General features: G+C 39.4%; 112 protein-coding genes and 3 pseudogenes (1 of these 115 cut by a window edge). 15 read left to right on the top strand and 100 right to left on the bottom strand.

Annotation, left to right across the window (positions count from 1 at the left end; translation table 11 throughout):
- Positions 1 to 944, bottom strand: the start of a protein-coding gene (tkt, locus tag BN1875_RS12785) for a transketolase (RefSeq protein WP_048605199.1). Its footprint begins 1,051 nt before the window's first position; 944 of the gene's 1,995 nt are visible here — the first part of the coding sequence; the start codon lies at positions 942 to 944; the stop codon falls past the left edge of the window.
- An 81-nt stretch (positions 945 to 1,025) separates the two neighbouring features.
- Complete coding sequence (locus BN1875_RS12780) at positions 1,026 to 1,268, bottom strand: DUF896 family protein (RefSeq protein WP_048605198.1); 243 nt, start codon at positions 1,266 to 1,268, stop codon at positions 1,026 to 1,028.
- Positions 1,269 to 1,396: 128 nt separating this feature from the next.
- Here BN1875_RS12780 and lexA point away from each other — a divergent pair, with 128 nt between their 5' ends.
- Together lexA and BN1875_RS12770 are read left to right on the top strand one after the other, a co-directional pair.
- Positions 1,397 to 2,026: a transcriptional repressor LexA gene (gene lexA, locus BN1875_RS12775; RefSeq protein ID WP_137605171.1), complete on the top strand. Its 630-nt coding sequence runs from the start codon at positions 1,397 to 1,399 to the stop codon at positions 2,024 to 2,026.
- Positions 2,027 to 2,147: 121 nt separating this feature from the next.
- Positions 2,148 to 2,363 carry a hypothetical protein gene (locus BN1875_RS12770; protein WP_048605196.1) on the top strand — a complete coding sequence of 72 codons (216 nt, stop codon included), beginning with the start codon at positions 2,148 to 2,150 and terminating at the stop codon, positions 2,361 to 2,363.
- A gap of 74 nt (positions 2,364 to 2,437) precedes the next feature.
- Here the strand turns inward: BN1875_RS12770 and BN1875_RS12765 are convergent, their stop codons facing one another.
- The 9 genes from BN1875_RS12765 to BN1875_RS12725 all read right to left on the bottom strand — a co-directional run bounded on the left by BN1875_RS12765 (position 2,438) and on the right by BN1875_RS12725 (position 11,758).
- Positions 2,438 to 2,950, bottom strand: a complete 513-nt coding sequence (locus BN1875_RS12765; RefSeq protein ID WP_048605195.1) for an adenine phosphoribosyltransferase — start codon at positions 2,948 to 2,950, stop codon at positions 2,438 to 2,440.
- Between the two features lie 12 nt (positions 2,951 to 2,962).
- Positions 2,963 to 5,263, bottom strand: coding sequence for a single-stranded-DNA-specific exonuclease RecJ (recJ, locus tag BN1875_RS12760; RefSeq protein ID WP_048605194.1), 2,301 nt, complete (start codon positions 5,261 to 5,263; stop codon positions 2,963 to 2,965).
- A gap of 224 nt (positions 5,264 to 5,487) precedes the next feature.
- Positions 5,488 to 5,853, bottom strand: a complete 366-nt coding sequence (locus tag BN1875_RS12755; protein WP_048605193.1) for a LapA family protein — start codon at positions 5,851 to 5,853, stop codon at positions 5,488 to 5,490.
- A gap of 9 nt (positions 5,854 to 5,862) precedes the next feature.
- Positions 5,863 to 6,648 carry an SDR family NAD(P)-dependent oxidoreductase gene (locus BN1875_RS12750; RefSeq protein ID WP_048605192.1) on the bottom strand — a complete coding sequence of 262 codons (786 nt, stop codon included), beginning with the start codon at positions 6,646 to 6,648 and terminating at the stop codon, positions 5,863 to 5,865.
- 15 nt (positions 6,649 to 6,663) lie between these two features.
- Positions 6,664 to 7,596, bottom strand: coding sequence for a ribonuclease Z (rnz, locus tag BN1875_RS12745; protein ID WP_048605191.1), 933 nt, complete (start codon positions 7,594 to 7,596; stop codon positions 6,664 to 6,666).
- A gap of 74 nt (positions 7,597 to 7,670) precedes the next feature.
- A complete protein-coding gene (locus tag BN1875_RS12740) occupies positions 7,671 to 8,270 on the bottom strand; it encodes a DUF1269 domain-containing protein (RefSeq protein WP_048605190.1) in 600 nt (199 codons plus the stop codon).
- A 145-nt stretch (positions 8,271 to 8,415) separates the two neighbouring features.
- A complete protein-coding gene (obgE, locus tag BN1875_RS12735) occupies positions 8,416 to 9,729 on the bottom strand; it encodes a GTPase ObgE (RefSeq protein ID WP_048605189.1) in 1,314 nt (437 codons plus the stop codon).
- Positions 9,730 to 9,894: 165 nt separating this feature from the next.
- Positions 9,895 to 11,235 (bottom strand): DUF4179 domain-containing protein, encoded by a 1,341-nt coding sequence (locus BN1875_RS12730; protein WP_048605188.1) that lies wholly within the window; start codon positions 11,233 to 11,235, stop codon positions 9,895 to 9,897.
- Complete coding sequence (locus BN1875_RS12725; RefSeq protein WP_048605352.1) at positions 11,228 to 11,758, bottom strand: sigma-70 family RNA polymerase sigma factor; 531 nt, start codon at positions 11,756 to 11,758, stop codon at positions 11,228 to 11,230. The genes BN1875_RS12730 and BN1875_RS12725 overlap by 8 nt, the downstream gene beginning before the upstream one ends.
- A 207-nt stretch (positions 11,759 to 11,965) precedes the next feature.
- Here BN1875_RS12725 and gap point away from each other — a divergent pair, with 207 nt between their 5' ends.
- Positions 11,966 to 12,976 carry a type I glyceraldehyde-3-phosphate dehydrogenase gene (gap, locus tag BN1875_RS12720; protein ID WP_048605187.1) on the top strand — a complete coding sequence of 337 codons (1,011 nt, stop codon included), beginning with the start codon at positions 11,966 to 11,968 and terminating at the stop codon, positions 12,974 to 12,976.
- Positions 12,977 to 13,041: 65 nt separating this feature from the next.
- Here the strand turns inward: gap and BN1875_RS12715 are convergent, their stop codons facing one another.
- Entirely contained in the window at positions 13,042 to 14,133 is a 1,092-nt protein-coding gene (locus BN1875_RS12715) for a DUF871 domain-containing protein (RefSeq protein WP_048605186.1), read from the bottom strand.
- Positions 14,134 to 14,301: 168 nt separating this feature from the next.
- Between BN1875_RS12715 and BN1875_RS12710 the strand changes: the two genes are divergently transcribed.
- Positions 14,302 to 15,042 (top strand): peptidylprolyl isomerase, encoded by a 741-nt coding sequence (locus BN1875_RS12710; RefSeq protein ID WP_048605185.1) that lies wholly within the window; start codon positions 14,302 to 14,304, stop codon positions 15,040 to 15,042.
- 57 nt (positions 15,043 to 15,099) lie between these two features.
- Here the strand turns inward: BN1875_RS12710 and fabZ are convergent, their stop codons facing one another.
- Positions 15,100 to 15,540, bottom strand: a complete 441-nt coding sequence (gene fabZ, locus BN1875_RS12705) for a 3-hydroxyacyl-ACP dehydratase FabZ (protein WP_048605184.1) — start codon at positions 15,538 to 15,540, stop codon at positions 15,100 to 15,102.
- 520 nt (positions 15,541 to 16,060) lie between these two features.
- Between fabZ and fabI the strand changes: the two genes are divergently transcribed.
- The gene (gene fabI, locus BN1875_RS12695) at positions 16,061 to 16,816 is read left to right on the top strand and encodes an enoyl-ACP reductase FabI (RefSeq protein WP_048605182.1); all 756 of its coding nucleotides are present in this window, start codon (positions 16,061 to 16,063) and stop codon (positions 16,814 to 16,816) included.
- Positions 16,817 to 16,921: 105 nt separating this feature from the next.
- Positions 16,922 to 17,836 (top strand): mechanosensitive ion channel family protein, encoded by a 915-nt coding sequence (locus BN1875_RS12690; RefSeq protein ID WP_048605181.1) that lies wholly within the window; start codon positions 16,922 to 16,924, stop codon positions 17,834 to 17,836.
- A 76-nt stretch (positions 17,837 to 17,912) separates the two neighbouring features.
- On the opposite strand, the gene BN1875_RS12685 is transcribed toward BN1875_RS12690, so the two are convergent.
- The 9 genes from BN1875_RS12685 to BN1875_RS12645 form a co-directional block, all read right to left on the bottom strand.
- A complete protein-coding gene (locus BN1875_RS12685) occupies positions 17,913 to 18,410 on the bottom strand; it encodes an NUDIX hydrolase (RefSeq protein WP_048605180.1) in 498 nt (165 codons plus the stop codon).
- A gap of 71 nt (positions 18,411 to 18,481) precedes the next feature.
- On the bottom strand, positions 18,482 to 18,979 hold the full coding sequence (gene cbpB / locus BN1875_RS12680) for a cyclic-di-AMP-binding protein CbpB (RefSeq protein ID WP_048605179.1): 498 nt from the start codon (positions 18,977 to 18,979) through the stop codon (positions 18,482 to 18,484).
- Positions 18,980 to 19,091: 112 nt separating this feature from the next.
- Complete coding sequence (locus BN1875_RS12675) at positions 19,092 to 19,604, bottom strand: metallophosphoesterase (RefSeq protein ID WP_048605178.1); 513 nt, start codon at positions 19,602 to 19,604, stop codon at positions 19,092 to 19,094.
- 1 nt (position 19,605) lies between these two features.
- The gene (gene rph, locus BN1875_RS12670) at positions 19,606 to 20,946 is read right to left on the bottom strand and encodes a ribonuclease PH (RefSeq protein WP_048605177.1); all 1,341 of its coding nucleotides are present in this window, start codon (positions 20,944 to 20,946) and stop codon (positions 19,606 to 19,608) included.
- Positions 20,946 to 21,752, bottom strand: a complete 807-nt coding sequence (gene racE, locus BN1875_RS12665) for a glutamate racemase (protein ID WP_048605176.1) — start codon at positions 21,750 to 21,752, stop codon at positions 20,946 to 20,948. Before racE ends, rph begins: the two co-directional genes overlap by 1 nt.
- A gap of 174 nt (positions 21,753 to 21,926) precedes the next feature.
- Positions 21,927 to 22,583, bottom strand: a complete 657-nt coding sequence (locus BN1875_RS12660) for an amino acid ABC transporter permease (protein WP_048605175.1) — start codon at positions 22,581 to 22,583, stop codon at positions 21,927 to 21,929.
- A gap of 15 nt (positions 22,584 to 22,598) precedes the next feature.
- A complete protein-coding gene (locus tag BN1875_RS12655; RefSeq protein WP_048605174.1) occupies positions 22,599 to 23,246 on the bottom strand; it encodes an amino acid ABC transporter permease in 648 nt (215 codons plus the stop codon).
- A gap of 2 nt (positions 23,247 to 23,248) precedes the next feature.
- Positions 23,249 to 24,061: a transporter substrate-binding domain-containing protein gene (locus BN1875_RS12650; RefSeq protein ID WP_048605173.1), complete on the bottom strand. Its 813-nt coding sequence runs from the start codon at positions 24,059 to 24,061 to the stop codon at positions 23,249 to 23,251.
- A gap of 11 nt (positions 24,062 to 24,072) precedes the next feature.
- A complete protein-coding gene (locus tag BN1875_RS12645; RefSeq protein WP_048605172.1) occupies positions 24,073 to 24,810 on the bottom strand; it encodes an amino acid ABC transporter ATP-binding protein in 738 nt (245 codons plus the stop codon).
- Between the two features lie 273 nt (positions 24,811 to 25,083).
- On the opposite strand from BN1875_RS12645, the gene trpS reads away from it, so the two are divergent.
- A complete protein-coding gene (gene trpS, locus BN1875_RS12640) occupies positions 25,084 to 26,094 on the top strand; it encodes a tryptophan--tRNA ligase (protein ID WP_048605171.1) in 1,011 nt (336 codons plus the stop codon).
- A 62-nt stretch (positions 26,095 to 26,156) separates the two neighbouring features.
- On the opposite strand, the gene pheT is transcribed toward trpS, so the two are convergent.
- From pheT to lepB, 6 genes are all read right to left on the bottom strand, one after another.
- The gene (gene pheT / locus BN1875_RS12635; RefSeq protein ID WP_048605170.1) at positions 26,157 to 28,577 is read right to left on the bottom strand and encodes a phenylalanine--tRNA ligase subunit beta; all 2,421 of its coding nucleotides are present in this window, start codon (positions 28,575 to 28,577) and stop codon (positions 26,157 to 26,159) included.
- Positions 28,578 to 28,583: 6 nt separating this feature from the next.
- Positions 28,584 to 29,627, bottom strand: coding sequence for a phenylalanine--tRNA ligase subunit alpha (gene pheS, locus BN1875_RS12630; RefSeq protein ID WP_048605169.1), 1,044 nt, complete (start codon positions 29,625 to 29,627; stop codon positions 28,584 to 28,586).
- Between the two features lie 334 nt (positions 29,628 to 29,961).
- The gene (locus tag BN1875_RS12625) at positions 29,962 to 30,285 is read right to left on the bottom strand and encodes a winged helix-turn-helix transcriptional regulator (protein WP_048605168.1); all 324 of its coding nucleotides are present in this window, start codon (positions 30,283 to 30,285) and stop codon (positions 29,962 to 29,964) included.
- Positions 30,286 to 30,349: 64 nt separating this feature from the next.
- On the bottom strand, positions 30,350 to 34,027 hold the full coding sequence (gene addA / locus BN1875_RS12620; protein ID WP_048605167.1) for a helicase-exonuclease AddAB subunit AddA: 3,678 nt from the start codon (positions 34,025 to 34,027) through the stop codon (positions 30,350 to 30,352).
- Positions 34,020 to 37,559 carry a PD-(D/E)XK nuclease family protein gene (locus BN1875_RS12615; RefSeq protein ID WP_048605166.1) on the bottom strand — a complete coding sequence of 1,180 codons (3,540 nt, stop codon included), beginning with the start codon at positions 37,557 to 37,559 and terminating at the stop codon, positions 34,020 to 34,022. The genes addA and BN1875_RS12615 overlap by 8 nt, the downstream gene beginning before the upstream one ends.
- 128 nt (positions 37,560 to 37,687) lie before the next feature.
- Positions 37,688 to 38,233, bottom strand: coding sequence for a signal peptidase I (gene lepB / locus BN1875_RS12610; protein ID WP_048605165.1), 546 nt, complete (start codon positions 38,231 to 38,233; stop codon positions 37,688 to 37,690).
- A gap of 175 nt (positions 38,234 to 38,408) precedes the next feature.
- On the opposite strand from lepB, the gene BN1875_RS12605 reads away from it, so the two are divergent.
- Together BN1875_RS12605 and BN1875_RS12600 are read left to right on the top strand one after the other, a co-directional pair.
- The gene (locus BN1875_RS12605; protein WP_048605164.1) at positions 38,409 to 39,869 is read left to right on the top strand and encodes an NAD-dependent succinate-semialdehyde dehydrogenase; all 1,461 of its coding nucleotides are present in this window, start codon (positions 38,409 to 38,411) and stop codon (positions 39,867 to 39,869) included.
- Between the two features lie 100 nt (positions 39,870 to 39,969).
- The gene (locus BN1875_RS12600) at positions 39,970 to 40,566 is read left to right on the top strand and encodes a nitroreductase family protein (protein ID WP_048605163.1); all 597 of its coding nucleotides are present in this window, start codon (positions 39,970 to 39,972) and stop codon (positions 40,564 to 40,566) included.
- 52 nt (positions 40,567 to 40,618) lie between these two features.
- Here the strand turns inward: BN1875_RS12600 and BN1875_RS12595 are convergent, their stop codons facing one another.
- The gene (locus BN1875_RS12595; RefSeq protein WP_048605162.1) at positions 40,619 to 41,101 is read right to left on the bottom strand and encodes a hypothetical protein; all 483 of its coding nucleotides are present in this window, start codon (positions 41,099 to 41,101) and stop codon (positions 40,619 to 40,621) included.
- 152 nt (positions 41,102 to 41,253) lie between these two features.
- On the opposite strand from BN1875_RS12595, the gene BN1875_RS12590 reads away from it, so the two are divergent.
- Together BN1875_RS12590 and BN1875_RS12585 are read left to right on the top strand one after the other, a co-directional pair.
- The gene (locus tag BN1875_RS12590) at positions 41,254 to 41,784 is read left to right on the top strand and encodes an HdeD family acid-resistance protein (RefSeq protein WP_048605161.1); all 531 of its coding nucleotides are present in this window, start codon (positions 41,254 to 41,256) and stop codon (positions 41,782 to 41,784) included.
- Between the two features lie 108 nt (positions 41,785 to 41,892).
- Positions 41,893 to 42,339, top strand: a complete 447-nt coding sequence (locus BN1875_RS12585) for a hypothetical protein (RefSeq protein WP_048605160.1) — start codon at positions 41,893 to 41,895, stop codon at positions 42,337 to 42,339.
- 42 nt (positions 42,340 to 42,381) lie between these two features.
- Here BN1875_RS12585 and BN1875_RS12580 read toward each other — a convergent pair whose 3' ends face one another.
- From BN1875_RS12580 to BN1875_RS12565, 4 genes are all read right to left on the bottom strand, one after another.
- The gene (locus BN1875_RS12580) at positions 42,382 to 42,816 is read right to left on the bottom strand and encodes a DUF2188 domain-containing protein (protein WP_048605159.1); all 435 of its coding nucleotides are present in this window, start codon (positions 42,814 to 42,816) and stop codon (positions 42,382 to 42,384) included.
- Positions 42,817 to 42,935: 119 nt separating this feature from the next.
- On the bottom strand, positions 42,936 to 45,605 hold the full coding sequence (locus tag BN1875_RS12575) for a cation-translocating P-type ATPase (protein WP_048605351.1): 2,670 nt from the start codon (positions 45,603 to 45,605) through the stop codon (positions 42,936 to 42,938).
- A 311-nt stretch (positions 45,606 to 45,916) separates the two neighbouring features.
- On the bottom strand, positions 45,917 to 46,600 hold the full coding sequence (locus BN1875_RS12570) for a hypothetical protein (protein ID WP_048605158.1): 684 nt from the start codon (positions 46,598 to 46,600) through the stop codon (positions 45,917 to 45,919).
- Positions 46,601 to 46,610: 10 nt separating this feature from the next.
- Entirely contained in the window at positions 46,611 to 47,105 is a 495-nt protein-coding gene (locus BN1875_RS12565; protein WP_048605157.1) for a helix-turn-helix transcriptional regulator, read from the bottom strand.
- A gap of 249 nt (positions 47,106 to 47,354) precedes the next feature.
- Between BN1875_RS12565 and BN1875_RS12560 the strand changes: the two genes are divergently transcribed.
- Both BN1875_RS12560 and BN1875_RS12555 read left to right on the top strand, forming a co-directional pair.
- Positions 47,355 to 48,056 (top strand): hypothetical protein, encoded by a 702-nt coding sequence (locus BN1875_RS12560; protein WP_048605156.1) that lies wholly within the window; start codon positions 47,355 to 47,357, stop codon positions 48,054 to 48,056.
- Between the two features lie 108 nt (positions 48,057 to 48,164).
- Positions 48,165 to 49,145 (top strand): DNA/RNA non-specific endonuclease, encoded by a 981-nt coding sequence (locus BN1875_RS12555; RefSeq protein WP_082147283.1) that lies wholly within the window; start codon positions 48,165 to 48,167, stop codon positions 49,143 to 49,145.
- Positions 49,146 to 49,219: 74 nt separating this feature from the next.
- On the opposite strand, the gene BN1875_RS12550 is transcribed toward BN1875_RS12555, so the two are convergent.
- The 46 genes and pseudogenes from BN1875_RS12550 to BN1875_RS12345 all read right to left on the bottom strand — a co-directional run bounded on the left by BN1875_RS12550 (position 49,220) and on the right by BN1875_RS12345 (position 91,768).
- On the bottom strand, positions 49,220 to 49,942 hold the full coding sequence (locus tag BN1875_RS12550; RefSeq protein WP_231586087.1) for an ABC transporter permease: 723 nt from the start codon (positions 49,940 to 49,942) through the stop codon (positions 49,220 to 49,222).
- Between the two features lie 15 nt (positions 49,943 to 49,957).
- Positions 49,958 to 50,854, bottom strand: a complete 897-nt coding sequence (locus BN1875_RS12545) for an ABC transporter ATP-binding protein (protein ID WP_048605154.1) — start codon at positions 50,852 to 50,854, stop codon at positions 49,958 to 49,960.
- Between the two features lie 112 nt (positions 50,855 to 50,966).
- The gene (locus tag BN1875_RS12540) at positions 50,967 to 51,563 is read right to left on the bottom strand and encodes a hypothetical protein (protein WP_048605153.1); all 597 of its coding nucleotides are present in this window, start codon (positions 51,561 to 51,563) and stop codon (positions 50,967 to 50,969) included.
- On the bottom strand, positions 51,560 to 52,537 hold the full coding sequence (locus BN1875_RS12535) for a DUF4947 domain-containing protein (protein ID WP_053082162.1): 978 nt from the start codon (positions 52,535 to 52,537) through the stop codon (positions 51,560 to 51,562). The genes BN1875_RS12540 and BN1875_RS12535 overlap by 4 nt, the downstream gene beginning before the upstream one ends.
- Before the next feature lie 274 nt (positions 52,538 to 52,811).
- The gene (locus BN1875_RS12530; RefSeq protein WP_048605152.1) at positions 52,812 to 53,189 is read right to left on the bottom strand and encodes a hypothetical protein; all 378 of its coding nucleotides are present in this window, start codon (positions 53,187 to 53,189) and stop codon (positions 52,812 to 52,814) included.
- A 530-nt stretch (positions 53,190 to 53,719) separates the two neighbouring features.
- On the bottom strand, positions 53,720 to 54,868 hold the full coding sequence (locus BN1875_RS12525) for a site-specific integrase (protein WP_048605151.1): 1,149 nt from the start codon (positions 54,866 to 54,868) through the stop codon (positions 53,720 to 53,722).
- 4 nt (positions 54,869 to 54,872) lie between these two features.
- A complete protein-coding gene (locus tag BN1875_RS12520) occupies positions 54,873 to 55,058 on the bottom strand; it encodes a DUF3173 domain-containing protein (RefSeq protein ID WP_010759302.1) in 186 nt (61 codons plus the stop codon).
- Between the two features lie 371 nt (positions 55,059 to 55,429).
- Positions 55,430 to 55,672: a helix-turn-helix domain-containing protein gene (locus BN1875_RS12515; RefSeq protein WP_010759303.1), complete on the bottom strand. Its 243-nt coding sequence runs from the start codon at positions 55,670 to 55,672 to the stop codon at positions 55,430 to 55,432.
- Complete coding sequence (locus BN1875_RS12510) at positions 55,659 to 56,087, bottom strand: RNA polymerase sigma factor (protein ID WP_010759304.1); 429 nt, start codon at positions 56,085 to 56,087, stop codon at positions 55,659 to 55,661. Before BN1875_RS12510 ends, BN1875_RS12515 begins: the two co-directional genes overlap by 14 nt.
- 287 nt (positions 56,088 to 56,374) lie before the next feature.
- A complete protein-coding gene (locus BN1875_RS12505) occupies positions 56,375 to 57,364 on the bottom strand; it encodes an aromatic acid exporter family protein (RefSeq protein WP_048605150.1) in 990 nt (329 codons plus the stop codon).
- A 211-nt stretch (positions 57,365 to 57,575) separates the two neighbouring features.
- Positions 57,576 to 59,225 (bottom strand): annotated as a pseudogene (locus BN1875_RS12500) (phosphoenolpyruvate carboxykinase (ATP)).
- A 244-nt stretch (positions 59,226 to 59,469) separates the two neighbouring features.
- Complete coding sequence (locus tag BN1875_RS12495; RefSeq protein ID WP_016250063.1) at positions 59,470 to 60,864, bottom strand: oxaloacetate decarboxylase subunit alpha; 1,395 nt, start codon at positions 60,862 to 60,864, stop codon at positions 59,470 to 59,472.
- A gap of 12 nt (positions 60,865 to 60,876) precedes the next feature.
- Positions 60,877 to 61,002, bottom strand: coding sequence for an OadG-related small transporter subunit (locus BN1875_RS13895; protein ID WP_033787933.1), 126 nt, complete (start codon positions 61,000 to 61,002; stop codon positions 60,877 to 60,879).
- A gap of 12 nt (positions 61,003 to 61,014) precedes the next feature.
- Entirely contained in the window at positions 61,015 to 62,130 is a 1,116-nt protein-coding gene (locus BN1875_RS12490) for a sodium ion-translocating decarboxylase subunit beta (RefSeq protein WP_048605149.1), read from the bottom strand.
- 16 nt (positions 62,131 to 62,146) lie between these two features.
- A complete protein-coding gene (locus tag BN1875_RS12485) occupies positions 62,147 to 62,557 on the bottom strand; it encodes an acetyl-CoA carboxylase biotin carboxyl carrier protein subunit (protein WP_010759309.1) in 411 nt (136 codons plus the stop codon).
- Positions 62,541 to 62,867: a hypothetical protein gene (locus BN1875_RS12480; protein WP_010759310.1), complete on the bottom strand. Its 327-nt coding sequence runs from the start codon at positions 62,865 to 62,867 to the stop codon at positions 62,541 to 62,543. The genes BN1875_RS12485 and BN1875_RS12480 overlap by 17 nt, the downstream gene beginning before the upstream one ends.
- A gap of 80 nt (positions 62,868 to 62,947) precedes the next feature.
- Entirely contained in the window at positions 62,948 to 64,321 is a 1,374-nt protein-coding gene (locus BN1875_RS12475) for a citrate:proton symporter (protein ID WP_231586086.1), read from the bottom strand.
- A 19-nt stretch (positions 64,322 to 64,340) separates the two neighbouring features.
- A complete protein-coding gene (gene ttdB / locus BN1875_RS12470; protein WP_010759312.1) occupies positions 64,341 to 64,952 on the bottom strand; it encodes a L(+)-tartrate dehydratase subunit beta in 612 nt (203 codons plus the stop codon).
- Positions 64,953 to 64,981: 29 nt separating this feature from the next.
- The gene (gene ttdA, locus BN1875_RS12465; protein WP_010759313.1) at positions 64,982 to 65,908 is read right to left on the bottom strand and encodes a L(+)-tartrate dehydratase subunit alpha; all 927 of its coding nucleotides are present in this window, start codon (positions 65,906 to 65,908) and stop codon (positions 64,982 to 64,984) included.
- Positions 65,909 to 66,157: 249 nt separating this feature from the next.
- Positions 66,158 to 67,168, bottom strand: a complete 1,011-nt coding sequence (locus BN1875_RS12460; RefSeq protein ID WP_048605148.1) for an AraC family transcriptional regulator — start codon at positions 67,166 to 67,168, stop codon at positions 66,158 to 66,160.
- A 171-nt stretch (positions 67,169 to 67,339) separates the two neighbouring features.
- Positions 67,340 to 67,762 carry a PH domain-containing protein gene (locus BN1875_RS12455; protein WP_048605147.1) on the bottom strand — a complete coding sequence of 141 codons (423 nt, stop codon included), beginning with the start codon at positions 67,760 to 67,762 and terminating at the stop codon, positions 67,340 to 67,342.
- Between the two features lie 412 nt (positions 67,763 to 68,174).
- Complete coding sequence (locus tag BN1875_RS12450) at positions 68,175 to 68,357, bottom strand: hypothetical protein (RefSeq protein ID WP_002336883.1); 183 nt, start codon at positions 68,355 to 68,357, stop codon at positions 68,175 to 68,177.
- The gene (locus BN1875_RS12445) at positions 68,338 to 69,375 is read right to left on the bottom strand and encodes a hypothetical protein (RefSeq protein ID WP_048605146.1); all 1,038 of its coding nucleotides are present in this window, start codon (positions 69,373 to 69,375) and stop codon (positions 68,338 to 68,340) included. The genes BN1875_RS12450 and BN1875_RS12445 overlap by 20 nt, the downstream gene beginning before the upstream one ends.
- 70 nt (positions 69,376 to 69,445) lie before the next feature.
- Positions 69,446 to 70,729, bottom strand: a complete 1,284-nt coding sequence (locus BN1875_RS12440) for an McrC family protein (RefSeq protein WP_048605145.1) — start codon at positions 70,727 to 70,729, stop codon at positions 69,446 to 69,448.
- Between the two features lies 1 nt (position 70,730).
- Positions 70,731 to 74,171: an MrcB family domain-containing protein gene (locus tag BN1875_RS13345; RefSeq protein ID WP_053082161.1), complete on the bottom strand. Its 3,441-nt coding sequence runs from the start codon at positions 74,169 to 74,171 to the stop codon at positions 70,731 to 70,733.
- Positions 74,172 to 74,271: 100 nt separating this feature from the next.
- A complete protein-coding gene (locus tag BN1875_RS12430; RefSeq protein WP_048605144.1) occupies positions 74,272 to 74,544 on the bottom strand; it encodes a hypothetical protein in 273 nt (90 codons plus the stop codon).
- Positions 74,516 to 75,124 (bottom strand): GmrSD restriction endonuclease domain-containing protein, encoded by a 609-nt coding sequence (locus tag BN1875_RS12425; protein ID WP_048605143.1) that lies wholly within the window; start codon positions 75,122 to 75,124, stop codon positions 74,516 to 74,518. The genes BN1875_RS12430 and BN1875_RS12425 overlap by 29 nt, the downstream gene beginning before the upstream one ends.
- A gap of 5 nt (positions 75,125 to 75,129) precedes the next feature.
- Positions 75,130 to 76,233 (bottom strand): annotated as a pseudogene (locus BN1875_RS12420) (ATP-binding protein); the annotation flags it as partial.
- A complete protein-coding gene (locus tag BN1875_RS12415) occupies positions 76,220 to 76,609 on the bottom strand; it encodes a conjugal transfer protein (protein WP_048605142.1) in 390 nt (129 codons plus the stop codon). The pseudogene BN1875_RS12420 and the gene BN1875_RS12415, both read right to left, overlap by 14 nt.
- 34 nt (positions 76,610 to 76,643) lie before the next feature.
- Positions 76,644 to 77,147, bottom strand: a complete 504-nt coding sequence (locus BN1875_RS12410; RefSeq protein WP_048605141.1) for an antirestriction protein ArdA — start codon at positions 77,145 to 77,147, stop codon at positions 76,644 to 76,646.
- Positions 77,148 to 77,159: 12 nt separating this feature from the next.
- The gene (locus BN1875_RS12405; protein WP_002298822.1) at positions 77,160 to 77,381 is read right to left on the bottom strand and encodes a hypothetical protein; all 222 of its coding nucleotides are present in this window, start codon (positions 77,379 to 77,381) and stop codon (positions 77,160 to 77,162) included.
- Positions 77,382 to 77,385: 4 nt separating this feature from the next.
- A complete protein-coding gene (locus BN1875_RS13405; protein ID WP_147570601.1) occupies positions 77,386 to 77,523 on the bottom strand; it encodes a DUF3789 domain-containing protein in 138 nt (45 codons plus the stop codon).
- Positions 77,520 to 78,701 carry a MobT family relaxase gene (gene mobT, locus BN1875_RS12400; RefSeq protein WP_048605140.1) on the bottom strand — a complete coding sequence of 394 codons (1,182 nt, stop codon included), beginning with the start codon at positions 78,699 to 78,701 and terminating at the stop codon, positions 77,520 to 77,522. The genes BN1875_RS13405 and mobT overlap by 4 nt, the downstream gene beginning before the upstream one ends.
- A 260-nt stretch (positions 78,702 to 78,961) precedes the next feature.
- Positions 78,962 to 79,252: a hypothetical protein gene (locus BN1875_RS12395; RefSeq protein ID WP_002390861.1), complete on the bottom strand. Its 291-nt coding sequence runs from the start codon at positions 79,250 to 79,252 to the stop codon at positions 78,962 to 78,964.
- Positions 79,242 to 80,384 (bottom strand): annotated as a pseudogene (locus tag BN1875_RS12390) (DNA cytosine methyltransferase). Before BN1875_RS12390 ends, BN1875_RS12395 begins: the two are co-directional and overlap by 11 nt.
- A 76-nt stretch (positions 80,385 to 80,460) precedes the next feature.
- A complete protein-coding gene (locus tag BN1875_RS13755; RefSeq protein ID WP_178982643.1) occupies positions 80,461 to 80,625 on the bottom strand; it encodes a hypothetical protein in 165 nt (54 codons plus the stop codon).
- Positions 80,618 to 81,292 (bottom strand): zeta toxin family protein, encoded by a 675-nt coding sequence (locus BN1875_RS12385; RefSeq protein ID WP_048605139.1) that lies wholly within the window; start codon positions 81,290 to 81,292, stop codon positions 80,618 to 80,620. The genes BN1875_RS13755 and BN1875_RS12385 overlap by 8 nt, the downstream gene beginning before the upstream one ends.
- 78 nt (positions 81,293 to 81,370) lie before the next feature.
- On the bottom strand, positions 81,371 to 82,711 hold the full coding sequence (locus BN1875_RS12380; protein ID WP_048605138.1) for an FtsK/SpoIIIE domain-containing protein: 1,341 nt from the start codon (positions 82,709 to 82,711) through the stop codon (positions 81,371 to 81,373).
- A gap of 35 nt (positions 82,712 to 82,746) precedes the next feature.
- Complete coding sequence (locus BN1875_RS12375) at positions 82,747 to 83,100, bottom strand: type II toxin-antitoxin system RelB/DinJ family antitoxin (RefSeq protein WP_147570600.1); 354 nt, start codon at positions 83,098 to 83,100, stop codon at positions 82,747 to 82,749.
- The gene (locus BN1875_RS12370; protein ID WP_002335604.1) at positions 83,101 to 83,475 is read right to left on the bottom strand and encodes a YdcP family protein; all 375 of its coding nucleotides are present in this window, start codon (positions 83,473 to 83,475) and stop codon (positions 83,101 to 83,103) included.
- A gap of 12 nt (positions 83,476 to 83,487) precedes the next feature.
- On the bottom strand, positions 83,488 to 83,802 hold the full coding sequence (locus tag BN1875_RS12365) for a YdcP family protein (RefSeq protein ID WP_010759326.1): 315 nt from the start codon (positions 83,800 to 83,802) through the stop codon (positions 83,488 to 83,490).
- 113 nt (positions 83,803 to 83,915) lie between these two features.
- Positions 83,916 to 87,143, bottom strand: coding sequence for a fibrinogen-binding MSCRAMM adhesin Fss3 (gene fss3, locus BN1875_RS12360; RefSeq protein ID WP_048605137.1), 3,228 nt, complete (start codon positions 87,141 to 87,143; stop codon positions 83,916 to 83,918).
- Positions 87,144 to 87,235: 92 nt separating this feature from the next.
- On the bottom strand, positions 87,236 to 88,147 hold the full coding sequence (locus tag BN1875_RS12355; RefSeq protein WP_048605136.1) for a helix-turn-helix domain-containing protein: 912 nt from the start codon (positions 88,145 to 88,147) through the stop codon (positions 87,236 to 87,238).
- Between the two features lie 195 nt (positions 88,148 to 88,342).
- Positions 88,343 to 90,178, bottom strand: a complete 1,836-nt coding sequence (lepA, locus tag BN1875_RS12350) for a translation elongation factor 4 (protein WP_048605135.1) — start codon at positions 90,176 to 90,178, stop codon at positions 88,343 to 88,345.
- A gap of 134 nt (positions 90,179 to 90,312) precedes the next feature.
- The gene (locus BN1875_RS13665) at positions 90,313 to 90,459 is read right to left on the bottom strand and encodes a hypothetical protein (RefSeq protein WP_156171215.1); all 147 of its coding nucleotides are present in this window, start codon (positions 90,457 to 90,459) and stop codon (positions 90,313 to 90,315) included.
- 112 nt (positions 90,460 to 90,571) lie between these two features.
- Positions 90,572 to 91,768 (bottom strand): MFS transporter, encoded by a 1,197-nt coding sequence (locus BN1875_RS12345; RefSeq protein WP_231586085.1) that lies wholly within the window; start codon positions 91,766 to 91,768, stop codon positions 90,572 to 90,574.
- A gap of 380 nt (positions 91,769 to 92,148) precedes the next feature.
- Here BN1875_RS12345 and BN1875_RS12340 point away from each other — a divergent pair, with 380 nt between their 5' ends.
- Together BN1875_RS12340 and BN1875_RS12335 are read left to right on the top strand one after the other, a co-directional pair.
- Positions 92,149 to 92,637 (top strand): nucleoside 2-deoxyribosyltransferase, encoded by a 489-nt coding sequence (locus BN1875_RS12340; protein ID WP_048605133.1) that lies wholly within the window; start codon positions 92,149 to 92,151, stop codon positions 92,635 to 92,637.
- Positions 92,634 to 93,326, top strand: a complete 693-nt coding sequence (locus BN1875_RS12335) for a DUF2238 domain-containing protein (protein ID WP_048605132.1) — start codon at positions 92,634 to 92,636, stop codon at positions 93,324 to 93,326. The genes BN1875_RS12340 and BN1875_RS12335 overlap by 4 nt, the downstream gene beginning before the upstream one ends.
- 25 nt (positions 93,327 to 93,351) lie before the next feature.
- On the opposite strand, the gene BN1875_RS12330 is transcribed toward BN1875_RS12335, so the two are convergent.
- The 21 genes from BN1875_RS12330 to BN1875_RS12230 form a co-directional block, all read right to left on the bottom strand.
- Complete coding sequence (locus tag BN1875_RS12330) at positions 93,352 to 94,008, bottom strand: aspartate/glutamate racemase family protein (protein WP_048605345.1); 657 nt, start codon at positions 94,006 to 94,008, stop codon at positions 93,352 to 93,354.
- 113 nt (positions 94,009 to 94,121) lie between these two features.
- A complete protein-coding gene (locus BN1875_RS12325) occupies positions 94,122 to 94,589 on the bottom strand; it encodes a GyrI-like domain-containing protein (protein WP_048605131.1) in 468 nt (155 codons plus the stop codon).
- Between the two features lie 12 nt (positions 94,590 to 94,601).
- Positions 94,602 to 95,927 carry a dihydrolipoyl dehydrogenase family protein gene (locus tag BN1875_RS12320; RefSeq protein WP_048605130.1) on the bottom strand — a complete coding sequence of 442 codons (1,326 nt, stop codon included), beginning with the start codon at positions 95,925 to 95,927 and terminating at the stop codon, positions 94,602 to 94,604.
- Positions 95,914 to 96,885 (bottom strand): ABC transporter ATP-binding protein, encoded by a 972-nt coding sequence (locus BN1875_RS12315; protein ID WP_048605129.1) that lies wholly within the window; start codon positions 96,883 to 96,885, stop codon positions 95,914 to 95,916. The genes BN1875_RS12320 and BN1875_RS12315 overlap by 14 nt, the downstream gene beginning before the upstream one ends.
- Positions 96,882 to 98,423: an ABC transporter permease/substrate-binding protein gene (locus BN1875_RS12310; RefSeq protein WP_048605128.1), complete on the bottom strand. Its 1,542-nt coding sequence runs from the start codon at positions 98,421 to 98,423 to the stop codon at positions 96,882 to 96,884. Before BN1875_RS12310 ends, BN1875_RS12315 begins: the two co-directional genes overlap by 4 nt.
- Positions 98,424 to 98,567: 144 nt before the next feature.
- Positions 98,568 to 101,168: an ATP-dependent chaperone ClpB gene (gene clpB, locus BN1875_RS12305; protein ID WP_048605127.1), complete on the bottom strand. Its 2,601-nt coding sequence runs from the start codon at positions 101,166 to 101,168 to the stop codon at positions 98,568 to 98,570.
- Between the two features lie 129 nt (positions 101,169 to 101,297).
- Complete coding sequence (locus tag BN1875_RS12300) at positions 101,298 to 102,344, bottom strand: lysylphosphatidylglycerol synthase transmembrane domain-containing protein (RefSeq protein ID WP_390622611.1); 1,047 nt, start codon at positions 102,342 to 102,344, stop codon at positions 101,298 to 101,300.
- A gap of 6 nt (positions 102,345 to 102,350) precedes the next feature.
- Positions 102,351 to 102,623 (bottom strand): DUF1294 domain-containing protein, encoded by a 273-nt coding sequence (locus BN1875_RS12295; RefSeq protein WP_048605125.1) that lies wholly within the window; start codon positions 102,621 to 102,623, stop codon positions 102,351 to 102,353.
- A gap of 157 nt (positions 102,624 to 102,780) precedes the next feature.
- On the bottom strand, positions 102,781 to 104,010 hold the full coding sequence (gene pepT / locus BN1875_RS12290) for a peptidase T (protein WP_048605124.1): 1,230 nt from the start codon (positions 104,008 to 104,010) through the stop codon (positions 102,781 to 102,783).
- Positions 104,011 to 104,021: 11 nt separating this feature from the next.
- The gene (locus tag BN1875_RS12285; RefSeq protein ID WP_048605123.1) at positions 104,022 to 105,140 is read right to left on the bottom strand and encodes a Nif3-like dinuclear metal center hexameric protein; all 1,119 of its coding nucleotides are present in this window, start codon (positions 105,138 to 105,140) and stop codon (positions 104,022 to 104,024) included.
- Complete coding sequence (locus tag BN1875_RS12280; RefSeq protein ID WP_048605122.1) at positions 105,137 to 105,841, bottom strand: tRNA (adenine(22)-N(1))-methyltransferase; 705 nt, start codon at positions 105,839 to 105,841, stop codon at positions 105,137 to 105,139. The genes BN1875_RS12285 and BN1875_RS12280 overlap by 4 nt, the downstream gene beginning before the upstream one ends.
- A gap of 134 nt (positions 105,842 to 105,975) precedes the next feature.
- Entirely contained in the window at positions 105,976 to 106,398 is a 423-nt protein-coding gene (locus BN1875_RS12275) for a hypothetical protein (protein WP_048605121.1), read from the bottom strand.
- Between the two features lie 15 nt (positions 106,399 to 106,413).
- Positions 106,414 to 107,337: a primosomal protein DnaI gene (gene dnaI, locus BN1875_RS12270; RefSeq protein WP_048605120.1), complete on the bottom strand. Its 924-nt coding sequence runs from the start codon at positions 107,335 to 107,337 to the stop codon at positions 106,414 to 106,416.
- On the bottom strand, positions 107,337 to 108,704 hold the full coding sequence (locus BN1875_RS12265) for a replication initiation and membrane attachment family protein (protein WP_048605119.1): 1,368 nt from the start codon (positions 108,702 to 108,704) through the stop codon (positions 107,337 to 107,339). The genes dnaI and BN1875_RS12265 overlap by 1 nt, the downstream gene beginning before the upstream one ends.
- A 17-nt stretch (positions 108,705 to 108,721) precedes the next feature.
- Positions 108,722 to 109,201 carry a transcriptional regulator NrdR gene (gene nrdR, locus BN1875_RS12260; RefSeq protein WP_048605118.1) on the bottom strand — a complete coding sequence of 160 codons (480 nt, stop codon included), beginning with the start codon at positions 109,199 to 109,201 and terminating at the stop codon, positions 108,722 to 108,724.
- A gap of 218 nt (positions 109,202 to 109,419) precedes the next feature.
- Positions 109,420 to 109,746, bottom strand: a complete 327-nt coding sequence (locus tag BN1875_RS12255) for a hypothetical protein (protein ID WP_048605117.1) — start codon at positions 109,744 to 109,746, stop codon at positions 109,420 to 109,422.
- A gap of 86 nt (positions 109,747 to 109,832) precedes the next feature.
- Positions 109,833 to 110,423, bottom strand: a complete 591-nt coding sequence (coaE, locus tag BN1875_RS12250) for a dephospho-CoA kinase (RefSeq protein WP_048605116.1) — start codon at positions 110,421 to 110,423, stop codon at positions 109,833 to 109,835.
- 2 nt (positions 110,424 to 110,425) lie between these two features.
- Positions 110,426 to 111,256 carry a DNA-formamidopyrimidine glycosylase gene (gene mutM / locus BN1875_RS12245; protein ID WP_048605115.1) on the bottom strand — a complete coding sequence of 277 codons (831 nt, stop codon included), beginning with the start codon at positions 111,254 to 111,256 and terminating at the stop codon, positions 110,426 to 110,428.
- 13 nt (positions 111,257 to 111,269) lie between these two features.
- Positions 111,270 to 113,909 carry a DNA polymerase I gene (gene polA, locus BN1875_RS12240; protein WP_048605114.1) on the bottom strand — a complete coding sequence of 880 codons (2,640 nt, stop codon included), beginning with the start codon at positions 113,907 to 113,909 and terminating at the stop codon, positions 111,270 to 111,272.
- A gap of 155 nt (positions 113,910 to 114,064) precedes the next feature.
- Positions 114,065 to 114,754 carry a Bax inhibitor-1/YccA family protein gene (locus BN1875_RS12235; protein ID WP_048605113.1) on the bottom strand — a complete coding sequence of 230 codons (690 nt, stop codon included), beginning with the start codon at positions 114,752 to 114,754 and terminating at the stop codon, positions 114,065 to 114,067.
- Complete coding sequence (locus tag BN1875_RS12230) at positions 114,747 to 115,211, bottom strand: MaoC family dehydratase (RefSeq protein WP_048605112.1); 465 nt, start codon at positions 115,209 to 115,211, stop codon at positions 114,747 to 114,749. The genes BN1875_RS12235 and BN1875_RS12230 overlap by 8 nt, the downstream gene beginning before the upstream one ends.
- Positions 115,212 to 115,343 lie beyond the last annotated feature (132 nt).

Here is a 115,343-nt window from a genome sequence, read left to right as displayed (position 1 = left end):
AATTGTTGGTTCCACTCTGCTTCTGCTTTTGCACCACGCACTTCAATCGTTTCTTTGAAGCGATCAGCTGCTTCTTCAGGAACAGTGAAATCTGGGTATTCCCAACCATAAACCGCCTTAGCAGCCTTGATGCCATCTTCGCCGATTGGTGCGCCATGTACAGAAGAAGTTCCTTCTTTTGGTGCACCATAACCAATCACCGTTTTAACTTCAATCAATGTTGGTTTATCTGTTTCTGCTTTCGCTTCTTCGATAGCTTTAGAAATTGCTTCTAAATCATTGCCGTCTTTCACTAAAAGATGTTGCCAACCATAGGCTTCAAATCGTTGGCCAACATTTTCAGTGAATGCTTTTGACGTAGGACCATCAAGAGAAATATCATTCGAATCGTATAAAACGATTAATTTCCCTAATTTCATGTGTCCAGCCATGGAACTTGCTTCTTGAGAAACGCCTTCCATCAAGTCTCCATCTCCACAAAGAGCAAAAGTGTAATGGTCCATGATAGCAAATTTATCACGATTATAGGTCGCAGCTAAATGAGCTTCCGCCATTGCCATACCAACTGACATAGCAATTCCTTGACCTAGAGGCCCTGTTGTTGCTTCCACACCGTCTGTATGGTTGACTTCTGGATGTCCGGGTGTTTTACTGTCCCATTGACGGAATCCCTTCAAATCATCAATCGTTACATTGTAGCCTGCACAATGGAGTAAGCTATAGAGCAATGCAGAACCATGCCCTGCTGACAATACAAAACGATCCCGGTCTACCCAATTTCTAGATGTTTTTGGATTAATTTTTAAATGTTTGGTCCAAAGAGCGTACGCCATTGGTGCTGCTCCCATCGGTAACCCCGGATGTCCAGAATTCGCTTTTTGGACGGCTTCAATACTCAACGTCCGCAGGGTATTGACTCCTAACTCATCAACTTTATCAAACAATTTTATTTCCTCCTATTTAGGTTTTTTTTACCTTTATTGATACTCTCATTGTAAAGGATTACACATCAAATTGCAATTCCTTTATGAACGATCATGCAGACCATTCTTTTTTTGAATTTCTTTTAATTTTTCCGGTGTAACATCATTACCTTCGGGATCGATTACTTTCATCCCCTCAATATGATGCCGCATACCCGAACGAAATGACTCTAAATATTCTTCTCTTAAAAGAATTTGTTCCTTCTCTTCTTCAGCTGTCAGCACACCTGTTTTCTTTTTTCGTGCCAACACATTGATACGCGCTAATTTTTCTTTAGACAGCACTGGATTACCTCCTTTTTTACTCTCTTATCTTATAAAAAATCAGTCAAAAACACAACCACAATAAAAGCGAACGTTTGTTTGATTTATTGGTATGGCTATGGTACACTAAATTTAGAAAATGAAAGAGGGTGCATGATGTGGCGAAACGCACAGAAAGTCGACAAATCGAAGTGTTAAAATTCATTCATGCCCGTGTAACTGAAAAAGGCTATCCCCCAACCGTTCGCGAAATTGGCGAAGCTGTCAACCTGTCCTCGACCTCAACAGTGCACGGACATTTATCTAGATTAGAAAAAAAAGGGTTGATTCTGCGAGATCCAACAAAACCTCGCGCAATTGAGCTTACTCCCTTAGGTTTAGAAAAAATCGGCGTTCAGCCTGATACTATTCCTCTTTTAGGCGTTGTTACCGCCGGTGAACCGATTTTAGCGGTAGAAGAAGCTTCAGACTTTTTTCCACTGCCACCTAATCTTGCCAATGATTCCGGCAGCTTGTTCATGCTGACGATTCGCGGTGAAAGTATGATGAATATCGGCATACTTGATGGTGACCAGGTAATTGTACGCAAACAAGCCATTGCAAACAATGGAGACGTCGTAATCGCTATGACAGATGAAAATGAAGCGACCTGTAAACGATTTTTCAAAGAAAAAGACCACATTCGTCTTCAACCGGAAAATGATTTTATGGAACCAATCATTTTACCAAATGTAACAATTTTAGGCTTAGTCGTCGGCTTGTACCGTTCTCTAATATAATCACTGAAGAAATCTTCAAGGTAATTATGAAGATTTCTATTTTTTTCTTTACAAACCGAACAAACATTCGTATAATAAAGACACAAACATTTGTTCGTATTATTAAACGAGGTGAGAGAAAATGAAAGGTATTCGAAATATTGCTTTGATTATCTTAGGTTTACTGATGGGATTTGTTGCTAACAATTTTGGGATTGAAATGACACTGTTAGTTTTTGCCCCTTTGTTCTTATTATGGTTCACCTTCTGGGATGATAAAAAATTCCGTCAATCTGAACGTCAACGCCACTACCACTATTCTACACACAATAATTCTGAATTTTATCATTATGAATAAATCTGTTTCAGCACACTCGATTGGGTGTGCTGATTTCAAAAAAAGGCGAGAATCCGCAAAGATTCTCGTCTTTTTTAATATTCCATTAAGGTCAACATATCGTACCCAGTGATTTTATCTCGTCCGTGAAGCTCCATCAATTCGATCAAAAAGGCACAGCCAACAACAACGCCGCCCAATTTTTCTACTAAATCAATTGTTGCTTTGATTGTTCCGCCGGTCGCCAACAAATCATCACAAATCAATACCCGTTGCCCTGGCAGAATGGCATCTTCATGAAGAGTCAGTGTATCCGTACCATATTCAAGATCATAAGACACTTCAATCGTTTTACGAGGCAGCTTGCCTTTTTTGCGGACTGGAGCAAATCCAACACCTAATTCGTATGCTACCGGACAGCCAACGATAAATCCTCGTGCTTCTGGACCTACCACCATGTCGATCCTTTTTTCTTTTGCATAGTCCACGATTTGTTTTGTCGCTTCCCGATATGCATCCCCATTTGCCATTAAGGGAGAAATATCCCGAAAGATAATTCCTTTTGATGGGTAATCAGGGATACTTGCAATATAATCTTTTAAATCCATTCGCGTTTCCTCCTACGCTGTCAGCCAAGCCTTCAATGTTGTTAAATCACTCAGCAGCAGAAATTCTTCTGTTTTTATTTTTTTCAATCGTTTCTGATACACCTTGCTTATCGCAAGATCTTTTTTCTCTGGGGTCATCGTTTTTTTCAAAACGCCGTCGTTTATTGTAACAAATTCTAAATCAAAAAACACCTGAATCATGAAAATTAATAATTTTTCGGGGATTTTTAAATAATCTGCTACTGCCGGCAACTTATAACGTACATCTACTTGTTCCTGTGTATTGATAAATTTAAAGAGTCGAGCATATTGTTCTCGTGTTCCAATGCCGTCAAGATAGGCTTCATCTTGAGCGGAACAGATAAAGAGAACGCGTTTGATTTCACTAAGCTGTACGATTTCTTTGATAGTGTCCGCATCGGTCGGACAATCAATGATGACTAACTGTTGATATTCGATACCACGAATTTTGAGCTGAAAATCTGTTAGCTCTGTGAAATGATATTTTTCTCCACTGAGATAAGAATTTAATGGTTCGGGAATTTTTTTACCAAAATGGATACATAATGATTTTGTGGTATCACTTAGTTGATGCTGTGTTTTTTTCGCCCGGTAATCAAATAATTGCAGCCCGTTACTGGCAAAATCTTCTAGCATCAACTGAGGCTTGCGGTTGCCGTTCCATTGATTGATCGACAACTGCCCTACAGCATCGAATGTTTCTTGAAACTCTTGAATTTGTTTTCCAAAACCGAAACCGATAACATCTAAACCCGGCTGTTCATCAAAGGTCAACGTCATTTTCAGATGATCACCGGCTGTCCCAATTGCTTTTTTATTTTGAGCGTGTACATCTTGAAATAAAAATCGCGGAATGGGGTTATCTGTTCCAAAAGGTGCCAAGCGATTCAAGGTATCGATAAATTTGAGGGAGACATCAGCTAATGTCAGTCGATCATCAATTGTCAGAGAACTTCCCTTCGAAAGATCAATTTCTTTTTGCCGAATGTATTGATTGATTTTTTCTTGCAAAGGAGCAAGGTTCTCCGATGCCAAAGTCAAACCGACAGCGGCGTGGTGACCGCCAAAATTAACAAACATTTCCCGCATGCCATCCAGCATCTGAAATAAATTCAAGGCATCACTGCTGCGACCGGATCCTTTGGCTTGTCCATTCTCTTTGATGGTTAGAATAATTGTTGGTCGTCCGGTTTTTTTAAGTATTTTCCCTGCGACAATTCCTAATACCCCTTCATGCCAACCAGAATGGGCAATTACATGGACCTCGTTTTGAGAATCAACCAACTGTAACGCTTCTTGCGTAATAGTTTCTACAAGTCCTTTTCGTTGTTCGTTAATGTCGTCAAGATTTTTTGCAAGCTGCTTAGCTTCATCCTCATCAAAAGTCGAAAGCAGTTGTACTGCCGGATTGGCATCTCCTAAACGACCAATCGCATTTAATCGGGGACCAATTGAAAAACCAACCGTGGTTTCAGTTATTTCTGAAGATTTTACTCCACTGACTGTCAACAATTCTCGTAAACCAAGCCGCTCGGACTCTTTCATTGCTTGTAAACCTAAAGAAACCAACGCACGATTTTCATCTGTCAAGGATACCATGTCAGCAATCGTTCCAATTGCTGCTAAATCCAAAAATTCCAGTGGTACTTCATCCAGTAATGCCGTTGCAACTTTAAAGGCCACTCCAACACCGGCTAAATCTTTGAAAGGATACGCACCATTAGGATGACGTGGATGAATGATTGCAAAAGCGTTTGGCAGTTCTTGAGGCAATTCGTGATGGTCTGTGACAATTACATCTACCTTTTGCGAATTGGCATAAGCAATCGCCTCATGTCCAGAAACCCCGTTATCAACTGTAACAATCAGCTGCACACCGGCGTCAATCTGTTGCTGATACACTGCTAAATTTGGACCATAGCCATCTGTAAAGCGATTCGGCAAATAGTAGGCTACATCAGCGCCCAAGAGCTCCAATGTTTCCTTCATAATCGTTGTACTAGTGATGCCATCCGCATCATAGTCCCCATAAACTAAAATTCGTTCCCCGTTGACGATTGCATCTTGAATCCGTTCTACAGCCTTTTCCATTTCATAAAGTAAAAAAGGATCATAAAGGTCCTGAATAGATGGCTGTAAAAATCCTGCTAATTTTTCGGGGGTCTGAATTCCTCGATTCCACAATATATCACCAATCAAGGGACTTAAATCATACTTATCTAATTCTTCTTTAAACGCTGTCGAAACCTCTTGTTCAACAGGCAAATTCCATTGATAGTTTGAGTTTCTCACGTAATCACTCCCAACCAAATAATTATAGCAAAGCTTTTCTTAAATGAAAAGAAGACAGATATCTTTTCCTTCTTTATAATAAATTGAATACTCAAAAAAGAGCCTGAAAACAAAAAAACGAACAATAGCGAATTCTTCGCTCCAATCCGTACTCGTCCTAAAAGTCCGACGTTTTGGAACTTCTTCTATCTATTGTTCGAATTATTTTCTTATAATCTATTTGTTTATTCCTCAGGCTCATCAATCGCTTTTTCAGGAACTGCTTCTGTAGCATCCATTTGCTGATTTTGCCAGATTCGCTTTTCTTTTGCTACTTCTGCCTGTACTTTTTCTTGAAAATTTTCTTGGTAATCCGTTAATTGTTTGCTTAATTCTTTGATGGTTTTTCGTTGTTGCCATAGCGTACTGGTGGAAGTAAGAAAAAGAATTATCGCACCTAAAATCGTCGAACCAAGAATCACCAAAATTAACGGTGCCTCGATTTTTCCAAAGCCAAAATTAATTGCCACCGGCATTGTATTAAATACGGCAAACAAAACAACGATCAAAACCAAAATAAAGCCTAAAATTGCCCGCCATTGATTTTTCATCTATTTCCCTCACTTTTGGTTAAAAATCCCGCCTGCTAAATAATCACCAATGGTCGGGAACAACGTATAAAATCGAGCTGCCACTTCCATGATGCGAGGCCGATTGATTTCTCGTACTGGTCTTTCCATGCTACGGACAATTGTTGCCGCTAATTTTTGAGGATCTAAAACAAAGGCATCGACCGTCGCAAGATAATCCCCTGAAGGATCTGCTTTGTCAAAAAATTCAGTTCGAATTGGTCCAGGATTAACAGTTGTTACATGAATATTAGAAGGTTTCAACTCCAGACGCAAAGCGTTAGAGAATCCCAACACTGCATATTTCGTTGCTGAATAAACCGCGGATTTGGGCGTTGCCATTTTTCCAGCCATCGAGGCGATATTGATAATATGCCCCTTCTTTTCTTCCAACATTTCTAAAAGGATCTTTTGTGTCAAAAACATCATACCTAACACATTGACTTCGAACATATTTCTTGCCTGTTCTAGATCAAAATCGGCAAAGTTATCAAAAAAACCAAAGCCAGCGTTATTAACCAAGACATCTACTGTTCCGATTTCAGCAACTTTTTCTAAAAAGCTCTCGATACTTTCAGGATTGCTGACATCAAGCTGAAAAGCATAGGCGGGTTTCCCGCTTAATTCGCTACAGTTGTCTTTGACTTTACCAATCAAATTGATTCGACGGGCGCAGGTGATTACAATAGCGCCTTTTTTTGCTGCTTCATAACAAATTTGTTCTCCTAGTCCGGCAGAGCTGCCGGTAACTAAAACGATTTTATCTTCTAAATCCATTGTATCGCTCCTTCCTTATTTCTCACAAAAAGGAATTTCAATCACATCAAAATCCTTCACAATTTTTGTATTCGGAAAAATTTCCTGTGCTTCAGCTTCTAAGCCCAACACATCTTTGCCTAAATAACGCGCACTGATATGGGTCAACAACAACTGCTTGACTTGTGCATTCTTTGCTACTTCCGCTGCTTGATGCGTTGTAGAATGAAAATAGGCCTTTGCCATCTGTGCTTCATTTTTATTAAAGGTGCTTTCGTGAACCAGCACATCTGCATTTTGTGCAAGTGCCACTGCATTTTGCGTTTTTCGGGTATCTCCTAAAATCGTTACGACTCGCCCTTTTTTCACAGTTCCAACGAAATCCTTGCCACTGATTTTTCGTCCATCAGGTAAAGTCACTGTCATGCCTTTTTTTAATTGTCCATAAATTGGTCCTGGTGCAATTCCTAGCTCTTGCAACGCAGCAACCTGCAATTCACCATCATGGTCAGCTTCAACGATTCGAAAACCATAGCTGGTAATTCCATGCTCTAATTTGTGGCAATAGACCTGAAATTGCTGGTCTTTGAAAAGTAGACCTTCAATTTCAATCTCAATATATTTTATTGGGTAGCTCAAACGAGTTTGGGAAGTTTTCAACGCAGTTTGGATAAAATTTTTAATGCCTTTGGGTCCATAAATTTCAAGGGCTTCATTGCCCCCTTGAAATGAACGGCTACTGATCAGTCCTGGCAATCCAAAGATATGATCCCCATGAAGATGGGTGATAAAAATTTTTTCGATTTTTCTTGGGCGAATATTCGTCCGCAAAATTTGCATTTGCGTTCCTTCACCACAGTCAAAAAGCCAAACGGCATTCCGTTCGTCTAAAAGTTTAAAAGCAATACTGCTGACATTTCGATGCTTTGCCGGAACACCGGCGCCAGTTCCTAAAAATTCTAGTTCCATTTTTTTCCATCTTTCTACTAATTCACTTGATGTTTAGGTGAATATTCTCACCACTAGGGACTAGTATATCATTTTCAGTTCTCTTTTTCTTGCTTTTTATTTGAGTTGATTTCGGCTGTAGCTGAATTTTCTTCATGCTTTGACTGCCAATCTTTTTTGGCATTTTCCTGCGTATTTTTTTCAACTTCCCGGGCTTTTCTGACCTCTTCTTCCACATCTTCTAATTCCAAGCGTGTGATGCCGCCGCCTAATTCGTTAATGATCACCTGATTGATGGGACGATTGTCTTCTTCGTCTGCAATCAAAATCAGCCCTGTTTGTCCTTCGCTGATTTGATTGATAACAAATTCAAAAACATTTTGGGCATCTTTGATTTCTTTAGCATCTTGAGTGGCCCCAATCATACTCCCCCCAAACCAGCCAAGAAGAACGCCCAACGGTCCGCCAAGAATTCCCACCAGCATGCCGATCAGGCCGCCTTTGGAAGTTTTATTGCTACCGGTAAAATCTAGAAAATCATCGATAGAAAATTTATGATCCCCTACCGAATGAGTGACAACAGCCATTTGTTCCCCTTTGACAGCTCCTTGAGCCGCCAATTTCTTAATTTCAGAAAATGCTTGATAAGCTTGGGATGTTACTTCAAAGTTCATAACAATTACTCTTTTTGTCATATTCTCAGTCCTCCGTTATTTTATTCACTTAAATTTTACCAGTAATTTGCAAGAATGGGAAAAGAAAGCACTTAAAAAACCAGTTCATGATTGCTCATAAACTGGTTTTCGCTATTTTAACTCATCCACTCTTTTTGAAAATTGCTTATTCAACAAATTCAAATTCAAAATTACCAATCCGAACGATATCGCCATCTTTTGCTCCACGGGCACGTAAGGCTTCGTCCACACCTAATCCTCGCAATTGACGGGCAAAGCGCATCACCGTCTCATCATGGTCGAAATTCGTCATCTGGAATAGTTTTTCGATTTTCTCGCCAGAAAGCGTCCATGAAGCATCAGGTTCACGATCGATTTCAAATTCAGGACCATCTGCAGTAAAACCGTAATGTACTGCATCTTCTTCCAGTTCTTCTTCATAAAGAGGAAACTCTGGCGTTACTTCTAATAAATCAGCCGTAGCATTTAGTAAAGCATCGATTCCTTTGCGGGTCACACTGGAGATTGGAAAAATTGGCAGATCGTCTGCATATTCATCGGTTTTTTCTTTTGCAATCTGTTCCTTAAACTTCTTCAGGTTTTCTTCAGATTCCGGCATATCCATTTTATTTGCTACGATAATTTGCGGACGTTCCATCAAACGCAAATTATGTGAAGCTAATTCTTTGTTGATTGCCAGATAGTCTTCGTAGGGATCTCGACCTTCCATGCCACTCATATCGATTACATGCAAAATAACACGTGTCCGTTCGATGTGCCGCAAAAATTGAGTCCCTAATCCTACACCTTGAGATGCTCCTTCAATCAATCCTGGTAAATCAGCTACGGCATAACTCCGTCCATCAGAAGAAGTTACCATACCAAGGTTTGGCACCAAGGTAGTAAAATGATAGGCACCGATTTTAGGACGGGCAGATGAAATAACTGATAATAAGGTAGATTTTCCAACAGAAGGGAATCCAACCAAACCAACATCCGCCAAAACTTTTAACTCTAATTCAAGTTTTCGTTCTTGTCCGGGTTCACCATTTTCTGCTAATTCAGGTGCAGGATTTTTGGGTGAAGCAAACCGGGTATTTCCCCGGCCGCCTCGACCACCTTTTGCGATGACTAATGTCTGACCCTCATCAACCAAATCACCCAGTAATGCACCAGTTTCAGCATCACGAACCGTTGTACCAGGTGGCACCTTAACAAAGGTATCTTCTGCTCCTCTACCATGCATTCCTTTACTCATACCGTTTTCGCCAGATAATGCTTTAAAATGACGATTGTAACGAAAATCCATCAACGTCCGTAAGCCTTCGTCAACGACTAAAATAATATCGCCGCCGTGCCCGCCATCCCCACCGGCCGGTCCGCCGTCCGGAACATATTTCTCTCTTCTAAATGCCACCATGCCGTCACCGCCTTTTCCGGCTTTTACGTCAATGGTCACTTGATCTAAAAACATGGACATTTTCTTGTCCTCCTCACTTCAATTCCTATTTATTATAGCGGAAAACAACCGCTATCGTCTACTTATTGTTTTTCAGAAACAATTTCGCATGCGCCGATTCAATGTACCATAGAATCAACGAATTGACTAGGAAAGTTGGAAGAACTTTAGGAAGTTTTTCTCTTTTTATTGATAAAAAATGACAGATGCTTTTACTGTCTGAGTTTCTGTGATTCCTTCATCAAACTTCACACTAAAATATAATTCATCCAGGGTGGCATTGGTTAGTTGCTCTTTCTCAGTTAAATCAAACGTATTTTGATAGATTCCTTTTTCCCCATCAATCACTTTCACCTGACTACTTGTTTGACTAGCATTATCAGATGCATCCGTATTATTATCCGAAATAGCATGATAGTCTTTCGTTGAGATACGTAGACAATACCCAAGGTTATGGACAAACACTGATTTTTTTGGTGCATGTTTTACTTGATAGGTAATGACCGCCTTGCCATTTTCTACTTTGCTGTTGAGCAACTGGAAGCTCAAAGGATCAAAGGAAGACGTTAAGAGTGTTTGTTTATCTTCCAGGGAGATTAATTTTGAGTACTCATTTTGTTCATATACAGCTTCAAATGTATACTTGGTATTCTTTTTCGGAAGTTCCTTTAACTGTAAACGTTGATTTCCATTATCAAGGAGTTGGCTGTTTTTAGAAAATAAAAGATCATTTCCCTCCTCATCGAGGATTTTCATTCCTTCAATCGTCGCATCAGTTTTTGACTGATTGATTTGAACATCCAATGTGCTGATTTTTTCAGACGGGTTAAGTGAAACAAGTTGATACTTGAGTCCATCAACCCCAAAATCGAGCGTTTTATCTACGTCAATTTTTTCCCCTTTTGATTGTTTCAGAGGAATAGAGAAAGTCCACGGCCCTTTAACACCATTAATGGTTGTAATTTCTAATAAAAATGTGGAAGCATCGGGAATTTGCTCTGAGGATAATCTTTGATGGATTTGAAACTTATACCCATTCTTTATTTCTTCAAACGCTGTTCCTTCACTTACCGCTATTTTTTGTTCAGCGATTTCCAAAGAAAGTTCATTTTCCTTATTTAAATTGGGAATATCTCCCGTAACGGTTCCAGTAAATGAGAGAATATCCCCCTCATAATACGCATCATTAACTGTGACGTTTATGCCATTTTTTGTTTCAGTCAGATTTAAGGCCTGTGTTTTCCCCTCCTCTAGCATCATCTCACCAAGAGAGTCTCCATTTCGCGCATAAAGATGACCAATCCACGGAAGTTGAGCGAACGCGCGTCCAATAGTGGGGTTGATGAAACCACTGGCAAAAAAGAGTGTGAGTGCTGCAACTAAGCCAATTGATAAGCGGATTTGACCGCGTTTCCTCTTGCTATAAAATGGACTTCGTTTTGTTCCACTATGAATCGCATCGATTACTTTTTGACGTGGTACTGGAATTTGTTCGATCATTTCTTTTATTATCTTTTTTTCATTCATAATAATTTCCTCCTAAAAACTGTTGAAGTTGTTGACGACCACGAGCCAGATAGGTTTTCACGGTTCCTTCTGGTATTTTTAATAAGCGGCTGATCTCTTTAATAGAAAAATCCTGATAATAAAATAATTGCAACACTTCTCGATAATTTTGATTGATTTTTTTCATTGCTTCCGTAAGATCCATGCTTGTTTCGGACGAACCACTGAAATCTTCAATGGGTACCGCAACCTCTTCAAGCGGTATTTGCTGAGTATTTCCACGTTTGGTCAAAATTTTCCCGGAAGTGCGAATCAGAATTCTGGTAAACCATGTATAAAAATATTCGGGTTGTACCAACTTGCGTATAGTTCGCATCCCCTGGAAAGTCGCTTCCTGAACGGCATCCAGAGCATCTTCTTGTGAGTGTAGATAAAGAAATGCTGTTCGATAAATATAGTCATATTCTTGAATCAACAATTCCTCGTAAGCAGTTTTGTTTCCTTTAACCGCTAACTTTGCTAATTCTAATTGTTTTTCTGTCATTTTCGGCACTGCATTATCCCTCCTTTACACCCCATTAGTGTCCAATAGCCGTTGAAAAGTTTCAATTATTTTTTGATTTCTTTTTTTCTCACAAAAGACGAATTCTTTGACAAAAAAGCTGGTTGCAGTCATGATATTAATAGAATAAAGCCTTTTCAAAATGGAAGGTTTTATAAAAAATAAATCATGCACCAGGGAGGAAATTTTATGACAGTAAAAGTTGGTATTAACGGTTTCGGACGAATTGGACGTCTTGCCTTTCGTCGAATCAAAGAAGTTTCAGATGATATTGAAGTTGTTGCAATCAATGATTTAACAAGTCCAGTGATGTTAGCTCAGCTCCTACAGTTTGATTCAACTCACGGAACCTATCCAGGAACTGTTACGGCAACAGATAATTCGATTGTGGTCGATGGTGAAGAAACCCGTGTCTATGCCGAACCTGATGCAAGTAAGATCCCTTGGGCAAAAGATAATGGCGTCGATATCGTATTGGAATGTACTGGTTTCTATACATCGAAAGAAAAAGCACAGGCCCATTTAGATGCCGGCGTAAAACGCGTGGTTATTTCAGCTCCTGCCGGACAAATGAAGACGATTGTTTACAATGTCAACGATGATACCTTGACCTCAGATGATACCATTATCTCAGCAGGTTCTTGTACCACAAACTGTCTGGCACCGATGGCTTATTTCTTAAATAATGAATTTGGTATTGAAGTTGGAACAATGACAACGGTTCATGCTTATACATCAACCCAAATGTTGTTGGATGGTCCTGTTCGTGGAGGAAATTTACGGGCGGCTCGTTCAGCTGCGGATAATACCATTCCTCATTCTACTGGTGCAGCTAAAGCAATTGGTTTAGTTATTCCAGAGTTGAACGGAAAACTGCAAGGACATGCACAACGGGTTCCTGTTGTTGATGGTTCCTTGACGGAGCTCGTTTCAATTTTGAAAACTAAGGTGACTGCAGAGGAAGTAAACGAAGCAATCAAGAAACATACGGTGGACAATCCTTCCTTTGGTTACGATGATCGTCAAATCGTTTCTACTGATGTTATTGGAACGACAGAAGGTTCAATCTTTGATCCAACTCAAACAGAAGTAACTTCAGCCGGAGATTTCCAATTGGTCAAAACGGTTGCTTGGTACGACAATGAATATGGCTTCACTTGCCAAATGATTCGTTTGTTGGAAAAATTCGCTAATCTTTAATTTTTAATCCAAATATCGACAAAAAAACTCGCTTGCAGTCGGATCTGACTTGCAAGCGAGTTTTTTTATTTGTTTTCAATCAGTTTAAAGTTAGACCAAGGTTTAATGAAATTCAGCAAGAATAATTCGTCATCAGCAATTCGTCCAACAACGTTTACGCGACCGTCATTTTTCATGTCCTTCAACGCAATTTGTGTTTCCCCTTTGTATTGACCAAATTCTACATTATCAATCAACACATCGCCACGAGTCATATCTTTTGTGTTATGAGGCGGAAATTCTTTGTCTTTGTAATATACCCGAGTCATTGTTGAACGTAGGATATATTCGGAACGATCCCCACGGTAGCTGTGTAGGTTGTCGAACAAACAAATCCGTTCATTTTCTGAAATATCCTCTGCCACATCGACTTTCAATGTTGGGTATGGTGAAGTGAAGGCTTCTGCCATCGCTTGTAATTCTCGTTCTGACGCGTAGGCATTTCCAATCGTGATATCATCGATCAAGCCGGTCAGCATTAAATGTTTTACTTGAGTTGCGATTTCTAGTTCTCGATGGTCTTCCAAGGAACAAAGGCCGTCTTGTGTTGGCCATGGTCCAAAGGTTGCGTCATGAGAGTTGACAAACGCCATGGTATTCAAATTATATTTACGGAATTTTTCTGAGCAATAAACAAAATGATCATAGCTCAAGCCAGAATAACGATGAGGATAAAAATTATGTGAACCCAGTAAATGATCCGTATTTGGTGAATAGCTCATGATATTATCTACATAATTTGTTCCACTGCTCATATTGATCTCGATTTTGATGCCATAAGGATTTCGAGTCATCCGAGCTTCTTCTGCTCCAGTAAACCCAACGTCCAATCGTACCCCGTCAGCACCGAGATCTTTAAAGAAGGATAAATCGTCATAGGAAATATCTAATTGTTCAAACAAAGCTGGATTAATATCCACCATGACTTCCATATCCAAGCTGTTTGCGTAATCAACAACACGTTTAAATTCAGCTAATACTTTTTCTTTGTCGTCTTTGATTTGCAAAAGACTGGTAAATACCCGTTTAAATCCATATTTATGCGCTAGCTCTAAATATGCTTTGTCCTTTTCAAACGTTGAACGTTCTGGATAAATCGAAATACCTAATTTTCCCATTGTGTTTCCTCCTAGTATTTACTGCTTTTTTTGAATGCACTTTCATTATATCATTCTGCTTTAATTTGGTCTACACCTTTCCTTTTACTGATTTTTTTTAGAAAGACTAGTCAGTCTTTTAGATATTTGTTATCCTTATCTAGAATACAAATGAGAAAGGAAAAACAAATGAAAACAAAAAAATGGCTTATTTTTGGTTCGATCGCAGCAACTTTTTTCTTAGGCGCCTGCGGCAATCAACAAACAACAAGCAGTAGTTCAGAACAAACAACGGAATCCTCCGTTGACTTAAGTAAAGTAGAACTTCCACAACTAAGTACAGAAGTGGCAGAAAATGAAGATTTGATTGAAATGGTCACGACTGACGGTTCAATCAAAATCAAACTTTTTCCAGAACAAGCACCAAAAGCCGTTGAAAATTTTGTAACTCATGCCAAAGATGGTTACTATGATGGATTGACTTTCCACCGAGTGGTTGAAGATTTTATGATTCAAGGCGGTGATCCAAAAGGCGACGGTTCTGGTGGCGAAAGTATTTGGGGCGAAGGATTCGGGCCTGAGATTTCCAACCAGTTATACAATATTCGTGGCGCTCTATCCATGGCACAGTCAAGCCAACCTAACAGCATCGGAAGTCAATTTTTTATTGTCCAAAACCATGACGATATGTCCGGTAATTTAGCAAAACAATTTACGCCGGAGAAAATTATCGAAACATATAAAGAAGGCGGTGCACCAAGTCTAGACGGTCAATACACCGTGTTTGGTCAAGTCATCGAAGGAATGGACGTCGTTGATAAAATTGCCAAAGCTGAAACTACCGGCGAAGCAAATAGTCAGGGAGAAGATTCCACTCCAAAAAACCCGGTTAAAATCGAATCCATCAAAATTCTGCAAGAAGCAAAATAAATTTTCAACAGATGTAAAAAAGAACTTTTCGCCAGTAAAAAAGCGAAAAGTTCTTTTTTATTTCTGATCACCGACAATAAATGTAAACTCACATTCAGCAGCCTTTTCTCCTTCTACTGTTGCTATTGCCTGTGCTGTGCCAACGCTTCCTTTGATTTTCGTAATTTCAAACATTAATTTCAGAACATCCCCCGGCGTCACTTTTCTTCGGAATTTTGCTTTGTTGATTCCACCGATGTAAGCCGTTCTGCCTAGAAATTCTTCCGTTTTTAAAATAAGAATGGACCCTGCCTGCGCCAATGTTTCTAAAATCAAGGCACCTGGCATCACAGGATTTCCAGGAAAATGACCTTGGAAAAAATCTTCATTCATCGTAACATTTTTCGTTGCAATGATTTTTTTTCCAGGCTCCAGTTCGTCCACATAGTCAATATAAAAAATCGGATAGCGATTCGGAATCAATTCCATTACTTCAACTTCTGTTAAGGCTTTTTTCATTGGTCGTCTCCTTACAATTTTAAAAGTTAATTACTTTGATAATCAAAGTAACATATTCAAATAAATATGGCAAATTAGTATTTAATTAGAAAAAATTAGTTTGACAATCAAACCATATTAGCTAATAATAAAGCAAGGTTAAAAACCAGAGAATCATTTTAAACAATACTATCCGTCGTAAAATTTACTACAGATAGGAATAAGGATGCCAGTTCTACTTTCTCCAAAACGTTTAGTGGAATGGTATGCGGCATGAATATCTGACTAAATTTTCTATTCAGAAAATTTAATACAAACATGAATAAGGATGCCAGTTCCACTTTCTCCAAGACGTCTAGTGGAATGGTATGCGGCATGAATATCTGACTAAATTTTCTATTCAGAAAATTTAATACAAACATGAATAAGGATGCCAGTTCCACTTTCTCCAAGACGTTTAGTGGAATGGTATGCGGTATGAAAATCTGACTAAATTTTCTATTCAGAAAATTTAATACAAACATGAATAAGGAGTGGAAACATGAGTTTTTTAAGTGGAAAAAAAATTGTCGTAATGGGTGTGGCAAATAAACGCAGCATCGCCTGGGGTTGTGCCCAAGCACTTCGCCAACAAGGAGCTGAAGTAATCTATACGTATCAAAATGAACGGATGAAAAAACCGTTACAAAAACTGATTGATGCCAACGATTTTGTTGTGGAATGTGATGTTGCCAGTGATGAAAGTATCCAACAGGCATTTGAAACAATCAAAGAGTATGCGGGAGAAATTCATGGTGTGGTCCATGCAGTAGCTTATGCCAACAAAGATGATTTGTCTGGAGAAGTGACAGCAATTTCTCGCGATGGCTATCAGTTGGCACAAGATATCAGTGCCTATTCTCTGATTGCGGTCACCCGCTATGCCCAACCGATTTTGGCAGAAAACAGCGGTATTGTCACCCTTTCCTATCTTGGTGCACAGCGAGCTGTGCCAAATTACAACATGATGGGAATTGCTAAAGCAGCGTTAGAAGCCTCTGTTCGCTATTTAGCCGCAGAATTATCTCCTAAAGGAATTCGCGTCAACGGAGTTTCCGCCGGCGCTATCAAGACTTTGGCCGTGACTGGTGTGAAAGATTATCAAAAACTAATCCAATTATCAGAGGACCGTACACCAGATCATGTGGGTGTTACCATTGAAGAAGTTGGCAATGCTTGTGCCTTTTTAATCAGCCCATTGTCCAGTGGAATTATCGGTGAAGTGATTTTTGTCGATAAAGGAGTCCACCTTTCTTAATTTTTAATTGCTAGAAATTCCTAAAGTCTGCCTTTTCAAGGTAGGCTTTTTTTGCGAAAATTGTTACAATAGACCTAACTTTGTATGCTAGGGAGAGATTTTTTTATGTTTTTAGCTGTTGCTGAAACAACGGATTCAACAGGTTCAAAATTAACCGAACCTGCTGCAGAACAACTTAATGCACTGCAACGCTGGTGGAACAATATTGATTGGGAAGCAATCGTTGGCATTTTGATCCAAAAAGGATTGACACTACTTCTATTATTGATTCTTTTTGGGCTGCTATTTCGGCTAGGTGATTTTTTAGTCGACCGCAGTTACCATTCCTATAAAAAACGAAACAATATGAACGAAAGTCGGGTCCACACGTTACATACTTTGATCCAAAACGTCGTTCACTACACACTGGGCTTCTTTTTTATCTACTCTTTGTTATCGACGATCGGTATCCCAGTCGGCTCCTTGTTAGCCGGTGCTGGGATTGCTGGTTTGGCAATTGGTCTTGGTGCACAGGGATTTATGAATGATATCATCACCGGTTTTTTCATTATCATGGAACAACAAATTGATGTTGGTGATTACATTCGATTGGCAAATCTTTCCATTGAAGGAACCGTGACTTCGGTAGGAATTCGAACATTACAGATGAAATCGTTAGACGGAACTGTTCACTTTGTTCCCAACCGTAATATTACCACCATTAGTAATACTTCCCGCGCCAATATGCAGGTAGTTGTTGATGTCCGTATTTTGCCTAGTGAAGGCATTGCTCAGATTCGTGGTATTATTGAGGCAACCAACCAAAAAATACGAGAAGCACATGAAGGTGACATTCAAACTCCACCAACAATTTTCGGACTGGTTGATTTGGGTAACAGTAATTATGCGATACGTACAACGATGTACGTATTAAACGGTAAGCAAGCTTCTATCAAGGAAGACTTTTTAGCGGCTTCAGTAGACGCTTTGACTGAGGCTGGTTTTACGATTCCCAATGATCCAATAGCTGGTTTGGCGTAAAAAAATTTCTGTATAAAATGGAAAATCTGAAGAATAACCTTTTTGATAGGTATCCTTCAGATTTTTTATTTATAATTTAAAATTGTGGTTTTTCTTGTACTTGCCATTTATCTAGATAAATTTCTGAAAAAGGATTTTTCTTTTTTAAACAATACTCTTTTGCTAACCACACAATTGGTGAAGCATTTTCGTTGGTAATCAAGGACAAAGGAACCCACGCAGCTCCCAAGGAATCCTGTCCCATAAAATCAGTAACTTCCTGTTGAACATCACCAATATATTCTGAAACTTGATAAAACACACAGATATGCCGGTTCATGGTTGCATTTTGATAGTGCCAAGGCAAAATAATACTGCTTGTTGCTAATTGCTGCCACTTCGTCGCTATTATTCCAGTTTCTTCTTTTATTTCTCGTTGCAGCGTTGCTGATAAACTTTCCCCTGTTTCTAAACTTCCTCCCGGTAAATCATACCGATTCGTATAGGGTCCGCCTTTCTTCTTAATTAAAAGAAGTCTGTTTTTTTCAAAAATTACGCCATATACTCCGAATGCATCATGAAAAATCTTCTCCATATTCCCCCCCGTTTACCTAGTTTTTTCCATATAAAAACGCTCAACTATTTAAACAGTTGAACGTTTTTCTCTCAAATAACCTTTAAGCCTTCTGATTCTTTGGCTACTTTCGGTACTAATTCATATCTGCGCTCGATTTCATGCGCCAAATGATTAACCGATTTTAAAATTTCTTTTCGCGTAATGATTCCCACAAAACGATTTTCATCATCCACCATCGGTAGAAAAGAATTATCTACCAACAAGTGCAAAATGTCTTCTAGCGGACTATCTTCCCTTACACAAGTCACATTTACTTCCATAACATCTGCCACTGTCATACCCGAGAGATTATCGGTATCGATTTTGGTCAAATCAATCATCTTACCCACGATATCATTCAACCCAATCAAGCCAACAAAGTGATCTTCTTTATCCAAAACGGGAATTTTTGAATAACCGACTTTTGACAAAACCAATAACGCATGGTCTAAAGGATTTGCATACATTAAGTTTGCGACATTATCTGCAGGGACTACAAACGTATCTTGTTTTTCCAGCAACAACTCTTTTACCGTTTGCCCTATCATCAAGTTGCCTCCATTTCTGCTTCTAGCTACCTCTTCATTGTACCTAAAAAAACAAAAGAAAGCAGATGAATCGCTTTCTTTTTATAAAAAATTAGACAATTTTTATTTACTTTCAACGAGCAAATTCAAACGCCAGCTCCTTGACTGGTTGATGGCTTCGATCATAGTATTGAATTTGATACCCCTTTTCCTCACTGGTAATAATAGCATAGCTGTGAACCTGAATGGATCCTCGAGGTTGAGAAATGCTGCCGGGATTAAGGTACAAGCGATGCTGTACCAACTCGCAGCCGATTTGATGTGTGTGCCCGAACAAAACAATGTTCGCATCTGCTTGCTGTGCTTCCAATGAAATCTGCGTCAAACCAAAACGAACATTAGATAAATGTCCATGGGTCATGTAAATGCGATCCAATGGCGTTTGTACCAATTGACGATCCAAAAATCCAGCATCAAAATCGCAATTCCCCCCAACTACAGTGTAGGTTTCAAACAGAGGGTCTGCACTGCTCAGCTCAGAATCCCCGCAGTGAAAAAAATAATCGACAGAACCTTGATTTTTTTCTAAAATATCAACTAAAATCTCCCGATCACTATGACTATCACTCACGACTAAATACTTCACACTATTCGTCTCCTTCCAACCAATCCAGCCAGACAGCTTGCAATTTTTGCAATGCCTGTCCTCGGTGACTAAGCCTGTTCTTTTCTGCCGCAGGTAATTCTGCCGCATGCTTTTCCAGTCCATCAACGATAAAAAGCGGATCATAGCCAAAGCCATTTTCTCCTCGAGGGATTCGAGCAATTCGTCCCGACCATTCGGCTTCAACCACTAAGCTTTCTTTGTTGGGCGCAGCAAAAACCAAGGTGCAGTGAAATTGTGCGGTACGTTTCTCATCCGGCACACCGGTTAATTCATGTAATAATTTTGCGTTGTTTGCCGCATCGCTTTTTCGTTCACCGGCAAACCGAGCAGAATAAATTCCCGGCATCCCATGTAACGCATCCACCTTCAAACCTGAATCATCAGCTAAAACTGGCCGTTTTAAAATCTGGGCAATCGTTTCTGCCTTTAGACGAGCATTTTCTTCAAAGGTTTTTCCAGTTTCAGCAACATCAGGTAATTCAGGAAAATCAAGCAAAGTTTTCACTTGATACCCTGATGCGCCAAAAAGGGCATTAAATTCTTTGGCTTTTCCGGGATTTCTCGTGGCAATAACAATTGTTTGATCATCTGTTGACGCTACCTCTTCCAGTAATGCTTCTTTTTGAAAAGCAATTAATGACTCGATGGCTGTTTTGCCAAAAAAGAGCATACTATTTAATTGTTCTCCGTCGAAGGTCGCTTCTTCTCCAGTTCCCTGAATCTCAACAAAACGTCCGGACTCGGTCATTACCAGATTCATATCAACGAGTGCTGAAAAATCTTCTTCATAATCCAGATCCGTTACAATTTCCCCGTCTGGTAAAATCCCCACGCTGATTGCTGCCAAATGTTCCTTAATGGGATCTTCCTTCAAAATATTTTTTTGCAATAGTTGGTTGACCGCCAAACGCAAAGCAACAAACGCACCAGTGATACTGGCAGTTCGAGTGCCGCCATCTGCCTGCAGGACATCACAATCAACAACGATACTGCGCTCGCCTAATTTTTTCAAATCAACAACAGCCCGCAAGGAACGACCAATCAGTCGTTGAATTTCCATTGTTCTACCGGAAATTTTTCCCTTGCTGCTTTCTCGACGATTTCGACTAGCCGTAGCACGAGGTAGCATGCTATATTCTGCTGTAACCCATCCGGTGTGGCTATCTCGTAAAAAAGGCGGAACAGACTGTTCAACCGTTGCGGAACAAATCACCTTTGTATCACCAAAAGAAATAACAACCGACCCTTCTGGATATTTGTAGACATTTGTTTCAATGGTGATTTTACGGATATCTTGAATGCTACGACCATCATGACGCATTAATGTGCTCCTCCTAATTCGATATGTTGTGCTTCGACATTGATTTCTAGCCAATCATTGGCAATTTCATCAAACATTTTTGTCGAGCCTGTGGTGTAAAAGGTGCGTTGTGGCGGCTTATTAGACGCTGCTGCAATGCCAAAATAATCCAACAGCATGCTGACTTCCCCAACAGTTTCTGCTCCCGAATCAATCAGATGCACATTGCCCACCACATTTTGAATAAGTGGACGCAACAACGGATAATGGGTACACCCCAGCACCAAAGTATCAATTTTTTTATTTTTTAGCGGTAGTAAGGTTTCTGCGACAATTTTTTTTGCAACAGAAGACTGATACTCATTGCTTTCAACGATAGGAACAAATTTTGGACACGCCAGACTAAAGACTTTGCTGCTTGGTGTTTTAGCACGGATCGCCCGTTCATAGGAACCGCTTCTGATTGTTCCTTGGGTACCAATCACTCCGATTCGTTGATTTTTGGTGAATTTAACTGCCGCTCGTGAACCGGGTAAGATAACCCCGACTACTGGAATCGGCAACAGATCTTTAATTTCTTCTAAAGCAACTGCTGTAGCTGTATTGCAGGCAATCACTAACAATTTGATTTTCTTTTCCAGCAGAAAATTAGTCATCTGCCATGTAAATTCAACAACTTGCTCTGCAGGACGTGGCCCATATGGACAACGAGCCGTATCGCCAAGATAAACGATCGATTCATTCGGCAATTGTTTCAGTGCTTCTTTAACAACCGTTAAACCTCCAACACCGGAATCGATAAAGCCGATAGGTTGTTCATTTGACATATATTTTTCTTCCTTTACTCAGGGATCTTTTTTATCAGTCCAATGTCCCTATTTTCTCCTTTTTTTTGTTTTTTTTCAAGTCTAGCTTTTAATTCTGTGTTAGAGCATTAAGATCCCTTAATAATTGTAAGAAAAGAAGAAACCACGGAAAACGATTCGTTCTCCGCAGTTCTTTTAATAGTTGTATTGCTTTGTTTCCAAATAACGGGAAACCAAAGATAGTAGATAACAAACAGCAAAGTAGGCAATCGTCATTGCCAAAAACATCGGCAAAACATATTGTTCATTTTGACCGTAAATAATTTTAGCATTATGAGTTAACTCCGGCAATGAAATAATTACTGCCAGTGAAGTATCTTTAATCAAAGAAATCAACTGACTGAGAATCGCTGGAATCATTGATTTAAAAGCCTGTGGTAAAACAATCGTCCTCATCGATTCAAGGTAACTTAATCCAGTCGATAAACCTGCCTCCATCTGTCCTTTCGGTACAGCATTTAAGCCGGCACGAAAAATTTCTGACAACATGGCTGATTCAAAAATTGTCAGCGCTACGACTGCTGACCAAAAAATGTCAAAGCTAATCCCAATTTGCGGTAAAGCAAAGTAGGTAAAGAAAATAATCAGCAGCAACGGTAAATTACGAATCACATCAATAATTATGCCGATGATCCGCGACAGAAATGGAACTTTGGAAAAACGAATCACACCAGCAAGTCCACCGATTAAAAAACTAAAAACGATAGAAAGCAGTGAGACTTCCACCGTTACCCGCAGTCCCTCAAAAAGAAAGCGCAGATTTACCCATGAAAATGCATCAAAAAAATTCATTATCTTCTCCCCTTTCTAAGAGCGAACTGCCCAGTGTTTTTCTAGATAAACCATCAAATACGACAATGGCAATGTAAGTGTCAAATAGAAAATCCCTACGATAATATACGTATCAAACGTATTAAAAGTCTCTCCGGCAATCAAATCTCCTTGATACATCAAATCTAATCCAGCGACCATCGCCAAAACCGAAGAATTTTTGACTAAATTGATGAATTGATTGCCTAATGGTGGAACCACGATTTTGAACGCTTGAGGCAAAATAATATATCGCATCGTTTGTGCGTAGGTAAAGCCTGAAGAGAGCCCCGCCTCCATTTGTCCTTTGGGAACGGTCTGGATTCCTGAACGAACGGTTTCTGCAATAAATGCTGAAGTATAAATGACTAGTCCAATCGTCCCAGCTTGGAAGCCATCAATATTTGCGCCGTACATCGGTAAGACAACAAAGAAAAACATGGCAATAATCAACAAGGGAATATTTCTGAAAAATTCAACGTATGCTCTTGCTAAACCACGGATGATTTTACTTTTAGCTAATTGAAGAATCGCCATCATTGTCCCAATCAACAAACTAAAAAATAGTGCAATCAGACTGGAGTAAATGGTGAACTTAAACCCTTCCAGAAACATACCAGAATATTCATTAAAAAGTGTAAGCATAATTATTCCGCCACCTTTCCAGTTTCCGCATCAGGGAACCATTTTTGGAAAATCTCATCGTAACTACCGTCTTCATGCATTTCTTTCAATGCTTGATTGACCTCGTTTAAAAAATTCTCCTGTCCTTTATTTATCGCAATGCCATACGGCTCTTCTGTAAAGGTTCCTCCGACAAGCTCGTACTCATTATTCGCTGAAGCCATTCCCAATAAAATTGCGTTATCTGTGGTCATGACATCCCCTTGACCGGATTGCAAGGCGGTGAACGCCTCAGAATAATTTTCCAATTCTAAAATTTTCGCATCAGGTGCATGCTCGCGAATGTTCGCTGCAGAGGTAGAACCTTTTACTGCCAATACAGTATTTTCAGCACTTAGGTCATCGATACTTTTAATTGAGCCACCTTTTTTCACTAAAAGGGATTGTCCAGCATCAAAATAGACATCTGAAAAATCAACTTGTTTTTTTCGTTCTTCTGAAATCGTCATGGTTGCGACGATGGCATCGATATTGCCATTTTTTAATAAAGGAATCCGCGTTTTCGATGTCACTTCTACAAAAATTGCATTCCCGTCACGGCCTAAAAGTTTTTCCGTGATTTTTCGCGCAATATCGATATCAAAACCGCGAACCTCGCCTGTTGCGATATCCATTAACCCAAAAAGTCGAGTGTCATATTTTACGCCCCATACGATTTGATTTTTTTCAATACTCGTTTTTGCAATATCTTGCTCTGCAACGCTCTTCCCACGGCAGGCACTTAAGCTGACCAAAACCAAAAGGAGAGCCAAAATCGTTCCTATTCTTTTTTTCATAAAGCGTCCTCCTAATGATCAATGACTTTACTGATGAATTGCTGTGCCCGATCAGTTTTTGGATGGTCAAAAAATTCTGCGACATTTCGACTTTCTTCAACGACTTCTCCGTCAGCCATAAAAACTACCCGATCCGCTACTTCTTTGGCAAAGCCCATTTCGTGGGTCACTACTACCATGGTCATTCCATCATGGGCGATTTTTTTCATAACATTTAGTACATCACCAATCATTTCCGGATCAAGGGCAGAGGTGGGCTCATCAAATAAAAGTACTTCTGGGTTCATCGCCAATCCTCGCGCGATTGCAACCCGCTGCTGTTGTCCCCCTGAAAGCATCGATGGATAGGAATCTTTTTTATCCAACATCCCAACTCGATTTAATAATTTTTCCGCTAAATCAATAGCTTCTGCTTCTTTTTTCTTTAACACTTTGATAGGCGCCAACGTGATATTTTCTAACACTGTTTTATTTGGGTATAAGTTAAAGTGCTGGAAGACCATTCCAATATTTTTACGGATCTCCGTCAGCTTCACATCCTTGCTGTGGAGATTTTTTTTATTGATTAACAATTCTCCGGAAGTGATGGTTTCAAGGCCGTTGATACAGCGCAGCATCGTACTTTTCCCTGATCCGGATGGTCCGATAACAACAACTACCTCTCCTTTTTCAAAAGTTAAATTGATATTTTTTAGTGCATGAAACTTCCCATAATACTTTTCGACTTGTTTAAATTCGATCATGGATATTTCGCCACCTTTCTCTATACTTAGAATTACATTAAATATTTTTTAAGATTAAGTAACATTATAGTCTACTATTTTTTAATTTGTAAAGTTTTTGTTGAAATTTTTCCAAATAAATCAATTATTTTTGTTTTTCATGACATTGCTATGTAATAAAATACGCTTTTGACTTCTGCTAAATGAGAAATCTTCCATTTATGGGAGTTGTTTCATCTTGAGAAAAAAGGTAAGATGAGAGTTGTAGATTTATAGATTTTTAGAAAAGGTGGAACTCACTTGAAAAATATTATTCTGACTGGAGATCGTCCAACGGGAAAACTCCATTTAGGTCATTATGTCGGCTCTCTAAAAAAACGAGTAGAAATGCAAAATGATCCTGAAAACCAACTATTTGTTATGATTGCAGACATGCAAGCTTTAACAGACAATGCGAAAAATCCTGAAAAAGTTTCTTCAAATGTCTTGGAAGTAGCTCTTGATTATCTTTCCGTCGGGTTAGATCCTGCCCGTACCACATTGTTTATCCAATCGCAAATTCCTCAATTAGCAGAATTGACGATGTATTATTTAAATCTCGTCAGTGTTGGTCGTGTGCGACGTAATCCGACCGTCAAAGCAGAAATCGAGCAAAAACAATTTGGTGAAGGCGTTCCAACTGGTTTCTTCATCTATCCTGTGTCACAGGCAGCTGACATCACCGCCTTTAAGGCTACATTGGTTCCTGTTGGTGAAGATCAAAAACCGATGTTGGAACAAACTCAAGAAATCGTCCACAGTTTCAACTCCACCTATAGAGAAGTTTTAGTTGAACCAAAAGCTGTTTTGCCCCCCAAAGGAATGGGTCGCTTACCAGGAATCGACGGCAACGGCAAAATGAGTAAATCTTTGGGTAATGGGATTTATTTAGCTGACCCTGCAGAAGTTGTACAGAAAAAAGTGATGAGTATGTATACGGACCCAAATCACATCCATGTGGAAGATCCTGGTCAGGTGGAAGGCAATATGGTCTTTACCTATCTTGATGTTTTCGGCAAAGACAAGGCCTATATTGAAGAGTTGAAGAATCATTACCGCCAAGGTGGACTTGGGGATGTTAAAATCAAACGCTATCTGATTGATGTTTTAGAAGAAGAATTAGCGCCGATCCGCGCCCGCCGTGCAGAATTTGCAAAAGATCCTGCTGGTGTCATGGCAATTCTTCATGAAGGTAGCCAGGCTGCTGAAAAAGTTGCATCTCAAACCCTATCAGAAGTCAAACGAGCAATGGGCATCGAATACTTTAATTAAAAAATCAAAAATTCCGCCGGCTAAAATAGTCAGCGGAATTTTTTTTAACTATTATTTATTTTTTATCGAATTTCAGCTGCAACTTCACTTGTTAAGGCGCCCACTACTTTTTCCATCGCCCGATTGATTTCTTCGTCCGTCAATGTTGCGTCTGGATTACCAAATGTCAGACTGTAAGCCATTGAGCGGTAGCCTGCTTCAATATTTTTTCCTTGATAAACATCGAACAATTGAATCGAATTCAAATATTTTCCGGCAGCTGTGCGAATAACTTCAACGATTGTTTGACTCGCAACGTCTTGTTTGACCAACAAAGCGATATCCCGACTTACTGATGGGAATTTGGAAACGGCTTGATAGATAACTTTTGCCACATCAGCCGCTAACAAGGCTTCCAAGTTCAACTCTGCCACATAGGTTTCAGAAATAGCATATTGCTTCGCCACACTCGGATGGACTTGTCCAACAAAACCGATTTTATCTTCTCCTAAGAAAATCTCAGCTGTTCTTCCCGGATGCATTTCCGGCATTTCAGCAGTCTTTTGATAAGTGATTCGCTCATTGATGGAAAGTGTCTGGAACAAGTTTTCCAAAATTCCTTTAATCGTAAAGAAATCCACTTTTTCTGCTGGCATTTGCCAATCTTTGCTTTGCCAATCCCCAGATAATGCCAACGCTACGTGAGTTTCTTCCAACGGTAGATTTTTCTTAGGATCTGCTTCTTGATAAAAGACCCGACCGATTTCGTACAACGCAATTTGCGTATTCTTACGGGCAACATTGTAAGCAACATCATCCAACAACCCACTAATTAAATTCAGGCGTAATACAGATCGTTCTTCACTCATCGGCCAATCCAAACGAGTCATTTGGCTTTCACGCATCATGAAAGAAGCAGATTTGTCTTCTGTTGTTAACGCATAGCTGATTGCTTCTGAAACGCCGGAACCTTCCAAGACTGTCCGAATCTTCCGTGTTTTTGCTTGCTCAGCTGTCAAACTACCAGCAACCGTTTCGCCACTTGGTAAAGTCGAAGGCAAACGATCATATCCATAGATTCTGGCAACTTCTTCAATGATATCCGCCTCAATCGTAATATCCCATCGCCGAGGTGGGATCGTCACTGTGTAAGTTTCTTCTTTTTCTTCAAAAGGGAAACCTAACGCATCGAAAATATGATTGACTTCAGCAACTGTCAGTTTTGTTCCTAATGAACGATTGATTTTTTCTAAGCGAATCGTGACAACTTGATCTTCTACTTTGATTTCAGACCCGCTAACACGTCCTTTTAGTACATTCCCTCCGGCTAATTCAGCGATCATGGCTGCTGCTGCATCACTTGCTGCACCAATCGTTGCTTTGTTGATGCCCTTTTCAAAACGGGCTGAAGATTCACTGCGTAAATTAAATTGCTTCGATGTTCGACGAATCGAAACACCAGCAAATAAGGCAGATTCTAACGCTACGGTTGTTGTCGTTTCTGAAATTTCAGAGTCCAACCCTCCCATTACACCAGCCAATGCAACCGGAACTTTTCCATTAGTGATTACGATGTTTTCTGGTGTCAATTCTCTGGTTTCTCCATCCAGAGTAACAAATTTTTCCTGTGGAGTAGCACGACGAACAAGAATTTCTTTACTACCTAGTTTATCATAATCAAACGCATGCAACGGTTGACCAAACAACAATAAAATATAGTTGGTCACATCCACCACATTATTGATTGGACGAATTCCTTCATTCATCAACCGATTTTGCAACCATTGAGGACTTGGTGCGATTTTAACATTTTCAATGATGCGAATTTGATAGGCGGGCGCATCCGTCGTATCCTCAACTGTCACTTGGATTTTCTCCGCTGCAGCTTCTTCTGATTCCACTAACGTTTCTTCTTTGAATTGCGGTTTTTGATTATAGATTGCTCCGACCTCGTAAGCAACACCTCGCATACTTAATGCATCTGCACGATTCGGTGTAATCGAAAGTTCAATGATACTGTCATCCATATCAAGATAAGAAAAAACTGGTTCGCCATTGACAGCAGTTTCTGGCATATATTGGATGCCTTCCGAATATTCTTTTGGAATCACGCTGTCACTATAACCGATTTCCTGCAAAGAGCAGATCATTCCATTTGAAACTTCTCCCCGCATTTTTCCCTTTTTAATTTTCACATTGCCGGCAATCCGTGAGCCCGGTAAAGCAACAATTACTTTGATGCCCGCCTTCACATTTGGTGCACCGCAAACGATTTGAGACAATTCTTCTTCACCAATATCTACTTGACAAATAGATAGGTGGTCAGAATCAGGATGTGGTTTACATTCCTTAACCTCACCGATAACGATTTTTTTCAAACCGGTTTGCGGTTGAGTAACACCTTCAACTTCAATACCGGTAACAGACATTTTATCTGCCAATTCTTGTGGCGAAACGGCAGAAAGGTCAAGATATTCATTTAACCATTTATAGGATACTAACATTTTTCTTTATTCCCCCTTGAATTGACTTAAAAAGCGTAGATCATTTTGATAAAAATTCCGGATATCATTGACGCCATATCGTAGCATTGCTACTCGATCTGGTCCTAATCCAAAAGCAAACCCGCTGTATTCTTCCGGATCGATGCCTGACATTTTTAATACATTTGGATGAACCATGCCGGCGCCTAAAATTTCAATCCAGCCAGTGTACTTGCAGACGTTACATCCAGCACCGCCGCACTTGAAGCAGCTAACATCCACTTCAACAGAAGGTTCCGTAAACGGAAAATAACTTGGACGTAGACGAATCTCACGTTCTTCACCAAACATTTTCTTCATCATGACTTCCAATGTACCTTTTAAATCTGCCATTGTTACGTTTTTATCTACGACCAATCCTTCAATTTGGTGAAATTGATGGCTGTGAGTCGCATCATCTGTATCTCTACGGAAAACTTTCCCCGGTGAGATCATTCGTAACGGACCTTTTGAAAAATCATGGGATTCCATTACTCGTGCTTGAACCGGAGACGTATGGGTCCGAATCAAAATATCTTCTGAAATATAAAAAGTATCTTGCATATCCCGTGCCGGATGATCTTTTGGCAAATTCATTCGTTCAAAGTTGTAATGATCTGATTCAACTTCATACCCTTCAATGATTTGATAACCCATACCGACGAAAATATCTTCAATTTCTTCCATAATTTGGGTCAATACATGACGATCGCCTTGTTTAACAGGTTTTCCCGGTAGCGTTACGTCAATACTTTCCTTGACTAACGCTTGGTTCATGGCTGCTTGTTCCAGTTCTGCTTTTTTTTCTTCGATTTTTTGAGTCAATAAGTCCCGAATCTCATTCGCAAAGCTGCCGACTTTTGGTCGTTCTTCCGCAGACAGGTCCTTCATTCCCCGTAAGACTTCTGTGATTGGTCCTTTTTTTCCTAATGTTTCCACACGAATTTGATTTAATAAATTCAAATCGATTGCTTCATTGATTTTATTAAGCGTTTCATGCTTCAATGCTTCCAGTTGTTCCTGTAAAGACATTTCTTTTCCTCCTATTTTGTTAAGAAATTTTCTTAAGGAAAATCTCCTTATTTTGTCGCACAAAAAGAGACCCCATTCCATAAAGGAACGAGGTCTCGCGTTACCATCCTATTTTCGTGACAATATCACGCACTTGATTTGATTAACGGTTGTGATGACCGGTCTGAGGGTAAAGCTCAGACTAGCTCAGGAAGTGAACTTCATTTTTCGAACATTGCCCCTGCTTTCAGTCTGCGACAGGGTTCCCTTTTCAAGTTCAGCCAAATTACTCTTTTCCGTCAAAGCTATTTTAACTATTTGAATGTATTCAGTGTACAAAACTTTTCACATAAAATCAACTGCATTCTTCAGGAGTAATCCATTTCTCGCTCCAATTTTTCACTGAAATAAGACTTTTTTCAAAATCAGTTCCTTTTTCTGTCAACGTATAAAGATTTTCTTCTTTTGCGATAATTCCTTCTCGTTCCAGTTCCCGCAAACGTTCCACTAAGACACGATCACTCACCTCAGGAATTTTTTTTGCCAATTCAACAAAACGTTGGGAGCCGTCTTCAATCAAAACATCGATAATCAGACCATTCCATTTTTTTCCTAAAATCGAGAATGCCTTTTCGAACTTGGGACAGAGTGAAAATTCTGCTGCTTTTACTTGTTCCATCTTTCGTCACCTCACTATGAGTATACCACATCTCTTACAATTTGTAAGTGAACAAGTTTCTCGATTAATTAAGTGTCAGCAATTGTTTTCCCGAAAGTAAAACAAGATAGGTTTCGGTTACCGGTTTATTATACGCTTCTTCCAATGCTTCACGATACAGTTTTAATTGCCCTCGATATTTTGCTGCTAACGAATCGGTATCACCATTGATAATGTGGTCGGTTTTAAAATCATATAAAATTAGATGATCTTCAAATTCAATGAACCCATCAATAATTCCGTGAATCAGTAATCCATCTTTTACTTCATCATAGTCAACAAAGATTTGTTCAGCATTCTTCAACATCGCAAAAGGTTGTTCTCGTTTCACTTTTCCCGAATTGGCAAGCAGTTGCTCCCCTAATGGGGTACCAAAAAACCACAGTAAACTTTCTCGATCAATTTTTTTCGCCACTGTAATATCCAGTGTTCCACAAGAAACTAACTGTTGGATAAAGTCTTCGATACTTTCAGCAGTTGGTTTTTGGGTTAACGGCAACATCTGCATCGTTGTGTGGGTCGCAGTTCCGACACTAGCGGCATCCGTTGCTGTCTGTTCAATGAACTGCGGGCGGGAGAGTCGTTCTTCAGTATATCGATACTGTTGAAAAACAGCTTTTTCCTGAGTGCTTTGCCAAGTTAAGCGGGCATCATCCAAGTTATCGGGATCATCAAAAATTCGTTTGATTTCCGATACAGATTGATAGCTTGTCGTCATCGGAGCCTTTTCGAAAGGATACTGGTATTCTAAGCGCTGTTGCAGTTTTGGAAGCACGCCTTCCTCACTGCTTGCGCTTGCTAAAATCAATGTCGGTTTTTCTTCAATCGTTTGAAGGGCTGTAGAAATTTGCTCTTGATTCCACCATTGAATTTTAAAATGAGCGTCTGAGGATACTGTAAATTGGCGTTCACTAGCCTCGGAAAAAATTGTTTCCATCTCCGGATGGCGCATTAAACTCATTCCCACCCAGTTTAGCAAAATATTCGTTTTTTTCATCCGCAAAACAGGATTCAGAACCAATTCTTTTTGGGACAAAGCTTCACGCCATTTTTTCAAGGCATCGGTTCGATCTTTATAGGAACCCACTAAGAATAATTTTTGCTCTGCTCGAGTTAACGCAACATAAAGTTTTCGCATTTCCTCCGAAAACGCTTTTTTCAATCGTAATTGCTGAATCGCCTGATAAGGCATGGTCCCATAGCGAACCCGCCGATCAGGGTCAATGTATTGAATCCCCGCGCCTAATCTTTCTTCAAAAATATAGTCACGGGTGAAATCTTGATTATTGAAATTTTTTGACATATCCAGTAAGAAAACAATCGGAAATTCCAGCCCTTTGCTGGCATGAATCGTCATGACTCGAACAGCATTTTCAACCGGCATTGCAAGAGGCTCAGCCAAATCTTTGTCCTTTTCCTGCATTTTTTCGATGAAACGAATAAATTGGTACAAGCCACGAAAGCTACTACGTTCATAGCTTTGTGCACGATCTACCAGAGCAATCAGATTTGCGTACCGCTGTTGTCCAGCCGGAAGTCCTAATACATAGTCCGGATAAGCCGATTCTTCATAAATTTCCCAGAGTAATTCTGGAATTGCCAGTTTCTTCGAATGATCTCGCCAGCGAGCAAATGTTTCAAGAAAAGCGTCAACTTTCTCCTGCAACGGCGTTTCAATTACTTCCGTAAATTCCAGCAGTGCTTGATAAAAATCTGCCGTCGTATTCGCCAAACGAATCAATGCTAATTCATCCTCTTGCAGTCCAACGATTGGCGAACGTAATACCGCCGCCAACGGAATATCATTGTAAGGATTGTCAATAACCTGCAACAAACTAATCATGGTTTTGATCTCGGTTGCTTGAAAATAATTTTGAGCGTCATTTACTTCCAAGGGAATCGCAAATTTCTTGAACACATCTAAAATATCTAAATTATTTTTCTTCGTCGGTGTCAATAAAACAATGTCGCGATAATCAACCGGTCGATTGCTGCCGATTTTTTTATCAAAAATCTCAAATTTCTGATCGATCAGCTCACGAATTTTCAGCGCTGTCACATAAAGTTCACCTTCAGTTTTGCTTTCAACAACTTCCGAGTCTTCTTCTACCGCTTTTTCGTAAATCAACAGCTCTGTATGGAATTGATCACTCTCAGGAAACGCAGGAAAACCTGGAATCAGCGCTGCGGCTTCATCGTAAGGAATCTGCCCTACCCGTTCATCCATCAATTGTTGAAAAACCAGATTGGTAAAGGCGAGAACCTCTTGGCGAGAACGAAAATTTTCTGCAAGGACAATCCGACGTCCTCCTTTTTCTTGACCAAAAGACAAATATTTTTCGATAAATAATGTCGGATCAGCCAAGCGAAAGGCATAGATTGATTGCTTGACATCCCCTACCATAAACATATTTCCAGGTGACTCCTCTTGGCGAACCCAGAATAAAAGTGCTTCCTGCAATCGGTTGACATCCTGATACTCATCTACTAAAACTTCCTCAAACTTTGTGCGGTAATAAGTTGCCGCTTCACTTCCAGTTCCATTATTTCCTTGTAGAATCTGCAAAGCAAAATGTTCCAGATCATTGAAATCCAAAACACCTTTATCTTGTTTTCGTTGTTGATATCGGTCAATAAACTCTGCTGTCAGCTCCGCCATTTTTTCGACAAGGGGCAGCGATTTTTCCATCAATTCGGTCATTCGTTGGGGAGAATATGGTAACGCCTCATTGATACCCGTCTCTAAATAACTGCGGGCAGTCTTTCGCAGTTCGCCGATTTCATCGGAGAGGGCTTTGTATTCTGCTTTTCGCAAGCCAGGATAGCGTTGCTTTAAATCAAACCCTTCAACTTGGCTGTAAGCTGTCGCTAAATTATCGGCTACTACCGCATCATAAAGTCGTTGGGCTTGATTTTGTTCGTGAGCAATAAATCCATGAATTTTTTCAAACGCAGGATCAAATTCCGATAAACGAAATGCCTGCTGGTAATGTTCTAACGACATCTGAAGCGCATTAATCAATAAGGGTTTGATTTGGGATTGGTACAGAGGATTTTTCTCTAAACCATCCGTTGCTTCATAATTTTTTTTCAGACTCGCTAACCAAGCCTTTGGATCAGGATTTGCCCGAGCGAAAGTGTAAAGAGACATAATCAAATCCGTCAAGCCTTCATCCGAACGGTCACCGGAAAAATTTTCCGTTAATTGGAAGAAAACTTCTTCTTTCGCTTCATATTTTTCCTCCCGCAGTTCATCCCAGACTTCTTCTTTTAACAATAAAATCTCGGTTTCATCGGTCAACATTCGAAATACCGGATCAAGATCAATCAAAAAATAAAAGCGGCGAATGATCGTTAAACAAAAAGAATGCAGAGTGGAAATGTTCGCTGTTGGCAGTAAAACCAGCTGCTTCGTAAAATGTTGTCGTCTTTTTTCGTTAGATTCCTGATTGACCGCCAATTGCAGTGCTTCTTGGATTCGTTCTTTCATTTCCCGTGCAGCTGCTTCGGTAAAAGTAACAATCAATAATTCGTCGATGTTGCTGCCACTTTTCAGTTTTTCAATGACCCGGCGAACCAATACCGTCGTTTTTCCTGATCCGGCAGAAGCTGAAACCAGCAAATTGTCCCCTTTATCAAAAATCGCCTGCCATTGACGATCGGTAAACTTTTCATTTTGGGGTTTTAAAGGGATATCAGTCATTTTCTTCCTCCATCATTCGCTTCAACACGTCTTCTTTTGATAATTTTTCCAATCGATGATAATTATTTTCCGGCAGCATGACATCAAACTCACACACGCTTCGAAATGGGCAAAATTGACAGGCAATCCGTTCTTTTCCCTTATAGGATGGGTTTAACCCGATATCGCCAGAAACAATTTTTTCACCCGCTTGCTGCATTTGAGTGCGATTGTGTTGCATCAGAATTCGTAATTCGTCTTCCGTATAGAACTTCGGTGAATTTTTCGTTGGTTTCTGAAGCTGTCCTTCTTTATCCATCTTCAAAGGAAAGACCGCCGAATTTTCTTTTGGCGCTAACGATTGGTCAAGTCTTTCGAATAAGCGAGGATCATCCACAAATAAACCGTCAAACTGGTACTTTTTCAACTGAGCATTTTCATCGCTTTCCTCTGGTTTCAACACAGGATTGTACACATGCATATAATACGCTCCGCCGGGTTTGACAACATCAGTACCCACTAGCTGGACGGCATCGGTCAATGCCACATCCAAATAAGTAACCAACTGCATTGCTAAGCCGTAATAAGCATCCACAACATCAAATTGTCGATGACTTGACTTGTAATCAACGACTGATAACCAAGTATCCGTACCGTTCGTTGCAGTATCAACCCGATCAATTTTTCCACGAACATGAAGCTTTCCACCAGTAGTCAGCGGCAACTCCAAACCAGAGATTCCCTTCTGACTGGCAATTTGACCAAATAAAACCTCTGTTTGAATCGGGGAAAGATCTGATCTTTGGCTTTGTCTTTGCAATGCCCAAGTCACTTTTTTGATTGTTTTTCCTAGTTGATAACGAATATAGTTTAAACGTGCAGAGCTGTTCAATACTTGGAACCGCGGCTCACCAAAAATTCGTACCAATATTTCTTCAATGAATTGCTCCCGTTGCTGGTCATCCATTTCTTGCAGTGGTGTTCCTTTTTCAATCAGAGCCGTCAAAAATTGATCCAGCGAATCATGGAAAAATTCTCCGGTCATAATCGGATTTAAGCCATAGATGCGTCGTTCTTTCAATCGTAAGCCAAAGTTTGCAAAATATTTGTATTCACAGTTATAAAAACTTTCCATTCGTGAAATCGAAGTATAAATGTCCTGACCATATAATTTTTCTGCTAACTCAGGAGAAAGACTGACGGGAACATTTTGATGGGTGCGACTTTCAAACACTTTATGAGCAAATTCGGCAATCGGAGAAGCCATCAGCAGTTTTTCCAAACCAAGCCAAACTGGCGGCAGGGTCTTTTTTTCATCCGCAGCTTGTCGATAAAGATCGTTCAACTGACTGACAAGGTTTCGATAGGTGCTGACAAAATGCTCTGCTTTGCTTTGGGTAGTCAGAGGATTTTTCTCAATAACTGAAATACCCAAATAAGTAACCAAGCGTTTGACATACGGGGAAAGCTGCAAATTCTGTTGTGTATCGTAATTGGCAGCATAGCTCAAATACAAGCGTTCTGTCCCGGACAGAAAAACGTGGTAGGCTTCCAATGGTGCTTTTGAAAGAGAATCTGCTACTGCGTCCCGTAAAAACTGTTGTTCACCAAATTGTTCATTCAGACGTTGACGGTCTTCACTTGTCAGCAGGCTATGATCTTCCATCGTCCGAGGAAAAGTTTGCTCGTTCAATCCCACCGCAAAAGTGATTTTGGCTTGATTTGGTCGAGCCAACTGCAAACGGTTGATTCGAACTTGATCGATTGCTGTCGGAATTTTTCCGTAAGTGGCATTTTCTAAACCAGTAGAAAAGATTGTTTGGAAAACAGTAAAATCAAAGGTATCTTCCCCATAAATCTGCAAATAATCATCCATCAGATCCATCAGTGCCTGCCACGTTTGTTCATGATTTCGAGCTAAATCAAGGTGTCCTTCGGCAATATCTTGATCCCGCCAATGAAGCAGTTGTTGTTCAACTCCTGCTGTTACTAAAAACTGATACAGCTTTTTGACCGCTTCTGCACCGGTTTCACTGACTTTTAATTCCTGTAAAAAGACAGCAATCTGTTGACTAAATTGCCGGCGGACAAAGTTGGTCATCCGCGTTAGTTCCTTCGTTTCTTCCAATTCATTTTGATCGTAGTCGTAATGAATTACCTGCCAGTCTTCAGAACGTGTCCAATAGGTTCCTTGAAAATTATTTTCCAACGCCACATTTTCAGTTTGATCAATGTAATCACGAAATAGGGTTTGTGCCTGTTGCCACTCTGGCTGGTTTTCTTCAAGATCGTGAGGCAAAAAAAGCCCCGTCTTCAACAAGCGTAAAATATCCTGTAATCGGTAATTGTATCGCTGGATCGCAAATAATGACTGCAAAAATTCTACTAGCGGATGCTGTGCCATATACCAATCACGGTCAAGATAAAAAGGTAAATCGAGTTCCTTAAAAATTGAAGGAATCAACTGTCCATAAAGATCCGGCTCTGCGGTTAATAACTGGATATCTTTGTATCGAATTTGCGGATTTTCCGCAACCAATTTTCGAATCTCCACGCCAATTTGACGAATTTCTTCTTCTGGGTTGACCGCCTTCCAAATCTGCAGACAATCATCTGCGGGCAAATTGGCTTCAAATTTTTCCTGATTTTGGGTTTGCCGCCACAATCGTTCAACCTCTGTCAAACACGTAGCCGACTTGTCCGGTGCCTTTTCGTCAAATGCCACTGCCACATTGTTGGCTGAGGCAAACGATTTTAGTTGAAAATAGGTGGTTCCGGCTTCCCGAAAAAGATTTAAAGGAGAGGGTGCCTCAACCGGATACCCTCGATCTAAAAACAAAGAAACAAAAAGAGAGCCTTTTTGCATCAGCGTATCTAATAAAAGCAGCTCCTGTCCGCTAAAACCTGAAAAACCAGTCACGATGAATAACGTTTTAGACAAATTCGGCATCACGGAAAAACAGTCTTGGTCTTCCGTAAGAAAGCGAGTCAATGTTGCAATAGGGTTTTCCACCTGCAGCTCACGTTCCTGCAATTCATTTTGATATGCACGATAAATCAACATTAAATCTTTAAATTTCAATTGCTGATCTGCTTCATTTGTTTTTTCTGACTGTAATTGAATCTGCAAATCTTCTGGGGAAATATTTCCCATTTGTAATTCTAGAAACAAGTCAAGTAATTGTTGGATAAATCCCTCTTTAGAAACTTCTCCCCGATAAACCGTTAATTGTTCTGCTAAGTCTTGCAAAACTCGACGCATAATCATCGCGCTGCCGACTTCGGAAATAACATTTTTTGATAACAATCCGGTTTGTTGCAAGAAGTACCAGGCTAAACGATGAAAACTGAATACCTGTGTGCGGATTGTACTGAAATTTTCTCCATGTTTAAGTCCAGATAAAATTTCATGTTCTTGTTCAAATTTATTGTAATTAGGAACCAGGAAAAAAACTTGATTCTCTGAATCTTCTATCAACCATTGCTGTGCTTTTTCTAAATAGGCTTGCGCATGATTTTTGCCGCCATCGCCAAGTAAAAATTGTAAAGACATCTTCGCGCCTCCTTTTTCTGGAACATATGTTCAGTATAACAAAAAAAGCCGAAAATTTCGGCTTTGACCCTAAAAAAGCAGCAGGTTTTTAGAAATTTTCGTAAAAAAAAGAACCCCGCTAAGAGTTCTTAATGTTTCACTGTACCGATTTCATTCAAAGGCCAGAAAATAAATTTTACATCGCCTAAAATCGCATCTTCATCAATCAAACCAATCATCCGACTGTCTTTTGAAATCCGTCGATTATCCCCCAGCACAAGTATTTTACCATCTGGAATGGTTTCGGAAGAAAAATAATCCAACATAGTAAAATCATTCGTCAATGGAGCCCCATCTGTCAATTTGTCTTTGTACTCTTGCAGATAGTCTTCTTCAAATTTTTTTCCGTTGATATACAATTGGTCATCCTTATAGGAAACACTGTCACCAGGCAATCCGATCACCCGTTTGATATAATTTTTTCCTGCTTCATCTGGTGCGGGGAAGGTAACGATATCAAAGCGTTTAATTTCGGTATTTTTTAAGGCAATGACATGTTCGCCGTCTTGTAAAGTCGGATCCATTGAATCCCCTTTAACCATCACTGGTGTAAACACAAAGCTTCTTAATAAAATTAAAATCAATGCTACCCCTAAAAAGAAGAGAATCGATCGTAACCATTCATTTTTCTTCAACTGACATTCCTCCAAAATTGATATGCTCAGTGTACCACATTTATTTCAAAACCAAAAAGCGAAACCTACTTTTAAAGAAAAATTCAAAAAAATTCCTCCCTCATCATATAAATTGTGAAAAATAAAAATACGTGTTACCGTTTTCTTATAACGAACAGCGAAAGGATGATACAAAATGAGCCCAAAACTGACCCATGTCCCAACGCAACTTTACATCGATGGTAATTGGATCGATGGCAGCCAACCCACTGCTCCTATCAAAAATCCCGCCACTGGTGAAGTTATCACCGAAGTAAGTCAAGGAGCTGAAGAAGAAACTTTGGCAGCTATCGCCGCTGCAAAGGCTGCTTTTCCCTTTTGGTCAAAACATGATCCTCTTGAACGTGCTAACATAATGAATCAAATTGCGGACTTGATTGAAGAAGAAGCCGAACGTTTAGCCTTGATTATGACGCTTGAACAAGGAAAACCATTAAAGGAAGCCCGCAGCGAAATCCAAACCGATATTGAAAATTTCCGCTGGAATGCGGCAGAAGGTCAACGTATTTACGGAGAAATCGTTCCCTCACCAATGGATCATCATTGGCTGGTTCGCAAGCAGCCAATCGGGGTAGTTGCAGCAATCACTCCTTGGAATTTTCCGTCAAATATGATTGCGAGAAAAATTGCTCCTGCTCTCGCTGTTGGTTGCACACTTGTAATGAAGCCTTCCAAGGAAACACCCCTTTCTGCCTTGGCACTGGTTGATATTTTTGATCGTGCCGGCTTACCAAAAGGAGTGGTCAATATTGTTTTAGGGAGTTCAAAAACAATTGGAAAAGTTTTGACGGAAAGCAATGATGTTAAAAAATTGACTTTTACCGGTTCGACGAAAGTTGGTCAATTGCTTTATGAACAATCCGCGCCGACTTTAAAACATGTTTCTTTGGAATTAGGAGGACACGCGCCTTTTATTGTTTTTCAAGATGCAGATCTCTCTTTAGCTGTTGAAAGTTTGCTGGCAGCGAAATTTCGAAATAACGGGCAAGTTTGCACTGCTCCTAATCGAATTTTTTTACATGAAAAAATTAAAGATGATTTTGTAGAACAGCTACTTGAAAAAATTTCTGATGTGAAAGTGGGCAATGGTTTAGACGATCCCGATATTGGTCCATTAATCAACGAATCTGCTATTGAGAAAATCCAAAACCAATTGTCCGACGCCACTCAAAAAGGGGCAACGATTCTTTATGGTGGAAATCGTTTAACAGATGGTGAATATAGAGACGGCCTCTTTTTTGAACCGACGATTATCGACGGTATTACTAACGAGATGAACATTTATTATGAAGAGACTTTTGGCCCAGTCATCCCTCTCATTGGCTTTACGGAAACTGAAGCCGTGATCGCCGCTGCCAATGATACGGAATTTGGCTTAGCCTCTTACTTCTTTTCCAATAATCTACAAACGATTTCCCAAACTGCCTCGTCTCTGGATTATGGCATCGTGGGTGTCAATGAAATGGCCATATCTAACGCAGCCGTACCATTTGGCGGCGTAAAACATTCCGGTTTTGGTCGAGAGAACGGAAAATACGGCGTAGAAGAATACGTAGAAGTCAAATTTATCAACATCAACACCCACCTAAAAAAATAATTTCTCTTTTTCCGAGCAAAATAGTTTACTAACTAATTGTAAGTATGTATACTAGCACTCGTAAGATAAATTTAAAAGAAAAAAAGGTGGAATAATTCTTATGACAAACTTCTTAGACGCATTAAAAAATCGCCGTTCAATCTACGCATTAGGACGCAACGTTTCTCTAACAGAAACTGAAATCGAAGACTTGGTAAAAGACGTCGTTAAACAAAGCCCAACAGCTTTTAACGCACAATCACCACGTGTAGTTATCCTTTTTGGTGAAGCACACGAAAAATTATGGGAATTAACAGAAGCTGCATTAAAACCATTGACACCAGCAGAAGCTTTCCCAAACACACAACAAAAATTAGCTGGCTTTAAAGCTGGTTTAGGTACTGTTTTATTCTTCAAAAACACAGATACTGTAAAAAATCTACAAGAACAATTCGCATTGTATGCAGACAACTTCCCAGATTGGGCAGAACAATCAAACGGAATTGCTACAGCAAATACATGGGTGGCTTTGGAAGAAGCCGGCTTAGGCGCAAACCTACAACATTACAACCCAGTTATTGATGAAGCCGTTGCAAAAGAATGGAACATTCCAGGCAACTGGCAATTACGTTCACAATTAGTATTTGGCTCAAAAGAAGCAGATGCTGGTGAAAAAGATTACTTGGATGACGAAGAACGTTTCCGCGTATTCCGTTAATTCCTTTTTACAAAGAAAGAGCAGCACCATTCAGGCGCTGCTCTTTCTTTGTTTATTTTTCTTCCTCATGATCGATCAAAATATCGATCGGTGTTCCTTCTTTCAGATGATCGGATAAAAATAAAACGATTTCTTGTATGGGTGCCGAAAATTTTAGTAAAGGTCCTCGCATCCCACGGCGAAAGAAATTCATTTTAACAATATTTTCCTGCTGATACAAAACAATCCGATCAATTTCCGCAAAAGGAATGCCCCGCTTGTCCATCGGATTAACTAAAATACGTTCTTCGGTCAAACCACGACCATCCAATAGAAAACTCAAAACAATCAACCCGGATAAAATACCACGGATACTTTCATCCAATGTGGCAGGTTGCCCAAACGTTCCCCATAAAACAAAAATCGTTGCCAGAGGAATGATAATCCAACTGCCTTTTCTTTTTTTGGCGCGAAAAACCAATTCTTTTTGTATAATCAATAAAAAGAAAAACAAAACAAAAACAAAGATGATTAATAGTAGTGTAAATAAATCCATAGCCTGCTCCATTCTTTCATTTGCAGTTCCATCTTAACACAAAAACAAAGGGACCAAAATAATTTCTCTTCTTTTCCTATCTTCCATTCATTTAATTTTCCATTTTCAGAAAATTTCGTTACAATAAGGAAAAATGAGATGGAGGTTTTTTCATGGATTCGTTTATAAAAAAATTACAAAAATACCAACTACTTCGTGCGGTCTTTTATGCTCTCGTTGGTATACTGATTTTGCTGCAGCCTAGACCTTTTTTCAATGTCATCGTCTACATTGTAGCTGCTTATTTTGTTTTTCTCAGCATTGTGAATTTGATTTCTGCCTGGCGGGAGAAAAAAGCAACCGGGTATTATGGCTCTGAAATGACGATTGGGATTCTATTTTTAGTCGTCGCTGCCATCGTCTTGATTTTTGCCAAACTCATCATTTCGATTATCCCATTCTTCTTGGGACTTTTGGTCTTACTGAGTGGGATTCGCCAATTGGTGCAAGAATTGAATCTGCGAAAACAAGGAATCTCTTCGTTAGGTTGGTTTTTATTTAGTCTTGCGATGATTGTTGTCGGCGGAGTATTGGTCTTCAATCCTTTTGGCAGTGTTCTCGTCTTGTTCCAGATTTTCGGAGCTGTTTTAATCGTTTTGGCATTTTCAGAGATCATTGCCTACTTTCAGCTTAAAAAGAACTAAAGATTTTTTCATTTTTTCTTGAATTCTTGCGGAAGTGATGGTTTTTTCAGATGAAATCACGTATACTCTACATAACAACAGTGATGGATAGATGTGGAGGTGGCTTCGATGAAAAAATTAAAGACAGAACCTGAAAATTTAAATGATATTCCGGTTATTTTTGTCTATAATCAGTATGGTCAAATTGCTGAAAAGATTTCTATTAATGAATGGCGCAGACGAAAAGAACAGGAAAAAGAAATTGAAAATTTTGAAATTCGTCTTTATCGGGAAGCCTTGAATTATTATGGTCAGAAAGAGTTTGAAAAAGCAGAAGATTTACTGACCTTTCTAGTTGCTCGAACCAACTATACCCATTACGAGTATGTGGAACGCTTGGCAAATATCTATCGACAAGAAAAACGAACAAGCAAAGAACGTACGGTTCTCTTACTTGCTCGTCGTAGTTTATTAGCAACCGAAGATTTTGACGGTGTTATCCGCCGAATCGACAAACGGCTCCATTTGCTGGGTCATCCTCTCGATAAATCGCTTGGCGTTGCTTTTCAAAATTAATAGTTCATTGCAAATTAAAAGGAGACGAAAATGTCTCCTTTTTTATTTTTGCAATGTACCATCTTTTTTGTAAATTTTGACCGCAGTTCCTTTGTTTTCGGCAATTTTCTTTGCTCGCTTCACTGCTTCATCCTTTGTATCAAAGCGATCACTTGCCCGCTCCGCACCTTCTGAAATCACCTGCCACTGATCTTCAGAAAATCGGACTAAAACATCTGCCGACAACAATTCCTCCGCATTTCGATCTTTCTCATGAAAATCCCCTTTTTGCGGATTTTCTGCTTCTTTAAATTGACGTTTTTCACTTTCGTCCGCATCTTCTACCCATTTTTTTGCTTGACTAATGGCAATCGGGATCGCTCGGTCTTCAGGATAGCCATCGGTCAAAAGCGCATTTCCGATGTCAATCGCTTTTTTTCGAACCAAATGATCTAAATTTTTCATAGATACTGGATAATCTTTCATGTTCCATGACATACAAATATCCTCCTTTTACCTCAGTGATTCTTGCAAAAGCCCTCAAAATGAGCGTCTACTCTTTTATTGTAGCTTGAGAATCGACTGAGGAAAAGAATTTCACCTTATCTCTCCATTGCTTATTTTGCAGATGAATCAGAAAAATTTGGGGCTTTTTTTGAAAACGAAAATTTTCCGTTTGTTTGAATCACTGATAGAAGCACTTTCGTCAATTCCATTAAAATGACTGCTGCAAGCGCCAGGCAAAGAGAAATGAAAAATTGTGTCTGACCAAAATCTGCTGGTATTGAGAATAACCCTCGTAGCGCCGGTAAAAGTGTTCCAGCATACAATAGTCCACAAAAACCGACAGCCGCTAGAACGATCTTATTATGAAAGAAGCCTGCGCCAATCACGGTTTGTGTATTGGATCGTGCTGGGAAAATCTGTAGGGTACGACTCAAAATCAACGTGGAAAAGGACATGGCTACACCTAACTCAGCAGATTGCAGCATTCCAATCCATTGGGCAACGATCACGGCAATACTAATCAAAATTCCCCGATACGCAACCGAGATGAAGGTACTTCCAGAAAAAATGCCCGTTCGTGGATTTCTTGGCTGACGTTGCATAATGTTTGGTTCCGGTTTTTCCATTCCTAAAGCAATTGCTGGCACAGAATCATTCACCAAATTGATAAATAGTAATTGTAAAGCGGTAAATGGATTTGCCCAATTCATCACTAAAGCGAAAATAATTGTGATGATAGCTCCTAAGTTACCGGCAAAAAGATAAGCAACGGCTTTTTTAATATTATCAAAAACATTTCGACCAACACCGATTGCATTGACGATTGAAGCAAAGTTATCATCTGTTAAAACCATTGCTGATGCATCTTTTGCTACATCTGTCCCAGTACCCATGGCGATTCCGATATCTGCTTGCTTCAAGGCAGGAGCATCATTGACTCCATCCCCAGTCATTGCAGAAATGTGTCCTTTTTCCTGCCAAGCTTTTACGATTCGAATTTTATTTTCCGGAGAAACTCGAGCATAAACAGTGACTTTTTCCAACGTTTCCATTAGTTCATCATGAGTTAATTGATCCAACTCAGCACCCGTCAAAGCCAAATCGCCTTTTGAAAATAACCCGATTTCCTGTGCGATTGCCCGAGCTGTTGTTTTGTGATCACCCGTAATCATAATTGGCTTGATTCCGGCGTTTTTTGCATCGGTGATTGCTTGATAAACTTCTTCTCTTGGCGGATCGATCATTGCCAACAAACCAAGCAAAATCAATTGATTTTCATCCTCATGAGTCACGGCTGTCGTTTGCACTGGACGATAAGCAAAAGCCAATACCCGCAATGCACGGTTTGAAAATTCTTCGTTTTGTTTTTGGAATTTTTCTAATTGTTTCGCATTAAAAGGTAAAATTTTATTTCCAACCTTAACATGGGTACTACGCTGGAAAATAACATCCGGTGCACCTTTTGTCAGTAACTGTAATTTCCCATCTATCGTATGAACCGTTGACATTAACTTACGATCTGAATCAAATGGTAATTCATTTTCACGAGGATATTTTTTCCGCAAACTTTCTGCTGAAATTTGTTTCTCGCTACCAAAATCAACTAACGCAATTTCCGTCGGATCACCGATTTTATTTCCTTCTTCATTGATTGCTGCATCATTTGCCAGTAAAGCTGTTTGCAGTAATTGTTGTTGGGTTTCTTCATGGTTTTCAAGAAAAAATGAATCAACAACTGTCATCTTATTTTGAGTCAAGGTTCCTGTTTTATCCGTACAAATAATACTGGTAGCACCTAGAGTTTCCACAGCAGAAAGTTTACGAATGATCGCATGCTGCTTCGCCATTTTTTTCGTTCCCAAGGATAACACAATCGTCACGATAGATTGCAGTGCTTCTGGAATGGCAGCGACAGCTACGGCCACTGCAAACATGAAGGCATTCATCACACTCGGCCAAATATCGGGATTGCCGCTAATAAAGATACGTGCCAACTGAATACCGAAAATCAACAGCGAGAGTGCTAAAATCGCTAACCCTAATTTTTGGCTGAATCGATCCAAATTTCGCTGTAAAGGAGTTGCCGCAGTTGTAGCATTTTCTAACAAATCAGCTACCTGACCGATTTCGGTTTCTTTACCTGTTCGAGAAACAAGAAATTTTCCTCGGCCATAAACTACTAAGGTTCCACTATGCACCATATTGTTGCGGTCACCAACGGGTAGAATCCCTTTAATTTCTGCCGTATTTTTTTCTGCGGGAACTGATTCTCCCGTCAACATTCCTTCATCAATTCGTAAACTTCCAGCTTCGATTAACCGTCCATCTGCCGGAACAAAATCACCTGCATCCAGTAAAACGACATCTCCAGGAACAATCTCTCTGGCGGGTACTGTTTCAGGAGCGCCATTTCGAAGGACCTTTGCACTTGGCGAAGATAATTTTTTCAAAGCATCTAATGAGTTTTCTGCTTTTTTTGTTTGGATCACACTAACAACAGAATTTAGAAGCAAAACGGCAAAAATGACTACCGATTCTAATGGATGGCCCATCACGATCTGTACGACCGCTACAATCAACAGAACAATCACCATCGCATCTTTAAAAGTCTCTAAAAACACTTTCCAAAGAGGTGTTTTTGCTTTACTTTGAAGTTCGTTGAAACCATGAGCTGCCAAACGCTGTTCTACCGCATCACCTGACAAGCCGTTTTCATTGCTGTCTAGTTCGTGATAGAGATCGGTCATTTTTTTCTGATAATCGGTTGTTTCCTGCTTCATGTCTTTTTCTAATTTCTGTTCCACTCGAGAACCTCCAATAATTTGATTTGAAAGAAAAGAAAAAGACCCAAGACAACTATCTGGATAGTCATCTTAGGTCTTACTGTTTAATATAATACCAGATGATCGAAAACGACCAACTTACTGTTGATATTATCGCGAATACTCGCCAGTTACTCCCCTAAGGAGATATTCTTTTCTTTCGTTATATTAAGAGTAACAAAGTTGAAGAACATGTGCAAGTAAAAACTTTATTTTCCAAAAATATTTTCATTTCAGTTATTTTATAACAACGGTTCCTTTCACTTTCATCATTGAAAAATTCCCATTAAAGCCAATAAAATCATTGTAACAATAGCGACAGCCAGCATAACTTTTTCATATTCTTTCGGAGTCGCCATCAAATTTTTTGGGGTAATTCGTAAAATTTTAATCTCTGGAAATTCTTCCTGCAATTGTGTTTCATATCCCCATGCTTTTGGTGCCAAAGCTACGGTGACGTGTTTGGTATTGTGGTGCAATAGTTCCCTTGTCTCTTCTAACGTCTTCACAAGCCAATAAACTGAGGGATACTCTCTCATTAATTGACGAAGATTCTCTTCTTTAAATTGCGGGCTCAACTCTTTAGGCAGTTTATTTTGATTGATGTCTGAGCCGGCAACAATCAGATAACCAGTCGTTTGACCTATAACCGCAGCCTTTGGTGCCAAAAACCGCATAAACTGATCTGTGGAAATCAAGATCACTTCTACTGTTGGGTACCATTGAAGAATTTCTTTTTTATATTTCAGCGTAATCGGTGTAAAAGCCACTGCCTGATACGCAAGAATTGTGTCTTTGTTCATATCCGAAAGGCTTACCAACTGCCATTCATAATCGCTGTTTTCAGCTTTAAGAACATTCAACGCTCTTGGTTCGTAGACCTGATCTTGTTGCGCCCAAAACAACCCATATTTTTCTTGTGAACTTATCGTAAGTAATGCTCCCTGCTTCATTTTTTTCCTCCTAATTCACAATCAATGATTGTAGTATGACTGTCAAAAAAATGCCCACAAAAAAAGTAATCCAAATCCATCGACCAATATCATACATATTTTCTGTTTGGGAATAAAGGGCTGCTGCTCGTTTGGTTTGCCACATATAAACACCGGTGCCAATCAAACCACCTACTGTATAAAAAAGTAAAATATTCAGTCCGCGTGGTCGCAAAATAATTTGCAGAATCAATAGAATGACAGAAAAAACAATTAATCCATACATGTACCGTTTTGCAAGAGGATAGGTCTTGATTAACGTCGGCTCCGACTTATTCTCCAGCATTTCATCGATGGAAACCTGATAAAGATTGCTTAAAATCAGTAAATTTTGCAAATCCGGTTGTGCTTTGCCATTCTCCCAATTGGAAACCGTTTGTCGACTGACCAAAATTTTTTTTGCTAATTCTTCTTGCGTTAACTGATGCTCGATTCGCAGCTTCTTCAGCTGTTGATTGAGTTCCATTTTATTCCCCCCAATACTCCCTGCTTGATATCCCAATCTTAGCAAATTTTTGTAAAAAAACCACAAATACCTCCATTTCTTACCGACAAAATCATTAGACATAGCGCTGGAATAGGGTTTTTTACTTAGAAGTTACAAAATTTCTTTAATAGAAAAACTTTTTATTTTGAAACAAACGCGTAATGGGAGAATGAGATAGTATTTTTTGAGCATTATGGTATGATAACCGTAACAATTGTTTTTTAGGAGATGATTCTTATCTTTGCCTTTATTGAGTTAAAAGAATGGATTGCCGGTGAACGTTTTTCAGTAATTATTTCCCCTATTTTGATTGTCATGGGAGCTTTGCTGTTACTTGTTTTTATGTTTGCCGTAATCTATCATCATTACCGATTCAGCAAGCATGTAGCCATTTTTTCTTTCGTTGCTTTGTTAACTATTGGTGGTGTTTTTTATCTCCAACACAATCGACTTCAGGAATTCTACACGGTCAGTCGCGACGTTTTACCAAATATTCGTGACCGTGAGCTGACTTTTACTGGGTATGAACCTTATGACGAAGAAACAATCAATTCATTCAAAAGATTTCAGAATCGGGCGGGTATTGAGGCACTTGGTATGTACACCTCTCATCCGGTTAGCGAATCTGTTGATTATCTTGGGACTGCCTATGACTCTTATTATTTTCTTTTCCGTAATCAAGTCGTCTATTTACGGGATAGATCAGAATTTACCGCAGACAAAGAAGCAAAATTAACAGGTATCCAGTATACTTTGGAAAAAAATGAATTTGCTAAGATTGGTTTTTTGAAGGAAACAAACCATTTTCTGAACGTCTTAAAAATCCCTGAAACGCAAAAAGAACTGCTTTACGAGCCTATTGATGGCAAAAAAGCACGTCCCTTTGAAATTGCACAATCTGTTTGGGCAACCTACGATGAACCACAGTAGAATCTGGGATAATCCAGATTCTTTTTTATTTCAAACATCCCCAAAAAATAAAAAATTGTTATATACTCATAAAGAGCTTTTTAGATTTTTTAGTAAAAGGAGAATAATATGCACTTTATCTATGTAATAGTGGGAATTTTTATTATTTTGACCCCCCTAGTCTTTTCCCATCTTTCAAAAAAGAAAAAATATGAACTGCTATCCCTGATTAGCTTAACGGCAATTTTTCTGGCAGGCTGTTCCTCACTCAATCTTCCGGGAAAAGAATCAAGTTCTGATTCAGTTTCACAGGAAAACATTCAAGCAACCAATAGCGAACTTGCAGAGTTGAGTTATAAAGGAACGCAGACCATTGATATAAATCAAGGGAAGCCCACCTTCACCCAAAAAGATTTGATCACCAAAAATGGTCCTTGGGAAAAATATGGCGATTTAGATTCTTTGAATCGACCAACCTATGCCGAAGCATTACTCAAAAAAAGTCTGATGCCGACTGAAAAGCGTGAACCCTTGACCGTGGACCCTACCGGCTGGCGGAATAAAAAAATCAAAGACGGCTATCTGTACAATCGGTCCCATTTGATTGGCTTCCAGTTGACTGGGCAAAATAATAATTTGAAAAATTTGATTACCGGTACTAGACAATTGAATAGTCCGGAAATGCTGCGTTTTGAGTCCGACATCGCCTATTTCCTTAAAGAAAACCCAACAAAGTATGTTCGTTATTCTGTCGTTCCGGTTTTTAAAGGAGAAGAATTAGTTGCTCGTGGCGTACACATGCAGGCACAATCCATCGACAGTGATGATATCCAATTTAACGTGTATATTTTTAACATTCAGGATGGTGTAACAATCAATTATTCAGATGGCACCAGTCGAATTGGCTCTTCAACAACCAGTACAACAGAATCCGTGAGCGAAGAAAAAAAATTTGTCGATAAAAACGGCAATGGCTTGATCAAAGGCTCCAATAGCGGAATTTATCATATTCCCGGTTCGAAATATTATGACAAAACGACAAATCCGAAGACTTGGTTCAAGACTATTGCAGAAGCAAAAGCTGCCGGCTATCGCCCACCGGCAGAGTAATTATTCTATTTGTAACCTCAAAAAGAAGTATCCAACATATGCGGATACTTCTTTTTTTACAGCTTCTACTTTTATCAAGCCACATCCTCCCGTTTTCTTGAAATAAGAAACGAGATACCTAAAAAGACAACCCCATAAGCTATCATAATCAAAACAGAAGTTAGCGGTACGGAACCATTCTCGATATAGCCCACAGCCAATTCTCGAAAATGATAAGTCGGTGTCATTTGGGAAATAGTTTGTAACCAGCCAGGAAATTGATCAGTCGGAAACCACAATCCACCCAACATGGCTAATCCTAAAAACAAGATATTCGCAAAAACAGACACTGTTTTTTCATCCTTAAAATTGCTGAGAATCGTCCCTAGACTTAGAAAAATCGTTGCCCCAAACAACAGCAACAAAGCAGAAATAATCCATTGTTGCACGGTCAAATCAACTTTTCGTACAAAAAATCCGGTCATGAAGACAAGAAAAATCGCCAAAATGAAGAGGAGTAGCATTTTTATTATCTTGATTAAATAAATATCAAATTTTTTGATTGGTAGTCGATTCAAAAGGACGCGCCATCCATTTTTCTTGTCTTCGATAATTTCAAATGGGAAAGTGAAAATAGAAAAGCTGGTTAAGCTAAAGGTTGTCATTGAAATAAGATATTCCTTCATGAAGATCTTTTGATATTCTGGATTGGGAAGTTTAAGCACCGCCGTAAAGATTAGGTAAAATGCAACCGGCATAGCGATACTCATAAGCAAATATTTTTTGTTGCGGGTAATCCGCAATAATTCAACTTTCATCAAGTTTCTCATTGCCTATTCCGCCTTTCTCTCTTTTCCTTTTTCATTAAAAATCGTATCCAATAAGGAGGTATTGGTTAATTCGATTTTTTCTAAAGGAAAGTCGATGGCTAACAGTTCTTCAAAAATTCTGCTTGTCTGCTCAGCTTGAAAGTGCCATTTTGTCAATTCATTCGTTTCAACAATGCGGATTTGATTAACGGAAATTATTTTTTGGATTTTTTCTTTGTATGGTGTATAGTTATCGGATTCGATCCAAAGTATCTTCTCGTGATCCAGCATTCGAAGATGGTAAGGCGTGTCATCAGCAATCAATTCTCCATCGTTTAACAAAATCACCCGATCTGAACTGTAATTCACTTCTTCAATATAATGTGTCGTAAAAACAATTGTTGTTTCATTATCCATCAATTGCTGGATAATCTCCCAAAAATGCTTTCGAGTGCTGGTATCCATACCATTCGTTGGTTCATCCATAATCAGCAATTTAGGTTTATTAATGATAGACAAACAAAAATCAAGGAGCCGCTGTTGTCCACCAGATAATTTTGCGGCAAATTGATTTAATTGTTCAGAAGAAAATTTTAAGATATTGTTCCTCTCTTCTTCAGACAGATGATTTTCCCCATAACTAGCGACAAAATGAAGAAGCTCCTTTACTTTTACATCATCGGGAAAATTCGTTTTTTGTGGTAAAAAACCGATTTCATTTTTTTCAAAACTCATTGTAATACTTCCACTCGTTTGAAAATAATTTCCCAATATAATATTTAGAAGTGTACTTTTTCCTGCCCCATTTTTTCCTAATAAGGCAACACATTCATTCTCATTGATTGTCAGATCAATCTCACTTAATGCGACATTGTTAGAAAATTCTTTTTTTATTTTCTCAGCAACGATGACCGGCTTCATAAGATTCCCTCCTGTACCCAAACCTTTTGCAGAAAAATCCTTTTCTTAAGTATACAGGAGGTCTGAACTTTTTAGTAGCTAGACGGGTTCTTGCACCTTTCTACGAACTACATTAATACACATCTTTATCAATAATCATCAACGTTTTTTTATTATAGGTAACAGTGACGGTCATCCCGGCATACTCTCCGCTTTCATTATTTTGCCATTCCGCTATTACCTTTGCAGGGTGTCCATACTCCTCCTGTTCCCAAGTAACTTTACTTGTTGGTTTGCCGACTATTTTTTCCAAATCAGCATAATTTCCGCCATTGGTATAAGAATACTTTTCTGTTTTTTCGTTATATTCTTCTGTTGCTACTTGGATGGCGTCAAAAACCGATTGGCTCCATCCAGAAACGCTACTGATATCTTTTTCCTCAGAATCAGACGTCCATAAAGTATAAGTCGCCTCAGCGGGTTTTGATGGTTCAGCAGTTTCAGAAGAAATGGAACGAATAAAAATTTTACCTATGAAGATCGTTAGTGACACTAAGAAAACTGCTAAAATCAGTTTCCCCCATTTTACTTTCGATAAAGTTGGCACAGTATCTATTTTAGGTTTTGCTTTTTCTGCTATATACACTGTTTTACAATAATCGCATTTCCAACCATTGGTAGTTTCGTGGAATTCCGTACTTCCACAATTTTCACATATCTGTGGCTTCATTGACAGGTTCCTTTCTCCGTATAATTTTCTGGAAAATCTTCAGGATATGAACCTAAGCCATTGTAAGGATGACTTTCAGGAATTCTTGTAAAGTAAACATATCGTGGAATTGGTGAGATATAAATAATTTTTTCTCCCTCAAAATATACGTTGGGTTTTCCTTGCTCCTCATAGACGAATTCTTTTGTGAAACTTACGGCTGAAAAATCATTGAGTGCCAATAAAAAGGCATGAACTTCTCGCCAGGTTAACTGACCATCTCGTAACTCTTTTTGCAAAATTTGCATTTCCGAATTCTCAAGATTCTCATCATCATAATTAAGCACTATATTTTCTCTAATTTTATTAGGATCGGTTAAAATTTCATCTGGTTTTCCAAAAGCTTTTGTAACATCTTTTTCTGAATACTGGGTATATTCGGGAATATAAGCTAATAAAAACCCATTCTCCTTGTAATAACTAGTCGCCGCTAAATCTGAATCAGGATTTTCAATTAGCATATCTTTTTTAGGAGCGCGCGTGAGTCGATTTTTTTCCAATTTATCGTGCTCTTTTTGCGCTAAATCCAACCGTTGCCCATATTCTTTCGTTTTGTCCCCACCATATTTAGCTATGGATACCTTTGCTTTTGATATTTCTTCTTGATTTAGCGTCAACTCCGCAATCATTACATTTCTTTGGGGATTCTTTAACTCGTCTTCACTCCACTTTGTCGCTTTCGTCGTGACCGCCGCTCCTTGCCCCAAACCATCGATTCCTTTTTCTAATGGACCATGAAGTGCAAAACCAATTCCAACAAAAAAAATGATCCCTGCAGCGAGCCAGATGCCGAAGTGAGATTTTCGATGAGAAATATCGACAGGTACGTCGATTTCATTTGAGGGATAAACAGCATGACAATATTCACATTCATACCCATTTCTTACTTTTTTAAAACGATTCCCTCCGCAAAACTCACAAACTAAAGCTTTCATATATTCTCCTTAAACCAAAAAAACATCCGCTGGAATTTTTTTGTTCAATGCTTAAAAACTCGAAAAGCTGCTGTTTTTCTGATAAATACTATAATGAAAATAGCCCACCTATCATGTTTTGTCAATAATCTAATCGTAGGTTATTTAGTATTTTCCATTTTTCTACTTTCTTGGTTTTAAAAGGAGATGTCTTCATTTTTAGTAGAAAAAAACCAAGAACAGTTTGCTCTTGGTTGACTAAAAATTATATTCAAGAAATTATAGACCACGGTCACTATTTCTTTTTCTCTGCTTTTTCATCTAAAGTACTTAGGAAAATGGGCATCAAAATTAGTAGGATTGATAGTACGACATCACTTACAGAAATATTTCGCAGTTTTAAGATCGGCATAACAAGAATAACAAGAGCATATAAAAAGCGACGTTCATTTTTTTGTAAATTTTGTTGAAAAACAGTACTTGAAAAAGAAATACCAATTATCTTGTTCTTAAACAAATATCTCCAGAAAACGATTATTAAAATAATGGCAATCACTAGCAATATTCTGGCTAAAAAATAATATTTAATTTGATGGAAGAGACAAGCTGTTATCAACAAAAGAGCATACAGTCCCATTAATCCCCAATTTTGTTTTCGTTCGCGATTATCCACTTTGCGCCTCCCTAATTATGCTGTTTGCGGTAAACACCTGTATTTTTATACGCCTTTAACACAGTATTTAAATTAAACATATTCTGCATTTAATCCAATTACTATTGATTTTTAAAGCTTGTTCCTAATCTCTACCTTACTCGTTCACAATTATTTTTGCAACCCCTTTCAAGAACGTATGGTTTTTAAAATATTGGATTCCTATTTTATTCTTTAGATTTAACAATCCTGCGTGTTAAGATTGAACTTGAGTGTCTGAATTGGAGTAGTATCGATTCAATCTTCTGGTGCATCAAAGTTTCGCATTTTTTACTGTCAAAAAAATTGTCTACGGATATTCTTACCATAGACAATTTCTAAAAATCCACAAACTATTCACTTCTATTTCCAAATAAACCCTTATTTTTTAGGTTTTTCATCGTCGTCCATTTTCGATTCCGACAAGTGGCCTCTAAAGCCCGGTATATCAACACCTTGCATCTCAGAAACAGCCCGTGACAGCAATTTGACAGCAGTAAATCGTAAAAAAATTACACGTCAAATTTGGTAAATTCATCTGCTAGAGATTGGTTTGTTTCAGGATATAGGTGCCCATATTTGTCTAAAGTTGTCTTGATGGACGAATGCCCCAGCCGTTTTGAAACAGCATAGATGTTCTTATTATGCTCAATCAAAAAAGCAACATGGGAATGTCGTAATCCATGTAAATGAATTGATTTCACACCAGCAACCTCGGCCAATTTTTTAATACGTCCCAAAAATGTTTTTGGTGACGGTGGCAATCCATCAAAGGTGAAAACAAAACCTAAATCCTCGCCGATTAGTTTTTGGGTTTCTTGCCATTCTTTCAAATCTTCGACAGTTTGTTGGTCTAGTGTGATAGTTCGGATACTTGAAGCATTCTTCGTATCAGAAAACTCATAATCCGTTCTTGTCCGAATGTAAAGAGATTTATTCACACTACAAGTACTTTTTTTTAAGTCAATATCCGGCCATTGCAGAGCAAAAAGCTCCTCACTTCTGAGACCTGTAACAAACAAAAAACGCATCATTCTTTTGTAGAAAGTCTCCTGAAAATCACAGAGATATGGGCAAGCGTACACCTTTTTAAACTCTTCAACAGTCCAAAACTCTACTACTGAACGTTCTGTTCGAATCTTACCAATCGTATCGACTGGGTTTTCTTCAATCACTTCTAAAACCACTGCACGCTTAAAAATGATCCGTAACTTGTTAAAAATCTGTTTAATATAATTGTTTGATAACGGACGTGTGGTACCCTCTTTGTTCGTAACAGAACACTTTTCAACGAGGTACTGTTGAAACTCTTGAATATGAATTGGTCTGATCTTTTCCATCTGCATGTTTCCGAAATAGGCCAGAGCACGTTTTAACGTCTTGTCGGTTTTTACATAGGTTTTCTCAACTGTACCTAGTTTATACCAAGGAAAGAAGTACTTCTTATAAAAGTCTCGAAACGTAATTCCTTGTAAATAGATATTTTGAGAATCAGAATAATTCTTTTTCAACTCTTCCATGGCTTGTTTTGCCTCTGTCTGGGTTTTAAATCCCCGTCTGGTGGGCTGAATTCTCTTACCAAACCGATCGTACCCTAGAGACAACGAAAAATACCACGTCCCTCGTTTTTCGTCTTTGTACACATTTGTAACTCTTCTCATTGCACTATTCCTCCCAAGAAATATGCAAGACCTCTTCTACAATTGAAATAGGAATTCGTTTTATCTTTGAGTTTCGGTAAAATGAATATCCTTTATTGACGAGAAGTCTCTTGCATTCCTTGAAAATTTTGTCAGCATAGTACTGAGAAAACCCCAAATCAATTATATCTTTTCTAGTAGCTGTCTTCATTATACCGCCTTCCTTCAAAATTGTCTTATCCTCAGCAATGTTTTTCTAGAAATAGCTATCAACTTTTGATGGACTTTTTTCATCTATCAGCTGCTCTGCCAAAGCACATAGGAATCTCACCTCCCCCCAGTAATGGCGGGCCAATTTGGTTACGGAAGTATCATTATCGTAATCACGAGTTCATTTCAGAAACTATCGCTCAAAGGAATATCTTGTCATGGCGAAACTAAATAGAAACTCGTAAGCTACACGTACTGATAGATATACTATTCACTTTTCAAAGAGCATTCGGCTTTTTCAGCCTATGAAAGTCTTCTATTCGAAACTGATAAAAAACTTTCATAGAATGAAAAGGAAAGGGAAAAAATACGTTAGCGAGTTGTATCAAATTCAAGTATCTTTTCAATCAATTTCGTTTCCAGTTGTCTACGCATATATTCATCCATATACATAACCATGCCTTTTTCTTCTTCATAAACGGACTTCATGGCTACTCTTGAAATATAGTTTTGATATTTTGACAGGACAATGGTCATTGCGATTGAATCGCCGGAGCTTGCAGCTTTGATCGTTTCTACTGGTATGGACGGTATATATCGTTTAGTTTTCTTCATAACTTTCACCTAATATCCTGTTCAGATCTTCTAAGGCTTCCTGACGTTGATACCAAACACTTCCAAGACTTTTTCCGACTATTTCACTAATTTCACGATCATTGAGACCGATGAAAAACGACATCAGGATGATCTCTTGTCTAACACTAGCCAATTGTTCAATTGCATTTGCCAATACTTCATTGCCTATTAAAATTTCGATTCCTAAGACAGGAAACTTCCCATTACCATTCAGCCTCGTGTCAGAATAATAGAATTCTGTACCTAGATTTTTTTGTTCCAACGTCTCCATTGAAATTTGACGCTGGCGAAATCTCGCATCTTTCTTTTGAATATTGAATGCTTCATTGCGGACTACTTTCTTACAAAAACTGTCAAACATGTGTTGAATGTGGGTTTCTTTAGAGTCGCCCATAACATTTTCCTCCTCAAAAAAATCATTCAACTCGTTTTCATATCTATCCCTTTCCATTATTACTACAATCTGGGAGTGAGCATTTTTCGAAAAAAGACAAATTTTTTTAAAATAAAAAGGCATACAGACAAGAGCTGTCTATACGCCTCACAAACGGATTAATTTATTATCAGAATTATTTTTTATTATTCAAAATATCAACATGCCATGAAGCTTATGAGTTACTTACAATCTAATTACTCAAGTGAAAGGTGAAATCTGAGTTATCAAAAACGCTTATTTCAGATTTACTTGTCTAAAGTTGCCACAAAACGTTCTTTAAACTTCAAAAATTCTTCGATGTTCATCACTATATGGTAAAGACGTACTTTACTAATAAACTCCTCACGAGTCGTAGATAAGTTGTTTTGTTGAATGTATAGAATCAAATCAGCTACTTTACGCAGCTGGATTAGAGGAGAATTCATTTTAGACAAATCGTCAATCATCGAATCAAGAAACTCAGCTACAATTTGTGAATCACTTTGAAATACTCGTATATTTTTCATCTCATAATGGAGATTATGGAGCACACCGCTCTGTTGCAGACGCATTTCAAAATAATTCACATAATAATGATCTTTTCGTGGAAGACGGTTTTGTTGGTATTGAAAAGCAATCGCCGTATATCCTAAGATGTCTTTTTCCAGCTGAATGATGTCTTCCCAAACTTGATTGTTAAGTGTGGGATCTTTCAAATAAGCAGAAAGTTTATAAAAAATTTTCTGCATTTCTCGATCCGTAGACTCCACTGCCTTTTCTAAGTATTTCTTCTGACTTTCACAATTTTGAAAATTATTGACGACAATGGCAATCACTAGCCCAATCAACAATAATGAAAACTCATTAACTAGATTTTCGATTGTAATTATTTGATCTGCCGCTCGCAACAAATGACTCACCACGACTGCATTTCCCGAGAGTGTTTTGAGCAAATCACGTAAACTCAAGGCAAAAGTCAGAACGACCATAACGATGCCATAAGCAACCCACTCCGCACTAATCACTGAGTTCATTAGCCCGCATAATACCACGGTTCCAATAAATGTGATTATACGATGCAATCCTATACGCAGAGTCTCGGATCTTGTGGAAGCAATAGTTAGCAACGTGATGATGCCCGCTGATGAAGCATATTCCAATTGCAAACTTTCCGCTATATAGATTGATACGCCACTACCAATACCAATTTTTAATGCATACAATAGATGGTTCCATAGAGCCAACCGTTGAATCATCTCAGGCCTCCATTTCTTGGTTAATGCAACGTGTAGCGAACATACTCTAACGTAACTCCGTTTCCAAAGGATGCAGATAATAATCCTTATTATTTTTATTCTCCAATTTATTCAGAATAAATACTATAATCTCAAAGGGTAGTCTTTCAGATTACCCCTTTGAGATTATTACAATGCAACCATTTTAAATAATTTAAAGGAGCATCTACAATCAAGATAACTCTGTAATCACTCTTCTCATAGTAGTAATTGCTTCTTCTGGTAATGCGTTATACCCTTCCCTTTCCGAATTTTGATTCAAAATAAAGGTTAATCGGCTTTCCATCCGCTCTCTTAAAGCTTTCATATATTTCGCATCATCAAAATTTACTTCAAAACCTTCTAATGGTAGATAATTCATTCCTGAAATTGGACCGAAAGAGACAAACTTTGCTTGTTTTTCCACAATTTTTTCAATTGAAGAAAGAGTATCTTGTGGAGTGACTTTTTTACCTTGATAAAATCCGGTATTTAAGATATAACAAGCTGTCTGATTTTTATTAAAAAGCGTTTTGAAATCTTCAAAATCTTCTCCTAGTGGGTAAACTCGAAATGGATTAGCGAAAGGTTCAATCACCAAGTTATCTCGATCTTTATTATCAACAATATTTTCAGCTGTAGAACGTTTTGTAGCCAAAGTTAAACCAAAGACTGCCGCCAAAACCGAATCATCAATCTTCACTACTGGAGGCAACGTATCATCTTTCATAATCCAGAAAATCGCATCAAGAGATGAACATAGATGGTCTACTCGATTTGGCGTCACATATCATGATTTCATCGTTCGCCCATTTCCATTTCGTATATCTTGAGTGACAATGACTTTCTTCCCATCATTATCTAACGTCACGCCAACATTTTGACAAGTCATAAAGAAATTGATCGCTGGATCCGTCAAAGAATAATCTTGTGTCTTATCAAAATAGGACGGCTCTAATGCTGTGGTAGAGCCATCTAATTGATTAATGACAAATGCATCATCGTGAAGTACCTTTATTTGGTATTTATCATTATGCTCGGCCAAAGTAATTGTGGATTTTCCAGAACCAGAGAGCCCAAAAGCCGCCATGGTAAATTTTTTATCTGAGAATTGATATTCCTTCATCCCACCGTGACACGCTACATACCCATTTCGATGAGCGATAGACCATGCCAAAGTCAGAGTGGCTTTTTTTAATTCTCCAAAATATTTTAAACCTAATATAGCTGCTACATTGTGTTCTGAATCAAATAGTGCTAAACCATGAGGAAAAGCTGGATGTGTCCAATCCGGATCTGCATACAAATAAATATCCGTCTCAGGATAATTCTTAGAGTCTTGGTACAGCGCTCGCCATTCCTGATTCATAATTTGGAAATTCAAAAGATAGGAGTAGAAATTCGTCTCGTAGTTTTCTGGTAATATAAGATGTGCTTTTACCATGAAATCCTTATCCAACCCTACCACGACTTCTCCTGCATAGAACTTCTTATGAGTTCCTTGGGCCAAAGCATCTCGCAATACGCCTTCATATAAAGTCTTGTCGATTCCTGGTTGTCCAATGACACGACGAGCCGATGCAGTTCGTCCAGTGACTTTTCCATCATTAAAAACAATTACTTTAGCATCCTCTGGTAAGCCTAGATCAGTTGCATGACTTACAGGCATGTCCGTAACAACAGCACCGGGCGCCTTCCTTGCCAAATCATAAGCGCTAGCTAAATCGCTAATAACCTCGACATTATTGCCATAAAAAGCACTTTCTATAATTGTTTTAAAACTAGAAAATGCCTTATTCTCTATCGTGATTTCTTCATGTGAAAATGTACCAACACTTGCCATATCGTGATTCCTCCTAAATCCAATCCAAAGCGTTCTTATATCTCTAAAACTTTTCCAATAAGATAAGATAGAATTTCTCATCTTTCAAAAATGTTTCATATTCTATTCTCGTAGTCTAGTAATTCAAAATTTAATAACACCCATCCATAATAAACCAAAAAAAGTCCCCACCCTTAGAACATCTATCAAAAGTAGGGACCTTTCATAATAACAATTCAGTTAGGTCATTTCAAATTTTTCAAAATCAGTTAATGTCCAACGTAACCGAAACTTTCTGAAGCGGAACATCATAGAATGGATTTTCCCGACGTCCCAGAAAATCACGTGCTTGTTCTGGAAAAAGAGCATAACTTAAAATATCTTCTTCAGACTTGGCATATTGAGATATTTCAGTCTCCGAATGCTCTAATCCAGGTTGTAGTAAATCCGCCGGCCGTTGAGTAACAACCGCCTCATCTCCAATGATTTGCTGACGAATTTCTGAAGCAATCGCAACCGGTGATTTGCCATATAGGCCTCTCACATAGTCTTTGATTTCTAGAGGCACATTTTTGTAGCGCTCTCCAGTAAGCACATTCATCACCGCCTGGGTCCCTACCATTTGCGAAAGAGGTGTGACCAGTGGGGGAAAGCCCAAATCAGCCCGTACTTTTGGTACCTCCGCCAATACTTCCTCATAGCGTTGTTCCAGACCTAACTCTTTTAACTGACTCAATAAGTTAGACAACATCCCCCCAGGAACTTGATAAATCAGTGTTTTGGGTTCGGTATCTTTGACCTTTGCATTCAGTAGGCCCTCTGCCCGAAAACGATCTCGAAGCGGATTAAAGTATTCGGCAGCTTCATTGATTTTTCCTAAATCGAGTCTTGTATCATAGCCCAGCTCCTCAAAGGCCAAGGCTAAGGATTCCGTGGCTGGTTGACTGGTTCCTCCCGCAAAGGAAGAAATAGCTGTATCGATAATATCTGCCCCCGCTTCAGCGACTTTCAAATAGGTCATTTCCGCAATTCCACTGGTCGCATGAGTATGAACATCGACTAGCAATTCCGTGGAATCTTTAATCTGTGATACCAACTCGTACCCTTTCTGTGGCGTGAGTACTCCTGCCATGTCTTTGATACACAGGGAGTCCGCCCCTATTTTGGCGATTTTCTTGGACAATCCACGATAATAATCGATGGTATGAAAATCACTAGTGGTATAAGAAATCGCAACTTGGCAATGGCCCCCTGCTTCCTTGGTAGCAGCGATTGCTGTTTCCAAATTACGCAAATCGTTCAAAGCATCAAAAACGCGAATGATATCAATGCCGTTTTCAATCGATTTCGTGATAAACGCTCGAACGATATCATCGGGATAATTCTTATAGCCTAATAAATTTTGTCCCCGGAGCAACATTTGCAATTTGGTGTTTTTGACTTCTTGTCGGATGGTGCGCAGACGTTCCCACGGGTCTTCATTTAGAAAACGCAGGCAGGAATCAAAGGTCGCGCCACCCCAAACTTCCAAAGCATGATACCCTGCTTCGTCTAAGGTTTGGAGAACTGGGGTCATCTCAGCGGTAGTCATTCTCGTGGCGATTTGGCTTTGTTGCCCATCTCGTAATACAGTTTCTGTGAAGCGAATACGTTTTTCCAATGATTTCATCCCCTATTTCTTTACTGGAAACATTTTACTTAATAAGATGGAAGCCAAGTAAATAATGAAAATGACGATAAACACGCCACCCCATCCGAATACAAGCAATTCAAGCGATTTTAGTAAAGCTTCTGACATTTTATTCTCCTCCTAAGCGAGCAGTGCTAACAGCAAACCACCGGCAATTACCGAAGCAATCTGACCAGAGACATTGGCTCCTGCCGCATGCATTAAAATGAAATTTTGCGGATCTTCTTCCGTTGCCATCCTTTGAATCACTCGACTGGACATAGGGAATGCGGAAATACCCGCCGCCCCAATCATCGGATTGATCTTTTCTTTGCGGAATAAGTTAAGCAATTTTGCAAAGAGCACACCGCCTACCGAATCCATCACGAAAGCCACGAGTCCTAGCCCGATGACCATTAAGGTATCCACTTGAAGAAATTCTTCGTACTGCATTTTTACGGAAATCGACAAACCGAGTAAAATACTAATAATATTCACCAATTCATTTTGTGCAGTGATTGATAGCCGATCCAAAACACCACATTCTCGTAATAGATTCCCAAACATCAAGAAACCAACTAAGGGTAAGGAAACCGGCGCAATCAATCCCGCCACAATCGAAATCACGATTGGAAAAAGGATTTTCGCAGTTTGGGAAACTTCCCCAGCTTGATAGCGCATACGAATCTTACGCTCTTTTTTCGTGGTCACGGCTTTGATAGCTACAGGTTGAATGATTGGTACTAGTGCCATATACGAATACGCCGCTACCATGATTGCCCCCATATATTTCGAATTCAGCGTATTTGCCACAAAGATGGAAGTTGGCCCATCCGCTGCCCCGATAATTCCGATAGAAGCCGCATCATTTAAATCAAATCCTAATAGGACGGCCATGATAATCGTGAAGAAAATGCCAAACTGAGCTGCCGCACCAAACAGTAATAAAAAGGGATTTTGCAGCAACGGGCCAAAATCAATCATCGCTCCAATCCCAATAAATAGAAGCAATGGGAATAACTCGGTACTAATTCCTATATCAAATAGGACTTGAAACGGCCCTGCTTCTCCCCCAGCGCTTAACACCCCAGAATTTGGGAAATTCACTAAAATAGTCCCCAGTCCCATGGGTACGAGCAAGGTAGGTTCGTATTCTTTTTTGATGCCCAAATACATCAAAGTTCCACCGATAATCATCATGACAATTCGTCCGGGCTCTTGGCCCATGCCTTGTAGACCTTGAACTAACGTTTCCACTGTATACCTCTCCTTTTTAAGCTATGCCGATTAATGAATCACCTGGATTCACCATCTCACCTTGTGCGACTGCGATTGCTTCCACGACACCTGCTTTATTCGCAACAATTTCATTTTCCATCTTCATCGCTTCAAGAATCAACAATGGCTGATTAGCCACAATTTCATCCCCTACATTGACTAAAATTTTCAGAACAGTCCCTGGCATTGGCGCGGTGATTACCTCACTGGCCGCTTTCATCTCCCCAACAGCTTGACTGGTAACTGGAGCACTTGCTTCTACTGGTACAGGTGCCGCTTGAACTGGTGGCTGAACTGACTGAGCTGGTGCAGCTAATGATGCGGCTTGGGCGGGAGTACCGCCGATTTCTTCCATCTCCACTAAGTACTCTGTGCCATCGATGGCAATCTTAAATTTTCGTAACATCTTGATTCTCCTTCTCGATTTTTTTAACGATAAATCTGCTGGTGGGGGCATCTTGGGCAGCGATTGCCGTGGCAAGTACCGCAACACGCTGAAGTTCGGGATTTCTTTGCCAAGCCTTCTTCAAGGCAAAGCGACTAGTAGGATTGTCCCCAGCTCCTATCGCCCCGGCCACAAGACTTAAAAGCAACAATTGATCTGGCTCGCATTCGACATATTTCGGTAACGCAACGTAAGGAGCCGCTGGTTGCATTGATTCCTCCACGGCCTGCTCGTCAAGGCGCTTTTTCTTAAAACGCTGTAAAAAGTTCATTCTTTCTCTCCCTTTGAATAAGAAAGGAAGCCATAAACGATATACCCGTGGCATAACGAATATAACTTCCAACTCAACAACTAAATTGGTAAAGCACCGGTTAAGGCATACACAACTAAGTAAATAATCAGAATTGGCCAGCAGTACTTCACGTATTTCTTCTGGAAATCAACAAAGTTCATTTCAGTGGAATCCGTCAGCATGAACAAAGCCGGAATGACCGGTGAAATCAACCGGAATGATTGACCTACCATAGAAGCCACAGCAGCTTGGAGTGGTGTAATGCCATACTGCTCCATCACTTCTCCCACTACTTTGGCAATCCCAAAGTAGAAAGCATCCTGAGGTAAGAACGTAATCGCCGGTGCCGAAATAACAGCATAGATTGGTGCCATGTGTGCTCCTAGCCCATCTGGAATAATCATCGTCATTCCGGAAGCCAATGCGGTCGCCATGCCACTGCCGGATAAGACTCCGGAGAAAACCCCAGCAGCAAAGGTTGCCAATGCAGGCGCTAACGCATCGGAAGCGATTGCATCTATGCGTTCATTAATAATGCTGACTTTCCGATAGTTCACCGTCAAGACAATAGCGCTACCAATCATGAATAGCACAGCACCATGGGCGAAACCTTGAATCAATAAATACAAAATTCCGAGGGTCAAAAGCAAATTGAACCAAAATAGTTTCGGCCGTTTCAACTCGGGATCTTTCGCCCGAATACAATCCAGCATTTTTTCCATCATCACGTGATCAATGTCCGCATCCGCTCCATTGCACCAACCTAACCGCTTGCGTTCCTTTTTCCCTAAACGATAAGCCAAGAAAATTGCAAAGATTTCGGCAGCTAATAAACCTGGTAATAAAGCGCTGAACAGTTCATTAATCGGCACTTCCATAGCTGTACTGGCCGCAATGGTCGGTCCACCCCAAGGAAGTTGATTGAAAATCCCAATAGGCGTCACAATCAAGATTGCCAAATAGCTAAGCTTCATCCGCATCGACCGATACAGTTCTACAAATGCAGCCACACAGATAATAATGGTCGTTGTGGTATCACCATTCATCGTCACCACGGTGGCCGTCAATACAGTGGCCATAGTGACTTTCAACGGATCTCCTTTCGCCTTCTTAATGAAGAACTCGCATAAGGGGTCAAACAAGCCCACGTTCAGCATCAAATCGAAGTACATTACCGCAAATAATATCAACAGCCCCGGAGAGATGACCCCCATACTGACTTTGGCGGTTTCTGGATCGACTTTGTAAAACAGAGCATCGGTAATCCATTGAAACAGGTCGGCAAACGTCGAGTTCGTCAGCAGTACCACTAGCACCCCGAAAAACAGGGGCACTAGGGTCAAGGCGCCGACAATCGACAGTTTATTTTTCGATAGCAAGAATATAAAGGTTACAATCATTAACAGTGCTAATACTAACAACAAACGAATCACCTCTTATTTCTGTTAATGGTTACTTGATGAAGCGCACTTCCTTACAGATGCGCTCAATCTCAGCTTCTTTGCGTCTATTGAACTCAACTTTGTTTTGTTCAAAAAGATTGCTGCCTTCTGTATCGATGGAGACAATCAGCGGACCGTAGTTTTTCACTTCATTGACCCAAAGCGTTTCCGGCATTCCCAAGTCTTTCCACTGAGCGTCCACGATTCGTTCCACTTTTTCTGCTGCATACACCGCATTGCCTGCTGGATAAACCAAATGCAAGGCTTTGTATTTCTTACAGCCAGCTTCTGTCCCTGGTCCCATGCCACCTTTACCGACAATCAAACGAACGCCGGTTTCCTCGATGAAAGCTTCTTCAAATTTTTCCATCCGCATGCTGGTGGTTGGTCCTACCGAAATCATTTCATACTCATTGTTGCCGTGGTCCTTAACGATGGGACCTGCATGAAGAATGGCCTTGTCCTTTACATCCACTGGTAATGGTAGTCCCTCTTCTACAACCCGCCGGTGTGCCACATCTCGACAAGTAACTAAAGTTCCTTCTAAATAAACAATATCGCCAATCCGGATATCCTTGATGTCCTCAGCAGATACCGGTGTTTTCAAATGATATTCTTTCATGCTTACTCTCCTCATTTCTAAAAATTACGTTAATTAAAGAGCTGATAGTCTTTTTGCAATGGTAAGGTGTAATTTAAGTCTTTGTCGAAGTTAATCTTTCCTCGTCGGTGAGACCAGCAGCCAACGTTCACGGCTACTCCGATTACCGATGGATGGCGGGCAGTGTTATTGATGTTCACTCCCATAACGGATTTCTTTCCACCAAAGCCCTGAGGCCCCAAGCCAATGTTGTTGATGCCATCTTCCAATAACCGTTCCATCTTTGCGGCATTTGGGTTTTCGCTCACGCTGTCAACTTCCCGCATTAAAGCCAATTTTGAGTTCATGGCCGCCGCTTCCACGGAAGTCCCAATCCCTATTCCCACAAGCAGTGGCGGGCAAGCGTTGATTCCGTAACTAGTCATCTGATCCATCACAAAGCGTACGACGCCTTCGTATCCTTCCCCTGGCATCAAGACTTTTGCGGCCCCAGGCAAGCTACAACCGCCCCCAGCCATGTAGACGTACATTTCCATCTCGTCCCCGTCGCCATCAATATCCGTAAAGATACTTGGCAAGCCAGTACCGATGTTTAGTCCGGTATTGTATTCGTCAAAGGTTTCCACCGCATTGTGACGCAAAGGGGCTTTTTTCGTCGCTAGATACACAGCTTCTTTTAAGATGTCCTTTAATTCACCTAAAAGTGGAAAATTGGAACCACATTTGATGAAAAACTGAAGTGCCCCAGTATCTTGGCAGCTAGGTCGGTTCAGTTTTTCCGCCAACATTTGGTTTTCGCGCATTGTGTCATAGACAAGCTGTTGCAATGGATCTACCTCGATTTTTGACAGTTCGTCTAGCTTCTTGGTCACATCATCCGGAAGTCTTCTCCCTACGACGGTGATGTATTCCACAAGAATGTCTCTCATCTTCTGTGCTTCAGGAGAAAGTACTTTTTCTTCATAAGTGTATTTCATTGTTTCTGCCTCCTAACATTTTCTATATTATGGCTTGAAATAGCTTTCTAAACTATCCAATTCTTCTTTACTTCTCTGATAAAAACACAATCAGACTTCCATAAAAAAGAACCTTAAGTAAGCAAAGCAGCATAAGAAAAATAGGGGGAAAAACAAGTGCTATTAACAACTTTGTATTCGTTTTCATTTTATACGAAACAAAAAACGGGCTAACCACATTTTTGTGATTCGCCCATTAAAAAGATGCACTCACTTCACTATTCGACGAAGATTGGTCATCAAGTCATAGTATTTTTCTTCGTATTCTTTACTACTACAGTTCACGCAAGGATTTTGAAAAGAATCATCGTATTGTTGATAGCGAATCAATTTTTCTTTAATAGCTGCCTGCTCCTCGTCCAAGTTTGCCTTAAAGTTGCGATCGATTTCTCGAAGATCAGAGTCAATCTGTTTCCGGTATTCTGAGGGAGTGGTACCGAAATGCTTTCGAAAGGCCTTGTTAAATGACTTCACATCACTAAAGCCATTTTCGAAGGAGATGGTCGCCACCTTTTTAGTCGTCATGGCCAACTCTAGGATTCCTTTTTGCAGCCGACAACGGGTCAGGTATTCATAAAAATTGATGCCTAACTCGATTTTAAAAATCTTAGAGAGATAGGTCGTGGAATAGTTGCATTCCTTCGCCAATTGTTCCAAGGTCAGCTCCCCACTACAGTTTTCTTCGATGTACTGAATGGCATGATCCAAGAATATCCGCTTCTGGCCCACGGAGTAACCACCCTGCTTAGTGTCTGACGTAAAAAATTCAAATAAAATCTCGGCAATCTTAAATAGCAAGGCATTGTTTTTCAACTTACTAGTCCTTTTTTCATTATTAAGTAATTGTAGTTGGGACAAGTCTTTGCGCAACAGTTGAAAGAGCGGATTGCGGGGTTCATCACTGGAGTTTAATTCAAATCGTCCTTCCGAAATATCGATCCCTTGGGAAGAAAAAAATTCTGGAGAAATATGTAGTCTCATGGCGATGCTGTTCGGCACCGTCGCGAATGTCGCATGACCACAGTTCGAGTTAATCACTAGCAAGTCATTTTCGTCTAAGGAAAAGCTTTGCCCATCCACATTGACCTCAATCTTCCCCGTAATCAACCAAAGCAGCTCAATCTCTGGATGCCAATTATAATGATAACTACCGATACGGTACAACAGCTGATCATAGGCGATTTTCATATTATCAAAGAGATATTCTTTTCGAATTTCCACGGTGTTTCACTCCTGTCGTTTAAAGAAGGTAGTTAACTATGTCTCTTACATTATCGTTCTCCTCTATAGTAAAAGAAATCAAGCGTTTTTGCTACCTAATTTCGCATAATATCGATCCACTATTATGACAACACTAAAAAAGACCCGACACCAAGCCGAGTCTTCTCCCTTCTATTGCTCGCTCCTCCCCCGGAAGAACTCCTGCAACTCTCGAATCACCGCTGTCTCCAAGTAACGCAGGTGCATCATACCGCTACCGCTGCCTTCTTTAATCGCCAGCTCCACACTGCCGATACCTTTTTTCGCCATCCAAAGACTGCTGTTGACGGAAAACGCCTGGAGCTTGTTTTTCTCCACATAGGTCAACTGCCGGGTCAGCATCAGATAGCCCTGGATGCACAGGCGATGTCTGCTCTGAATCTGGTAGCCTTGATAATGACTGTCTAGCCAGCAACCAATCAGAATCAGCACAATCCCTGGCGCCAATGCCCCGCCAATCCAAGCATTAAAGAAGAAACTGCCAATACAAGGAATCAGTAACAGCAAGAACCAGCGGCTAAAATACCAAAGCCAGCCTCGACCGCAATACTGCATGGTGCTAATTACTTGCAAGCCGATTCAAAACTGTCAGCTATATGTTACATATTTTATTGTTGTAGAATTGATGAATTTTTAGTAGCCTCTCATCACCAATTTACTACCTACCCATGCAGGGCTGAAATCGAGTAGGAGGTGAGGGATTAGCTCCCTCACCGACCTCTCACAGCACCGTGCGTACGGTTCCGTACACGGCGCTTCTATTTAGACGTTGTCTTTGATACACTGAGATTTTCTATAACCCAAAGTCTCGGAGTATCAAGGCAAAATCTCAGGGTTCAAAAGCAAAATTTCAGAGTACAAAGTGACGGTTCTGGAATCATCTCACCATCACCCTTCTGCTTGATTATACCTGATAATATATATACACAAAACGCCTAACAATTGCTGCTAGGCGTTTTCTTGAATTCTAAAGTTTTGGTTTGATCTTTCCCTTGGAAACAACCGCCAATGCCACACTCCCTGCTGCTAGAATGACTTTCCCAACAGTTCTACGTTTTTCGCCTCGTTTGTTCTTATGATATGAACAATATTTTTCCCCAGATGGTATTTCAGTATTACAACCTTTTTCCTTACAAACGTTCTGCTCCATCTCCATCTTCCTCCTTATCAAAATTCAGCATTTCTGGCAAAAAATGCACTTCTAACAAATCTTCATTGTGGTCAAGGAAATCAATAATCTCAGTCGAAGATTCAAGAACACTCTCTGAAAGGTACTTAAACGGGTTAGTTGACGTGGGTGGGAGATGCCCATCTAAATATAAGGCATCGTCTCCTGAAAAATCCTTTGATATTAAATCTTGGAAATCACTTACTTCATAATTCAACGCATCATACTCACCTAATTCTGCTAAACTCGCAATTTGAAAGCTGAAAGCATCCTTCATGTAGTCAAGATTATCCAGTGCTGCCTGGGCCAAACTTGCTTCAGCATCTGCTTTTTTACCACCAAACACAGTTTGTATTAAATTGCCATCATCACGAGAGATTCTCAATTGTTCCTTAGTCTCATATAATTGATTCAGTAATAAATTCTTTGCGTTGGTAGCCTGTGAATATGCCTCTAATAACAAAGCCTTCTTCATATTCGTATCTTTCGTCAGAAGTGCAACTTTAAATTTATCTCCAGCTGACTGGACCTCCGCATACCTGTTTAAGTCGAAATTCCTATTGACTCTATTTATCTTTCCATCAAGAATTTCAAGTTTATTCGAGATTTCTTGCATCTTTAGGCTTAATCCGGCTGAAGCAATCGTCGAACCCAATTCTAATGGCATTTCCTTAATTGGCAATTGCGTGAAGAGTTTCCCTGTTTTGGCGTCTCTCAGTATACCAACCGCTTCTCCAGTTGCACCCTTCCTGCTAAAGACCAATTCCCCATTTGCTATTTTCTCAGCTACTTCTTTTGAGATGTCCAGCACCTTTTCTCGACTTCTGCCAACCACCTCTATAAACTGAGGGACGTTTGCCAGTTGCGCAGCCAAGTCAGAAACCAGCTTGTTTCTTTTCCTCTCTTTATACCTTTGAAGAGGGCGTCTTCTCAAATCAAACTGTCCATTTTTTGAAAGCGCCGACTCTGGACGGACAATAATTTCTTCACGTTCTTCCATGTTATTTCCCCACCTATAATTAGTCTTGGAGGTTAATTCGACTAGTTCTCAGTTCATTAGGTGCATTTCCTTAATCAAAAAGACTGACCAACTGTTCATCGAGATCCCCAGATAATAAATCAACGAATCTTACTTGAATTTTTGCTCCCAATTCTTCAGACGAAGACTGGGTACTCCTGAACTCATTTTCGGAATAAGATGTTGAATATGGATAAATCAATACCACTTTATCCACGTTTTCTGATTTGTGGCGGTACCGAGTATAGTAGGCGTACATTTGGTACAAGTCTGCTTGAGAAGGACCTGATGAATCTAGCACCTTCCACTTTGTATCTGCAATAGTCGTTTGGTCATTTTCATAACGCACTACTAGGTCCGGCCTTAATCGATAACCAGCTTTCGTTTCATTAGTACGGTCAAACAACGAATATTTTTTGTCCTGTGCTGATACGTTTGCGTCTGGAAGCGACTTCTTCAACTTATGCGCAATATAAGCTTCAAATATTTCTTCCATAGGGAAGAGAATCGCAAAAGCCAGCGAAGAACCCCTAAATGACGTAAATGACTTTCTACTTAGAAATATCCTACACCAATCCAATGTTTGTGCATAATATTTGTAGTTTCTTCCTATCGAAACTTTCTGGAAGGTTTGTTCTGGCGCGTTGGTTAAATCCACAAATTCAAAATAAACCAATTGCTCGCGAATAATACGTAGGTTGTTATTATCCCTACTATTCTGCAAGAGATACTCAAGAGTGGTCTTGACAAGTTGATTCTCGGCAGAATTCGTCAAAAATTCATCATACTCATTATAAAAGTAGGATTGGTTGACACTGTTCTTCCGCAGATGTTGTGTCATCAGCAGCTTCCCTTTTAGAAACTTTTCATTGCTTTGAACCGTGACATATGAGGATTTAAGGCCAAGTTTAATAATCATATCCGATTCAGTCAGAAACATCGAAATGAAGACTTCAAGTAGATTGTTCTTTTTGGCGTTGAGGTTTGTTAACTTGAAAGTCTTTCCGTTAATACTTCGGACCGTCTTAAGCATTTCCAAAAATAATTGTCGAATTCTTAAATCCGTTGCTTCTTCCGTTCTTCCGGCAATCTTTGGCAATATTTCAATTGTCAACCCAGACTTAGTCTGGAGCACTCCAACATAGTTATTTGCTTGAACACCCTTTTTGATAGGTTTCAAGAATTCTTCTATATCAGACTGACCGGAGAAATCTTTAGAATTCTGCTCATCAATATAAGCTCGCAACTCCTCGATATCCTTCTTAAAGATGCGCTTGCCATCTGGATAAATCCTTCCAAATTCCCGAATTGAGATTGTTCGATTTTTTTCTGGCATATCAATCACCTACTTTGGTGATATTCTTCGCAAACTGGATGAAATCCGCATCGGAGACGTTTTTTGCAACTTCAAATTTTATTTCGTCATTGTCAGATTTTAGCTCATTAAAGGCATTTGAGAACAAGGTTGAATCATCATTCACCTGAACGATATAAATTTGTTGAGTGTCATTCAAAACTGCCTGAATCTTTTCGTAATCTTCATAGAAATACTCTTGCAATAGTGGGATGATTTTATTCTCAAATACTGCTTTCAATTCGCCAATTGTCCCAATATTTAGGAAGAATGCATGTCCCAACGTATGTTCTCTATCATATAGGAATTCAATCCGTCGATTCATTATTTCTAGAAGAGAGGCAACGTCAATTCCATCAATTTGACCAACCTCCTTGCGCACAACACCAGGATCGGGCATCTTTTCAATAAAATCAAAACGGCGGCGCAAGGCAGTGTCCATCATTGCTATAGATCTATCGGCAGTATTCATTGTTCCTAGAATATAGACGTTTTGAGGCACTCCAAAAATATCACCTGAATAAGGTAAAACAACACTTAGAGATTCGGAAGCTCCAATACGTTTTGATGGTTCAATCAAGGTGATTAACTCACCGAAAATCTTACTGATGTTTCCCCGGTTAATTTCATCTATAACAAACAGGAAGTTCTGATCCGGATTTTGTTTTGCATCATTACAGAATCGCTTGAACACACCATCTTTTACCTGATAGCTAATTTTCCCATCCTCTGTTTCAGCATTGATTCCTTCAATGAAATCTTCATATCCATAAGATTGATGGAAGGTCACTATTTTTACAAAAAAGTCTTCATCAGACATTTGTTCTTCCGTGATATGTGATTCTGCTTCATCAGCTGCATTTTTCCCATTTTCAGTTACTGACCAGTTGTCATGCTCATCCTTAGTAAACAGATCTAATCCATTTCGTGATGACACTGTTGTTGATTTTTCGTCAGCGTTATTCAGAATGGTTGTTGAAATGGTTTGATAGGCATTTTTACTGGACTTAGTATTAGCATACTGTTCTAATAACTCAAGTGATGAAATCTCTTTCACCTTTAGTGAGGGATACTCTTCCCGCTTCATCGCAAGGAGAATCGTTTCTTTCCAGGTTAGAGAATCAAAATTTACGATCGAATGAGCTAAAGTTTGGCCATGGATCAGCTCTTCTTTGTATTTATTGATACTGTACGTTTTCCCAGTTCCTGGGGGGCCATATAAAATTCTATTCCAACCCTTACTCGGCGATTTACTCCCCTCCTGTTTCTTCTCAAACTCATCAAAATAGACTTCCAAATTATTCATTAATTCGAGAAACTTTGAATAATTCTCATCCGTCAAATCAACTTCCATTTCAGCGATTTCACCGCTATCTTCTTGCAAAACTGTCACTGGAAGCTCGAACTGAACTTGATCACCTAGTTTAGACACATACGAATTGTCTTTATTCGTATGGTTGTTGTTTTCATCATAAACTCTAAACACCCTAGCTTCGAGTTTTACAATCAAATTATCTCCTCGAGTATCACCTGCATCCGGCATAAATTCCACTGCATACTTGTGATCATTTGAGAAGTGAATCGATGAATTGCGATAACCATAATTCTGATTCTGCGCACTACCATTCAAAAAATGAATGCATTCTAGGCCAGTATCAAACCAAGACCGATCTACCCCTTCAGAGATATAAGCTTCGATATTACTCGCCCATTCTGGTTTATGCAAACTCAGCACGTTATTTGATGTGTTATATCGATGATCATCCGCATAGTAGTTTGTTGCCGACGATTTGCCGTAATCAACACGAGTTAATATTTTTTTCTGAGCGACTAACACAAAGAAGTTGAGGATGGTTTCTAACTCCTCTTTACTCATTTGTTTTTGACCACTTTCGGAGATTGCTGCTTGTGCTTCCATCAATTTTGAATATAAAGTCACCAGCTGATTGCTAATCCCTTCATCATTTAGCATTAAATCTAAAACAGTGAACTCACCGTACGATTCTGTATGTCCATACTTTCGTAATTCGAGAGATTCTATCTTTTCATCTGTTGGCGCTATATTAATAAACTCAGGGTTCCCCTTCCTATCTTGAAACAGAATCTGATTTTTCTTTGGAGCCACTTTGATATCCTTCCAAAGTTTGATAGCAAGTTCTCCTTCTCTATATGAAGTCCAGGACTTGTACTTTTCTCCAAATTCCTTGTTATTTTGGCCACCTTCACCTAGACCAAATGCTTTATCTCCGTCTACCAAATCCACGTTAATTTTCATCTGGTTAACAAAGAATTTAAGCAGATTCTTGAACTTTGGAACCTCTGTCTTATAAATCAGATAATCATCATACAGTTGTCTCAATGCTTGATTAGGTTGAGCATTCGAGAAAAGGTCTAGCTTATCAATCTCATAACTTTTATGATTCAGTTGGATATCTGCTCCACCATCAGATTGGTCCCGAAGGACGATTTGAAATTCTTTCGCTACATAGTTTTGAAACACGACTCTAAATTGAATCATTGGCCCATTTTGTAGCGTATAAAACAAATATGGTGGAAGAGCCATACCGTTCCCATTATCTGGTCCGTAATGCCCTGATTTAAATAAATAAACTGTGTGTTGGGTGCCATCTATTGTAACCTTGTCATTACCTTGACCAACCCCAGTTACTCGTTCGTATTGATTCGCTTCAAAACCCTGCCCGCCTATCGTAGCTTTGCGATCACTCTTCTCCGTATTTGGATTCAAGTTGATATTTGCTAGTTCGATGAATCTACGTAATAATCGTTTAAATATGACATATTTATTTGGTGCTTTGGTCATATCAAAGCTAGAATAAAATGCTTCTATGCTACTTCCAGCCTCCACGAACGCAACTTTAAGATCCCGATATTTTGAAACCAAACTCTCCAAGTTCTCAATGATTGCCTCATCAGAAGGCATATTGTCCGTATGATACTCATATGAATAGATATTTGTTTTTTCATATCCCTTAGCAAGCGCGGTAGATGCCGATAAATCGATATGATTCACTACAGAGTCGGAAGTAGGATACTTCTCCCCTATTTTTCGAGAAATAGTGCGCACATCCTGATCCGCAATTTTTTGTTCTCTGAAGTAGGTTACTCCTTGGTTGAAGCTCAAATACACGCGTTTCCCATCTGAACTAAAGAGAAAAACAATGTATACACCTTTGGTTGTGCTTGAAGTAATATCTCTATCCATGATGGCAATCCAGGGAACATCCGCAAAATTCCCATTTCCAATTGAACCTTTTACAATAAAATCGTCAAGATTTGTCGCTTGCTTCAGAGCATTTGGAATTTTGTCTTTAAAGTCCCTCCCTATAGCTGCACCTGTAAACGTGCCTGTCTTCGCCTCAGGATAACTCTGAGCAGCATTAGCAATTAATTCAGATAGTCCCATTTAGGTCTTCCCTTCAATGAATTTGAATATAGTATTTTTCGGATAATTTCACATAAATATTATATCACTGAAAGGGCGCCTCCTGTCGAATTCTTAAGCTTCACTGGACCACTTGTAACTCAAGAAGATATCTAATCTCACCGAGAGGGATATATTTCCTTCTCACCTCATCAAGATCGTGATGTTCCAGCCACGCAGCATGTTTCTGCTCCTCAGGTGTCATCCAGTAATAAACAAACGAATCATCTACGTCATAGTCCGCCAAGTATTCCACCCCACCGATTTCCTTAAAAATTGCAATGCCATCTGCGTCTTCTCCCAAAAAGTCAATAGCTTCATCAATTTCAAGGACTTTCTGTTCTAGGGTTGTCAAATTTTCCCACAAAAGAAGATTCGAGATGTCCGTCCTTATTTGCTTCACAAAAATCATTAAGAATATACTTTTGATACGAAGCTTGCAGAGTATATTTATCTTGTAAAACTTTTAATGTCACATATACTCCAAGCATAAATTCAACATGACGGTCCTTATTCAGATATTGCTTGCTGTACATCGACTTCAGCACATCACTAGAATTGGCAGCTTCATAAAGACTAGACATAAATTGCCCATATGCTAGCGCCTTGCGAATCTGCATTGGATTCAACAATTCAGACCCTGTATTGATTCGCTCAAATATTAAATATTTTGCCTTATCATTTTCGGGCCCAATCTGACGGAAATCAATAACTGTGACAGTAGAACGTTTTAGCTTTTTCTGCTGGTCTGCCGTCAGGTCTTGGAACCTCTTTCCTTGAATTGAGCTATCAACATTCGATGATAATTTTGCCGGCACACGTCTTTGTGTATCGTTGGTTAATGCACCCCATTGATTGCCTAAGACATAGTTGCTAATCGCAGTCAATCGTTGAAGGCCATCAATCACTTCATACGAATTATTGCCAATATCCATAAAAAACAGCGGCGTTTTAGCTCATCCACTGATTCCGCACTCACCCGAACCACATAACTCAATTTGTACATGGATTCTTTTGACTGATCCAAGGTAGTTTCCAATTCGTCTACGGAATCCAAAGCATCTAAGACATTGGCATTCGTTTCATTGTCAGATTGATAAGCATGGTTATCTAAATCTTTTAGTTCCTTTTTCTTATTGCGAACGGTAGCTAAGGCCTTTTTGTTCGTCACAATTTCCACATTCATGGAAGTATCAATGGGAAAAGTGAATTGTTGTTGCTGGTAATAGAAAAGTTCCGAAGAAGGAAACTCCATCTCTCCTACAATCGTATTGATTGTTAAGTAAGTTACATACGATTCATGATTTTCATGTTCCATCCGTAAGTAACGAGGCTTTTCTTCAACCAAACAATGACTGGGACGTAGCAGGTCATAACGTTTCACCAGCGTTTCTGATTTTAGCTTTTTCTTTGGTAGCTGAAATTCATATTCTTCAAACGGTGTCCCTTTTTCACCATAGATATGTTCAATCAAGTAAGTCAGATCGCTCGGTGTGACTCGTCTGACTTTAAATCTTCGAGCCAATTTACTTTCCATTAGTTTTTCAAGCTTGGTATATCGACGAATTTCTTCATTAGATAAGGAAACAAAATCCCCCATCAAATGATGATTCACCCCATAGACAAATTCTTGAAGCCCAGAAAGGAAAGATTTCTTGAGACTCTTTAGATTGACCTCCTCATCTGTGGCAATCAGTTTAAAGCCAATAAAAAAGCGATAATCAATCTGACTATCGCCAATCAAGGATACTAATGCATCTGTCTGTAGGTCAATCCGTTGTTTCGCAATTTCTTTTAATCGACCCGTAATTTCCTTTTTCGATCGCTCCTGTGTAGCTCGAATACTACTTTCTGTAGCAATTTGTAGGGCATGAATCTTACCCTCGCGATTTTGCGCAATCAATTGACGAAAGTTATCATGCACTTGATACTTCTGTTCAGGTGACAAAAAAGAGTAATTGTAAGGCACTAATTCATAGTAGGCAAAACATTCGCCTTCTTGGTTAAAAACAAGATTGTTTTCAATATACTTAATCGGGTACATAATTCACACTCCTAACAAGAGTAATGGGTTCGTCCCATCGTTTTTTCTGTTCTTTGACTTTTTTTCCTGCAAAAGTGACCTTAAACCGTAAGTGATAACTGATAAAGGATCGTAAAAATCCCAGTGGTTTCTTACCGTCAAACGTCTTTTGCGACATAAACCAAGTAACCGCCACCGGTATGCCTAAGTATTTTAAAAAGGCCCCCTCTATCATAGATAGCGGAGGCACATGAGCAAATACAATGACAAACAACATGGACAAAACGAACCAAGCCATCTGGTTAAAGGTCACAGGAAAAGGCAACTGAAAATCATTGATTGCGTAAATGACTTTTTCAACTGCCCAAATACTGGTATAGCTTTTTATTTTTTTCATCAAATCATTCCTTTGAAAAAGAAGGATAGTTTCGTTAGTATGGATACTCAAAAACTCCTCGACTCGTAACCAAATAATTCCCGCCAATCTCCAAGTCTCGGCCACAAGCATCAAAGTCAATATACGTCTTCAAGTGTTCTGGTACTTCGCCAAAATCACCTGATTCCGTAATTAGATAATACGCTACATCACTCATATCATCGCAGTCTGGATAATAGATAATATCATCCACATGCTCTACCATTTCCTCGAAAGAATTGAAGAAAGTATGCTGAATCTCTGAGGCAACCTCACCAATCGGCGTTCCTTCTAGTTCTTCCGCTAAACCACACAACCGGTTAATTTCTTCAATTGGTGTGTATTCATCAATCTCAAAAGGTAGTTCATAATCATGGATCGCATACTCTTCGTATTCGTCATTTAATCCAATCCGTTCTTTGACTTCATCAAAATCGACAGGTGGGGTAAACCACGCCCCCACCAATTCCCCCTCGTTGTATCGACCTAAGTTCGCAATATAAATACGCATCTGTTCCATCGTGATTCCCCCTTAGGCACCGACGATTCGGTTAAACAAATTGAGTAAGACATCTTTCACACCAGAAGCGTTAAAGACCAGACCTACCGCAATCAAGGCAATCACCAAAAAACCAATCAGTTTGGAAAACTCCCGCTTAAATCCTAAAAACAACCCAATGACCACAATCGCCAGTAAGACCAAAGATTGGGCATTGGTTAAAAACCACTGATATAGATTTTGTCCGAAATTCATCTCGTCACTTTCCTTTCTTTTCCATTGCTCGGTCCGCTGCTGCACTTGCATTCATCAAGCACATCACGGTAACGCCGAGCAGACTGCCACCAAATACCAATAAAATATCTTTTACAATTCCCATCACAATTCCTCTTTTCATACAATCAAGTTTTCGATTGCTGTACTCTGCTGTTCTAAAATCTTTTTATGCCGTTCAGATAATTCGGCGTTTAATACCATGTCACTAATAAAAGTGGTTCCTCTAATACGATCCAACTCAATTGTCATTTTTAGAGTTGGGGCAACCTGCCTTCCTAACCAGTTGTAAGTTCGTTCAATTGTGTAAGGCTTTGGTTCTGAGGTCAATTGAATTTCTTTGCGATTCCGCCCAACAAAACGCCCCCATTTTTCATTCAAGGGCCAATTGGTTCGTCTTTTCCCCTGTACCTTATCTGCAATCCGCATATAACGAGTAATGATAGAAAAAGTTGTACTTTCAATACTTCGCCCTTTTAGCAAGTCGACAATTGCGTGATAAGCACGTTCGTTTTTCAAGCGAATCTCAAAGCGATTTTTTGTTTCCGTCTGGTCTAAAGGAATTCCTAGTTTGATATATTGTTCATAGTCTTTTTCATAGAGACAGAAATAAACCTCACTTTTGAGACTGCCGATATACAAGGTATTGCCCATGCCATCCTTTTCATCGGACTTCATCAACTCGCCAGAACGATAGCTCTTAAAGGTTCGGAAGAGAGAAATACATTCTTGATTTTGACACTTCCTAGTCAACTCAGGAATATTCAATAATCCAGCTCGATCATTGATCGCTAGGTCCAAGCGTTTCATCACGCCACCGACTTTTAGACAATCCTCGAAAAAGTCGTACCAACTTCTCTTTTGTGCTAATAAGAATGTTTCAAATTGGCGGCACCCACGCCCTTTCATTTCGATGAGTACTCCTTTGTCTTCTTGCTGAGAGACCATTACTACAATATCTCCCATGACGTATTGTTCTTGGTAAGAATAAAAGGCATAGTCCTCATGAAGCATATAGTCAAAATTTAAATGTAAAACCTCATGAATAATTTTTCGGGCGTTTGTAGTTGGAAATCGAATCCGTACATAATCAAAGAGCATCGTTAAAGGCAAATCAGGGTTGAACGTTTCTAGCTGTTGAAAAATCTTTCGCATGACACTTTTAGCAGGTACCTTCTTCCCTGACTCAATTTTATTGAGATACTCTCGCGATAAATCACAAGCAATTGCCAACTTGTTTTGAGTGACCTTGTACTCCTTCCTTTTTTCCTTCAATAATTCTTTTGTAAAGCTTCTTCTCATTGATGATCCACCACCAAATTTCAAAATGTGAACTAGCCAATTCGAGTTCACATTTTCTAAAGATCCTAATTATCCTTGCTATGACAAGCATTCTTCATTGTTGCTTGCTTATTTTTTGTGTTTTTGTACCCCCCTGTTAGATACGGGGGGTGAGACATCATGGCCGGCTGACGCCGTCCATGAACAGGCACAGCACCACGGAGGATTTCTGCTTCGCAAATCCCCCGCGGTCAGCGCCTATCAGTTGGTTTATTTAGTCGTTACTCCGCAGTAATACCCTCAATTTCTAGTTCTGCTTTTATCTCAAACAAGTATTGGCGGATATCAGGTTCTTTGGCAAGGTCCGCAATCCGTTCGAATTCACTGATAACCTGATTCAACTCAATTCGAGCATCGGTTTCCTCATCCATTACATATGAATCACCAGGGACTTTCACCCCATTTTTTCGAATATCAAAATTGAGCCGGTACAGTTCTTCTTCCAGTTCCGGATCTGACTGAATCTTGCCAATCACCCAGTAGATTTCTCCAATCAACTCATCATAAATCATCTAGTTTTACCTCCTTTAATCTTCTGTCAATATCAAAAATAACCGGAACTGTTACTGAGTTTCCGGCCTGCTTATATAACTGACTATCTGAATTGACTTGAGAAGCTCGGTCAAAAGCCCAATCGGGAAACCCTTGAAGTCGCCAGCACTCCCTAGGTGTTAACTTCCGAATCTAATACTGATCTGTGACGACCGCTTGTTGGTCTCCTGTTAGTAAAGTATGCACACTTTGTTTTCCCAGACGACCTCGACGACTTGTGGAATTAGGAAAAGCCAAGTTCACACTGTCCCCTGGCTTCACCTCTTGATATTCTGTTTCATTTTTGCGAATCATGATTTTTGTTCCACCTTGTTTCGTTGACAAGGTGGGGGCAGTTCCAGTTACCTCATAAACACGATTGCCTTGTTCAAAATTTCCTGATAACATACCGGCTAAAGAAATTCCATCCTTTACCGGCAATGCGATTTTGATTCCTTCATCACCGGTTAAGGTTGGGGCAACCCCATCTGAACCATAGACTTGGCCACCCATTCCTCGATTGGAAGGATTGATATTTAACAAGTTTCGGATGTTTTGATCAGATGTTGGAGACGATTCAATGATAGGAAATACTTGTTTGGTACGTGCGTCTCGAGAATGTCCGATAAGGAAGACCCGCTCGCGGCTTTGGGGAACGTAGGCCTTTGAGTTAAGCACCTGCCATTCCACATCATACCCCAATCCATCCAGCGTTCGGAGGATCGTCTCGAACGTAGCCCCTCCTTCGTGATTGAGCAATCCCCGGACGTTCTCAAGGAATAAAAACTTAGGTTGGAGAAGAGTGGCGAACCGAGCGATTTCAAAGAATAAAGTACCTCGAGTATCGGAAAATCCTTGCCGCTTTCCCGCAATTGAAAAAGCTTGGCACGGAAATCCGCCGCAAAGGACGTCCACTGGTCCGAGGGATTGAACAAACTCGTCTGATACCCTTGTGATGTCATGCATTTCTACCTCCTTCCTTGTATCATGGATTGCGTTATAACTCTGCCGAGCAAATTCATCAATTTCACAAAAGCCGATACACTGGTGGCCGGCTTGTTCCATACCTAAGCGAAAGCCACCAATCCCGGCAAATAAATCTAAAAATCTCATACATCACCTCTTTCATTGCAAAGAAAAAAGCCAAGAACATTTTTGCTCTTGGCTCATACATTATTAATTTGTCCTACTATTTTTTATCTAATCCAACTATTTTCCGCTGTTTTTCATTGGCCTGATCGGCTACATATTTAATCACTGTTTTGAATTCTTTTGCAGTAGCATTTTCCGATAAATCCGCAATGCTCTTATTGTATTTCTTTACAATTTTCGTTACTTGTTCTTTCTCAGTCATGTAATTGAACCTCCAAATCTTCCCTACTATACCCTAGCGGTAAAAATAATTCTAGGTTATCCGCAGCATAATGAACTTCAGAAATGTTATTCATATAATCTTTTATAATAATATGAAGCAGCACATCTGGATGTTTACTCTTTACTTTCGCAATATTTTCTCTTGATTTGAAAAAGGCGTTAATGAATACCTTTTTCGGCACATGGCGTCCCTCTGCCAGTTCACGTTCTTGTGTAAAATTCCAAGCGATTTTTGGGTCTTGATAAACATAGAAAATCGTCACTCGAAAATGATTTTTCAATGCCCGCGAAATATTTTTTTCAGCACTTAATATAGCAAAAGTTGCATCCAGAATAAAAGAATAACCATGCTCTAAGACATATCTAAATGCCTGCTCCACCAACCAAGAAGATGCTTTTTGAAAAAGACTAGAATTTTTTCCATTATAATCAGGAAACAGGGTACGAAAGTAATCCGCATCAATAATTACGTGATTATCATAATTCTCAGCCAATCCAATGGCAACCTCTGACTTTCCAGCACCAGGACTCCCTGCCATAAAAACTGCGTCTCGTCCAACTTCGGGGGATTTTCCTTTGATAATATAAGAAATAAAACTATCCATATTTGCTTTTGCATACTCTAAATAAGAATCATTACTTTCCACATTAATCGCCCCCTTTCTTTCTACTACATAAAAGTATTATACGTTACTTGAAGTATAAAGTCAGTATTTGAAGGTCCCTCAATCATTCATCTTTTCTAGTTTATTAATTGAATCTAAAAAATCATACCCTTTCGGAACGAGTGGCGTATAAAATTCACTAATCACACTGCCCCCTGTATCCACATAACCTCGTCCTTTAATGCGTTTCATAAAGAAATTTTTTTCGACCTCACCAAACATCATGGAATACCCGAGTTCACTCATACGACCCAAAGCTACACGAAAGTTGAATTGATCGCGAATCCCATCTCCTAAATATTTCGCATCCGGTCTTTGACAAGCCAAAATCAGAAAGAAACCCGACTGACGGCCTAACATCACGATTTGTTTGAGCTTATTTAAAATCACCGCACTTTCTTTCGTCGTTAACATTTCCATATAAGCCACATACTCGTCAAAAATCAAAAAGTTTGGTGGAAGACCCAGATAGGCATAATTCTCTCCTGTTTTGTAGTTGGGCATCTCTTTCATCGCCCTACTACGAGCCATCATGCGTTCATAGAAGTCTTCCACACACGCAGAAATCTCCTCCTTTTGAGAATAGACGTGAGGCATTACTGTTCTTAAATCAGCTAGGTCCGCATTTTTGGGATCGAGGATAAACAATTCTGCATCTGACTTCAATAGTGCTTGAATAATGGTGAGGAGGAAATAGGTCTTCCCACCGCCTGTGCCGCCTGCGATTAACATATGAGGTAAAGAATCATACGCCCATACTTGATTTTTCATCAACAGCAGAATCCCCTTTTCTGCCACTACTTCGTCTATCTCAATTCGATTGGCAACCATATCGTAAAGCAAGGTATATTCCACATAGGAGTCTTTCAATTCCTTTTCTACTAGCTCACAATACAGTCCGCTTTCTAGCTTCTTTTCCAACTTCAATAGCTGATCTTGGTATTTACCAAGCGAAATTTGGACGCGAATAGATAGTAAACCATCCTTCATTCGATAATAGATTTTGGGGAAGTAACTGATACTCTCTTTGGTTCGGCTACTATTCAAATCTTTGAAAAAACCTTCACTCTGAGTTTGTTTCACTTCATACCAATGATTTTCTAGAATCATCCGAGCCAGCTTTTGTCGATGCCATAAACTTCGCCAATGGTCCTGAAAAAAGTGAATATAAAGCAATATCATGCTTCCCGAAAGAGCGAGACTTCCAAGTAGACATACTAAATCTTTTATAGACCAAACGATTTCACTAATAGAAAGTGACACCTTAGAAATATCAAATTGTCTAAGCTCTTGAAAATAAAAGACACCCACCCAACCGATGAATAAGGCACTTAGCCAGCCAATAACAAAGTGATAAACCAAGTGTTGATCTCCTGCGCGTATGCGATGTCCTTTGTACATTTTGATGGTTTCCACCTCCAGTCGAAAAAGTTATGCTAGTCATTTACTACTACGGGAAGTTGTTTCGTTTCCACCAATTGTTTTAAAAAGCTTTCAATGGCATCCGGCATTTCCACACCGATTTCTTCTAAGACGGATTCTGCTTGACGACATAAACTTTCATTTGCCTCGACAACCATAAAGAAAGACTCTTCTTCCCCTAACCAATCCAGTACATCAAAGTCTTCTTCGGCATCGTTACCTACTTCCAGTAATCCTTGATGCATAATCAGAAACATTTTTTCATCATAGGTTAATGCGTTAATGAGTTGTTCCTCGGTTAGCACGCCTTTGCCATATTGATCGAGACAATCTAAAATATGTTCCACATTAATTTCCATATTCTTCACCTATTTCTTTCCTTCATTTTGGTTCGTAGGATTTCCTTGATTCGGTTGTCGTTTTAAGACCAAATCATCTGCCTTGATAAACCAATTGACGGTAGTTCCTTCCCGAAAAACATAATTGGCAACGGTATCCACGATTGGATTGACTAGCTCTACCTCTGCATCATAAGCAAACTCGCGTAAGGGTACATTTGCTGGAATACTAACTTGGATCATTCGACCTTGTGCAGAGGATTTCAAATTATAGGTCCGTTCTTTTACCTCATTACTAACCGTTCCGTCCTCATTTTGTTTGCGTACTTCCCGACGTAATGCGGAAAAACGTAATTTCCCAAACGTTAATCCTGAATCTACGACAATACCTTCTGTTAATCTCATCTTCATTTCCTCCTATGCTTTCACTAAATCATCGACATACAACACGTAATCAGTAAACCCACGATTCTCAATCTCATAGCCTTTGGCAACCAAGTGGGGATTCACAGCTTTTAACGGTTGGTCTTGGTCAAAATCCTTTTCGCCGGCTTCCGCAGCTACTACCACTTCAATATCATCAGCTCGTTGTTTACTGGAATACAAATGATAACTGCGGCCAACCACCGTAGTATTCCGACCATATCCTTCCGTTAAAACTTCGCCTTCGCCGGCATAGCTTATCTTTCCAAAGGTTTCGGCCATATCTGGCACAACAAATTTCAATTCCATCTTCTTTTCCTCTTTTCATTGTTAGTTTTGGATACAAAAATAGCGCGACCACTTTTGTTAGGAGGCGGTCGCGCACGTTGCTTCTTATAATTTACTCGTATCATCTCATCACCTTAGTTCCGGCGATTCCAGAAATAATAGCCTGCCGTCGCGAAAATCAAGGTAAAGCCAATGAACAGTAACACATTGGAATTTTTCTCCCCGGTTTGAGGGAATGTCTTTACTGTGGGACTAGATTCTTTAGAGTTACTTGGAACAGTCGGTGTTTCCGGTTGGTCTGGTGTACTAGGGGTTGTCGGAACTTCTTTTGGTGTTACGGTTTGGGATTTTTCTTTCAGATCTTCATTGTGTTTGCCATTGATGTTTCCATCTTTATCGTAATTGATTTCTGCAAAAGTAAACTTAACTCCTTCTGGGTATTTGCTGGTATCGACTTTTTCTACAAGCACGGTTTTGGTGAATTCTTTGTCATTGACTTCATACTCAATCTTGCCAGATTTCCAAATTTCTTTGTCTGTACCATCTGGTAGTAAAGCATACAAAATGGTTTCAAAGGCTTCTTTTGAGCCATCCAGAACATCATGGGTAATCGACACATCATCAAACATAGCCACCACATCACCGTGAGTGAACGTCTGAGAACCATCTTCTAGGTGGGCTTTGGTTTGAATGGAAACATGGCGTTCCATTTCACTCTTAACCGTTTGCGCTTGATTGTTCAAACTGGCATCCTTCGCTACAGGCTCATCACCCGTTTCAAAAGCTTCCTTACTTTCATACACATAGTTGAATAAGACGATGGTTTTATCCAAAACTTGTTCGGCCGTTAATTTATGCAGAATTTCCCAAGTTCCTGTTTTCTCTTTGTTTGCCAATGTTGCGGTTGTTTCCGCAATTACCACTGGTTTCGCTTGTTCATCTTTTTCTTGGACATCTTTTGTGGCTTCCACATCGATTGCTTGAGCCACTACATACCAATCGTCTTTGATTTCATGCAAGTTATAGCTCAATTTATCAACTAGCTCGGTAGAATCAAGAGTAGTTAATTCCTTGTTGCCGTCTTTCCAAGTCGCTAGAGAAGTTAAGCTGTCTTCTTCCTCAGGCAAATCGTAGAGCATCAAACGGTTCAAGCTAACAAAAAACGCTTTGCTCGTCAGTTTCTCGTAAGGAACAGTCACCGTCTTAATCGGTTGTTTTTGACCTTGTTCGGTAATGGTAAAGACATACTCACTCTTAGTGTAATCCTCTTTGTTTTCCTTAAAAGTAGAACGGATTTCTAGTGGCGTAATCTTTTGGAAACCTTCTGGTGCCTCCACTTCTTCAAGTAAGTAATCCCCATAAGGCAGATTTTCAAACTTGCCATAACCATCAAAACCTAATTGCTCGTTATAAGCTGTGGTCGCCTCATCTTCAGCTCCGGTAATTTCATTGGTTCCCTCCAATGGTGTTACCTTAAAGGTTAAGTCATTAAAGCCAGTTTCGGTAGTCCCTGCAGCAGATCCAGCAAACTTGAAGAAATCAAAGCCAAAGCGAATCACTTGTTCTTTGGTAGTTACATCACGTTTGATTACAACGTTTTTTGCGTCATCATCTACTTTTTTGATGGACACCGGATATTTCGCTTCATCCAAGGTATATCCTTCTGGCGCTTTGGTTTCTTGCCAGTAATACTCATTAATGGCTAAATGCTTCACAGCAACTTGATTCTTTTCGTCTAAAGCTAAAGTCACCGTTTCATCAGAAGCTTTCGTTCCTTTCACTAATTCTGGTTTAAAAACCTCACTCCATTTAACAGCTTTTCCATCCTTAGCAGTAAACAAGGTGTATTCGGCTCCTGTAAATTCAGCTTTTCCTTGTGTTTTCTCACCGGTATCTTTGTCTTCTTTTGTCAAAGTGGTTTCGCCAGTGATTTCTTGATTCTGACCTTTTACATTACTGGTCACAAGCGCCACAGTTTGATTGGCGTATTTCAGTTCAACTTTCACGGGCTTGAAGGTATTTACGAAACCATTGCTAGCTTTGGTTTCTGTCACATAGTAGATTCCCAATTCCAACGCATTGGCAATCTCTTTTGGTGGTTCCCCATGCCCTTTTTTGTCAGTCGTGATTTCTTCGACGATTTCACCAGTTGGGCTATCTTTGCGAATGGCAAACGTGTTTCCAGCTAAGGAATAATTCTCATTCCAAAGATCAGTCCCTGACTCAATCCCGGTTTTATCCAGAATGATTTGCCCTTTTTCTCGATTGTTTTTCGAAGTCACAGAAATAGTCTCACCGGCTTTAATGATTGCGGTCAGTGGTGTGGTGTCAATCGTATAAGGAGCCGGAACAGATTTTTCAGTAATGGTTACTTTCGTGCCATGGGGAATCCCATCCAATGTCGCACTTCCCTCTTTATCGGTAGTTACGTCTTTTACGGGTGATGTTTTCCCAAAATCTAAATGGAAAACTGTTCCTGGTACAACATCACCTGATTCTTTATCGACTTTTTTTATCTTCAAAGAACCCTCAGTTTCCACATCAATTTTGATTGTATGGGTATTTGGTTTATCAATCGCCCCGGCCATTAAAGTTTGTTGACCAGCCATTTTATAAGCAACTGGTGTTCCCGTACCAGCAGATTTCTTAAGCGTCAGCACACCACTTTCTTTTGAATTAGCATTTGGGGTGATAACCAATTGATTGCCATTTACACGATAATCAATGTTTGCGGTATTTTCCACAACTTCATCAAATTCTGACAAGTTCAGATTATTCGTATCTGTCACTGTGGTTGATTGACCTAACACTGTTTTTATCGTGGAATTATGGAAACTTGGTTTCTTCTGATAATCGGCAATGGCCTGATTGATTTTCGCCTCAATGGCTGCGATATTTACGGCACTGCCATCTGGATGCTTCATAAAATGAAGAGTATATCCATTCACTTCTTGCCAGATCATCTTCTGAGCCACAATATGGGTATCCACATCCGTGCCGGCATTCTTCCACAATACAGAAACTAGTTTTGCTTTTTCCGGCATAGATGGTAATGGATTTTTTTCATAACCTGGCGTAAATTCATTGTAAATGGGCACTCCTGGTTCAATACAGAAAATATCTTGTTTCACACCATTGTAGACAGCATAATGCGGAACGGTAACTTCTGACATAGGACGACCATCACTAAAAGTGCCTTCAACCGCATATTGATGCGCTAAATCCAGTTCAACCGTCACTGTTTGTGGATGAGTGATTTCCTCTGCAAAGGCAATCGTTGGACCAATAGATCCGCCAATTGTTTGACATAAAAGACCTAGTGTTGCGAGCAAATGCCAATTCTTAAATCTTGGATTTTTCATAAAATAAATCTCCTTTCATTTTTGGATAATAAAAAAGAGACATCCACGTTTGAATGCCTCAAGTGTTTAAAAACTATTCTTTTCAATAATCATCAGATGCCATATATCAAAAACTCCAAAGAGACTTTCCCGATATAAGCATATTGAATAGTGCGATCTGTGTTCGGAATATCTTTTCCATTCTCATATCGGTCCATCGACCATTTCGTGATAGGCGGTGAAAAAAATTTTCCAAAGTCTTCTCTTTCCAAACGATAATCCCTTCGAATTTTTCGAAATCTTAATCCCATTCGGAACGGATCTAATTTTTCAAACTTGCTAACCTTATTTCCTTTTCTTAGCATCTTATTGAAAGTCTCTCCGTACAAAATATAAGGAACAGTTACTTTACCCAAGTAAGCAACATTCATTAGTCTTTCAATATCAGGAATGTTTATCCCTTTTTCCCACCTTGTCACAACATTCTTTCCAGCAGATCGAGTGAATTTCTTCCCAAATTTTTCTAATGTCTCACCTCTAGCCTTCCGAATCTCTTGGATTCGTTTTCCCATTGCCATTTTATCAACGACAGGTAATTTAAAAGATCCATCATCTTGCTTAATATCCATCAAAATTTCTTTTCCGTCGTTAGAAAGAAACAGAGAAATTTTTTGTTCCATTTCTTTTGACGGTTTTCTATTTCTGTTTAATACATAACTGAGTGATACTTCACTAGTCCCTATTTTAGTAGCCAACTCTTTATTAAGTAGCTTATTCATGTCTCTGTATTCAATTAGTTGGTCGATAAGAGTCTTAAGTTTATCTACCTCATCTTTTAGTAGCGTTTCTACATTCAGAATCTTACTTAGTGTATCGTCTACGTCTTTGGGAATCTTTCTTATCCCTTTTTCGTACTTGACTAAAGCACTCTGCGAAATTCCAGCTAACTCAGCCAACTCTTTTTGAGATAATTTTTTCTCTTTCCTTAGAGATTTAAGGAAATCACCACTTATAATTTCAGACATGAAAAAAGCACCCCCTATGAGATGCTTTTATCATACGCTGACGGTTAAAAACCTTCAAGGAAAATATTCCATTTTTGTTAATTTTATTGTTGCCGTGACAACCGTATGACAGTTTAAACTTTTTTAAACGGGTAAATCACGGATTTTCTACCACTCAAAAAGGTTGATTTAATAGGTTTTCCAGGTTATAAAAAGCTATTTCGCATTATCTTGGTCGTCCATTTTCAAAACTGCCATGAAGGCTTCTTGTGGTACTTCTACGGAACCGATTTGTTTCATTCGCTTCTTGCCTTCTTTTTGTTTTTCAAGCAATTTGCGTTTTCGGGATACATCTCCGCCGTAACATTTTGCCAACACATTTTTTCGTAAGGCTTTGATATCAGAACGAGCAACGATTTTCTGTCCGATAGCAGCCTGAATCGGTACTTCAAATTGTTGGCGAGGAATCAGTTTCTTTAGTTTTTCAACAATCGCTTTTCCTCGTTCAAATGCAAAATCACGATGGACGATAAAGCTCAAAGCATCCACTTTTTCGGCATTCAACAAGATATCCATCTTCACAAGCTTGCTTGGGCGATAGCCTGACATTTCGTAATCCAATGAAGCATAGCCTTTTGTACTGGATTTTAATTTATCAAAGAAATCAAAAACGATTTCTGACAAAGGAATTTCATAGACAACGTTTACCCGATAGTCATCCAAGTAATCCATCGTTACAAAATCACCACGTTTTCGTTGCGCAAGCTCCATCACTGCACCAACAAAATCATTTGGAACCATAATTTGCGCTTTTACGTAAGGTTCTTCCACATTTTGAATCGTCACTGGATCTGGAAAATCAGCCGGATTATCCACGATTTCTTGAGTGCCGTCTGTTTTATTCACATGATAAATTACTGACGGTGCTGTTGTGATCAATTCAAGATTGAATTCTCGTTCAAGACGTTCTTGTACAACGTCCATGTGCAGCAACCCTAAAAATCCGCAGCGGAAACCAAAACCAAGTGCTTGAGATGTCTCCGGTTCAAACTGCAACGCAGCATCATTTAATTGTAATTTTTCCAAGGCTTCTCTCAAATCGTTGTAACGGGAAGTATCAATTGGATACAACCCACAAAAAACCATTGGATTCATTTTTCGATAGCCATGCAATGCTTTTTCTGCTGGATTGTTTGCTAAGGTCACGGTATCCCCAACCCGCGTATCTTGAACCGTTTTGATTGCGGCGGTGATATACCCAACGTCTCCAACCATTAAATAGTCCCGTTGAACTGCCTTTGGTGAAAAAACGCCAACTTCGGTCACATCAAACGTTTTTCCGTTACTCATCATTTGAATTTTATCGCCAGGACGCACGACCCCATCCATAACTCGCACATTCAGGACAACCCCTCGATAAGAATCATAAATAGAATCAAAAATCAGTGCTTTTAACGGTGCATCTAAATCACCGCTTGGTGCAGGAACGTATTCGACGATTTGTTCCAAAATTTCTTGAATACCGATTCCCGCTTTGGCACTGGCAAGAACAGCTTCGCTGGCATCAATTCCGATGACATCTTCAATTTCTTTGCGTACTCGTTCAGGATCAGCGGCCGGCAAATCAATTTTATTGATAACTGGTAAAATTTCCAAATCATTATCCAATGCTAAATAAACATTTGCCAATGTTTGAGCTTCGATTCCCTGCGCTGCATCCACCACTAAAATCGCACCTTCACAGGCAGCTAAACTACGAGAAACTTCGTAGGTAAAATCCACATGCCCCGGGGTATCAATTAAATGAAAAATATATGCTTCGCCATCTTTAGCGGTATAGTTCAACTCCACGGCATTTAACTTGATTGTAATGCCCCGCTCCCGTTCAAGATCCATTGAATCAAGTAACTGGTTTTGCATCTCACGAGTCGTGACAGTATTTGTTTTCTCCAAAATTCGATCTGCTAATGTAGATTTCCCGTGGTCAATATGGGCGATGATGGAAAAATTACGGATCTTTTCACGTCTTTTCTTCATTTCTTCTATATTCATGTGTTTCCTCATTTCTTTTAATCAACTTCTTTATTATACCAACGCAAATAGGATAAGTCATCCTTTATCCGTGATTCAGAAAATAAATTGTTCTGAGGAAAGTTTTTAAAATAGTTCTTATTCGTGAAAAAAAGCTATTTTTTCTTTCTCACTAAAAAAACAATCCCAACAATGAGCAAAAAAACGATTAAGCCATAGAACCATTTGGGTGTGGGAACTAAAATACCGGTCTTTCCATCCGAATGACCAATGATTACACCTAAAAGCTTCATTCGAATCATGATTGAAAATTCCTCCTGTCTTTTGAAATAAACGTCCGAATTATTGCTCTTATTGTAACAATAAATCAATAAAAATAGAACCCGAGACAATTCTCAGATTCTATTTACTCTCTTATTCGTCAAATAGCTGATATTTTTTTCTTGCCATCACTGCGACAAGTAATAATAAAATCCCTGATAATAGGAAGATTGTCTGTGCACCAAAAAGATCGGAAATAGAACCCGCGATAAGTGATGCCACAGCAAAAGTTCCTGTATAGAGAACATTCATTGCGGCATAAACGGCAACAAGTTTTTCATTTGGAATATGTTGCTGTAACACAGTGGACTGAGGAATATTCTTGATTTGAGAAAAGACACCCACCAAAACAGAGCAAAAAAGAACAAACACCGGATGCCAACCGGGGGCAACTAAAAATGTTACCAGCGCACCACCTAAGGAACCTAGCCAGATCAACGTTGCTTTTTTCGTAGTTCTTCCCGTTAAACGCATCACAACAAGGCTTCCCAATAAAGCACCTGCAAAAAAAGTTGCATTAATATAGCCCCACCAATTTTCTGTTACGTGAAGAACGTCTTTTACAAAGGATAAAATTACCGCCGACACCCATGCCGTATTTGCAACTCCTTCAAGAATATCCATCGAAACCACTGTGCGAAGAAGCGGCTGCTGTCGAATTTCTTGCCATCCAACTGAAAAATTCTTCCACTCACTTTCTTTGGATTCTATTTTGTTTTCAACTTGAGGAAGCCACCAAAACAATGATGTCGCTATCAGAAAGATTCCCATATCCAACCAGACTAAATTTGAAACCGAAAAAAGAATCAATAAAGAGGAACCACCCGCCCAACTACCAATGCTAACAATTTGCAGCAACGTGCTGAAAATACTATTGGCTCGCATCAGATTTTCCTTTGCTACATAATGAGGCAGCAATGCTGTTGCGACTGGATCCGCACATCCATCTAAAAAAGCAATACAGCTGATGAAACCAAACAAAACAAGTAATTGAACAGAGGAAGAAAGTTGCAGATAAATAGCCAAGCCAAACAAAAACACTGTTTTGCAAAGTTGAAGACTCTTCAAAAGCTGAGTCAAAGAGACACGTACGATAATCAACGGTGTCAATAAACCTGATAAAACCATACTTCCAGTAATGATAACAGGCACAATTGCTGCGGCAAACACCGAGTGAGTAATCGCAAATACTAAACTTATTATGGCAATCGTATACAGCGTATCACCAATATTAGCTATCGTTTGTCCTGCAAGTAATTTAATAAAAGAATGCTTATTCAATTTTTTCACCTTCACTTAGAAGAAACGAAATTTTCGTTCTTCAATTTTTTTCGTTTATTTCCAAGTGAAGAATTCTACCGTCTATTCATGGCTATGCTCCTTAAAAATACGTTCATTCTATAATAGCTTGATTATCCCTTTCCTTCTATTACAATGCAAGAAGATTTTTTATTTTGAGACAATTTTCATGTGAAATTGAAATCAGAACCATAAAAATATTATGTAAATTAAATTGCCTATATACTTTTCCACTCCTCCCACCATCAAATTCGAGCAAAATACAGTTGCCTTTGGTATACTGAGAATTGAAAATCGATTTGCTTTTATCAGATGTCTTTTTTTCAAAGAACTCTGATAAAAAGTAAAAACTAGTAGTTGGAGTGATAGGAATGAAAATCTATTTTGCAGCACCTATGTTTGCGAAAAGTGACTTACTTTATAATGCGGAGTTGGTAAAAAAGTTGCGAAGAAACCATCCGCAACTGGAAATTTATTTGCCTCAGGAAAATGCGGCAATCAATGATAAAACTGCTTATGCTGACAGCAAGATGATTGCCTTAGCAGATACAGAAAAAGTTGTAGAAAGTCAGTTGATGATTGCTTTATTAGACGGTTTATCCATTGATGCCGGCGTTGCTTCAGAAATTGGTGTTGCCTATGCCAATCGCATTCCAGTATTGGGTCTTTACACGGATTCCCGGCAGCAAGGAGCAACCAATGCCAAAAAAATTGATGCCTTACAACAAGTTGCTGAAAATCAATTTCATTACACGAATTTGTATACAGTCGGTCTAATAAAATTAAACGGTGCAGTGTTTGCCTCTGAAGAAAACCTGTTCCAAGGTGTCGCCCGCTTTGTGGAAGGAGATAACTCATGACAGTAACCTATCGCAAGATTCAATTGGGCATGACAGTTTTAGGAATCGGTATTTTGATTTTCAATATTTGGGAGCTGGTTACTGGGCGATTTCCACAAAATCAAGCCATCGTCTTTGTGGTTGAATGTCTTGCCGGCATCCTGCTTATTTATTTACCGGAAATCATCTACAAACTGATTCGTATTCGAATGCCAGAAGCGACTGTTTATTTTTACTGGTTCTTTCTTTTGATTTCTGTTTTTCTTGGAACCTGTCTTCACATGATTCTGATTGTTAATTTTTGGGATAAAATCCTCCACACCGTTAGTCCAATGGTATTGACGGCAGTTGGTTATGGTTTGATCGGAATTTTCTTACGAGATGCTGATGTAAAAAGAATCTCACCTTGGTTATTTCTATTATTCGGCTTTGCCTTTGCCGGATTGTGTGGTGTGATTTGGGAATTTTGGGAATTTGCCTGTGACCAATTTGGCGGAATGAATCTGCAACGGTATCAAACAGTTGCAGGACAGGCGTTTATTGGTCGAGCAGCGTTAATGGATACCATGGGGGATCTCTTTACCAATACGTTGGGAGCATTGATTATGTCGGTTTTTGCCGCAATCCAAAGTAGAGGCCAAGCAGAATATTTTCTTTCCTATCGTTTGCAAAAGGCACCGGAAAAAGAACGAAAAGCTCGAAAATTATAAAAAAAAGTGAGTCCAGTAAATGGGCTCACCTTTTTTTTGCAATTTCCTGCAATTTTTCTCTTAGAAAATCATCGGGATTAATACAGGTAATCGGGGTTCGTGATTGATAGTCCTCAAGAAAATAAGGAAAATGAGTACATCCAATCAAGATTGCTTCAATTTTATTTTTTGGAAAATAATCGGTTGTCTCCAATAATCCAAAGCTTTCTACAATTTGTTTGCTGGGGATTTTTGCCTCTACTGCTTTGACCCAAGAAAGATTGGTTACACTAAAAACTTCAATCTGTGGATTGCTTTGCACCAATTCTTTTTCAATTCCCGCAGCTCCTTGTGCATTTGCTGCCAAAACGCCCAGTTTCTTATACTTCCCTGCTAATTGCCGGTAGACTTGAAAAGGTGTGATGATTGGCAACGAATAGTCAACGGCTAATTGATCAAAATCAATGGAGCCGCTAAGGGAATTACAGTACACAAAAAGTGCAGTAACGTCTTGTTCCAACAGCTCGTCAATTTTTTTACGAATCTGTCTTTCTCTTTTTTCATAAGGTTGTGTTTGAAAAAAAGTTTGTTCGCTAGGATTTTTCGAAATAGGCGTTTGAATTACATCAACCTTTAAATCTGCGATTAAAGCGGCGCCCATTCGAGTATCAACGGGGGTCCCCCCCATAATGGCAAGTTTCATAAATTGTCTCACTACTTTCTTTTTTTTATTATACGACTTTTTTCTTCGTTGTCGAGCAACAAAAAAGCCAGCCGCAAAATCCTGCAACTGACTACTTCGTTATTAGGTGTGGTCTAGCGATATGGTATTTCCAACATCGTCATTTGTTCTTCTGCGTTCGCCGAAGCATCTGTCAAATAATATTCATAACTTTGATGCATAAATTCCCGTCCGCCCTTTTTTATTTCGTCAATCATCAAAGAATAAACTAGTGCCAAATCATCGTCACTTCCAGTAAATGTTCCTTGGATCGCTTTATAGCCCGCCATTTGGTAACAAATGATTTCAATCGTGTCATTGATTTCGTGATCAATAGGAATACCAATCTCGATCATCACCTTCGCAGCAGCAATATTTCCATTTTCATCAAGTTTTTTAAAAGAAACAAACGGCAGACCGGCAATTTGCGCTTTTTCTCGTTCAATATGATCGGCTAATTTCATGAAACTTTCACCAATCCAATCAAATACCTCTGCATTCGTCATTTCTTTCGTAATTGAAACAACTAATTGCGGATTTTTCCGAATCTTGATTAATTCCATATTGCTCTCCTCCTATACTAGATATGACAAGTCACTGGCAACAGATGGATAGCCGATAATAAAACTACTGATTTCTTCTGCGGTTATTTTTTTATCAATCGCAAGTGCGAGTAAATTGATCAACTCATCGGCATGAGTACTCAACGTACTGGCTCCAACAAGCTGATTTTTTTCGAAAATCAGTTTTGCTTTAGCGATTGGTTCATTGATTCGATGATAGGTGAACCATTCTGTCAAATCTTTTTCTACAATCGTAAATTGTTGGCCATTTTCCAAAGCTTCTTTTGTAGGAATACCTACCTGAGCCAATTTTGGACTACCGAATACGATTGTTGGAATTGCCGGGTAACTGATTCCTTTTTCGATTTTTTCCATTGTTTTCACAACATAGTTGGCTTCAAAGGTAGACACTGGTGTCAATTTGGGTATTTTTTTAGCTAAAACATCTCCACAAGCGAAAATATTTTGTGTTGTCGTTTGTAGAAATTCATTTACGATAATTCCATGCTGATCATACTGAACACCAGCATTTTCCAACTGCAACGTCTCGACATTTGGAATTCTACCGGTAGCACAAATGACAAGGTCACTTTCAAGCTGAAACTTATTTCCTTTAAGCAGATACGTTTCTGATTCTGTTTTTTCGATTTCATCTAAAGAAATATCATAATTGAGAGAGATTCCTTGGGTTTTTAGTTGATTCATTAACTCAGTAACCAATTCTTCATCAAATGCTTTTAATGGTCGATCATTATGATGGATGATAGACACTTCTGCCCCGGCAGCACTAGCGATCGTTGCCAGCTCAATTGCCACGTAGCCAGCGCCAACAAAAGCAATTCTTTTTGGTAACCGATCCAAATCAAGAAAATCGGTACTAGTTTTAAAATATTCTTTTCCTTTGATTGCCAATAACGTTGGACGTTGCCCGCTGGCGATCAAAAATTGTTTGGCTTCAATAATTTCTTCCCTTACCTGCAGATGATTTTCATCCAAAAAACGCGCAGTTCCTTTAAGCGTTTCAATCCCGGATTTTTCTAATGACGTTTGACGGGATTTAGGAACTGGCTGGGTGAAAGTCCGTTTAAACGCCATCAACTCCTGCCAATTAATTGTCGGTGTTTCTGAAAATCCTTTTCCTTGCAGGTGTTGGATGCTCTTTTGCGCTTCAACTGCCGCAAGCAGAACTTTTTTTGGATCACATCCGCGGTTTGGACAGGTTCCACCCCATAAATCTTCTTCGACAATAATGACGGAATGTCCACTTTCCTTTAAGCCAAAAGCAGCACTCAATCCAGCAACCCCAGAACCAATAACAACAACATCAGCTTTCTTCATCTGCCTCCTCCTTTCGACTCAAAAATGCAAATACATCTTGTCCTGATAATTGTCCAACTACTTCCTGTCCTCTTTTAATACTCACGCTTGAGGCAGTCGCTAAAACACGATAAACTTCCTGTAAAGTGGTATCTTCAGTGATTATTGGTTGCTCTTTTTTCATAACAGTCGTTTGATAAAAACCAGCCTGCATCATTTGTCGAACCGTCACAAGCGCCGCTTCATCCTCACCAGTTTCCTCAAAAAAGGTTTCAATAAATTTCGTTTTGGGTTCTGCAATAATTTTTTCTGGCGTGTCACATTGAATCAACCGTCCGTTGCGCATGACTGCAATTCGATCCCCCAATTTGATGGCTTCTTTCATATTATGGGTAACAAATACAATCGTGGTGCCCAAATCTTCATGCAACTGCAAAACCAGCTCTTGGAGGGAGGAACGAGAAATCGGATCAAGCGCACTAAAGGGTTCATCCATCAAAATTACTTCTGGATTGGCAGCAATCGCCCGCAAAATTCCGATTCGCTGCTGCTCCCCGCCGGAAAGTTCTCGAGGCATTCGGTTGCGATACTGTTCAGGATTCAAATTAACTAATTTTAATAATCGATCCACATCCATTTTACGTTTTTCTTTTTCCCAGCCAAGCATTTCTGGAATAACTTCTATGTTTTGTTTTACAGTCATCGTTGGAAATAATGCGATCTGTTGTAAAACGTATCCCATCTGCCACCGCATTTTTTGCAGGTTGTAATCCTTGATCCGTTTTCCTTTAAAATACACGTCCCCCTCCGTAGGTTCGGTCAACGCATTAATCATTTTCAACGTTGTGGTCTTCCCACTTCCTGAAGGCCCCACCAAAACGAAAATTTCTCCGGTTTGGATACTGAGGTTCAACTGATCGATTACGATCTTTTCGCCGTAGCGTTTTTCCACATTTCTAAATGCAATTATCTCGGTCATTTTTCTGCCTCCTTCAACAAACCCTGTTCAAGCAAAAAGTCGCGGGCAACTTTTTCAGGTTGTTTCTTCTCCACATTGACTTGATAGTTGAGGGAGATCATTTGTTCTTCGGTAATTTTTCCAGCTAGACGATTTAATGCTTTGACGACTTCAGGGTGCTTCTCTGCAAATTCTTTTTGCATCAACGGTGCACCTTGATAAGGTGGGAAAAGATGTTGATCGTCCTTTAGCGTAACCAGTTTATATTGTTGGATTTCGCTATCTGTCGAGTAGGCATCAATTAAATTAATGTCTCCATTATTGATGGCTTGATAACGCAAAGCCGGCTCCATACTTTGAACGCTTGGGAAATCCAATTGATAGTTCTCCTGAATTCCTTTGTACCCGTCTGAACGGTCGATAAATTCCAACGTAAAACCAGCTTTGATTTGATTTTGTATTTTGATCAAATCTGAAATGCTCTCAATTTGATGTTCCTTGGCAAACGCTTCTTTCATCGCCAATGCATAAGTATTTTGATAAGCCATAGGTTCAAGAAACGTCATCTGATACTGGTCTGTCAGCAATGTTTTGGCTTTCTCATAGGTTTCCTCCGAAGAAAAGGCTTTTCCTTGATCTCCTTCAGGAACTTTGACTAGACTTTCTAAGACCGTACCGGTAAATTCCGGATAAATATCGATTTGGTTGTGCTCTAAAGCACTAAATAAAAAACTCGTTTTACCAAAATTTGGTTTTAATTCGACTTGAATTTCAGGATTTTCTTCTTCAATTAATTCTTTATACATATTAATCAAAATATCCGGCTCCGAGCCTAATTTTCCAGCGATTGTGACCATGGTTCCTTGAAAAGCTCCTGTTTGGTAAATAGAAACACCACCAATCAAAAAAATCAATCCAGCTAAAGTCAGTAACGTATAGCGAGGTTTTAAATTTTGCAGCAAACGAATCAAACTGCTAAACAAAATTGCCAATAATGCAGAGCTGATAGCTCCGATCAATGTGAGCATCGGTGTATTCCGATCGATACCTAATAAAATAAAGGTTCCTAGTCCACCAGCACCGATCAGCGCTGCTAAAGTGGCGGTACCAATAATCAAAACCAATGCTGTCCGAATTCCGGAAATAATTACCGGCAGCGCGATGGGAAGCTCCACTTTGATTAAGCGGCGCATCCGAGACATACCAAATGCCACCGCTGCCTCTTCAATGGAAGGATCAATTTCTGATAAACCAATATACGTATTTTGAAAAATCGGCAACAACGCATAAATCACCAATGCAATCAATGCTGGCGCAGTGCCGATACCGACAAAAGGAATCAATAGTCCCAACAGTGCCAATGAAGGAATTGTTTGTAAAACGCTGGTGATTTGCAGCATAACCTCTGCCGCTTTTTTATAATTTGCCAACCAAATCGCCAAAGGAACAGCAATAATAATTGCAATCAAAAGTGCAATAATCGAAATAGAAAGATGTTGGAAAGTTGCTGAAAGTAGTTCGTCTTTTCGATCAAGAAGCATATCTATAAAAATTTTCATTTCATTTCCTTTCTTTACCCCATTTATTTCAGTATAAAGTAAAGAAGTTTTTCCGCCAAACCATTCGCTTATCGAGAGATTCAGAATTTTTATTTGGACAAAAAAAGACAAGAATCAATTATCTGATCCTTGCCATTTTTTTGGTTATTCCTGTTCGCTATTTTGAAAAACCAATTGATCATTTAACAAACTAATCGTAACTTTTGACTTTGGTAATACTCGTCCAGAAACGATTTCTTTTGCTAACGGTGTTTCTAACTCTCTCGTGATAAAGCGTTTCAATGGGCGTGCACCATAGGCCGGTTCATAAGAATTTTCTGCGATCCAGCTTTTTGATTCATCGGTAATCTCCAATTGGATATCTTGATCTTCCAATCGGTGGGACAATTGGGCGATGATTTTTTCCACAATTCCTTTTACATCGTCCAAACTTAATGGTGTAAATAAAATTGTATCATCAATCCGGTTCAGAAATTCTGGCTTGAAGTGTCCTCGCAATAGACCCATCACTGAATCAGCAACATTTTCAGGAATCTTTCCTTCTTCTGTTACGCCATCTAGCAATAATTGTGAACCAATATTACTGGTCATAATCAACACAGTATTTTTAAAATCAACCACACGACCTTTAGAATCCGTCAAACGGCCATCATCTAATACTTGTAGTAACAGATTGAAAACATCTGGATGGGCTTTTTCGATTTCATCCAGCAAGACGATCGTGTAAGGATTGCGACGAACCGCTTCTGTTAGCTGTCCGCCTTCTTCATAGCCGATATAGCCTGGAGGCGCACCAACTAGACGAGAGACAGCATGTTTTTCCATGTATTCACTCATATCGATTCGAACCATATGTTCTTCTGAGTCAAACAGATTTTCTGCCAATGCTTTGGCTAATTCCGTTTTCCCGACACCAGTTGGTCCTAAGAACAAGAAAGAACCAAGGGGACGATTAGGATCCTGCAGGCCTGCACGTGACCGGATGACTGCATCTGACACGGCATCCACTGCTTCATCTTGCCCAATGACCCGTTGATGGAGGGTTTCGTTTAATTTTAATAGTTTTTCCCGTTCTCCTTCAACTAATTTCGTCACCGGAATACCTGTCAAACGGCCAACAACTGCCGCAATTTCATTTTCAGTCACAGATTCTTGAACCATTCGAACGCCTTCTGCTTTGCCTTTTTCTTCCAGCTCATGTAATTCCTTTTCTAATTGAGGAATCGTTCCATGTCGTAAAACAGCTGCTCGTTCTAAATCATAATTATTTTCTGCATCTTCTAACTCATGCTTTGCTTTATCAATTTCTTCTCGTTTATTAGAAATTGTGTTAACTTCTTCCTTTTCCGTTTCCCACTGCATTTTCATGGCATTTGCTTCTTCTCGAAGTTCCGCCAATTCTTGCCGTAAAATTGTTAAGCGTTTCTTAGAAGCATCATCGGATTCTTTTTTCAATGCAGCCTCTTCAATCTCCAACTGCATCAACCGACGTGTCACTTGATCTAATTCAGTAGGCATGGAGTTCATTTCCACGCGGATACTGGCACTAGCCTCATCCACTAAATCAATTGCCTTATCCGGCAAGAAACGATCTGTGATGTAACGATTAGACAAAGTTGCAGCTGCAACTAATGCGTTGTCGTGAATATTCACCCCATGATGGATTTCAAAGCGTTCTTTTAGTCCCCGTAAAATCGAAATCGTATCTTCAACAGTCGGTTCTTTCACGAGTACTTTTTGGAAACGTCGTTCAAGTGCTTTGTCCTTTTCCATGTATTGACGGTATTCATCCAATGTGGTCGCACCAATCGTATGCAATTCGCCACGAGCCAGCATGGGTTTCAATAAATTACCGGCATCCATACTGCCTTCTGTTTTTCCAGCACCAACGATGTTATGAATTTCATCGATAAACAGAATAATATGTCCTTCTGATTTTTTGACTTCTTTTAAAACTGCTTTTAAACGTTCTTCAAACTCCCCGCGGAATTTCGCTCCAGCAATTAGGGCTCCCATATCCAGGGAAAAAATCGTTTTATCCTTTAAATTTTCCGGGACATCTTTTCTTACGATTCGTTGTGCCAACCCTTCCACAATTGCGGTTTTTCCGACACCTGGCTCACCAATCAACACTGGATTATTTTTGGTTTTTCTGGATAAAATTCGTATGACGTCCCGAATTTCTTCATCTCGACCGATAATCGGATCCATCTTGCCATTTTTTACTTGTTGAACTAAGTCAACCCCATATTTTTCCAAGGCTTTGTATTGTTCTTCCTGATTTTGTGAAGTCACTCGGTCTCCACCTCGCATTTCTTCAATATTTCTACGTAATTCTTTTTCATTGATTCCATGATTAAGTAAATATTTTGTCAAAGGATGATTTTTTAAGCGCATCAAAGACAACAATACAATCTCTGTAGACAAGTAATCATCTTGAAAAGTTTCCCGCAAACGATCTGCTTCCGAAAGCAGATTGAAAAGGTTCTGACTCATGCTTTGTCCGTACTGCACGTTGCCGCCTTCAATTGTTGCCGCCTGATCCAATAATTCATCGACCTTGGCCTCAAAATCGTCAACCTCTACTCCAGCATCCGTATAAAAATTACGACCAAAATGATTTGGCTGTAAGAAAATTTTCCATAAATGAGCAATATCAATGTCTTGATGGTGACGAGTAATGGCAATTTGTTGTGCTTCTGCAATCGCTTCTTGCAGTGTGCTTGTCATTTTTTCTATATTCATAAAATTTCCTCCCATCTTTTGTATGAGCAACTTTCTCTCACAAAATAAATTATACACCTTTGGTCAAATATGGTCAAAATAATTGCTGTCTATGAACAAAAAAATTCCTTGGTTGAAAAACCAAAGAATTCACTCGCTTTCTGTACTATTCTCTTTTTTTATTTCTTTGATTTCCGTGCGGATCACTTTTCTTTTTTCTGCCAAAATATACACAAAACCAATCAAAAACGGCCAGATATAGGAGGCAAAGCGATAGAGCAGCATGGAAGAGACTGCATCAACCGTACCGACAAGCGGACGAAACAATAGCAGATAAACAAATTCGAAAGAACCGATACCTGCTGGTGAAGGAATGACTCCTGCTAAAATCACAGTAAAACTGATCAATGCAAAACTCAATAAAAAGTCTAATTCTGGATGACCATTAACTAACACAACATAAGGAATCAAATACCATGCAATCAGCTTTATCAGATTCCATAAATAGATTCGCAACATTGCCGTCCGATCCTTCAACACCCGATACATCGTTTCCCGCAAAGAATAGATCTGAACATTGCATTTATCCACGATTCCTCGTAATTTTTCTGATTTGAACAATCGGTGACTGATTTGAACAAATAGAACTTGAAGTCGCACACTTACTGACAAAATAATCAGAAAAGCAATAATGACAAAGGTTAAAATCATGCCGGCAAGAATAAAGGGAATCATTTTGGGCGCATGAGCATAAAAAAGTGAAAATTGAATAATCAGCCCCACAAGCGCATAGGTCAAAACAGCCGCTTTGTACATAATCATATGCAGTGCTGTGACTCCAATTCCTTGAGAAATATGAAGGTCTTTTTTTCGATAAAAATTAACCTCAGAAATCAAAGTTCCTGCGCCAAAGGTTATGAAACGATAAAAAGCAGAATAACTTGCGGTCCAAAGTCCATCTATCCCACGAAATCGCGGCTGGAAGACCGTCGCAATCTCTTTAATTGAATATCCTTCAAGCACTTGATACAGTGTTCCTAAAAAAAGTACGCCTAAAACAACGGCTAAACTGGTGTCTTTCAATTCGATAAAAATTTCAGTTAAAGAGCCCCGCAACAAATAATACATCACACCAAAGATGGCTACGAGTAAGGCAATATTGATAATCAACTTAATTTTTGAATTTGACTTCATGATCTACTCCTACAAAACGTATATTGCCAACGCGACATCCACCAAAATCCCAATAATAAAGCAAATGGTGAATTTTCGCTTTAAGGTTTTGTGATGAAAAATATGCTGCGCCAACAATCCGCCTAATCCGCCACCAACAACGCCCATAAATAACAAATTTGATTCCGGAATACGCCATTGTTGTTTTCTTGCTCGATGCTTATCGTAGCCCATTAGGAAAAAAACATAAAGATTGATCAAAATAAAATATAAGTAAAGTGGTGCCCGTAAAAATTCATTCATAGGTTCTTCGTTTCCTCCAATTCCTCATTACAGGATACCGTAAAATTTAAAGAGTTGCAAAGATTCTTTGAGTTAAAAAAGATGCTTTAAAAAAAAGAACCAAACGGCCCATTAAACTTTTTAGAAAGCCGGGCTCGTTTAGCTCTTTATTCATTCATTACTTTGCATTCAATTCAGCAATTTTCACGATGACATCTGTCGCTTTTTCCATCGATTGTAGACTGACAAATTCAAATCGTCCGTGCATATTTTCGCCACCAGCAAAAATATTTGGTGTTGGTGTACCCAATTGAGAAATTTTTGATCCATCGGTTCCACCACGAACAGGTTCAATGATTGGTTTAATTCCCAAATCAATCATGGCTTGTTTGGCGATTTCCACAATACTCATATCTTTTTCGATGATTTCCCGCATATTATAGTATTGATCATACATATGAATAGAAATTCGTTCTTGATCGAAAGCTTCATTCAGTTTCGTTTGAATTTCTAGTAATTTATTTTTCCGGGCTTCGAAGCTAGTACGATCGTGATCCCGAATAATATAGCTCATTTTTGCTTCTTCGGGTGTTCCTTCTAAAAACATCAGATGGTAAAAACCTTGGTATCCTTCCGTTTTTTCCGGTACCTCTTCTGCCGGCAGTAGATTTTGAAAATCAATAGCCAATTGCAGTGCATTGATCATCGTATTTTTTGCCGTTCCGGGATGAACATTTTTTCCTTGAATGGTGATTTCTGCTTGTGCAGCATTGAAGGTTTCAAATTGTAATTCACCAACTGGACCACCATCCATCGTATAGGCATAGTCTGCACCAAATTGCTCTACATCAAATTTATCTGCACCAACACCGATTTCTTCGTCTGGTCCAAAGGCAACTTTAATTGCCCCGTGCTTAATTTCAGGATTTTTAAGTAGAATTTCCATTGCGGTCATGATTTCTGCAATTCCAGATTTGTCATCAGAGCCCAATAAAGTCGTGCCGTCTGTCGTAATCAATGTTTCTCCACGATAGTTACGCAAATTAGGAAAATCTTGAACATTCAAAGTGAATTTTCCTTCTTCATCCAATTGGATCGTTGATTCACCATCGTAATTTTCAATGATTTGCGGATTCACATTTTTCGCATTAAAATCTGCTGTATCCATATGAGAAATGAAACCGATCGTTGGAACTTTTTTCTCTGTGTTGCTTGGCAAGGTTGCAATGACATAGCCATTTGCTTCATTGTAAACAACCTCTTGCAAACCTAGGTCTTCCAATTCTTTTTTCAACAATTGGGCAAAATCCACCTGTGTCTGTGTTGACGGTGTTTTACCGCTGGTTGCGTCAGAACGCGTTTCTGTTTTTACATATCGTAAAAAACGAGGTAATAAGTTTTCGTACATTTTTTTCTCTCCTATCGAAATTGGAAGGGATTCGTATTTGTCATCGATGGAATACATTCGATGGTCCATTGCTCCTCCGCTTTCCATTCATTCATTTTTTCTATAAATTTAGGAATACATACACGTTCAATATTATGCCCTGGATCAATGACCGTCAATCCCTTTGCTTGCATGTCGTGGGCAATATGATACGTAACATCACCAGTAATATACACATCGGCGTGTTTTTTCAGTGCATCTTCATAAAACTTTTCTCCACTGCCACCACAAATCGCAATTCGTTGAACCGTTTTATTTGGATCAGCGGTAATCAAGCGCAAGCCTTCTAATTCAAAAACATCTTTTACTCGTTCACACAATTCGTTGATCGTCAAAGGCTTCTCCAGCATCCCCATCCGACCGATTCCATAGGTCATTGGCAGATTGTTTAAAGGCAGGATATCAAAAGCCGGTTCCTCGTAAGGATGAACGGTATACATCGCCTGCAAAACAGCAGCTTCTTTTGTTTCAGGAAAAATAACTTCGATTCGTGTTTCCTGAACTTCCTCTTCCTGATTTGCCTGACCAATTGCCGGATGCGCCTCAGCAGTAGGAGTAAAACGTCCTGTACCAGTCATCGAATAACTGGTGTGATGATAATTGCCCTGTTTACCAGCGCCGGCATCACCAAGAGCTTGTCGCATTGCAGCCGCATTTTCTGTCGGCACATAGACCGCTAATTTCTTAAACGGAACTTGATGGGTCTGCTTCATAAAGCCCTCCACATCAATGGCTAACATTTCACAGAACCAATCATTCAAACCATCCCAAATGATATCCATATTGGTATGTGCTGCATAAACGGCAATATCATTTTTTACTAAATCAATATACATTTTTTGCTGAGGATCATCGGTGGTCAAGCGTTTCATTGGTCGAAAAATTGGTGGATGCTTGGCAATCAGCAGATCCACTTTTTTTTCGATGGCTTCTGCGACCACTTCTGGACGCACATCAAGGGTCATCATCACGCGTTGAACCGGTTTTTCCAAGGTTCCCAAATGCAAACCTACCGGATCTCTCGGTTCAGCCAGCCATAATGGGCAATACTCTTCAAATCGTTGGATAAAGGTCGTTCCCCAAACGCTCATTGCTCCAAAACCTCCTGAATCCATTGTAATTGCTGTGTAATTTCCTGAATCTTTTCTTTTGGTAATTCTTCTGCCTGCTTTAACTGAGTCAAGACCCGTTTTCTTTGCTGCATTTCTCGCTGCCATTTTTTTTGAAAGACACTGTTTTTTTCTTTAAGTAAAAAAGGACCAAAGAAAATTTCTTGTTCACTATAAGTTGGTTCTGCGGCTGCTTTTTCAGCCACGATTAATTCATAGATTTTTTGATGTTCTTCAATGATTTCCTCATGAATGATCTGGTACTTATTTTTCATCAGCCAATATCGTAACCCCGGTTCCCCAACATTCGGTTGTAAAGTCAGACGTTCCTTTCCAGAAAGCTGCTGGGAAATAAGACCATTTTCAAGAATCGAACGGATCAAAGTTCCTCCCATACCAGCGATAGTAATCGCCGTTATCTGATCTTCTGGCTGGATTGCAGCTAAACCATCCGCCAAACGGACGATGATTTTTTCTGACAGGCCATTTTTTAGTACTTGCTTATGTGCCGATTCATAAGGCCCTTTGACGACTTCTCCCGCCACAGCAAAAGAAATCTTATCTTTCAGCATCAGCGCCACCGGCAGATAGGCATGATCTGAGCCAATATCTGCTAAACGAGCTCCGAGAGGTACTGCTGCACCCACTCGCTGTAAGCGTAAGGATAGTGTTTGCTCGTTCATATAGACCTCCTTTATCTCTAGGTACTTCATTTCTATTAAACATTTTTATTATAACATTGAAAAGAAGAAAAAATCAGTCAACGATAAAAAAACTGAGGCTACCTTTTGGGCAATCCTCAGTTTTTCTGAATCTATTATTGACGAATGGTGACTTGCTCAATGGAATTTCCGGGAATCTGTGGTGGAATCGACATCGTCATGATTGGTATTCCTTGTAGCACGACGTCCACAGTGCTTCCCTTTTTCGCATCTGGCATTTTTTCTTCCGGTACGTGCAAAATAACTCCCTCTTGAAAATTCGGTAAAATAGTTTCCGGGTCACTGATGGCTTCCAGCTCTTTCAAAAAAATTCGAACCGTCTGATCCGCAGAATTTTCCTCGATTTCCTCAACGATTTTTCCAGTGAAATGGGTCTTCATCGTTTCTCCTTCTTGTGTGCTGGTAGTTGTTGATTGTGTTGTTTGTTGCGTTTCAGCAGTACTAGGCGCTGCTTGCTTTTGCTCAGTGCAGGCAGCTAATAAAAATAAAGTGCATAAAAGAAAAATAGGGGTCTTCATAACAGGCTCCTTTTCCTAGCCATTTCGGCGATTATTTCCCAACATGATGATTTCTTTTGTCAAATAGCGAATACGTTCCATGATTCGTTTGGCTTTCAGCGGCTCATCTGCATTTTTTGTGATGCTCAGGTGTTTTTCCAAGCCCTCCATTGTTAAGTTGGAGGTAAAAAAGGTTGGGAGTTGTTCTTGCATGCGATATTGCAAGATCACCCCAAAGACTTCATCCCTCGTCCAAGAGGTCATTGAATCTGCCCCAACATCATCTAAAATCAATACATTGGCTTTTTTGACTCGATCAAGTTTTTCGTTGACTGTATTATCGGCAATCGCACTTTTGATTTGTGAGGTAAAGGTCGGAAAATGAACCAACGTGGACGTGAAGCCCCGTTTGGCCAGCTCATTTGCCATTGCTCCCAACAAATACGTTTTACCAACACCAAAGTCTCCCGCTAAATATAGCCCCTTATGAAAGGTTTTCGGATTTTCTTCGTAACTGCGGATGAAGCGCATTGTCTCAAAAAGCGCCTCTTCCCGTTCCACCGTTTTATCGAAACTTTTCATCGTTGCATCCCGAATATCTTTAGGAATATCGATCGTACTGATGCGATTTTTGATTTCTTCTATTTTTCTCCGCTCAATCAAGGCTTGTGTCGGCACATAAGTCACATCAACAAAATGAAAATTCAGAGTCAACTGCGGCTCGTAACCGGGAGCAATCATTGTGGGATCGTTAACTTCAAATTTTCGTTTTTCTTGAACGAATTCATAAATTTTTGCGTAACTTTTTTCAATGTCTTCTGGGGTCAATTTATCCTTATGCTCGGATAAAAATGCGGTAACATCGGGATCTTTCAGGACAGAATCCATCATTTCGCTGTATTGCGAACGATAATTTCGTCGATTCAGCATTTTATCGATATTTTTTCCAACATCTTCCATTAGTTTTCACCTTCTCCATCATCGAAGTACTCTTTCATCATTCGATCAATCTCGGCTTTTCGTTTTGGATCGCTCGCCGTAGCTTTTGCAGACCAATCCGGCATTTCTTCCCGTTTTTTGACTGTTTGTCCTTGACGAGAATAAGCTGGGGTTGCTTTTTTCTGTAATTTATTTTTCGCAAGTTCCCGCACATGCTTGATAGCATCTTCTGGGGAACGAATGCCTTTTTCAGACCAATCCGTCGCAATTTGATTCGCCAACGCTGGAATCAGCGCACTTTTATTTTGAACAACCAACAAATAATTGATCAAAATATTAATCACACTATTTGGTAAAGGCGATTTTTGCACCAAATCCTGCACCAGCCATTCTTCATTTTTTGCAACAAAACTTTTTTTTGCTTGTTTGATAGCAGTTAAGTATTCCATTGGCGCTAATTCTTCACTTTGTTGAATCATCTCCAAGTCCTTGTCAGAATAGCCTTGTTGCTTCAATGTATTCATTCGACGAACTTGCGGCGTGCTTTCAGGATCAATGGGTGTAGCATTTTTGGCATAAATAATCTGAGCATCTTCAAGAACTGCCTTTTCTAGGGTCTTTTCATTTATCGACCCATCAGAAAGAGAAACCGCCTGCCCCAGTAATTCACTTAATTTTAGTTCATTATAGCCATATAAATCATGGTACAAGGTCAATTTTTGTTTTAATTCATTTGTAAATGCCTCTGAAGCAATAAATTTTTTTTCAGATAAATCCAACAAAAATGCCCAATCCAATTTGGAAGAATCAAGTTGCGGCAGATTTTCATTTGAAGTAGAAAATGTTCCAGATACATGATCCAAGGTGGTTTCCTGTCTTCCAAATTCGGCTTCCGTCCAAGAATAGACCTCTGTAAATTTCTGCGTTACTTCTTGATAGCCCTCCGTAGAAATCATTTTTGGGCGGAAACGACGGATAAGTTGTTGAAACTTCTGTTCTCCCACCTTGCTTAGCAATAAAAATGCCGTTAACTGTTCTCTGAAAAACGCTTGCGGATGTAAGGGCTCAAACAATTCATACAACAGCATCTTGCCAAATTCTGAATCGTCTTTTTGATAGCTTCGCAACAAACCAATACCTTCAAGTTGCTTTCTTGCTTGAAAAAAACGCGGTAGACCAACATCCATGCCATTCAGCAAATCTAAATGAGTCAATTCTTGTTCTTCCGTTGCATCCCCCAACAGACAAAAATACAAACTCATGGCATCGCCGCCGATGATTGGCTGGTATAAATAAACCAATGATTTTTCTCCGTCTTGTGTCAGCGGCAAGGCTTTTTTTGCTTGATAAATATTTTTCGGCTGAACTTCATACCAGGCACTTTCCAAAAAAAGTCCTCCTTTAATTACTCCTCTTTGTGGTCAGAAGCTTTCGCTTTTTCAACGATATCCTGTAACTCCTTAAGAAAAACAGACATATCTTTAAACTGACGGTAAACACTTGCAAAGCGAATATAGGCGATTTCGTCCACATCAACGAGATCCTCCATGACATATTCGCCAATCAAGTTAGTTGATACTTCATTAACGCCCAAACTCCGGACGCGATTTTCCACATGGTCGACGATTTCTTCCATTTGTTCCATTGCAACTGGACGTTTTTCCGCCGAACGGATCAATCCACGTAAAATTTTATCTCGGCTGAATTCTTCCCGTTCGCCATTTTTCTTAATCACTAAAAGGGGTGCTGCTTCAATTCGTTCAAAAGTCGTGAAACGGAACCCGCAGTTTTCACATTCTCTACGGCGGCGAATGGTTCGCCCTTCATCTGTTTGACGACTATCAATAACACGGGAGCTGTTATGGTGACATTTTGGACAACGCATGATTCCACCTCATTATTCTTTAAATTTTTAGCTAAAGTCTACAATTTATCGACTTATTTCTTGGTTAATTATAACATGAAATCCTTTCAACGGTGGGAGTTTGACTTGAAATTTCACAGAAATCAATCGATTTGATAGAATTTTTAGTTTTTACCAATTTTTTTGGACAGATTAAAAAAAATCTTACTAGTCAATGACTAATAAGATTTTCGATAAACTTAGAGTTTTTCCTCAATTCCGGTATAATGTTTCAAGCGTTCTTCTTCCAAACGATCTTTATTTTTCAAGTCTTCCTCTGTTGGGACAGCGTGTTCTTCCAGGTCACGACCCACTTGATCTTTGGTACCATCCTGAATGTTCGCTTGTTTTTCATCATGAAGATTTTCAAGTTCTTCAATTCTTTTTTTTCGCTGCTCAAGATTTTTTTCGGCATCTTCTTTTTGACTTTTTCCTTCTTCTGAAAGTTCTTCATTCTTTGTTAATTCGCCAAATTTTTCCTTTGCGCCGCCTACCAATTTATCTTTTTCATCTTTGATCGTTCCCATGCGTCCTTCCTCCTTTTGTTCCTATCTAAAGTGTAACAAAATTCAGTAAAATGAACAAAATTTTTGAACGAAACTGACGAAATGACTCAAATGAATTGATTTTGACTCAACCAATCCTCAACGATTTTTTTTGTTTGTTGTCGGGTTCCTTGATTATCAAATACGATATCTGCCCGATTTCTTTTTTCGTTGATAGGCATTTGACTGCGGATACGCTGCATGGCGCTCTCTTGAGAGAAGTTATCCCGTTCCATCAAACGCTGGACCTGCAAGGACTCGGGAAGATAAACAACAGCGACCTGATCCACATATTGATCGTAATGCCCTTCAAATAATAGCGGAATATCAGCGATAACTAAGGGTGCCTCCGCCTCCTGTAATTGCCGTAAAATTTCCGAGCGAATAAATGGATTTAATACCTGATTCAACAAGTTCAATTTTTCTTCCTCTTGAAAAACGATTCTTCCAAGTTTTTTACGATCCAAGGTTCCTTCTTCAGTAAGAATTTCCTTCCCAAAGGATCCGACGATTGCTGCTAAACCAGGACTATTAGGAACCACGACCTCCCGTGCAATTAGATCACCATCAATGATAGGAAAACCATGGGCGCGAAAAATATCAACTACCGTGCTTTTACCAGTGGCGATTCCACCGGTAACACCAAGAATTTTTTTCATTTCTACACCTTCAATTTCTGACAGGTTGGACAAATATGCGTACCCCGTTGAGCGACTTTTAACTTTACGATTGGGGTGCCACATCGAGGACAAGGCTTACCAGTTTGACCATAAACGTTTAATGAAAGCTGAAATTTCCCTGCTTCCCCTAGTGCGTTCAAGTAAGTTCGAATCGTTGTGCCCCCAGCAGCAACCGCTTTGGATAAAACTTCAATGATTGCTTGTCGCAACTTTTTTACTTCTTTATCCGTCAATGTATTTGCTGGCTGTTCAGGATGGATTTTAGCTTGCCACAAAGCTTCATCGACATAAATATTTCCCAAACCGGTAACCAATCGCTGATCCAAAAGTAATGGTTTGATCGCTTTATGGGATTTTTTTAGTTGTTCTGTAAAACCTGCCAACGTGAACGTTTCCGGTAAAGGTTCTGGTCCTAATCGTAGAATCCCTTTATAAGTTTCACTTTGATTTTTCCCCACCAGCGCCATACGTCCAAATTTACGAACATCATGATAGTGTAATTGTGTTCCGTCTGAAAAATGAAAAATCACATGGGTGTGCTTATCCACAATCGGATTCGATTCAAAAAATTCATACTTTCCTTCCATCCGTAAATGGGAAATCAAATCAAAATCTGTTAATTTAAAAATCAAATATTTGCCGCGACGCTGAATATCTTCAATCGTCTGCCCCTTTACTAGCTCTTGAAACGTGGGAACTTCCGGGGCTTCGATGATTTTGGTCCAACGAACGTCTACATTATCGATCCTTTTTCCTTTAACTAAATGAACTAAGCCTTTTCTAACTGTTTCTACTTCTGGTAATTCTGGCAACTTTCTTCACCTTCTATTTTGCATCGTACCAAGTGGTACCCCAACTGCTATCGGTAATCAGCGGAACACTCAACGCAACTGCTGACTCCATGACTTCCTTGACTAGCTGATCAAGAGTCTCCAACTCGGTCTCCGGTACTTCAAATACCAATTCATCGTGTACTTGCAACAGCATAACTGCTTCAAGTTTTTCTTTTTTCATTCGCTTATCTAATTCGATCATCGCAATTTTTAAAATATCGGCAGCACTGCCTTGGATTGGTGTATTAATGGCAGTCCGTTCAGCAAACGAGCGCAGATTAAAATTCCGAGCATTGATATCCGGCAAATATCGACGGCGATGATAAAGGGTTTCAACAAAGCCCTTGTCTTTTGCATCACGAACGATATCTTCCATGTATTGTTTCACACCAGGATATTTTTCAAAATACGTGTCAATGTATTGTTGCGCTTCTTTTCGAGAAATTCCCAGATTTTGTGAAAGTCCATAATCAGAAATTCCATAAACAATCCCAAAATTGACAGCTTTGGCTTGACGTCGCATATTTGGTGTCACGTCTTCGGCTTTTTCGATCCCAAAAACCCGCATCGCGGTACTGGCATGAATATCCTGTCCTTCAATAAACGCTTCTTTTAAATGAGTGTCATCGGAAATATGCGCCAATACCCGCAACTCGATTTGTGAATAATCGGAAGAATAAATCAACCAGTCTTTTTTCCGAGGGACAAACGCTTGGCGAATCTTCCGTCCTTCTTCTAAACGAATCGGGATATTTTGCAAATTAGGATCTACAGAACTTAATCGCCCCGTCTGAGTCAAAGTTTGCACATAGCGGGTATGAATTTTCTCGTCGCCTTGAATCACTTTCAGCAAGCCTTCCACATAGGTAGACTGGATTTTGGCGATTTGACGGTAATTTAAAATGTCCTCTACGATTGGTGCTTGTTCTCGCAATTGTTCCAGTACATCCACAGCTGTAGAATAGCCGGTTTTTGTTTTCTTGATAACTGGCAAGCCCATATTTTCAAAAAGAATCACGCCTAATTGTTTCGGCGAATTAATATTGAAGGTTGTTCCTGCTTCCTGATAGATTTTTTCTTCAATTTCCTGTAGACGACGAGAAAATTCACCTTTCATTGTATGCAGACGAGTAGCATCCACTTTGATTCCAGCAATTTCCATCTCTGCCAAAATTTTTGAAAGAGGCAATTCCATTTGATAGAACAACTCACTCTGATTTTTTTCTGTCAATTCCTGGTCTAATTTTTCACTCAACCAATGAATTGCTTTGACCTTCCGAGATAAATGGGCATAGAAAAGTTCTTCCTCTTCCGGTAGTCCTTTTTTTGCACCCTTTCCATAAACTGTGTCATCTGATTGAATATCGGTATAGTCATAATGGGCTGCTACACCAGCGATATCATTGTTATTGTCATTGGTATCTAAAAGATAGGCGGCCAACAAGACATCAAAAGTGATTCCTTGTGGACGGGTCACATAGCGCTTTAATGCCACATACGTCCGTTTTGCATCATAGACTTTCTTTTGATTTTCTGCCAGTAACCATTTTTTGAAAAAAGGATTTTCAAAAATTTCTTCGTTACTGGTGACATAAATTTGTTTTTTTGATCCCCAAGCAACACCAACGATATCTTCTAAATGGTAGTTTTCTCCCAACATTTCAACATAAAGTGCCATATCTTCAGCAAACATGTCCTCGGTAAATTGATCAACGACATTAAAATGAATATCTTCCATTTCATGCGTATCAACAACATTCAGCTTATCTAAGAAAGATTTAAAATTCATTTCCTTGAAAAAAGGAACCAACTTATCTAAATCTTTTCCGTGATATTCCAACGAATCAATCGAAACATCGACCGGGGCGTTGACATTAATGGTTGCCAAACGTTTTGACAAAAAGGCCTGCTCCTGATCATTGATCAGATTTTCTTTCATTTTGCTTTTTTTCAAGCTGTCGATATTTTCATAAACACCTTCAACTGATCCGTATTCCTTCAACAATTTAATCGCAGTTTTTTCACCGATTTTCGTCACTCCGGGGATATTATCTGCGGTATCACCGGCTAACCCCTTCATATCGATGATTTGTTTCGGTTCTAATCCATCATATTTTTCTGCGATATGTTCTGGTGTATAGTTTTCGATTTCACTGACACCTTTGACAGTAATGGCAACTTTGATATCGTTTGTTGCTAATTGGGTCAAATCCCGATCTCCTGATAAAATGACCACATCAAATTCATTCTTGTCTACTTGGGTTGCCAATGTGCCAATAATATCGTCTGCTTCATAATTTTCCAATTCATAATGCTGTACCCCTAATCCACTGATCAGTTCTCGAATATAAGGCATTTGTTCCCGAAATTCCCCTGGTGTTTTTGATCGTCCCGCTTTGTATTCCGGATAGATTTCGGTTCGAAAGGTTGTCTTGCCCGCATCAAATGCTACCAATACGTGTGTCGGTTTTTCTTTTGACATAACATTTTCAAACATTGTATTGAAGGCATAGATTGCATTTGTATGTAACCCATTGTTATTTGTAAAACGTTCCAATGAATTGTGCAAGGCAAAAAACGCGCGAAAAGCCACGCTGTTTCCATCTACTAATAAGAGTTTCTTTTTAGCCATTTTTGTTAGCTCCTCTTCTAAAAAAGTTCTTCTTTATTCTAACAAAGATATCCTTTGATTGCATTGTTTTGAGCTGATAATCCAAATTTCTGCGTGAAAAAAAAGAACAAAATCAAAGTCGATTTTGTCCTTTTGTCTGTTAAGTGTATTGAGGGTTAGTCGTTTCTTCCGAAAATACGGACCAACGCCAAAAACATGTTCATAAAATCAAGATATAGTTGCAACGCTACAAAGGCAGCAACACCAGTATTCTCGCCTTGTGTTTCACGGTAAAATCTGCGAATCATTTGATTGTCGTAGGCTGTTAATCCAGCAAAAATGATTACCGTCATGATTGACAGCAAGAAATCTGCACCAGCACTATGGAAAAAGAAACCATTCATCAAGGAAACCCCGATGATTCCCCAAACACCAATAATAGCCACGCGACCAACAACGCTTAAATCTTTTTTAATGAAGATTCCAATCAATGCAGCACCGGTAAACGTAACCGCTGCGGCAGCAAATGCTTGAACGATCGTTCCGACATTGTAGGTCATCAAAGTAATGGATAATGTGATTCCCATTAACAGAGAAAAAACAATGTAACCGGCAATCGTCAAGGAAGGATTCTTTTTCGCCTTTCTTCCTAAGACCACAACTAAAATCATTTGAATAATCCATAGACCCATAAAACCTAATGGAAAATTGTTGACAAAGTTCAACGTTTCATATTGAAACACGGTAGAACATAAATAAGAAGCAACACTGCTAAGACCAAGTCCCGCAGCAAAAAACAAATATACTTTCGAATAGAAGCGGTTCAACCCACTTGCTTCGGCAACTGAATGGTTCATATTATTCATTTTCTTCACTACTTTCTTGTAAAATTGGCGGCTGTACCATAACGACAGCATCTAATACCCGATTTTCTTCTGTATTCGTAGCTTCTACTGAAATCGTCACAACATCTTTCATTTTATCTACCTTGATAACTTCAAATTCAAAAGTTAAGGTTTCATAATGATAGACTGGTTCAATGAAATTCACGGAAAAGTTCACCACGTGAGAACCCGGACCAGGTAAATGTTTTGAGATTGCACTAGTGATGATACCCATCAACATAACAGATGGTACGATCGGACGTTGATACTCAGTATGAGAAGCAAAATCATGCTGTATATATAAAGGATTCGAATCATTCGTTAACCCTAAATATAAAAGCAACTGATTATCCTCTAGCGATTCTGTTAAGGATAACGAATCACCCTCCTCGATTTCTTCGATGGTCTTCCCAAGTTTTTTCGGTTTGTTTATCTGCAAAATGTCGTTCCTCCAACTACCATTTTTAATAATCTAATTCTATCAGAACCCGCCAAAAGTGCAAGTTTTTGCGATAGAAATTAAGGAATCAAAAGATATCCCTGATTTTTTTGTTTCAATACACGACCATTA

The organism is Enterococcus massiliensis (genome assembly GCF_001050095.1).
GTDB classification, from domain to species: domain Bacteria; phylum Bacillota; class Bacilli; order Lactobacillales; family Enterococcaceae; genus Enterococcus_C; species Enterococcus_C songbeiensis.
The sequence above is the reverse complement of the archived record's forward strand: the minus strand, read 5'-3'. Positions and strand labels throughout refer to the sequence as shown.

Excerpts from the sequence above, each read along its gene's own strand:
- BN1875_RS12770 (WP_048605196.1), top strand. The coding sequence starts at position 2,148 with ATGAAAGGTATTCGAAATATTGCTTTGATTATCTTAGGTTTACTGATG.
- BN1875_RS12765 (WP_048605195.1), bottom strand. The coding sequence starts at position 2,950 with ATGGATTTAAAAGATTATATTGCAAGTATCCCTGATTACCCATCAAAA.
- BN1875_RS12755 (WP_048605193.1), bottom strand. The coding sequence starts at position 5,853 with ATGAAAAATCAATGGCGGGCAATTTTAGGCTTTATTTTGGTTTTGATC.
- BN1875_RS12750 (WP_048605192.1), bottom strand. The coding sequence starts at position 6,648 with ATGGATTTAGAAGATAAAATCGTTTTAGTTACCGGCAGCTCTGCCGGA.
- rnz (WP_048605191.1), bottom strand. The coding sequence starts at position 7,596 with ATGGAACTAGAATTTTTAGGAACTGGCGCCGGTGTTCCGGCAAAGCAT.
- BN1875_RS12740 (WP_048605190.1), bottom strand. The coding sequence starts at position 8,270 with ATGACAAAAAGAGTAATTGTTATGAACTTTGAAGTAACATCCCAAGCT.
- obgE (WP_048605189.1), bottom strand. The coding sequence starts at position 9,729 with ATGTCCATGTTTTTAGATCAAGTGACCATTGACGTAAAAGCCGGAAAA.
- BN1875_RS12730 (WP_048605188.1), bottom strand. The coding sequence starts at position 11,235 with ATGAATGAAAAAAAGATAATAAAAGAAATGATCGAACAAATTCCAGTA.
- BN1875_RS12725 (WP_048605352.1), bottom strand. The coding sequence starts at position 11,758 with ATGACAGAAAAACAATTAGAATTAGCAAAGTTAGCGGTTAAAGGAAAC.
- gap (WP_048605187.1), top strand. The coding sequence starts at position 11,966 with ATGACAGTAAAAGTTGGTATTAACGGTTTCGGACGAATTGGACGTCTT.
- BN1875_RS12715 (WP_048605186.1), bottom strand. The coding sequence starts at position 14,133 with ATGGGAAAATTAGGTATTTCGATTTATCCAGAACGTTCAACGTTTGAA.
- BN1875_RS12710 (WP_048605185.1), top strand. The coding sequence starts at position 14,302 with ATGAAAACAAAAAAATGGCTTATTTTTGGTTCGATCGCAGCAACTTTT.
- fabZ (WP_048605184.1), bottom strand. The coding sequence starts at position 15,540 with ATGAAAAAAGCCTTAACAGAAGTTGAAGTAATGGAATTGATTCCGAAT.
- fabI (WP_048605182.1), top strand. The coding sequence starts at position 16,061 with ATGAGTTTTTTAAGTGGAAAAAAAATTGTCGTAATGGGTGTGGCAAAT.
- BN1875_RS12690 (WP_048605181.1), top strand. The coding sequence starts at position 16,922 with ATGTTTTTAGCTGTTGCTGAAACAACGGATTCAACAGGTTCAAAATTA.
- BN1875_RS12685 (WP_048605180.1), bottom strand. The coding sequence starts at position 18,410 with ATGGAGAAGATTTTTCATGATGCATTCGGAGTATATGGCGTAATTTTT.
- cbpB (WP_048605179.1), bottom strand. The coding sequence starts at position 18,979 with ATGATAGGGCAAACGGTAAAAGAGTTGTTGCTGGAAAAACAAGATACG.
- rph (WP_048605177.1), bottom strand. The coding sequence starts at position 20,946 with ATGCGTCATGATGGTCGTAGCATTCAAGATATCCGTAAAATCACCATT.
- racE (WP_048605176.1), bottom strand. The coding sequence starts at position 21,752 with ATGTCAAATGAACAACCTATCGGCTTTATCGATTCCGGTGTTGGAGGT.
- BN1875_RS12660 (WP_048605175.1), bottom strand. The coding sequence starts at position 22,583 with ATGAATTTTTTTGATGCATTTTCATGGGTAAATCTGCGCTTTCTTTTT.
- BN1875_RS12655 (WP_048605174.1), bottom strand. The coding sequence starts at position 23,246 with ATGCTTACACTTTTTAATGAATATTCTGGTATGTTTCTGGAAGGGTTT.
- BN1875_RS12650 (WP_048605173.1), bottom strand. The coding sequence starts at position 24,061 with ATGAAAAAAAGAATAGGAACGATTTTGGCTCTCCTTTTGGTTTTGGTC.
- pheT (WP_048605170.1), bottom strand. The coding sequence starts at position 28,577 with ATGTTAGTATCCTATAAATGGTTAAATGAATATCTTGACCTTTCTGCC.
- pheS (WP_048605169.1), bottom strand. The coding sequence starts at position 29,627 with ATGTCTTTACAGGAACAACTGGAAGCATTGAAGCATGAAACGCTTAAT.
- BN1875_RS12625 (WP_048605168.1), bottom strand. The coding sequence starts at position 30,285 with ATGGAACAAGTAAAAGCAGCAGAATTTTCACTCTGTCCCAAGTTCGAA.
- addA (WP_048605167.1), bottom strand. The coding sequence starts at position 34,027 with ATGACTGATATCCCTTTAAAACCCCAAAATGAAAAGTTTACCGATCGT.
- BN1875_RS12615 (WP_048605166.1), bottom strand. The coding sequence starts at position 37,559 with ATGTCTTTACAATTTTTACTTGGCGATGGCGGCAAAAATCATGCGCAA.
- BN1875_RS12605 (WP_048605164.1), top strand. The coding sequence starts at position 38,409 with ATGAGCCCAAAACTGACCCATGTCCCAACGCAACTTTACATCGATGGT.
- BN1875_RS12600 (WP_048605163.1), top strand. The coding sequence starts at position 39,970 with ATGACAAACTTCTTAGACGCATTAAAAAATCGCCGTTCAATCTACGCA.
- BN1875_RS12595 (WP_048605162.1), bottom strand. The coding sequence starts at position 41,101 with ATGGATTTATTTACACTACTATTAATCATCTTTGTTTTTGTTTTGTTT.
- BN1875_RS12590 (WP_048605161.1), top strand. The coding sequence starts at position 41,254 with ATGGATTCGTTTATAAAAAAATTACAAAAATACCAACTACTTCGTGCG.
- BN1875_RS12585 (WP_048605160.1), top strand. The coding sequence starts at position 41,893 with ATGAAAAAATTAAAGACAGAACCTGAAAATTTAAATGATATTCCGGTT.
- BN1875_RS12580 (WP_048605159.1), bottom strand. The coding sequence starts at position 42,816 with ATGTCATGGAACATGAAAGATTATCCAGTATCTATGAAAAATTTAGAT.
- BN1875_RS12575 (WP_048605351.1), bottom strand. The coding sequence starts at position 45,605 with ATGAAGCAGGAAACAACCGATTATCAGAAAAAAATGACCGATCTCTAT.
- BN1875_RS12570 (WP_048605158.1), bottom strand. The coding sequence starts at position 46,600 with ATGAAGCAGGGAGCATTACTTACGATAAGTTCACAAGAAAAATATGGG.
- BN1875_RS12565 (WP_048605157.1), bottom strand. The coding sequence starts at position 47,105 with ATGGAACTCAATCAACAGCTGAAGAAGCTGCGAATCGAGCATCAGTTA.
- BN1875_RS12560 (WP_048605156.1), top strand. The coding sequence starts at position 47,355 with ATGATTCTTATCTTTGCCTTTATTGAGTTAAAAGAATGGATTGCCGGT.
- BN1875_RS12555 (WP_082147283.1), top strand. The coding sequence starts at position 48,165 with ATGCACTTTATCTATGTAATAGTGGGAATTTTTATTATTTTGACCCCC.
- BN1875_RS12550 (WP_231586087.1), bottom strand. The coding sequence starts at position 49,942 with ATGAAAGTTGAATTATTGCGGATTACCCGCAACAAAAAATATTTGCTT.
- BN1875_RS12545 (WP_048605154.1), bottom strand. The coding sequence starts at position 50,854 with ATGAAGCCGGTCATCGTTGCTGAGAAAATAAAAAAAGAATTTTCTAAC.
- BN1875_RS12540 (WP_048605153.1), bottom strand. The coding sequence starts at position 51,563 with ATGAAGCCACAGATATGTGAAAATTGTGGAAGTACGGAATTCCACGAA.
- BN1875_RS12535 (WP_053082162.1), bottom strand. The coding sequence starts at position 52,537 with ATGAAAGCTTTAGTTTGTGAGTTTTGCGGAGGGAATCGTTTTAAAAAA.
- BN1875_RS12525 (WP_048605151.1), bottom strand. The coding sequence starts at position 54,868 with ATGAGAAGAGTTACAAATGTGTACAAAGACGAAAAACGAGGGACGTGG.
- BN1875_RS12520 (WP_010759302.1), bottom strand. The coding sequence starts at position 55,058 with ATGAAGACAGCTACTAGAAAAGATATAATTGATTTGGGGTTTTCTCAG.
- BN1875_RS12515 (WP_010759303.1), bottom strand. The coding sequence starts at position 55,672 with ATGAAGAAAACTAAACGATATATACCGTCCATACCAGTAGAAACGATC.
- BN1875_RS12510 (WP_010759304.1), bottom strand. The coding sequence starts at position 56,087 with ATGGGCGACTCTAAAGAAACCCACATTCAACACATGTTTGACAGTTTT.
- BN1875_RS12505 (WP_048605150.1), bottom strand. The coding sequence starts at position 57,364 with ATGATTCAACGGTTGGCTCTATGGAACCATCTATTGTATGCATTAAAA.
- BN1875_RS13895 (WP_033787933.1), bottom strand. The coding sequence starts at position 61,002 with ATGTCAGAAGCTTTACTAAAATCGCTTGAATTGCTTGTATTCGGATGG.
- BN1875_RS12485 (WP_010759309.1), bottom strand. The coding sequence starts at position 62,557 with ATGTTACGAAAATTTAAGATTGCCATCGATGGCACAGAGTACTTAGTG.
- BN1875_RS12480 (WP_010759310.1), bottom strand. The coding sequence starts at position 62,867 with ATGAACTTTTTACAGCGTTTTAAGAAAAAGCGCCTTGACGAGCAGGCC.
- ttdB (WP_010759312.1), bottom strand. The coding sequence starts at position 64,952 with ATGAAAGAATATCATTTGAAAACACCGGTATCTGCTGAGGACATCAAG.
- ttdA (WP_010759313.1), bottom strand. The coding sequence starts at position 65,908 with ATGAAATACACTTATGAAGAAAAAGTACTTTCTCCTGAAGCACAGAAG.
- BN1875_RS12455 (WP_048605147.1), bottom strand. The coding sequence starts at position 67,762 with ATGCAGTATTGCGGTCGAGGCTGGCTTTGGTATTTTAGCCGCTGGTTC.
- BN1875_RS12450 (WP_002336883.1), bottom strand. The coding sequence starts at position 68,357 with ATGGAGCAGAACGTTTGTAAGGAAAAAGGTTGTAATACTGAAATACCA.
- BN1875_RS12445 (WP_048605146.1), bottom strand. The coding sequence starts at position 69,375 with ATGGAAGAACGTGAAGAAATTATTGTCCGTCCAGAGTCGGCGCTTTCA.
- BN1875_RS12440 (WP_048605145.1), bottom strand. The coding sequence starts at position 70,729 with ATGCCAGAAAAAAATCGAACAATCTCAATTCGGGAATTTGGAAGGATT.
- BN1875_RS13345 (WP_053082161.1), bottom strand. The coding sequence starts at position 74,171 with ATGGGACTATCTGAATTAATTGCTAATGCTGCTCAGAGTTATCCTGAG.
- BN1875_RS12425 (WP_048605143.1), bottom strand. The coding sequence starts at position 75,124 with ATGGATATTGGCAATAATTCGTATGAAGTGATTGATGGCCTTCAACGA.
- BN1875_RS12415 (WP_048605142.1), bottom strand. The coding sequence starts at position 76,609 with ATGAAAAAAATAAAAAGCTATACCAGTATTTGGGCAGTTGAAAAAGTC.
- BN1875_RS12410 (WP_048605141.1), bottom strand. The coding sequence starts at position 77,147 with ATGGAACAGATGCGTATTTATATTGCGAACTTAGGTCGATACAACGAG.
- BN1875_RS12405 (WP_002298822.1), bottom strand. The coding sequence starts at position 77,381 with ATGAATTTCGGACAAAATCTATATCAGTGGTTTTTAACCAATGCCCAA.
- BN1875_RS13405 (WP_147570601.1), bottom strand. The coding sequence starts at position 77,523 with ATGAAAAGAGGAATTGTGATGGGAATTGTAAAAGATATTTTATTGGTA.
- mobT (WP_048605140.1), bottom strand. The coding sequence starts at position 78,701 with ATGAGAAGAAGCTTTACAAAAGAATTATTGAAGGAAAAAAGGAAGGAG.
- BN1875_RS12395 (WP_002390861.1), bottom strand. The coding sequence starts at position 79,252 with ATGATTTATGATGAGTTGATTGGAGAAATCTACTGGGTGATTGGCAAG.
- BN1875_RS13755 (WP_178982643.1), bottom strand. The coding sequence starts at position 80,625 with ATGACTGAGAAAGAACAAGTAACGAAAATTGTAAAGAAATACAATAAG.
- BN1875_RS12380 (WP_048605138.1), bottom strand. The coding sequence starts at position 82,711 with ATGTACAAAGGACATCGCATACGCGCAGGAGATCAACACTTGGTTTAT.
- BN1875_RS12370 (WP_002335604.1), bottom strand. The coding sequence starts at position 83,475 with ATGAGATTAACAGAAGGTATTGTCGTAGATTCAGGATTAACGTTTGGG.
- BN1875_RS12365 (WP_010759326.1), bottom strand. The coding sequence starts at position 83,802 with ATGGAATTGAAATTTGTTGTGCCAGATATGGCCGAAACCTTTGGAAAG.
- fss3 (WP_048605137.1), bottom strand. The coding sequence starts at position 87,143 with ATGAAAAATCCAAGATTTAAGAATTGGCATTTGCTCGCAACACTAGGT.
- BN1875_RS12355 (WP_048605136.1), bottom strand. The coding sequence starts at position 88,147 with ATGTCTGAAATTATAAGTGGTGATTTCCTTAAATCTCTAAGGAAAGAG.
- lepA (WP_048605135.1), bottom strand. The coding sequence starts at position 90,178 with ATGAATATAGAAGAAATGAAGAAAAGACGTGAAAAGATCCGTAATTTT.
- BN1875_RS13665 (WP_156171215.1), bottom strand. The coding sequence starts at position 90,459 with ATGATTCGAATGAAGCTTTTAGGTGTAATCATTGGTCATTCGGATGGA.
- BN1875_RS12340 (WP_048605133.1), top strand. The coding sequence starts at position 92,149 with ATGAAAATCTATTTTGCAGCACCTATGTTTGCGAAAAGTGACTTACTT.
- BN1875_RS12335 (WP_048605132.1), top strand. The coding sequence starts at position 92,634 with ATGACAGTAACCTATCGCAAGATTCAATTGGGCATGACAGTTTTAGGA.
- BN1875_RS12330 (WP_048605345.1), bottom strand. The coding sequence starts at position 94,008 with ATGAAACTTGCCATTATGGGGGGGACCCCCGTTGATACTCGAATGGGC.
- BN1875_RS12325 (WP_048605131.1), bottom strand. The coding sequence starts at position 94,589 with ATGGAATTAATCAAGATTCGGAAAAATCCGCAATTAGTTGTTTCAATT.
- BN1875_RS12320 (WP_048605130.1), bottom strand. The coding sequence starts at position 95,927 with ATGAAGAAAGCTGATGTTGTTGTTATTGGTTCTGGGGTTGCTGGATTG.
- BN1875_RS12315 (WP_048605129.1), bottom strand. The coding sequence starts at position 96,885 with ATGACCGAGATAATTGCATTTAGAAATGTGGAAAAACGCTACGGCGAA.
- BN1875_RS12310 (WP_048605128.1), bottom strand. The coding sequence starts at position 98,423 with ATGAAAATTTTTATAGATATGCTTCTTGATCGAAAAGACGAACTACTT.
- clpB (WP_048605127.1), bottom strand. The coding sequence starts at position 101,168 with ATGAATATAGAAAAAATGACAAGCACACTGCAAGAAGCGATTGCAGAA.
- BN1875_RS12295 (WP_048605125.1), bottom strand. The coding sequence starts at position 102,623 with ATGAATGAATTTTTACGGGCACCACTTTACTTATATTTTATTTTGATC.
- pepT (WP_048605124.1), bottom strand. The coding sequence starts at position 104,010 with ATGTACGAAAACTTATTACCTCGTTTTTTACGATATGTAAAAACAGAA.
- BN1875_RS12285 (WP_048605123.1), bottom strand. The coding sequence starts at position 105,140 with ATGAGCGTTTGGGGAACGACCTTTATCCAACGATTTGAAGAGTATTGC.
- BN1875_RS12280 (WP_048605122.1), bottom strand. The coding sequence starts at position 105,841 with ATGAACGAGCAAACACTATCCTTACGCTTACAGCGAGTGGGTGCAGCA.
- BN1875_RS12275 (WP_048605121.1), bottom strand. The coding sequence starts at position 106,398 with ATGAAGACCCCTATTTTTCTTTTATGCACTTTATTTTTATTAGCTGCC.
- dnaI (WP_048605120.1), bottom strand. The coding sequence starts at position 107,337 with ATGGAAGATGTTGGAAAAAATATCGATAAAATGCTGAATCGACGAAAT.
- nrdR (WP_048605118.1), bottom strand. The coding sequence starts at position 109,201 with ATGCGTTGTCCAAAATGTCACCATAACAGCTCCCGTGTTATTGATAGT.
- BN1875_RS12255 (WP_048605117.1), bottom strand. The coding sequence starts at position 109,746 with ATGGGAACGATCAAAGATGAAAAAGATAAATTGGTAGGCGGCGCAAAG.
- coaE (WP_048605116.1), bottom strand. The coding sequence starts at position 110,423 with ATGAAAAAAATTCTTGGTGTTACCGGTGGAATCGCCACTGGTAAAAGC.
- polA (WP_048605114.1), bottom strand. The coding sequence starts at position 113,909 with ATGGCTAAAAAGAAACTCTTATTAGTAGATGGAAACAGCGTGGCTTTT.
- BN1875_RS12235 (WP_048605113.1), bottom strand. The coding sequence starts at position 114,754 with ATGAATAATATGAACCATTCAGTTGCCGAAGCAAGTGGGTTGAACCGC.